Below are 115,343 nucleotides of genomic sequence, written 5' to 3'. Positions count from 1 at the left end.
CTGCTATCGCAATTCAGTATCTTATCTAGACTGAAAGAGCCTGAGAACTCGTCTCTGTTCTCAAAAATGCGGGTTTACGATGGTGAGACTCTAAAAGACACCGATCCAAAAGCGAAGAGCTACCAAGAGTACCGAGATTATGCTGGTGTTGACGAAGGAATGTCTGGGCTATCAACGCGTTTCGCCTTTAAGATTCTGTCTCGAGTATTCAACTTCGACCAAGCCGAAGTGGCCGCAAACCCAGTGCATCTTTTCTACGTGATTGAGCAGCAAATCGAACGAGAGCAATTCCCTCAAGAGACCGCTGAGAAGTACCTAGAGTTCTTGAAAGGATACCTAGTGCCACGCTACGTAGAGTTCATTGGTAAAGAGATTCAGACCGCTTACCTAGAGTCTTACTCTGAGTACGGACAGAATATCTTCGACCGTTACGTAACCTATGCTGATTTCTGGATTCAAGACCAAGAGTACCGCGATCCAGAAACAGGCCAGCTATTTGACCGTGCTTCTCTAAATGGTGAACTCGAGAAAATCGAGAAAACAGCAGGTATCAGTAACCCTAAAGACTTCCGAAATGAGATTGTGAACTTTGTGCTTCGTGCCAAAGCAAACAATAACGGTCAAAACCCAGTTTGGACAAGCTACGAGAAACTGCGCACTGTGATTGAGAAGAAAATGTTCTCTAACACAGAAGAGCTGCTTCCTGTTATTTCGTTCAATGCTAAGACCTCAACGGATGATCAGAAAAAACACGACGACTTCGTTGCTCGTATGATGGAAAAAGGCTACACCGAGAAACAAGTTAGACTGCTATCTGAGTGGTATCTAAGAGTTCGTAAATCCTCATAAACCAAACTGTATTGAGCTGCTCACGTGAGCAGCTCGTACAAACCAATAACTCTTATATCCTAATAACTCTTATACACTAATAAAAAGTAGGATCGTGACATCAGCTGAGAGGGAGTTCTTATGGCACAATTTATCGATCGGAGGCTCAATGGCAAGAATAAGAGTGCTGTAAATAGACAGCGATTCTTACGACGCCATAAAGAGCAAATCAAAGAATCTGTGGCCGATGCAGTCAACCGACGTTCAATCACCAATACTGAAACTGGTGAAGACGTTACTATTCCTCATAAAGACATCAAAGAGCCAAGCTTTCACCAAGGTCAAGGCGGCGTAAGAGAACGTGTTCACCCTGGTAATGATCAGTTCATCACTGGCGACAAAATTGAGCGTCCTAAAGGTGGCGGTCAAGGTGGTGGTTCTGGCCAAGGCGATGCAAGCCCTGATGGCGAAGGCCAAGATGAATTTACCTTCCAAATTTCAAAAGATGAGTATCTTGATATTCTCTTTGAAGATTTAGCTCTGCCTAATCTAGAGAAAAATCAGGTCAACAAAATCACCGAATGGAAAACCCACCGCTCTGGTTACCAAAGTGCGGGGATTCCATCCAACATCGCTATTGTTCGTTCACTGCAGCAATCTCTAGCTCGTAGAACCGCGATGACAGCAGGTAAAAAGCGCGAGCTTAACCTACTGATGGAGCAACTTGACCAAGTTAAAATGACGGAACCGGCACAACCCTTCGAAGAAAGTCGCTTAAAAGAAGAGATTGCCGAGCTACGCAAAAAAATTGAAAACGTGCCATTCATTGATACCTTCGACTTACGTTTTAAAAACTATGAGAAGCGCCCTATTCCATCTAGCCAAGCGGTAATGTTCTGCTTGATGGATGTGTCCGGCTCAATGGACCAAGCTACCAAAGACATCGCAAAACGCTTCTACGTGCTGCTTTATCTGTTCCTAAACCGCACCTACGAAAACGTCGATGTTGTGTTTATTCGTCACCATACTCAGGCTAAAGAAGTCGACGAGCATGAGTTTTTCTACTCCCAAGAAACCGGTGGCACCATCGTTTCTAGTGCACTGAAACTAATGAAAGAAATAGTTGCAGATCGCTACCCAGCTAATGAGTGGAACATCTATGCAGCACAAGCCTCTGATGGCGATAACTGGGCTGATGACTCTCCTCGTTGTAAAGAGCTGCTGGTGAATACGCTTCTGCCAACTTGCCAATATTACTCTTACATCGAAATAACACGCCGCTCTCATCAAACGCTTTGGCACGAATACGAAAAACTCGAGAGTAGCTTCGACAACTTCGCAATGAAAAACATTAAGACGGTGGATGATATTTTTCCTGTGTTTAGAGAACTGTTCCAGAAAGAGACAGCGTAAGGGGGCTTACCATGACAGCGAAATCAAACGTTGCAGAGAAATCAAACATTGCCGATAGAGACAAGGCTACACAGAAAAAAAACGACAAGATGCTGCCTGATGGTCCAGATTGGACGTTCAACCTATTGGAGAAATATCACGTCGAAATTAAGCGTGTGGCGCAGCATTACCGTTTAGATACTTATCCGAACCAAATTGAAGTGATTACTTCAGAGCAGATGATGGATGCATACTCAAGCATTGGTATGCCTATCAATTACAACCACTGGTCTTTTGGTAAAAAATTCATTCAAACCGAGCAAAACTACAAGCATGGCCAAATGGGCTTAGCCTACGAAATTGTGATCAATTCAGATCCTTGTATCGCTTATCTGATGGAAGAAAACACGGTAACGATGCAGGCTCTGGTAATGGCTCACGCTTGCTACGGCCACAACTCTTTCTTTAAAGGCAACTACCTGTTTCAAACCTGGACAGACGCCGGTTCCATCATCGATTACTTGCTGTTCGCTAAGAAGTATATCAGTGGTTGTGAAGAGAAATATGGCGTCGCTGAGGTTGAGCAGCTCCTTGATTCTTGCCATGCATTAATGAATTACGGCGTAGACCGATACAAACGTCCTGAGAAGATTTCCATTGCTGAAGAAACCGCAAGGCAGGAAGAGCGAGAGGCTTACCTACAATCTCAAGTCAATGAGCTGTGGAGAACTGTGCCTAAAAATCAAGACAAGGAAAAAGAAACCAAAATCCGCTTTCCTAGCGAGCCTCAAGAGAACATTCTTTACTTTATCGAGAAGAACGCACCACTGCTTGAACCTTGGCAGCGTGAGTGTGTTCGTATCGTTCGCAAGGTAAGCCAGTACTTCTACCCTCAGAAACAAACTCAAGTCATGAACGAAGGCTGGGCAACCTTCTGGCATTACACCATTCTTAACCATCTTTATGATGAAGGCTTGGTGAGTGATAAGTTCATCTTAGAGTTCCTGCACAGCCATACCAGTGTAGTCGCGCAACCTGCTTACAACAGTCCTTACTTCAGCGGGATAAACCCTTACGCACTTGGCTTCGCGATGTTTAGAGACATTCGACGCATTTGTGAAGAGCCAACCGATGAAGACAAAGAGTGGTTCCCAGAGCTGGCAGGAAGTGATTGGTTAGAGGCGGTGCACTTTGCAATGCACAACTTCAAAGATGAAAGCTTTATTAGCCAATATCTTTCTCCAAAGATCATTCGTGACTTTAAGCTGTTTTCAGTGCTTGATGATGACCGAAAAAACACCATTGAAGTGAGTGCTATACATGATGACCCGGGCTATCGCCTGATTCGTGAGAAGCTTGCGGCGCAATACAACCTAAGTAACCTTGAACCAAACATTCAGGTGTTTAACGTCGATGTTCGTGGTGACCGATCAATGACGCTGCAGTATGTGCCTCATGACCGTATCCCGCTTGATAAAGGCTACGACGAAGTGATGAAGCATCTCTATCGCTTGTGGGGCTTTGATGTGATTTTGGAAGAGCTCAAAGATACGGGTCATAGAGAGATTCTGACGACTTGTCCAAAACGTAATGACTATGGAGCCAAGATTTAATACCAATCGCAGTTCATCGGTGATGGCAATAAAACTCCGCTCCCCCTACACCATAGTGGTCAACCCGCTCGGAAGTGGAGCAATAAAAAAGCGCATAAGTCTGATGACTTATGCGCTTTCTTTTTAAGGCTCAAACGTCTTTAAATAGACGTGAGCCACTAAAACTAGAGCTAAAGCTAAATAAGCTTAAACAATCGGCTTTTGGCCGCGTTCAATCAGCTTCATCAGCACGCTGTCTGCAGATTTACCTGCCACACCCGCTAGTTTGTCTGACAGCTTTTTCTTCTGTACGTAGTGAATCGCTAGAACCGTTTTGTCCTTACATGCCGCTACGACTAAATCATCAGAAGTGCTGATCTCATCCACCAGCCCAAGCTCATGTGCTTGTGTACCAAACCAGTGTTCACCCGTTGCTACTTTTTCAAGATCGAGTGCTGGACGATGGTCACGAATGAAGTCTTTGAATAGGCCATGTGTCTCTTCTAACTCTTCTTTGAATTTCTCACGTGCTTTATCGCTGTTCTCACCAAACATGGTTAATGTACGTTTGTACTCACCTGCCGTTAGCTGTTCGAACTCGATATCGTGTTTCTTCAGCAGTTTATTGAAGTTTGGCAATTGAGCGATAACGCCAATAGAGCCAACAATAGCAAAAGGTGCAGATACGATTTTGTCTGCGATACATGCCATCATGTAACCGCCACTTGCTGCTACTTTGTCTACCGAGATAGTCAGAGGCAAACCTGCTGCTTTGATACGATCAAGTTGAGAGGACGCCAAGCCATAGCCGTGAACCATGCCACCGCCAGACTCAAGCTTAAGTAAGACTTCATCGCCTTCACGAGCCACAGCCAGAACCGCCGTTACCTCTTCACGTAATGAAGCTACTTCTTTTGCATCAATGCTGCCGTTAAAATCAAGAACGAATAGATGTGGTTCACGCTTGCTATCAAGCTCCCCCTCTTTCGCTGCTTTCTTTACTTCTTTACCGCGTGATTTTACTTTCTCTTTTTCTGCTTTCTTTTCTGCTTTATCACGGGCTTTGATGAAAGCATCGTCGTGTAGATGGTGCTCTAATTGTTCAATCGTCTGTTTATGGTGTTCAGATAGGTTCGTGATTTCCAGCTCACCTTTAATCGCGCTTGATTTCCCACCCACAGATTTAGCAATCACTAAAATTGCGATGATGGCGATTACAACGGTCGCAATCTTGGCTAAAAACAGGCCGTAGTCCAACAAAAATTCCAATGTCATATCCCCTATTGTATGAATTAGTGTATTGTAACCATCTTGTCACGATTACCAAGAATTTCTCATCATTCCTGCGGTTATCTGTGTGATTAAACATCAATGGAATGACGAACATAATAAAAGAAAGAAGGATAAGCACAGTGGATTACCCAATCTCTACAGATGCCCTCAAAGATAAAGTAATTTTGGTTACAGGTGCCGGTGCTGGCATTGGTCGCCAAGCTGCACTAAGCTTCGCTCAACATGGCGCAACTGTCATTCTGTTAGGCCGCAATGTAAAAAACCTAGAATTCATTTACGATGAAATCGAAAGCGCTGGTTACCCGCAGCCTGCAATTATCCCATTGGATTTAAAAGGCGCGACAAAACAGAACTACGTTGATATGGCTGAAACCATTGAATCGCAGTTCGGTCGTTTAGACGGTCTACTTCATAACGCTGGCGTTTTAGGTACTCTGAGCCCGTTTGAGCAGATTGATGAAGAAACCTTTGATGATGTTATGCAGATCAATCTGAAGTCTGAGTTCTTGATGACTCAAGCACTTTTACCTGCACTTAAGAAAGCGGAAGCGGGTCGTATCGTATTCACCTCTTCTACCGTTGGTCACTCTGGCCGTGCATTCTGGGGCACTTACGCGATTTCTAAGTTTGCTACCGAAGGTATGATGCAGATCTTAGCGGACGAGCTTGAAGACACAAACATCCGTGTTAACGCGATCAACCCAGGCGGCACGCAAACACGCATGCGTGCAAAAGCGTACCCAGGTGAAGATGCTAACAAGCTGAAAACGCCACTGGACATTATCCCACTGTACCTACACTTAATGAACCCAAGTGTGACAGACATTAATGGCCAATGTATCGACGCTCAACCTAAGTAGTTGATATTATAACCAATAACAAGAAGCCGCTTTAATCGCGGCTTTTTTTGTATCTAAATCAATCAACTAGCACTTACTTCCGCTAATTATCATCATTTTGCTTTGCATCTTTTTCATTGTTAAATATACTGTATAAATATACAGGTATTTAATTATGCATGAACTAATAAAAAACTTACAAGACCGCCAGTTAATCTGGAAAGGATTACAATCAACAACGCAAGGAAGTACCACTTCGACAGGCTATCCTCAATTGGATAAACAGCTTGATGGAGGCTTCCCAACGCACGGCGTTATTGAGGTTGAATCACAACAAGGGATCGGCGAACTTCGTCTACTCACACCCTATTTAGCTCAACAAAACTCACAGAAACTGGCCATTTTCATCAACCCACCAGGGAAGATCTGTGCCGAGTATTTCAACGACCAAAACATTCCACTAGAGAACATCCTAGTCATCCAACCTCAGCGTGATCTCGATGCATTGTGGGCCGCAGAGCAGTGCCTCAAAAGTGGTGCCTGCCATTCTGTTTTGCTATGGGGAGCGGATCTAGAAATTCACCAAACCAAGCGCCTGCAAGCAGCAAGCGAAACAGGCAAGTGTCTGCAATTTCATTTTAAAGCCACCAGCCATAATCAGTTATCCCTACCCGTTTCTTTAAGCATGAAGCTGTCTTCTCACGCCCAAGGGTTAAAGGTTGAAGTCACGAAAAGAAAAGGCAGTTGGTCGTATGGCAGCTTTATTCTGGACATGAGCCAGAACTGGCCGTTACTCACAGAAAAAGTCATCAATGAAAACAGTTCGACTCACGCTTTGTCTGATAACACGGTGCTGGCTTTCCCTATTGCGAAACAAGGCTAGCGGATGTTGTGGCTTTATCTGCACTTCTCATCGCTGCAGTTGGATACCTTATTTAACTCTAATGAATTGGGTTCGAACGAAGAAGCACACGAGCAACCTATTATCATCGTGGATGAAAAAGATCACCGTGTGCTGCAAGCTAACCAAGCTGCTCTGCAATCGAGAATTTCACTTGGTATGGGGCTAGGGTCTGCGGCGGCGCTTTGCCATAACTTACACGTCCACCCTTACAGTATTGAGCTAGAAAAAAGCAAGCTCAAAGAGATCGCTCAATGGGCGTATTTGGTCACTTCTGACATGGCGTTATTGCCACCCAATGGTTTGTTGATTAAAGCTTCTAATATGCTGTCACTTTACGATGGGCTAGATAACTACTGGCATGAACTCAAAAGTCATTTAGAAACGCTCAATATCCAGTTCAGCTTCGCGACGGGTTACTCGCCACTTTCTGCGATCCTTTTGGGCAAGCAATCCATCAACCAAGTCACTAATAATGTTGAGCAAATGAAAGCATGGGTTAATCAACAAGCATTAAGTTCCAGCGAGCTGCCAACTAAGCAAGTGGAGCGTCTGAACCGCGTCGGCATTAACTTAGTGGATGACCTATTGAAACTGCCTTTGCAAGATGTCGCACGTCGCTTTGATATCGATTTGGTGAATTATGTTGGTCGCCTTAACGGACAGTTCAAGCACCCGATTGATTTCTATCATCCACCGGAGAATTTTCAGCAATATCTCGAGCTATTGTTTGATATTGAAAACATCCTATTTATCGAAAAGCCGCTGCTGAAATTGTTGAATCAACTGGAATGCTTTTTGAAGCTACGTGACCGAGTAGCGTTTGAATTAACGCTGATTCTGCATCTTAGGGATAAAGACGATCATCCTGTCTCTTTCTATTCGGCACAAGGTGATTACCTTGCTGAAAAATGGGCAAGCCTTACCCATCTAACTTTAGAGTCACTAAAGCTCACAGCACCGGTTCAAGGACTGACTCTCTCTTTGATTCGTCATGGAGAACCGCAAGTCGCCTACCATGATCTTTTCGATGGCAATACAGGAACACTTGCCGCGTTAGATTTGATCTCATTACTGCAAGCTAAATTAGGGCAAGCCTGCATTCAAACACCGAAAATACAGCACGACCCAAGACCAGAGAAGGCCAACCAATATTTACTACCGACACTGGGGAATACGGTAAAAAAGGGACAAATTTCCCAAGATATCGCGCAACAAACTATGACAGCTTCCAACATCAACCAACAGCGAATCAGACCCAGTATTTTACTACCAGAGCCCGAAGCCTTAACCGAAAGCGTCACCTTATCTCAGGGCCCTGAGCGTATTGTTTCTGGGTGGTGGGATGGCGAAAAAATCATTCGTGACTACTTTATTGCTCACAGTGAAAACGGTCGATGGCTATGGGTCTTTAGAACGCCAAATAAACAGTGGTTTTTGCACGGCTTATTTAGCTAGCCTGTAAGAAAGTAAGTCAGTAAGACAATTTAGTCGCTCACTCCGTACGACTTACTGACAATTTCAACGTCCCTTTTCAATCATGTTCATCCGCAATGGTTAAGTGAGATTACGTTATGTCTCAGCAATACTCAGAGCTCTTCTGCCAAAGTAATTACTCCTTTCTAGAGGGAGCTTCGCATGCGGAAGAGCTTGTTTTACAGGCCGACTTTTTACGCTACAAAGCACTCGCTGTTACTGATGAGTGCTCGGTCGCGGGCATCGTGAAAGTCCACTCTGCAATCAAGCAACATAAACTGTCGCTCAAGCAAATTGTCGGGAGCATGTTTTGGTTAAATGAAGAATGCCAAGTGGTTTTACTATGCCCAAATAGACAAGCCTATGCCGAGCTGTGCCGCATTATTACCAATGCGAGACGTCGTAGCAGCAAAGGGCATTATCAGCTCTCTGAGTGGGATATTATGTCGGCTAAGCACTGCTTCATCCTGTGGCTACCTCAGCAAAAAAATGAAGACGCGCATTGGGGACAATGGCTTTCTCAACATCATTCCGGTCGGTTGTGGATTGGCTTACAACGACACCTCAAACAGACCGACCAACAATACACGGATTACTGCATTGAGCTGTCACAGCATCACCACCTGCCGATTACAGCTTGTGGTGGCGTGTTAATGCACAATGCTAATCGCTTGCCCTTACAGCACTCACTCACCGCGATTAAATATCAAAAACCAGTGACCGAAGTTGGCGGTCACTTACTGGCGAATGCCGAGCGCTGTTTGCGAAGCATCAATAAGCTCTCTCATATCTTCAAAGCGGAGTGGCTAGAAGAGAGCAACCGAATTTCTGAACTGTGCGAATTTGACTTAGGTAGTCTACGTTACGAATACCCAAGTGAGTTGATTCCTCAGGGTGAGACGCCCATGAGCTATCTACGTATGTTGGTTGAAAAAGGAAAACAGGCTCGCTTTCCACAAGGTGTCCCTGACGACATCCAACAGATCATAGATAAAGAATTGGGGTTAATTGGCGAGCTCGACTACCCTTTCTTTTTTCTCACCATCCACGACATCGTGATGTTTGCCAAAAACCAAGGTATTCTTTACCAAGGTCGAGGTTCAGCGGCCAACTCCGTGGTCTGTTATTGCTTAGAAATCACCTCTGTCGACCCAAGACAAATCTCGGTACTGTTTGAGCGTTTCATCAGTAAAGAGCGCGATGAGCCGCCTGATATTGATGTCGATTTTGAGCATGAACGCCGAGAAGAGGTTATTCAATATATCTACCAAAAATACGGTAGAGAACGTGCTGCACTGGCTGCAACGGTCATTTCTTATCGCTTTAAAAGTGCAGTAAGAGATGTCGGTAAAGCATTAGGGCTACAAGAAACTCAGCTCGATTACTTCATCAAAAACACCAATCGCAGAGACAAAAGCTTAGGTTGGCAGGCTCAGTTAACTCAATTAGGACTACAACCTGATTCTTTGAAGGGGCAACAATTTATCCATTTGGTCAATGAGATCATCGGCTTTCCACGCCACCTATCTCAACACGTCGGTGGCTTTGTCATATCCTCAGGACCTCTGTATGAACTGGTTCCCGTCGAGAATGCCGCAATGCACGACCGAACCATTATTCAATGGGATAAGAATGATCTAGAAACCTTAGGCTTGCTGAAAGTTGATGTGCTCGCGCTTGGTATGCTCTCTGCAATTCGTAAATGTTTCGACCTGATCAAACGTATTCATGGGCGATCACTGACAATTGCGGAGATCACTCGCCTTAAGGACGATCCTCAGGTTTATGGCATGATTCAGCGAGCAGACACGGTCGGGATATTCCAAATTGAGTCACGTGCACAAATGAGCATGCTACCAAGGCTTAGGCCAAAGGCTTATTACGACTTGGTGATTCAAATCGCTATCGTACGCCCTGGTCCTATTCAGGGCGATATGGTTCATCCGTTTCTCAAGCGTCGAGATGGCATTGAGCCAATCAGTTATCCATCTAAAGATGTGGAGTCGGTACTGTCGCGCACCTTAGGTGTTCCTATCTTCCAAGAGCAAGTGATCAAACTCGCGATGGTAGCTGCAGGATTTACTGGTGGTGAAGCAGATCAACTCAGACGAGCGATGGCCGCTTGGAAGAAAAATGGCAACGTATTTAAGTTCAAAACCAAACTCATCGAAGGCATGCAAAAGCGAGGCTACGAAACCGAGTTTGCCGAACAAATATTTAAACAGATATGTGGCTTTGGTGAATACGGTTTCCCTGAAAGCCACTCGGCTTCCTTTGCGGTATTAGCCTATTGTTCAGCTTGGTTGAAATGCTACTACCCAGAGTGCTTCTATGCTTCTTTGTTGAATAGCCAACCCATGGGCTTTTATAGTCCATCGCAGTTGGTTCAAGATGCACAGCGACACAATGTGACGATACTTCCGGTATGTGTGAACGCTTCTCAAAACGACCACACGGTTGTCTCTCAACAGAATAGTTTAGCGATTCGATTAGGGCTGCGACAAATCAAAGGTTTGAGTGAACACGGTATCCAGAGCGTACTTGCCAATCGTCCGCATTCTGGTTATCACCATCCTAGCCAAGTAAAACAGCTATCGATGAATAAGAAGGACATAGAGCTACTCGCATCAGCCAACGCGCTACACAACGTTTCAGGAGACCGTTTCCAGACGCGCTGGGCGATAATGGATTCCGCTTCTGACCTACCTCTGTTTAGCCAAGTCTATGACGAGACTAAGGATGGTCATGGCGAACACACACTGCACAAACCCAATGAGATGCAGGATTTACTTGAGGACTTTACCAGTGTCGGTATCTCATTAAATAAGCACCCTATAACCTTACTAGAAGAAGCGGGGCGATTAGGTCGATTCACACATATGAAAGATTTAATACAACAAAGACACAAATCTATGGTCACCGTTGTCGGATTAGTCACAGGCAAACAATCACCGGGAACCGCGGCAGGTGTCACCTTTGTCACGCTGGAGGATAGTACTGGCAATATTAATGTCGTGGTATGGGGAGCAACCGCGCGCGCTCAACAGCAAGCTTATCTGACAGCCAAAGCGTTAAAGGTACAAGGGATATTAGAAAAAGAAGGAGAAGTCGTGCATGTTATTGCGGGGAAACTTATCGATATTACCGGTGAAATTGTTGGCTTGAAAACCAAATCTCGGGATTTTCATTAGCGAAGTACCAACTGTTCTCAATAGGTCACTGGTTAAGGAGGAACGAGAGAAAGAGCAACGAAAAAGGGAAGCATCCGCTTCCCTTCGATTCCAATTGTTGAGTTATGACTCAACTTCAGCTTCCGTACGTCTTTTCTTAAATTCCCTATACAGTAATAAGCTCAAAGTCATGACAACTTTAGACGTTAACCATATCATTAAGAGGAACTACCTTAGATTGTGTGTGAAAAGTTACGCTAGTAGTTGAGCATATTTCGTTAAGAAAAATATGCTGCGTGAATATTAGCAAACGTTTTCTATAAGGTCACTCAAAACAAACCGTACTACAGCATTAATTATAAAATCTGACGCATTCGCTCTTGAGTCACTTCAACCAAGAGATCCGGCTGGAACTTGGAAATAAAGCGGTTACACCCTACTTTCTCAACCATAGCTTCATTAAAACTTCCACTTAATGAAGTATTTAGCGTAATAAACAGGTCATGCATTCTAGGGTCAGTACGTACTTCGTGTGTCAGCTTATAGCCGTCCATTTCAGGCATTTCAGCATCGGTGATCATCAACAATATTTCTTGATTGATGTCTTTGCCTTCATCACACCAGCCCTTAAGTAAGGTCAGTGCTTCTAAGCCATCACAACACTCAATAATGTTCAAACCCAACTGCGACAAGGTACCTTTGATTTGGTTACGCGCTGTTGAAGAGTCATCAACGATAAGCACATTACGTCCTATCATCTCCTGAGCTAATTGTTCGTCTAAAACGCCTTCAGAGATCGAGACATCGTAATCAATGATCTCAGCCAACACTTTCTCAACATCGATGATCTCAACAATCTTGTGCTGCTCTTCTTCTTGAATATGCGTGATAGCGGTTAGGTAGTTTGCACGGCCTGTTGTCTTTGGCGGCGGTTGAATTTCTGTCCATGTCGTGTTCACGATATTACGAACTTGTCCAACCAAGAAACCTTGTACGGTTCGGTTGTATTCCGTAATAATTAGGTTGCTCTCTTGAGATTCCGCACGAGATGGCGGAAAGCCAATGGCACTTCGCAAATCAATAACAGGCACCGATTCACCACGTAAAGAAGCCACACCCGTAATATGATGGTGAGAGCCAGGTAAGCGAGTGAGCACTGGCACTTTTAGGACTTCTTTCACTTTAAATACGTTAATCGCAAATAGTTGACGACTGTTTAAGCTGAATAACAAGAGCTCCAGACGATTTTCACCGACCAGTTTGGTTCTCTGATCAACCGAATTTAAAACGCCAGACATACAACACCTTAGTGACAAATAATAACTGTGGCTACAATAGCCTACTTCAATAGGTTAAAGCAAAGCGCCAATGCACAGAATGCTTAAACTAAGTACAACAAATGATGTTATACAAAGCTTAAGTACATGGAAAGGTTCAGGGTAAGGCTACAAGACGAGAAAAGGGGTTAACCTTCAATAACTTTCATTAACAGTTGGCCATCGTATAAGGCCTGCTTGATGAGCGCAGCACCTGGCATGGTTGCCTGCTTATAAAAACGAGATTCCACCAGCTCTAAGTCTTTATAGTAAACCGATAGACTCTGCTCTTCGATGCACTTTTGAATCGCCGGGTATAACACGCTCTTCGCCTGATTGATAACACCACCCACCAAGATTTTCTCTGGGTTGAATAGGTTAATCACAATCGCAATCGCAGAGCCTAGATAACGACCTAACTGTTCAATCACTTCGACAGCTAGCGGATCCCCATCAGCAGCGGCAGCGCAGATCTGTTCAATAGTGACGTCTTCAAACACCGTTAGCGTTGATTCTTCACCATTGGCTAATCGCTCTTTGACTTGCTCTCGGATTGCCTGAGAACTCGCCACCGTTTCTAAACAGCCTCGATTACCACAGTGACAAAGCTTGCCTTCCTTATCGATCTGGATATGCCCCAACTCACCGATGTTACCGTGACGCCCTTGCAGAACGCGACCATCAAGAATGATCCCGGCACCTAAACCGTGGTGAATCGAGATAAGAACAGAGTTATCGTTATCTTGTGAGTTACCAAACAACTTCTCTGCTAATGCCCAGGCTCGGGTATCATTGGCAATAAAAACTGGTAGGCCGGTTTCTTTGTAGATCTCCGGCCCCAACGCCAAGTTTTCAACGTTGTAGTGCGGCATCTGCAGCACAATACCTTGCTCTGAATTCACCAGACCTGGCAGTGTGATAGCGATACTCGTCACCCTGTCGAGTTGCTCAGCATAGGTTTGGAAGAACTCATCGATTTCATGGAGAAGACGCGCAAGCACATCATCTTGATCGCGTTCATGGATATCAATTTTGGTATCGATAAGCACGTCACCGCCCAATTCATGGAGCGCGATCGTCAAGTATCCGCGACCAAGACGCATCGACAGAAACTGCCAACCTTCGTTATTGGTTTGCAGACCGACAGCAGGACGCCCACGAGTCGTGGCTTCTTGAACCGTCGTTTCGTGAATCAGGTGAGCTTCAATGAGTTCACGGGTAATTTTAGTAATACTCGCCGGAGCCAACTCACTTTGCTTGGACAAATCGATACGAGAAATAGGACCTTTAAGGTCAATTAGTTTATATACACGACCAGCATTGACCTGTTTGATATGATCAATATGGCCCGGTTGAGCCATGTACATTTTACGCTCCAGAAATCATCAACGAGGTAATTTTTTTACTTTGCGAAGTAATTGTGAAGTCACTTGGTATATCGCCGTGACCAGTATCACGTATATACATGAATCTTTGTGTATCGAGTCAAATAGTTCGAGGAAAATTAACACCCACATCGATAATTTACGACTTAATTTTCGGAATAAAACATCGCGTTTGAGCCCTGAATTCAATAATTAGAGGCAAATCAAGAAATATCCCCCTAGCTCCCAATAAATTATCAATTAATGCATATACTTAATTCAGTCTTTTAAAAGATTACTTGGCCTCACTCTAGGAGTATTCATGACAGCCGAATTAAGAAAAACGAAAATCGTCACAACGCTAGGCCCTTCTACTGATAAAGGTAACGTGCTTGAAGAGATCATCAAAGCCGGTGCCAATATCGTCCGTATGAACTTCTCTCATGGCACCAGCGAAGACCATATCCAACGTGCAGAAAATGTCCGAGCGATAGCCAAAAGACTCGGCACTCAAATCGCCATTCTCGGGGACTTACAGGGTCCCAAGATTCGAGTATCGACATTCAAAGAAGGTAAGATCCAACTTGCTGTCGGTGATCTATTTACTCTCGACAGTAGCTTAGGTTTAGGTGAAGGCAACCAACAAGCGGTTGGCCTTGATTATAAAGAGCTGCCTAACGACGTATCCTCCGGCGATATCCTGTTGCTTGACGATGGTCGTGTTCAACTGAAAGTAACCAAAGTGGAAGGCTGCCGTGTTCACACCGAAGTTATCATTGGTGGCCCACTCTCAAATAACAAAGGCATCAATAAAAAAGGCGGTGGCCTTTCAGCAGAAGCGCTAACAGAAAAAGACAAGCGCGACATCGTCACCGCAGCACAAATCAAAGTGGATTACCTCGCCGTATCTTTCCCTCGCAATGGCGAAGACATGCACTACGCTCGTCAGCTTGCACGAGAAGCTGGCTTAGAAGCTCACCTCGTCGCAAAAGTGGAACGAGCAGAGACAGTCGCCACTGTTGAGAATATGGATGACATCATAATGGCCTCAGATGTGGTCATGGTGGCTCGTGGTGACCTCGGAGTAGAAATTGGAGACCCAGAGTTGGTCGGTGTACAAAAACAGCTTATACGCCGTGCTAGAGCGCTTAACCGAACGGTGATCACCGCGACTCAAATGATGGAATCAATGATTTCTGCGCCAATGCCAACCCGTGCCGAAGTCATGGACGTTGCCAATGCGGTACTCGATGGCACCGACGCGGTGATGCTTTCAGGTGAAACCGCTGCGGGTGATTACCCAGTCGAAACCGTAAAATCAATGGCAGAAGTCTGTATTGGTGCTGAAAAGATGGCGGGGGTTAACCAATCTAATTACCGTATTGACCGCACCTTCGTTACCGCAGAAGAAACTGTTTCTATGGCGACCATCTACTCAGCAAACCATATGGAAGGTATTAAAGGAGTAGTCACTCTCACCGAGTCTGGCCGTACTGCATTGATGATGTCTCGCTTAAGTGCTGACATGCCTATCTATGCGCTGTCTCGTAACGAAGGAACACTTAATCGCTGCACCTTGTACCGAGGTGTGACACCTATCTACTTTGAGACAGAAGCCGAAGACAGCTTTGATATTGCGCTATCAACCCTCACTTGCCTAAAAGAGAAAGGATACCTGAAGTTTGGTGACCTGGTGATCATCACTCAAGGCGACATTATGGATGTGGCGGGATCAACCAACTGTATGAGAATCTTGCCTGTCACTTAATGTTTGACCGTAAGACGAAGCGATTAGCATAATTTCAAAGGCAAAAAAGGGTTATTGAACCAAGTTCAATAACCCTTTTTCATTTCAGAACACTGAATCACTAACGATATGAGAGCTAACAGCATGCTAACTCATCAACTTCAAGAATTACTTGCCAGCAGTAATGGTTGCTAACTGTGGAATGTGTGAATTGCGAGCGTTTTCCGTTGATGTGTAGGTTTCTACAAATCGGTAACCGGCTTCTAAGCCCAATTCGTAATCGTGTAACAGATCCTCTTTATCACTCATTAGTGAACTCGATTTCAGCGGCTGACTTGGTGCTATCTGCACTACAAACGCATCATCCGGTGGAGAATTCAAAAAGTCTTGTGTCAGTGAGTAGGTTTGGTAATGCACCATCAGCATGTCAGCCAAGCCTGAATCAAACTTATCACCGATTAAATGACTTAAGCGATAGATATCATCCGCACCAAATAACCATCGGCCACCATTAAGCAGATCCAAATGCCCGCGGTCACGCTTTTGCTCTTTTGAGCGCATAATTTGTTGTTGGAAGAAAGAGGTCCAGTCGGTTTTCCACTGCTCCACTTTCTGTTGCCAGTGGCCTTGAACACTGTCGAAAGATTCACGAAACCATTCCAGCTCTTCGGCGGATATCGGTTTAGGTGCTTTTATTGAAGGTTTATTCACCTGAGAGCCCGCTAAATGTCCATCCCCTTCCTCTACCACGGGCTCAGTACGAATCACGACAATAGAACGAGCTTGTCTGCGCCATGCTTCTTGAACCGGTATACATGCTGATACACCACCGTCCACATAAGCACTGTCACCAATGAAAATTTCGTCATTGTACAAACGAGGAATGGCGCAGGTCGCAATCATCACTTTGTACCAGTCGTCGCCCAATAATGGGAAGTAGTGATCTCGTAAACCTTTAGAGTCCGTCACTGCCGCATAAAAATGGCGATCGCCTAACGTTTGTCGTCCCAAATCCAGATCGAGCTTATAGGGATAAGCCATAATTTGCTCTAAAGCCCATTCGAGGCCTAGATTCTTTCGGTGTCGTATATAAGAAAAAAGGTTGAAGAATTCTGGTGAGGTAGTGAGGTCGAGAACAAAAGAACGCCCAAGGCCTTTGTCACGGCACAGATAAGCGCATAAATTGAGGGCACCTGCTGAAGTACCGAAAAATTCGTCGAAGGGGTCAAAATTAGAAAGAAGAAAGGCATCCAGCACTCCCGAAGTAAAAATACTTCTCTGTCCGCCACCTTGAGCGACCAGTGCTGTTTTTCCAGCAATAAACTTAGCGTAATAGTCCAAGTCTATTGCTGTATCAATATTGGTTATAATCCCACTATTCATTATTCCCTGAGCACAAAAACTCAGCCTCGCAATAAATGGTATTAGCTACCAATCGCAATAAAGCCAAATGAAAGAATGATTGTGTAGATAAACGCTGTTATTTGTAGAGCATTTTTCAGATTATGGTCCATAGACACCTCTGGCTTATTATTAATTTGTCGAGTCTCTATTTAAGTACTATCAGGTGTGTGAAGTATCTTCAAGAATCGTTGAAATTAGTCGCACAATATTGATGTAACCATCACAATTAGTAAGTGTATGGACAAGGATATACTCATGAATAACAAAGCAAATATAATGGCACTGGTTACGCTTCTTTCCATTTCAAGCGCGAATGCTTCGCCGGAGATCATCATTACTCCGATGGTGGGTTATACCGGCGGTGGTAGTGTCGAAGACCAGGATGGAAAAACTTATGACATGAAAGGCTCTGAAAACTACACTTTTGCAATTGAAACGCCACTTGAAAAAGGACGCATCGGCTTTTTCTATTCCAATCAGAGCTCTGAGTTAGAAACACTCAACTTAAGTTCCTCCATCCAATACCTGCACTTTCAAAGCAGTATCTACTACCCTGCTTCTCCTGTATTGTCCGGCTATCTAGGGCTAGGTCTTGGGGCGTCTTACGTTGATGTTGACTGGGCGAAAGACAAGTATGGATTCTCCACCTCTATCTTTGGTGGTTTAGAATACAAATTTAGTGACCGCTTAGCTTTAAATACTCAAATACGCTGGCTAGGTACGGTTGTCGATAACGACACATCCGGTGTTTGTAGCGTACCGAGCACTGGGCAAGACTGCATTATCCGCTTTGATACCGATTGGATGAACCAATTCCAGGCCAATATCGGACTCAGTTTTACTTTCTAAGTCAACACCTGTTCTCAAGCGAAATGAGTTAGAAGAAAATCTGGATGTCTGATTTAACGACAAAGCCAGCTAAATGCTGGCTTTGTCATTATAAAAACGTTTTTTGGTTCGAGTTAGAACTTGTATGTAATACCCAGAGCACCGCCTACTTGCAACTCAACCCCTTTGTACATGTCGAGCTCAGGGTGAACTTGCGCGTAAGCATTCCAACCTTCATAGAAGTTCACCTTCACACCTAACGGCAAGCGTAAACCAAAGTCATCATTCCATTCAGCCCAAGCACCAGCGCCGACGTACCAGCTCAACGGAGCTTCAGTCTCGAACTGACCGCGCTTCCAGATGTAGTCAAATGCAGCACCATCATTGCCAATCGTAGCACGGTATTTCTGATCAAATTCCACAACGACACTCAGGTCTTGGTCAATGGCGAGTCCAACTTCCAAAGCTGGAGCTTCAGAAGCGTGGGCAAAAGAGGCTCCACTGCAGCACATAAGGCCGATCAAGTAACGATGTTTCATAATATTCTCAGACTGTGTTTAAAAAACGGTAGTTTACTGGAATAACAGCTAAAGGTGTCATCGCTAGGTAAAAGATAAAAGATATGAAAAATTTGAGAACGAACATCAGCGCATCGAGCCGAACGGTAACTCTCTGAGTTAAAAAAGATTAAAGACAGGAAAGTCTTTCATAAAGCAGAAAACAAAAAAGGAGGCCTTTCGGCCTCCTTTCAATTTATTGAATCAGAGAATTAACCGTTGTTACGGATCCACTCATCCATGTCTGTTTTAAGGTTGTCAGACTTAGTACCGAAGATAGCTTGTACGCCACCAGCAACAACAACAACACCTGCAGCGCCTAGTTTCTTCAGTTTGTCTTGGTCAACAAGAGCTGTATCAGCTACAGCAACACGTAGACGAGTAATACAAGCGTCAAGACCAGTGATGTTCGCTTTGCCGCCGAATGCAGCAACTAGCTCACCAGCAAGTTCAGAACCAGTCGCAACTGACTCTTCTTCAGTCTCGTCTTCACGGCCTGGAGTTTTAAGGTCTAGAGCTTTAATCACAGTGCGGAATACGATGTAGTAAATTGCAGCGTAAGCAATACCACATACAACCATTAGGCCCATCTTAGACGCATTGCCAGATAGAACTAGGAAGTCGATTAGACCGTGTGAGAAAGATGTACCGTGTACAAAACCTAGAGTGTTCGCAAGAACGTATGCAGAACCAGCTAGTAGAGCGTGGATTGCGTACAGTACTGGAGCAACGAATAGGAAAGAGAATTCGATTGGTTCAGTGATACCCGTTAGGAATGAAGTCAACGCAGCAGAAGCCATGATGCCCATTACTTTAGCGCGGTTTTCAGGCTTAGCTGAGTGTGCAATCGCGATTGCAGCAGCAGGTAGACCGAACATCTTGAACATGTAACCACCAGCTAGCTGACCGAAGCCATTGCCCGCTGCACGAGATGCGTCATCAGCAACTAGGTAACAAGTAAGAACACCATTTTGAGTTTCACCAGCAGCGTTTACACAAGTACCAGCTTCAAAGAAGAAAGGTACGTTCCAAACGTGATGAAGACCAAATGGAATTAGAGAACGCTCAACGATACCGTAGATACCAAACGCCACTTGTGGGTTTTGGTGAGCAGCCCAATCAGAGAACGCAGAGATAGCGCCGCCAACTGGTGGCCATACTACAGATAGTAGGATTGCTAGACCAATCGCAGAGAAACCTGTGATAATTGGCACTGCACGCTTACCAGCGAAGAAGCCAAGGTACTCTGGTAGTTGAATACGGAAGAAACGGTTGAATGCCCAAGCAGCAACACCACCGACTAGGATACCACCTAGTACACCAGTATCGATTTTATCAACGCCCATTACACCAGCCATTACGCCAAGTGTAGCAGTCATGATGCCGTAACCAACGATAGCAGCTAGACCAGCCACACCATCGTTGTTAGTAAAGCCAAGTGCAACACCTACTGCGAACAGTAGTGCCATTTGACCGAATACTGAACCACCAGCTTGTTCCATTAGGTTTGAAACGATTTCTGGAATGAAAGGAAGATCTGCTGCACCGACACCTAGCAAAATACCCGCAACTGGTAAAACTGATACTGGAAGCATCAGAGACTTACCAACTTTCTGCAGGCTAGCAAAAAGGTTCTTAAACATGTTTATGCTCCTGATAAAGATAAAATAATTATATGGGTTCTAACGGCACACCCCCGTAGCCTATATGTTAGCACCCAGTGAAAATGTAACCATGTATTGCATTATATTTTCTGCCGCTAAATATATATTGATGGGGAACTAACTTTCTAGTCACTTACGAAATTTAGTTTCAAAACACGTCTTGGATCACATGTCAAATCTAGAAATGCAATGCTTTACAATTATTTAATTCATTGAAAATAAAGGGCATTTTCAATGAGACCTATTATTTTACTGGGTAAATAAAATAGGAGCTAATGTTATTTTTAGTAACAAAATTACAAATGTTATAAATAGCCATCTCAAGTTCAACATAATTAGTAAACATTAAAAAAAAAGCATTTTTGGTGATCAAAAACACAAAAAGGGAGCTTTCGCTCCCTTTTATTTGTTTACTTCGTTTTTTATCGCAAAAAAAGTTTTTGATAATTTTTGGTTGTTTGTTCAGCAACCTCTTTCATTGACAAGCCTTTCAATTGTGCAATATAGGCTGCAACTTCTACAACATATGCAGGCTGATTCTGCTTACCACGATATGGAATTGGCGCCAAATATGGAGAATCTGTCTCGATCAATAGCCTATCGAGAGGAAGCTTCCTAACAACTTCTTTGAGTTCTGTTGCTTGTTTGAAGGTCACGATACCTGAAATTGAGATATAAAAACCTAGCTCCATTGCCGCTTCAGCGAACGCTTGATCTTCAGTAAAGCAGTGAATCACGCCACCACACTTCTCAGCTCCGCCATCACGTAAAATAGCCAATGTGTCTTCACGTGCGTTACGAGTATGGATGATCAAAGGTTTATTAAGCTCAACGGCCAATTCAACATGCTGCTTAAATCGTAGCTGTTGTAGCTCTGCAGTCTCTGGTTGGTAGTGATAATCTAAACCTGTCTCACCAATCGCTACAACCTTGGGATTGCTCGCGTACTCACGCATTGTCTCTAGGCAGAAATCACTTTCAACATCGAGAGGATGAACGCCACAGGAGGCTTTGACGTTATCAAACGGCGAGATCATCTCGAGCATGTTTTCAAACGAATCTAGTGTCACACCGACAGAAAGCAATTGGTCTACATTGGCAGCCTTCGCCTTGTTAACCACATCTTCTACGCTGGTGTGTAAATCTTGGTAATCCAGTTTGTCTAAGTGACAGTGGGAATCTACGAACATGTTTCCTCGCAAGTGGCTATTAGCCAATTCATTATGAGTAGCTCCGTATTGAGCCCAGGGTGTTGCTTTAACTGCTCAATCAATATCAGCAGTTTATTCGATGCTGCATAAGCACTTTGGTAAGACATCACCTCACACAGTGCTTTTGCACTCGGAGTGATAGCCTGATTCGCCAAACCAAAATGCAGCTTCTGTACATCCGACAATAAATGCCAAAGCCAGCCAAGTTGAATTAAAGGGTCTTTGCTAAGCTCTGTAGAGAACTTTAGCATGTCAGGTTGAGTGCCTTTTATCACATTCACAAAGCCATCGAGCGCTTTTGTTGATGCTTCAACGCCACCTTGCTCAAACATCGCTTTTGCTTTTAAAGGCGCGTTGTCATTGAGTGCTAAAATATACTGCGGTACCGCTTTGCCCACTTCCCCATCTAACCACGCCGAACCTGCCTCTAACTGCGGGCTAACCACGTTGAATTGCTGACAACGGCTGATAATAGTCGGCATTAAGCGATTACTGTTGCGAGTAGACAGAATGAAAATACACTTGCTTGATGGCTCTTCCAGAGTTTTCAGTAGTGCATTGGAAGCCGATTCGTTCATTGCTTCAGCAGGGTTAAGCAAGATAACGCGCAAACCACCTAACTGAGAAGACTCTTGAGCCCAGCGGTTGCTGGCACGCACTTGATCAACTGTGATCGACTTACCTTCTTTCTCTGGTGAGATCACATGAAAATCAGGATGACTGCCCGACTTCATTAATTCACAGCTGTGGCAAAACCCGCACGACTCGCTTTCATAATTCGTACACATCAATGCGTCGGTAAGTTGGTTAATCAACGCATCAACGCCGAGCCCTTGCGGCGCATTAACAATCACAGAGTTAGGAAAACGCTCCGCATCGAGACTTTTTTCCACTCACTCCATACCGGTGTGAGCCAAGAATACACTTCAGCCATGACTACCTACTGTTTGTCGAGCCAAGCAGTTAGCGCAACTTTAATATCAGTGGCTACTTGCTCAATTTCTTGCTGCGCATTAATCACAAGTACAGAATCATCTTGTTCTGCAATTTCTAAATAGCGCTCACGCGTGCGGTCGAAAAATGAGATGTCCATTTTTTCAATTCTATCAAGCTCACCACGGCCTCTAGCACGCTCTAGCCCTACTCTAGGGTCTAGGTCCAAATATAGCGTTAGATCGGGCTTAAAGCCGCCTAGCGTGGTTGCTTTCAGTGATTCCATTGTCGTGCGTGCAATCTGACGACCACCACCTTGGTAAGCCTGTGAAGACATATCATGACGATCACCCAAGACCCATTTACCACTGTCGAGTGCGGGCTTGATGACGTTCTCTACTAATTGAACACGTGCTGCGTACATCAGCAGCAATTCAGTCATGTCTTGAAGCTTCTCGCCTTCGTGCTCTTCTTTAACCAATGAGCGCATCTTTTCAGCTAAGACTGTACCACCCGGCTCGCGAGTATTAACAATATCCTCGACACCCGACGCTTTTAATGTCTCAACGATGGCATTGATTGCTGTGCTTTTGCCAGCGCCTTCAAGGCCTTCAACCACGATAAATTTCGACTGATTCATAATTATTTCTTTATCTGTTTTTTCTTAATTGCTTTAAGTAAGCTCGCACTGCACGGTTATGCTCAGTCAAACTCTTTGAAAATACGTGACCACCTGTTCCACTCGCAACGAAATACAAGTAGTTGCTCTTCTCTGGATTCAACGCCGCGTTGATAGAAGCTTTGCCTGCCATAGCGATAGGTGTCGGTGGCAAGCCACTCATTGTATAGGTGTTGTATGGCGTTGGCGTACGTAAGTCTTTCTTACGGATATTGCCATCGTAGCTCTCACCCATTCCATAGATAACCGTAGGATCAGTTTGCAAACGCATACGCTTGTTCAGACGGTTAACGAACACAGAAGAGACACGCTCACGTTCTGACGCAACAGCGGTCTCTTTCTCAATGATAGATGCAAGAATTAACGCTTCGTATGGCGATTTAAGAGGCAGTTTATCCGCTCGATTTTCCCACTCTTCATTCACCACGTTCATTAGGTCTCGATGCGCCCGCTTCAACAAATCTAAATCAGTGGTGCCGTAGGTATAGTGATACGTTTCTGCTAAGAAAAGGCCTTCTAACTTTTCGTTTTCAATACCCAACTTTTCAGCAATCTCTTTTTCAGAGACGCCATCCAACGTCTGTTGAATGAATTCGTTGTCTTTTAGCTGGACAAGCCATTCGTCAAAACGACTGCCTTCAACAAAGGTAATGGTAAACTGGTGCTCTTTCCCTTCTACAAGCACCTGTAGCGCTTGCTCTAAGGTTAAACCCGGTTCAAGCAGGAAAGTTCCCGCTTTTACGTCTACAAGCTCAGGATGTAACTTACGGATTAATTTCTCGTAAGGAGAAGCCTCAAAAAGCCCCTCGTTAATCAACTGGGCTAGAACGCGGTTAAAGCTGCTACCTGAAGCAACAGTCACGACTTGTGGTTTTTCTAATTGAATAACTTGTTTCAAGTTATCTTGTGCTTGGTTGTAAACATAAAAACCAGCAGCACCGGCTGCGATTAAGCACAAGATAATAAAAATAAATAACTTTTTGATCACGAGTTTAGTTGTCCTTGAAGGCTACGAGTAACGGTTCCAATGTTAAATTGGGTATCACTAATACGGGTAACTGGGGCAACCCCTAAAATGGAGTTGGTCATGAAAACCTCATCAGCTTGCATGAGTTGAGATAAGCAGTAGTCACTAATTGTAACGGAAAGTTCAGCTTGATTCAGCGCGGTTAACACTTGCTTACGCATAACCCCTGCTACACCACTTTGAGTGAGTTGAGGTGTGTATATCGCCTGACCTTTGCGCCAAAACAGATTGGCCATGGTGGTTTCAATCACATTACCCGAAATATCAAGAACCACACCATCCACTTCATTAGCTTGATCCATTTCATCTTTCATCAAAATCTGCTCAAGACGATTATTGTGCTTATGGCCAGCAAGTAGTGGGCTCAAACCTAACGCTTGATGGCAGATACCGAGTTCAACACCGGAGCCTTGCCACGCTGAATAATGACTTGGGTAATCAAAGGTACTGATGGTGATTGTCGGCTTGGCGATATTCTTGGTACTGTAGCCACGCCCACCCGCTCCACGGCTAACGTGCAGCTTGATCCCTGCTTTTTCATTATGAGGCTTGTTTGTCTTGTGGAGGTTCTTTGTTTCATGAAGACCGTTGTGTTGGATATGTTGAAGTGCAGTATCGAGCCAAAGACCAACTACATCCCAATCAAGAGCGGAAATACGTAGCGCTTTAAGGCATTCGTCGACACGGTGCTGATGATCATGAAAATGTTGTATCTCACCATCACTCACAAGCATTGTTGTAAAGCAGCCGTCTCCGTACTGAAACGAGCGGTCCAAGATATCGATAGTTTGCTGGCTTTCTCCATCAACCCAAAACATGTTTTTCCCCATAAAAAGAAACGGCTCAATGCTAAAGCATCAAGCCGTTTAAAAACAAGTCTAATTGTGACTATCTACGAGTGTTTACGTCTTTAATAAGATGATTAAATCTTTTTGAAGATCAAACAGCCGTTTGTACCACCGAAACCGAATGAGTTACATGCAGCATATTCCATGTTGCTAACTTCACGCGCAGTGTGAGGTACTAAGTCAATATCTAAGCCTTCTTCAGGGTCATCTAGGTTGATTGTTGGTGGAACAATTTGGTCAACCAGAGACATTGCCGTGATGATAGCTTCAGCAGAACCAGCAGCACCTAGAAGGTGACCTGTCATTGATTTCGTAGAAGAAACCAATACTTGCTTGCTGCCTGCTTCGCCAAGAGCACGCTTGATGCCCTTAACTTCCGCTACGTCACCAGCAGGAGTCGAAGTACCGTGTGCGTTTACATAACCGATTTGTTCACCAGTAATGCCAGCATCACGCATAGCAGCTTCCATTGCTAGTGCACCACCTGAGCCATCTTCACTTGGAGATGTCATGTGGTAAGCGTCACCCGACATACCGAAGCCAACTAGCTCACAGTAAATCTTAGCGCCACGAGCTTTCGCATGTTCGTACTCTTCAAGAACCATCATGCCTGCACCGTCACCAAGAACGAAGCCGTCACGGCCTTTGTCCCATGGACGAGAAGCTTTTTGAGGCTCATCGTTACGAGTAGACAGTGCTTTAGCCGCACCAAAACCACCCATACCTAGTGGCGTTGATGCTTTTTCAGCACCACCCGCTAGCATTGCGTCAGCATCGCCGTATGCAATCATACGAGCCGCGTGACCAATGTTATGTAGGCCAGTCGTACATGCAGTAGAAATCGCGATGTTTGGACCGCGTAGACCACGCATGATAGACATGTGACCAGCAATCATATTCACGATCGTCGACGGTACGAAGAACGGGCTGATCTTACGAGGACCTTTTTCAGTTAGAGCTTGGTGACCGGCTTCGATCAAACCAAGACCACCAATACCAGAACCGATAGCAACACCCACACGTGGAGCGTTTTCTTCAGTAATAGTTAGGGCTGAATCATCTAAAGCTTGAATACCTGCTGCGACGCCGTACTGGATGAACAAGTCCATCTTACGAGCATCTTTTTTAGTCATATACTCTTCGCAGTTAAAGTCTTTAACTAGACCTGCAAAACGAGTTGAGAAATTGGTTGCATCAAAGTGCTCGATATTAACGATACCACTTTGACCAGCTAGCAGGGCTTTCCAAGAAGATTCTACAGTGTTGCCTACCGGTGACAACATACCCATGCCAGTGACAACTACACGACGCTTGGACACGATTTTACACTCCGGGGATTGAGGTGATTTAAGATGAGGATAGATGAGTTAGATAAAACACAGGCGGTCGAGGTGACCGCCTGGGAGAGATTATTACTGAGCGCTAGTTACGTAATCGATAGCTGCTTGAACAGTAGTAATTTTCTCAGCTTCTTCATCTGGGATTTCAGTGTCGAATTCTTCTTCTAGAGCCATTACTAGCTCAACTGTGTCTAGAGAATCTGCACCTAGGTCATCAACGAAAGAAGCTTCGTTTTTAACTTCAGCTTCGTCTACACCTAGCTGTTCAACAATGATTTTCTTTACGCGTTCTTCGAGGTTGCTCATTTTTTCTTTTCCTTTACAGAGTTCGCTTTATGCGATGTTTTCCGTAGTTTATTCAATCTATTGAAAGTTGCAAGGTCAACTTTTCTGGTCAAACCACAATTTTCACGATTTTAACCGAAATTACGTATGATCTTGACTTAAATCATGCACAAATGTTGCACATAATTTACACCATGTACATACCGCCATTGACGTGAAGTGTTTCACCTGTGATATAAGCTGCCGCAGGTGACGCCAAAAATACCACAGCTTCAGCGATTTCGCGAGGGTCACCTAGTCGACCTGCTGGTACATTCGCCAAAGTTGCAGCACGTTGGTCATCATTTAGCGCTTTAGTCATGTCAGTTTCGATGAAACCAGGAGCTACAGTGTTCACTGTAACGCCACGAGACGCAACTTCACGAGCCATTGATTTAGTAAAACCAATTACGCCTGCTTTTGCAGCTGCGTAGTTAGCTTGACCAGCGTTACCCATAGTACCTACTACAGAACCAACGTTTACGATACGACCTTGACGCTTCTTCATCATGCCACGCAATACAGCTTTAGACATGCGGAAGATAGGCGTTAGGTTAGTATCGATGATGTCATTCCACTCGTCGTCTTTCATACGCATAAGTAGGTTATCACGAGTGATACCTGCGTTGTTAACTAGAATGTCAATCGCACCGAATTCATCGTTGATGGTTTTCAGTGTAGCAGCAATTGAGTCAGTATCAGTTACATTAAGAGCAAGACCTTTACCGTTCTCACCAAGGTACTCGCTAATTGCAGCTGCGCCGCCTTCAGATGTAGCAGTACCGATAACTTTAGCACCACGCTCAACTAAAAGTTCAGCGATTGCACGACCGATGCCACGGCTTGCGCCTGTAACTAGTGCAACTTTGCCTTCTAAATTCATCATAACTTCTCTATTAAGTGGTTATTACTTAGCAGCTTCTAGTGATGCAGTGTCATTAACTGCAGCAGCTGTCATAGTTTTTACGATTCGTTTTGTTAGACCAGTAAGAACTTTACCAGGGCCTAATTCAAGTAGCTTCTCAACACCTTGCTCGTTCATCGCTTGTACACCTTCAGTCCAACGAACTGGGCTGTATAGCTGACGAACAAGTGCGTCTTTAATTTTTGCAGGGTCTGTTTCAGCAATAACATCAACGTTATTGATAACAGGCAGTGCTGGCGTGTTGAACTCTAGAGCTTCTAGAGCCACTGCTAGCTTGTCTGCTGCTGGCTTCATCAGTGCACAGTGAGACGGCACAGAAACAGGTAACGGAAGTGCACGCTTAGCGCCCGCTTCTTTACAAAGTGCACCAGCACGCTCTACTGCCGCTTTGTTACCCGCGATAACAACTTGGCCAGGAGAGTTAAAGTTAACTGGAGACACAACTTCGTCTTGCGCAGCTTCTTCACACGCCTTAGCAATCGCTTCATCGTCTAGACCGATGATTGCGTACATTGCACCAACACCTGCAGGAACCGCTTCTTGCATCAGTTGACCACGTAGTTCAACCAACTTGATCGCTTCTTTAAAGTCGATAACGCCTGCACATACTAGTGCAGAGTATTCGCCTAGGCTGTGACCTGCTAGATTTACAGGTTGCTCTAGGCCAAGTTCTTGCCATACACGCCAAATAGCAACAGACGCTGTTAATAGAGCCGGTTGAGTGCGGAAAGTTTCATTTAGATTTTCTACTGGACCATCTTGAACCAATGCCCATAGATCGTAACCAAGTGCTTCTGAAGCTTCAGCAAATGTCTGTTTAACAACATCATACTGTTCGCCTAGGTCAGCAAGCATACCGATAGCTTGAGAGCCTTGGCCTGGGAATACGATAGCAAACTTGCTCATTGTAATTATCCTTTAAGCAAAGCAAAAAATTGAATAAGGCACATAAGTTATGTGCCTTGTTTGTTGATTATCGCTTGAGGTTAGAATTTAACTAACGCAGAACCCCAAGTGAAGCCGCCACCAAAGGCTTCAAGAAGAAGCGTTTGACCACGTTTAATTCGCCCGTCGCGAACAGCCTCATCGAGTGCTGTTGGCACGGTAGCTGCTGACGTATTACCGTGCTTATCAAGAGTAATAACTACTTGATCAAGCGACATTGTCAGCTTTTTAGCCGTTGCCGAGATAATACGGTAGTTCGCTTGGTGTGGAACTAACCAATCAAGCTCTGACTTATCCATATTATTCGCAGCTAATGTGTCTTTAACTAGCTTAGAAAGCTGAGTTACCGCCACTTTGAATACTTCGTTGCCTGCCATGTGCAGCCATTTGTCAGCATCACCGCCGCGCTCTGGTACTTCTAGGCTTAGAAGCTCACCGTATTTACCATCAGAGTAAATATGAGTAGACAAAATACCTGGCTCTTCGCTTGCGCCTACAACCACCGCGCCTGCTGCATCACCAAATAAGATGATAGTAGAGCGGTCAGTCGGATCACAGGTTTTTGACAGTGCATCAGCACCAATTACCAAAACGTTCTTACACATGCCAGTCTTGATGTGTTGATCAGCAACAGACAGTGCGTAAACAAAACCAGAACACGCTGCAGCCAAATCAAACGCAGGGCAGCCTTTAATTCCAAGCTTACCTTGTACCTGACATGCCGAAGACGGGAATGTGTGGCTACTGCTGGTTGTCGCAACGATGATTAAATCAATATCTTCTTTGTCGATACCTGCCATTTCAATGGCATTCTCAGCAGCGTAAAACGCCATATCAGCAACGGTTTCGTTTTCCGCTGAAATACGACGCTCTTTAATACCTGTTCTAGCAACAATCCACTCATCGCTAGTCTCTACCATTTTCTCTAAGTCTGCGTTTGTACGCACCTGAGATGGCAAGTAGCTGCCAGTACCTAAAATTTTGCTATACATGAAGACTAATAATGCCTCTCGAGTAAAACCGCTTCCAAACGATCGCTAATGCGGCTGGGGACTTGTCGTTTGACCTCGTGTACTGCCTCACCAATCGCGTTGACGACTGCAGACACATCAGCACTTCCATGACTTTTAATGACAATGCCGCGCAATCCTAACAAACTTGCGCCGTTATACTGGTCGGGGTTCAAGGTTTTTAATTCAGTAAATAGCTCAGAAAACAACATTCTGGCTATCCAACCCTTTATTGTTGAAGCCATCATGCGCGTTTTTAGCTTATCAATAAAGAGCTGAGCCGTACCTTCGCACGTTTTTAAGCAGACATTGCCCACAAAACCATCACATACGACGACATCAGCAGCATCTTGAAGTAATTGATTACCTTCAATATAGCCTATGAAATTCACAGACTGAGTATTCGACAACATTTCAGCGCATCGTTTTACAAGGTCATTGCCTTTAATTTCTTCTGCGCCGATATTCAAGATAGCGACACGTGGCGCGCGACCTAAATGTTGTTCGGCTAATGCACTGCCCATTACGGCAAACTGAAACAGTGAATCTGCGTCACTAGAAACGTTCGCCCCTAAATCAAGCATCCATGTACGGTTGCCAGAAGCAGTAGGCAAAGCTGAAACCAATGCAGGCCTATCAATGCCGGGAAGAAGTTTGAGTCTGAAACGAGATAGCGCCATCAGTGCGCCGGTGTTGCCACCACTCACACAAGCATCAGCCTGTGATTCAGCAACCAAATCAATAGCAGCACGCATAGAGCTACCCTGACTGTTACGTAAGGCTAGTGACGGTTTTTCAGAATTGGATATAACTCGATCACAATGCTGGATACTCAAACGAGAATCAGGCATTCGACCTAATGAAGATAATTGAGATGTGATCGCGTTTCGATCACCTATGAGAATGACTTTTAGCTCTGGGAAATACGACAGTGCCTGCACGGCGGCAGGCACTGTTACACGAGGACCGAAGTCCCCGCCCATTGCATCAAGCGCAACGGTTAGATTTTGCAAAGGTCAACCTTACTTGTTGATAACCTTTTTGCCGCGGTAGAAACCTTCGGCAGTCACGTTGTGACGTAGGTGAGTTTCACCTGAAGTTGCGTCTACAGAAAGTGCAGCTGTAGTTAGTGCATCGTGTGAACGACGCATGCCACGCATTGAACGTGATTTCTTGCTCTTTTGTACGGCCATTGACCCTACTCCTATGTAAATTCTTAAAGAAGCAGTTACTTCTTTAAGCTTTTTAAAACATCAAATGGATTCGGCTTTTTATCTTCCTCAATTTCTTCAGGAAGTTCACCAAATACCAAATTATTTGAGTTAACGCTACAGTCCGCATCGTCGTGCATTGCTATTTGTGGCAATCCAAGGATGAACTCGTCTTCAACTAATTGAATCAGGTCTAACTCACCGTACTCGTTCAGATCTACCAAATCGTACTCTTCCGGTGCTTCCTCTTCACTTTTCTCACTGTAAACAGGAGTATAAGTAAATTGGACATCGCACTCATGTGCGAAAACCTCATTACAACGTTGACACTCTAAATCGACTTCGACGTTAGCTTTACCAGAGATAACGACTAATCGTTGTTCATCAAGCCCAAATGACATTGAGACTTGCGCGTCACGTTTTACGCCTTCAGTTGCTTCGGTTAAACGCTTTAAAAGACTGACCTGAATGATACCATTCACATCAAGTCGTTTTTGAGCCGTTCTTGCCGGATCAACTGTACGCGGTATTTTTTCCTTTTGCATAGGGCGCGAATCTTATCTTCCAAATCATGTTTAGTCAAAGGAAATGGCAAAAAAAATGTACTTTCCTACCTTTCCTGTTCAGAGCATTATGAATAGCAGGATAAGTTACGTTATCCTGAACTAAATGCTTACTCGAATTGTAAATTAAAATGAGAAATTACCAACTAGTTTTAGCTTCTACGTCTCCATTTAGGCAAGAGATCCTCAAAAAACTACAGTTAAACTTTGTCACAGCTAAGCCTGACTGCGATGAAACGCCGCTTCCCGAAGAAACACCTCAACAGTTGGTGATGCGCCTTGCTGAGACCAAAGCTAAGTCTTGTGCTGTGGAGCTGCCTAGCTTAGTCATTGGCTCTGATCAGGTTTGTGTGATTGACGGAGAGATCATAGGTAAGCCTCATACTCGAGAAAAAGCGATCGAGCAATTATCTCGCCAAAGCGGCAAGAGTATTACTTTTTATACCGGGCTTTCGGTTTGGAACAGTGAGGCTAACAAAGCTGACACGCGTCTCGACACCTTCGTAGTGCATTTCCGCGATTTAACAGAGCAACAGATCATTAGTTATGTTGAGAAAGAACAGCCTTATTACTGCGCCGGTAGTTTTATGTGTGAAGGGTTAGGCATCGCGTTGTTTAAACAGATGGAAGGCAAAGACCCAAATACTTTGATCGGTTTACCGCTGATCGATCTAGTCGATATGTTAGAAGCGCAAGGAATGAATGTGCTATAACGGATACTCTCTCTTTTGTTAGAGATTCCCTACTCTCTCCTTCGTCAGTCTAGGGAATCACTCAAATCGCTACATTATCCAATCAGCTAATTGATTAACTCGATAGCAACACGGACTGACTTTACTCAGGAAAAATCGTCATCCTCAAGAGCGAGGAGCGAGCGAGTTGAAGGAACTTCTCCAGCAGAAAACAAAAAAGGTTGACGATATTCGCCAACCTTTATGATTCTATGTACACACTCGATTTAAAAAGAATATCTTCTTTTCGTATCTCGTATCTCGTATCTCGTATCTCGTATCTTCTTAGATCTTACGTAATCCAGTAAGAGCTTTCTCTAACCTTCTTTCCATTGGCGCCGAGATATCCATCTTCTCTTCACTACCTGGGTGCGTAAACTTGATGTTCGCGGCATGTAAGAACAGACGATCAAGACCAACCTTGCCCGTGTAAGCGTCAAAACGACGATCACCGTAGCGATCATCCCAAGCAATTGGGTGACCAGTATACTGAGCGTGCACACGGATTTGGTGTGTACGGCCTGTAATTGGACTAGCTTGAATCAACGTCGCCTCTTGGAATTTCTCTAAAACCTTAAAGCGGGTTTCAGAAGCTTTGCCGTTTGGGTTCACGCGAACAATGCTGTTTACTTCATTTTTTAGCAATGGAGCATTTACAACCTTACAGCTGTTCTTCCACTCACCCATCACTAAAGCAAAGTAATACTTCTGTACGGTTTTTTCACGGAACTGTGCTTGAAGGTGTCTTAGCGCCGAGCGCTTCTTAGCAACAAGCAAAATGCCAGACGTATCTCTATCGATACGGTGCACTAATTCAAGAAAGCGAGCATCGGGACGAAGTGCTCTTAACGCTTCAATTGCGCCGAACTTAAGTCCACTACCACCATGAACCGCAGTACCTGATGGTTTATTCAAAATCAGCATGTGATCATCTTCATAGATGATGCACTGTTCCAATTCTGAAACCTTGTTGAGTTTCGTGCTTGGCACGTTCTCTTCAACTTTCTCTTCAATGGTAACTGGCGGGATACGAACTAAATCACCAGCTTTTAGTTTGTACTCAGCCTTGATGCGTTTTTTGTTTACGCGGACTTCGCCTTTACGCACAATTCGGTAAATCATGCTTTTCGGGATGTTTTTTAATTGGTTGCGTAAGAAGTTATCAATACGCTGACCAGCCATATCTTCGTCAATGTCGACAAATTGGACTTGGGTTCTAATTTCGCTCATTGGGCTATTGTATCACTGTCACTTTTGATAATTGAGATTTTCTTAGCTCTATTCCGAACTTATTTATCCTTAATCCCTGCCGATCTATCCTCAAATGCTCGTTGAAGTTCTATATTTCTTTGATTCTTCGAACAAAAAAGCACCAAGATTCCTGCAAATTAAAATATCAATTGATAAATTATTTATAGACAGTGAGTTAGAGCTATCAAAACCCAAACAAAAACTGTTTTTTTTACAGCATTCCGACAAAGCAGATTGCTGTGTTTACCGACCGCTGCTATAGTTCACAGCTGCTATCAGTGGTTTGACTATTATTTAAACAGCTAACCATTCATAAGCAAGTAAATGAGTAGATAACTCAGATTAGACAGTGCTGCAATCGGCGTAAGACACGGTCAACTGGGTTCCTTATCGCTCTACTCACGTACGCTCATGTTGAGTATTCACCGCCACATCGCGGATCATAGGCTAACTCCCTATGATGACTGACGTGCCCCAGAGCATCCCTCTCCAGCCGGGAGGCTGCACCGATAAAGCCATGGGATCTGGCACCATGAGAAACGAAATAAAGCGATAAGAACAATGATGAAAATAAGAAAAGACAATGAGAATTTCTAAATGAAAAGAATGTTAATTAACGCAACTCAAAAAGAAGAGTTGCGTGTCGCTTTGGTTGATGGCCAGCGACTGTTCGATCTAGATATCGAAAGTCCAGGTCACGAGTCAAAGAAAGCGAATATCTACAAAGGACGTATTACCCGTATTGAACCAAGCCTAGAAGCGGCATTCGTTGATTACGGCGCAGAACGTCACGGTTTCCTCCCTCTTAAAGAAATTGCCCGCGAATACTTCCCTGAAGGTTATACATACCAAGGCCGTCCTAGCATTAAAGAAGTGCTAAAAGAAGGCCAAGAAGTAATCGTACAAGTAGAGAAAGAAGAACGTGGTAGCAAAGGTGCTGCACTGACAACTTTCATCTCTTTGGCTGGTAGTTACTTAGTTCTTATGCCTAATAACCCTCGTGCAGGCGGTATTTCTCGTCGTATCGAAGGTGATGAACGCACTCAACTGAAAGCAGCATTAAGCACTCTTGAGCTTCCTCAAGGTATGGGCCTAATCGTGCGTACAGCGGGTGTTGGTAAAAGTGCAGAAGAGCTAGAGTGGGACCTAAACGTACTACTGAATCACTGGGGCGCTATCAAGCAAGCTTCTGATTCAAATGCAGCTCCTTTCTTAATTCACCAAGAGAGTAACGTTATCGTTCGTGCGATTCGTGACTACCTACGTCGTGATATTGGCGAGATTCTAATCGACAGCAATACTATTTTTGAACGTGCACAAGCGCACATTCAATTAATACGCCCAGATTTCATGAATCGCGTTAAGAAATACGATGGTGAAGTGCCACTATTCAGCCATTACCAGATTGAAAGCCAGATTGAATCTGCTTTCCAACGTGAAGTTCGTCTTCCATCTGGTGGTTCTATCGTAATCGACCCAACAGAAGCACTGACTTCTATCGATATCAACTCTGCTCGTGCAACAAAGGGCGGCGATATTGAAGAAACAGCACTTAACACTAACCTAGAAGCAGCTGATGAAATTGCCCGTCAATTACGTCTGCGTGACCTAGGTGGCCTTGTTGTAATCGACTTTATCGATATGACTCCGGTTCGTCACCAACGCGAAGTAGAAAGCCGTCTACGTGATGCCGTTCGTTTAGATCGCGCACGTGTTCAGATTGGTCGTATTTCTCGCTTTGGTCTTCTAGAGATGTCTCGTCAACGTTTGAGCCCATCACTAGCAGAAGCAAGCCACCACATTTGTCCTCGTTGTACAGGTACTGGTGTTGTTCGTGATAACGAATCTCTAGCACTTTCTGTTCTACGTTTGATTGAAGAAGAAGCTCTAAAAGACAACACAGCACAAGTACTTGCTGTTGTACCTGTTCCAATCGCTTCTTACCTTCTGAACGAAAAACGTCGCTCAGTAAACCACATCGAGAAGAACCAAGAAGTTAAGATCACTGTTGTTCCTAACTCAGACATGGAAACGCCGCACTTTGAGGTTATCCGTGTTCGTGAAGGTGAAGAGTTCGATCTACTCTCTTACTTGCTGCCTAACAAGCTAGAAGCTCTAAAAGAAGCGGAAAGCAAAGAGCCAGCTGAACAGACTATTCGTCCTAAGAAGATCGAAGAACCTGCACTGAAAGGCTTCGCAGCTCCGGCTCAATCGGCACCAACTCCCGCTCCAGCACCTAAAGCTGTAGAAGAGAAAAAAGCTGAGCCATCAGCAACTCAAGAATCAGGTCTAATTGGTCGTTTCTTCAAAGCTATCGGTAGCTTCTTATTTGGCTCTTCAACTCAAGAAGAGAAGAAAGAAGAAGAGAAGCAAGAAGAAAAACCTAAAAACAATCGCAACAACGGCAACCGTCAACGCCGTGATCGTAACGATAACCGTCGTCGTAACCAACGTGGTGAGCGTGGTGAGCGTGGTGACAATCGTAACGAAAACCGTGACAACAAACGTCGTCGTAAGCCTGCACGTGATGAGAAACCTGAAGAGCAGAAAGAGGCAGCTCCACAGCAAAATCGTCAGCCTCGTAAGCCTAAGCAAGACCGTCGCAATAAGCCACGTGATGAGCAGAAGCAACGCGAAGAGCAAGCACCATCTAAATTAGCAGAAGAAGGTCTACAGCTAGCGGCAGAAGCACAAGCTGGAAAACCGGAAGCGCCTAAGGCTAAGCCTGAAGCGAAAGCAGCTAAGATTAAAGAGCGTCGTCAGCGTCGTAAACTGAACAAGCAAGTTCGTGTTAAAGACCAGCAAGCTCAAGCTGAAGATAATGCTTCAAAAGAGCAAGTTGCTGCTAAAGAACTATCTGTTTCAAAAGAACAATCAGTAGCTCAAGAGCAAAAAGTTGCGGAACAAGTAGAAGCAACTCAAGCGAATGCAGAGCAAACTGAACAGGAAGAGCCGAAACAACGTCGTAACCGTCGTTCTCCACGTCACCTACGTGCAAGTGGTCAACGTCGTCGTCGCGGTCGTGATCGTCGCCCTAACCCATTCCGCCTACGTAAAGGTGGTGTAGCTTCTCCAGAGATGGCTATGGGTAAAGTGATGCCTCGCTTCATTCCAAAACCTCACCACAAGCAAGCAAAACCTGAAGTGGCTGAAGTTCAAGTAGTAGCTGAAGCTCAAACATCTGTTCAAGAGCAGAATGTTACTCTAGAGACGGCACCACAAAGCAACGTAGCAATGGCTGGCGGCTTCGCATGTCCTGAACTAGCTATGGGCAAAGTGATTATCCGTCGCGAAGAAGCTGCTGTTGAAGCTCAAGTAGCTGAGACTCCTGCTGTAGTTGAAGCTCCTGCAGTCGTTGAAGAAGCACCAGTGGTCGTTGAAACTGCGAAAGTTGAAGCTCCAGTGATTGCAGAAGCGACGAAAGTTGAAGCGCCTGTTGTAGCAGAAGCAGCACCAGTTGTTGAAGCTGAAGCGCCTAAAGCTGAAAGTGCAAAAGTTGAAGAAGCACCTGTTGTAAAAACAGAAGCTCCTAAAGCGGCACCAAAGGCAGCAGTTGCTAAGAAACAAGCCGGTTCACCAATGACTAAAGCTCCTGGTCCTCAAGAGATCAAAGAGATTGAAGTGATTGCAGCTCCGTTCCGCACTGAACGTTTTGTATCGAAAGGTGCAGGCAGTCAGGCAGCGTCGAACAAAGCTGGCGCGGCGATGACAAAGCCAAACTACTAGTGATTACTGATAGATAATCGCAAGTAAATAGAATCAAAGGCTGCTTATTAAAGCAGCCTTTTTCATATCTACTAATCGAATAAAAATTAACAGATATATTACTCAAAGTTAGGTTCAACCTTGAACTTAATCACATTTTTGGGTAGCATTCGCGCACTTATCTTTTCGACACTTCGCTATTGCCGCTCTTTTCCATCACTGTTTGGCTACGCAATACACCCGTGTCGGTAAATCCATCTTAAGCATAGCTGAGCAAACATGTTCGAATTCCCACAATTTTCAAAGCACTCTGTAAAGAATGATGTGCTTTCAGGTCTTACAGTAGCCCTAGCTCTGGTACCTGAAGCCGTAGCATTCGCCTTTGTTGCAGGCGTTGACCCAATGGTTGGTCTATACGCAGCATTCATCGTAGGTTTAATTACTTCTGTCTTCGGCGGTCGTCCAGGTATGATTTCTGGTGCAACTGGCGCAATGGCTGTTGTAATGGTGAGCCTAGTGGCAACCCATGGCGTTCAATACCTATTTGCGGCAGTTATGCTAGCCGGCCTTCTGCAAATTGCAGCGGGTGTATTTAAGCTAGGTAAATTTATCCGTATCGTTCCACACCCAGTAATGATTGGTTTCGTGAACGGTTTGGCAATTGTTATCTTCCTAGCTCAGCTTGGTCAATTTAAAGCACCAGACGTAACAGGTGCACTAACTTGGTTACCAAGCGGTCAAATGACACTAATGCTGGGTCTAGTAGCCCTTACAATGGCTATCATCCACTTCCTACCTAAGCTAACAACAGCGGTACCATCTTCATTGGTTGCTATTGTTACAGTAACAGCTTTGGTTGTAGGTCTTGACCTTGAAACTCGAACTGTTGTCGACTTCCTACGTACGATGTCTGGTGACGAAGCTGCAACGCTAGCGGGTTCTCTACCAACGTTCTCTATTCCTGCTGTTCCGTTTTCTTTTGAGACACTACAGATCATCCTGCCTTACGCAATTATTCTTGCGGCTATCGGCCTGATCGAGTCTCTACTGACACTGACAGTACTAGATGAAATGACAAACACTCGTGGTCAATCTAACCGTGAATGTGTTGGTCAAGGTATGGCTAACGTAACGTGTTCAGTATTTGGCGCGATGGGTGGTTGTGCGATGATCGGTCAATCGATGATCAACGTAAACTCAGGCGGTCGTGGTCGCCTTTCAGGTATTGTAGCGGCAGTTGCACTACTCATGTTCATCCTGTTCGGTTCTGCACTGATTGAAATGATTCCTCTAGCAGCACTTGTGGGCGTAATGTTCATGGTTGTTATCGGTACATTTGAGTGGGCAACCTTCAAGCTTGCACGTCGCGTTCCTAAGCAAGACTTCTTCGTTATCGTTCTTGTTACCGTAGTAACAGTACTGACCGACCTTGCTGTCGCAGTAGGTGTGGGTGTTGTAGCTTCAGCGCTGATGTTTGCTTGGCAACATGCTAAACACATCTACGCAGACACGTCTGTAAACGCTGAAGGCTCTAAAGAGTACAAAGTTAACGGTCCAATCTTCTTTGGTTCAACGGCTAACTTCCTAGAGTTGTTTGACGCATATAACGATCCACAAGATGTAGTCGTTGATTTCGCAAACTCACGCGTTACTGACCACTCTGCAATTGAAGCGATCGATACGATTGCTGAACGTTACGCGGCATTAGGTAAAACACTTCACCTTCGCCACCTAAGCCAAGACTGTGTTGCTATGCTGCACAAAGCAGGTAGCTTAGTTGAGGCGAACGTTGCAGAAGACCCAATCTACAAAGTAATGTCTAAGTAATCTTAGCAGTAGCTTTAAGTTAGATTTAGAAAGGCCGGCATTCAATGTCGGCTTTTTTTTATATCTATGTCCCGTCCTAAAATGTGTTTACACATTGAGGACGAATTATGACTACTTCAAATACTACCTACGTTAAGCGTACTCAGCGTGATTACACACTACAATGAACGCAATATCGCTTCGCTAGACTCTTCGATTAAATCCAACACCAATTCAAAGCCATTTCCCTCACCATAATAGGGATCGGGGACCTCTTGATATTGTGACTCTCCAAAGCTTAAAAATAACGCAAGCTTGTATTGGAAGTGAGCTGGACACTGGCTCATTAAGTCGTCTAAATTGGCTCTATCTGCCGCGAGTATCAGGTCAAATTCTTCGAAGTCATTATCAACCACTTTACGAGAAATAATCCCCTTAAAGCTGTAGCCTCGCTTCTCTCCTGCAGATTTCGAACGCGAGTCTGGCGGGTTGCCTTGATGAAAACCAATCGTCCCTGCAGAGTCAACCACAACGTCAATATCCAGTTGTTGCGCTTTCTTCCTTAGTACCGCTTCACCTGTTGGCGAACGGCAAATATTCCCCATACAAACCACAAGTATCTTTTTCATCCCTAATCACCTGTTCTTCCGATGGTTTTTGCTATCGTTAAGTTAGGCTATGATAGGCGCAATCACAACTTAAAAGGATTTGTTATGTCGACTGAAGACAACAAAGAACAACGCCACAAAGCAAGACAACAGAAAGTAAAAGAACAAGTCGATGCTCGTGTCGCTGCAGCACAAGAAGTAAAAGGCCTATTGTTGGTTATTACTGGTAACGGTAAAGGTAAATCAACATCCGGTTTTGGTACGATTACACGTGCAGTCGGCCATGGTAAGAAGTGTGCCGTCGCTCAGTTTGTAAAAGGAACTTGGGATAACGGCGAAAAGAATGTCCTGCAAAAGCTCGATGTAGAGTTTCAAGTGATGGGTACTGGCTTTACTTGGGAAACTCAAAACAAGGCTCAAGATATCGAAGCCGCACAGCGCGTGTGGAAAGAGTGTAAACGCATGCTAGCCGATGAGTCGATTGATGTGATTCTGTTTGATGAACTGACTTACATGGTGAGTTACGGCTACATTGAACTGGATGAAGTGGTAGAAGCACTGAATAACCGTCCGAAAATGCAATCCGTGATCATTACTGGCCGTGGAGCACATCGCACTTTAACGGACATGGCCGATACCGTGTCTGAAGTTCGTAACGTAAAGCACGCTTTCGAGTCTGGAGTTAAAGCTCTGCAAGGCGTTGACTGGTAATCACATTAAACCAGAGATCCCCTTCTCGCTCATTCTTCCCTCTCGAGGATGACGCCCACTAGACTGTCACGCTCTTAACCACCTATCGTCATTCCCTAGAGCGAGTGACGCGTGTCATAGAGAATCTTTCGAAAGTATTATAAGCACCCAAACAAAAGCGCCATTCCTACCGTAGGAATGGCGCTTCTTTTATATACGAGTTAAAAACGTTTAGTTAAAGAAACCTTTCAATAAACCATCAACTGCTTCTTTAGTTTTCTCGTCTTTGAACTTGTCCGTCAGCTTGTTCACACCACGGTCAATTTCTTTCTGTGCTTTCTGCTTCAACACATCATCAAAAACAAGTGCGAATTTCGGGTCAGCCCACTGGCCAGTTACCTTAATTGGGATTGTCACATCTTTCAGATCGTCAATACTCTTACCGCCCTGACCTTCAAGTGAACCCACAATTGATGTACGCACCAGGAAATCGACCGTTTCATTGATGAAGTTTGCTTTACCTTGACCTGTCACGCGTAACAATGGCGACTGTGCTGATAAGTCGGTAGTTGAAACCCAACCTTTATCCACTTTCAGCGTCGCTTTCATTGCACTGAAGTCCGTTTTTTGAGCTTCATTTGTGCTTTCAACTTTCTCGCCCTTGATCTTAGCGTAGTTTTCTCGAATCAGTTGAGCTACGTTGATGCCGTTAACTGCACCATCTTCAAAGTTAATCGCGATAGTACCAACTAGGTTCTTCTTAATACCCGTCGGAGTCAGGCTCTTACCTTTCACATTAACATCGATATTGCCCGTACCTTCCAGCATATCGTTATCCGCAACATCAATCAGTAACGGTTGTACTTTCACGCCTTTGATTTTCTTCTTAGCCGTGTAAGTCGCCGGTGTTTTACGAGCGTCTAGCTTAGCCGTAGCTGAAATAGAACCTTGGTAAAGATTCGATGTGAATGAAGTCAATTCAGCCACACCGCGGTTAACTGAAAATGCCGTTTTAACATTCTGCATTTTCGCGTTGTTCGCCTTGAACTTATCAATCGTGATGTCACCTTTCACGTCTAACGTTTTCAGAGCCGACAGATCAGGTTCCACTTCTTTAGCTGGAGCTGAACTACCAGAGTTTGACGTTGAGCCACCAGCAGAACCAGAAGGAGCAGTGCTCGCTGTTTCTGTTGTATTGCCTAAGCCTAGGAACTCGTCCAAATCAATATTCGGGCTATGAAGAGAGAAACGAACCTTTGGTATTTCAGATAGGGTTACGTCTGCTTTACCATCTAATGCAATAGCGTTAGCTTGTAGCTTCTCTAACACAAAGCTCAGGTGGCTCTTGTTAAGATCGAAGCTTAAGTCAGACAGCATGTCGACTTTCATTGGAGACTGAGGAAGCGTGTCGCCTTTGAATGTTGAGTCTAACGTTAATTTGTTCAGCGTTACTTTTGAAATCGCGCTATCAACAGTAAGTTCACCGCCACCTTTAAGATCAAGGTCAAGGCCAGCCGCGTTACCGATTACAGCGTAAGTCAGTTGGTTTACCTTATCGAACTCAAACGTATTCAAGCCAATTTTTGCTGACTCAATCGACGTCGATGGATCATTGAACTTAGCGTTTAAGTCAATATTACGAAGTGCGTAACTTGCGAAGCCTTCAGCTAACTTGAATTCTGCACTGCCTTGTGCAGAGAATTTCTGTTGATTGTTTTCACCAGAAGCGGCGAAGGTTGCCGTTGTCCATGTATCCACAGCGAACTCAGATAAGTTCAAAGACACATCGTATAACTTAGTGAATGAACCCGCTTGCTTGTCGTCCATTTCAAACAGTGCGTTTGATACAGTGACACCTGCTAGGTTAATCGTCCAACCAGATGCTTCCGTTGCGCTTTGTTCTTGAGGTGCTGGAGCTGATTCAGTATTGGTATCTGCAGCTGGTTCAGACTCTTGAGGCGCTGACGCTTGTGTTAACGCATCAATGTTCTTGCGACCATCTTTAAGCGTTTCTAAATAAAATTCTGCACCGTCTAGAGTGATGTTGCCGATCTCTAGTTGGTTGCTAAATAGCGGAGTAACCGAAACATCAACGCCAACGGTATCAACCTTGAATAGATTTGGTTGAGTGAACCCTTCTGGGTTACGTAATTCAGTTTGACCAAGTTCAAAGCCAATAGATGGGAAGAATTGCCAGCTGATATCGCCCTCGATCACGAGCTCTAGGCCAGTGTGTTTTTGGGCTTGTTCGACAATTAATGGCTTAAATTGGTTGGGATTCACTAACAGCACTAGTGCCAGAATTGCTGCAATGACAACAGACACTGGTACAGCTATGAAAATGAGTAGTTTCTTCATCCGCATATTCCTTGCTTAGATTCCAAAAGAAAGTGGCACTATAAAAGTGCCACTGATTCGGTAAAAAATAAAGCTAAGTGAGTCACTTAGGCAAAATTTTATTCGATTAAGACTTCAACAACTTCGCAATGTGCGCTTTTAGCACATCAATCGCAATACGGTTTTTACCACCACGAGGAACGATGATGTCTGCATGTTGTTTTGAAGGCTCGATAAACTGCATGAACATTGGACGTACTGTTTGTTGGTATTGCTTAAGTACAGTGTCCATTGTACGACCACGCTCTTCTACATCACGCTTAACACGGCGTAGTAGACAGATGTCTAATGGTGTATCCATAAACACACTTGCGTGCATTAGTTTACGAAGACGCGGGTCTGTTAGAAGCAGAATACCCTCTAAAATGATCACTTTCTTAGGAGTAAGTGTAGTCGTTTCAGAAGTACGTGTGTGCTCTGTGTAGCTGTATTCAGGAACTTCTACGGAGTTGCCACTCATTAGCTGCTGTAGATGTTCACATAAAAGATCATGATCTAGTGCATTTGGGTGATCGTAGTTAGTTTTAACACGCTCTTCCATACTCAAGTGGCTTTGGTCGCTGTAATAGCAATCTTCCGTGATAACACCAATTTGATGGTCGCCTACTTTTTCGCGCAATTCATTATAAATTGTACTAGCAATCAGACTTTTTCCTGAAGCTGAAGCGCCAGCGATACCTACGATGACACATTGATTATTATCAGACATTAATTTTGCACCCGATATGGTTTGGTGGTGGGAAGAGATAAACCGCCTGATTATAGGGGCTAAAGCACATAGATTCTAGTCGCGATTTTAGCTAATTGCAGTCAAATTGATGATCTTAATACATTTACTTAAGACAATCGTTTGCTTTCAAATAACTTGCCTACAACTATTTGCACAACCCCAAAGGCTATCAGCCTAAATCCAACCGCTGTTTATCTAATCCAACACGATTTACACGACATTAAGAGTGGCCAACTTTATTCAACTATCGAGAAGTTAATCGCTTCTGGTCTCGCCTTGCCGGTCCAGAACATCTTCGCAGCCACATTCTCAGCAAGCTCTAAGTAATGACGCGTATGTTCACTATCTGGACGACGAATCACCGTCGGACAACCTGCATCGATGTCTTCTCGCACATCAATATGAAGAGGGATCTGAGCCAAAATATCGAGGTAAAACTCTTCTGACATGGCTTCAGCACCACCAGCACCAAAGATATGCTCTTTCTCACCACAGTGACTACAAATATGATAGCTCATGTTTTCAACTAAGCCTGCGACTGGCACACTCACCTTATCAAACATCGCTACGCCTTTACGCGCATCCGCTAATGCCAAATCTTGAGGTGTAGTCACCACTACCGCGCCTGTCACTGGGATCTGTTGTGACAATGTCAGTTGAATATCACCCGTACCAGGTGGCATGTCGATAACAAGGTAATCCAACTCTGGCCATACGGTTTCATTAACAAGCTGCCCCAAAGCCTTAGCTGCCATTGGGCCTCGCCAGATTGCCGCATCGTCTTTCGACACAAGATAGCCAATAGAGTGAGTGAAAATGCCATGAGCTTCGATTGGCATCATCCATTTGTTGTTCTGTACTTCTGGTTTTGCGTCTAGCTGGCCGAGCATCATAGGCACTGATGGGCCGTAGATATCCGCATCCAACAAACCCACTTTTGAACCAGACTTAGATAACGCAAGCGCAAGGTTAACTGACGTCGTCGATTTACCCACCCCACCCTTTGCCGACGTCACGGCGATTATATTCTTAACCCCCTTCAATGGCGTCGCGACAGTGGTTTCCAGCGCAGACGGCTTCACTTTTACTTCAAACTGAAAAGCGCTAACAAGTTGTTGTTCAATCTGAGAGTGGATCCACTGTTCCAATTCAACCGCGAGCTGATTAGCAGCAAAAGGTAAGGTGATAACAAATGATCCACGCGGATCAACCGAGACAATATTTTGGTGTAGCGCCCACTCTGGGATGAGGATTGGTGACTCGAACTCATTCAACCATGAACAGAAATCTTGCTTAGAAGTAAAGTTACGCATTGGGGCTCCTTTTTTTATTTATGCTATCACCCACGAGATGAAGACTGAACCCCTAAAAAACTAAGGGAATCCTTTGTCTGATACCTTGGCGTATCACACGTTATAAAGTAGTATTACCTCTCAAATTTATACCTATCAAAAAAGCGAATTATTAAGTATGGCAACTGATCCAAGACAACTTTTGGTAACTTGTGCGCTTCCGTACGCTAACGGCTCTATTCACCTTGGCCATATGCTTGAGCATATCCAAGCTGATATCTGGGTTCGATACCAGCGTCTGCGTGGCAACACTGTAAACTTCATCTGTGCTGACGATGCTCACGGCACGCCAATTATGCTTAAAGCTCAACAGATGGGTATCACGCCAGAAGAGATGATCGCTGCTGTTAGTGAAGAGCACCAAAAAGACTTCGCTGGCTTTGATATCAGCTTTGATAACTACCACAGCACACACAGCGAAGAGAACCGTGAACTGGCTTCACACATCTACCTAGAACTTAAAAAGAACGGCTTCATTTCTAGCCGTACTATTTCTCAGCTTTTCGATCCTGAGAAAGAGATGTTCCTACCAGATCGCTTCGTAAAAGGTACTTGCCCTAAGTGTAAGTCAGAAGACCAGTATGGTGATAACTGTGATAACTGTGGTGAGACATACAGCCCAACTGAACTGATTAACCCTAAATCAGCGGTTTCTGGCGCAACTCCAGTAATGAAAGACTCTGAGCACTTCTTCTTCGACCTACCTCAATTCGAAAGCATGCTTAAAGAGTGGACTCGTTCTGGCTCTCTACAGAATGAAACTGCAAACAAAATGCAGGAATGGTTTGAGTCTGGTCTGCAACAATGGGATATCTCACGTGATGCACCTTACTTTGGCTTTGAAATCCCAGGCGAAAAAGACAAGTTCTTCTACGTATGGCTAGACGCACCTGTTGGCTACATGGCTTCTTTCAAGAACCTATGTGACAAGCGTGACGATCTAAACTTCGATGAATACTGGAAGAAAGACAGCACAACTGAGCTTTACCACTTCATCGGTAAAGACATCGTTTACTTCCACAGCCTATTCTGGCCAGCAATGCTAGACGGCGCAGGTTTCCGTAAACCAAACAACGTATTCGTACACGGCTACGTAACAGTAAACGGCGCGAAGATGTCTAAGTCGAAAGGCACATTCATCAAAGCGAGCACGTACCTAAACCACCTAGACCCTGAGTGTCTGCGTTACTACTACGCTGCGAAACTAAACAGCCGTATCGATGATTTAGACCTTAACCTTGAAGACTTCACTCAACGTGTAAACGCTGACGTAGTAAACAAGATTGTTAACCTAGCTTCTCGTAACGCAGGTTTCATCACTAAGCGCTTCGAAGGCAAGCTAGCTGCTGAATTTGCAGAACCAGAGCTTTACAACGAATTCGTTGCTGCCGCTGAGCGTATCGGTGAGCTATACGAATCTCGTGAATTCAGCCGTGCTATTCGTGAAATCACCGCACTAGCGGATAAAGCTAACCAGTACATCGATGAAAAAGCACCTTGGGTTCTTGCAAAAGAAGAAGGCAAAGAAGCTGAGCTTCAACAAGTGTCTTCTGTAGGTATTAACCTATTCCGCGTACTGATGGCTTACCTAAAACCAGTGATGCCAGAGCTTGCAGCTCGCACTGAAGCTTTCCTAAACGAAGAGCTCACGTGGGAAGCGATTGCGACTCCACTAACTGATCACGAGATCACTAAGTTCAAAGCACTATTCAACCGTATTGATCCTAAGAAAGTGGAAGCAATGGTTGAGTCTTCTAAAGAAGATGCAGCCGCTGAAGCAGCAGCGAAAGAAAAAGCAGAAGCTGAAAAAGAACAAGCAAGTCAAACTGAGCTAGACAAAGAACCAATCGCAGACGAGATTGAGTTCGATGCTTTTGCAGCAGTAGACATGCGTATTGCTCGTATCATCTCTTGTGAAGAAGTACCAAAAGCGAACAAACTACTGAAGTTCCAGCTGGACATCGGTGGTGAGACTCGCCAAGTATTCTCTGGCATCAAGTCAGCATACAAACCTGAAGAGCTAGAAGGCAAGCTAACCGTAATGGTAGCAAACCTAAAACCTCGTAAGATGAAGTTTGGCATGTCGGAAGGCATGATCCTAGCAGCGGGCCCTGGCGGCAGCGACCTATGGATCCTTGAGCCACACGAAGGTGCTCAACCTGGTATGCGTGTAATGTAATTCTGATTTCAGTCAGATAACAAGCACTCATAACTAAATCCCTAATGCACTTTTAACTTGAAAGAGTTAATAAGCATTGGGGATTTTTTATATCTACCGAAAATAAGCGTTCTCTGTTAGAGTCGCCGTCAACTATGCTATGTAGAGTAGAAATTGGTTTGTCGACGATAATGGACTAACCAACACCTCTTTACTCTAAAACCCTTTTTAGGAATCCCCAGTGACTAACAACGAAATCTTGCGTCGTATTCAACACGCACTAAACCTTAAAAATGCACAAATCATCAAAGCAATTGAACAAGCTGATGTAACCGTTGCTCATGACCAAGTGATTAACTGGCTAAAAGACGACAACGACAAGTCATGCTCTAAGATGAAAGATAAAGAGTTAGCAGTATTCCTAAATGGTTTCATCAACCTTAAGCGTGGTAAAAAAGAAGGCGAACAACCTAAACCTGAAGTTGCACTGACTAACAACATGATTTTCATGAAGCTTCGAATTGCATTAAACATGAAAGCAGAAGATGTTTTGGACGTACTAGAAGTGGTTGGCATTAGCTTGAGCAAGTACGAAATCGGTGCTTACTTCCGCAAACCAGAAAACAAAAACTACAAAGTGTGTGAAGACCAACTACTTTGCGATTTTCTAAACGGTGTGCAATTTACCAATCGCCCAGACTCAGAAGAGTTTGCGGGGTAAGTTGCTACTCATAGATAAGTTACTATTTATAGGTAAGTATCTGCCCCACTGGTAAGTTCTAGCAACTATCAATAAATAAAAAGCGGCGAGATAATCAAATTATCTCGCCGCTTTTTTGCTTTCTTTACGTCGTTTACTTAATAAGTAAACCAACCTAACCGTACTTTAATGAAAAAACTTAGCTGTCGTCTTCTGTAAAATTCGTTGGCAATGTCGTTTTCATTTCATTCCAAATTTGCGCACTTGCGATACCGTAGTTACGAATCACTAATGGCAAAGTTTCGCGCTCGCCACTTTCGCAGATAATGAACAACTCTTTATAAAAGTCCATCGCTAAACGTCGTGCTTCTGGGTTAGAGAAGTAGTAGCTACCGATACGGTCATACAGTTTACGCACACCGTTAAAGATCAGGCCGTAAATCTGGTTGCCTGAGTGAAATGCCAAACGCTGGAAAAGCATGTAGTCATAGAAGTTGAAAGTCTTCGCGATTAAAATCGTCTGACGTTTCGCTTCATCTTTTTCCGAATCTTCTTTTACCGCTTGTTTGATCTTGTCAGCGTATGGCGATGATTCTAAGAACTCATCCCAAGTCGGTGCCGCAAGTAGCGCTTCACAAGATTCAATCACGTTACTGATCGTACGTTCTGAAGCTTCTTTATTTGCTTTAAATGCATAACGCATAAAGATCGGGCTGATATTCGTGCGCGCAGCAAGCAAGTCTTCTACCATTTTGCTTGCGTTATCAACGTCTAACGTCATTAACGTATCTAGGATATGAAGACCTGAGGTTTCCATAAACTGATTAACTTTAGTTGGCTTGCCGTGTTGGATTGTCAACCAACCGTCGCGAGCAAGACGTTGTAGTACTTCACGAAGCGTAGTACGTGTAACACCAATCAGCTCAGAAAGCTCACGCTCTGCGGGCAAGATAGAACCTGGAGGGAAACGGCCATTCCAAATACTTTCAATGATATACTTTTCTGCAAATCCTGCCGGGCTCTTCGCCTTAATGACCATCTACACTTCAATCCAATTTAATTATTCTGTTCTAATTTACTCATCATACCACTAGTTCACACCTAGCGGAAACACCCGCAAAAATTTTACTCACTCAAAATAGCAGTAGAGTTAAAACTCTAAAGTTCAGCACGCCTTTGCACCCTAGATTTAGAAAGCAAGCGACTACAAACTACCATTTCAACAAATCATTAACACAACAAATTTTCTTTTAAATCAACGAGATTGGTCATATTTTCAAAGTTATTAATTTGCAATATTAAGTTGTAATAATCATATATAAACCGTCGTTATTCTGTAAATTTCAATCATTTCGCTGAAATATTGATTCTAGTCGGTTTTTATCACATTTTAAGTGGTATGCTTGCGCTACTTTGATCGCGTTTCTCAACAAAAAAGAGGTATTTTTAGGGCTACAGGGCTTTTCCTGTTGACTAAATGTTATCTAAGAGTAGAGTTGCGCTCAAAAATAAGCAGTGCTTGAGTTTCTAAGGGAGTGACTTGGCAAGACCACAGAACATTACATGGAATGTAGTTTTTCTAAGTCACTGTTAGTTATAGTTTTTAACAATTTCTATAGCTCGATTCTCAAAATGTTGTATTGCTTGTCTATTCATAATCAACATAAAAGAGTATTAACATGCCGATGTCTCTCGGAAACGCTTTTATCAAGAACTTCCTTGGTAAAGCTCCTGATTGGTATAAACTTGCCATCATTTCCTTTTTAATCATCAACCCGTTTGTTTTCTTCCTAGTTGACCCATTTGTTGCGGGCTGGCTGTTGGTGGTTGAGTTTATTTTCACTCTAGCTATGGCTCTAAAGTGCTACCCTCTTCAACCGGGTGGCTTATTGGCAATTCAAGCCGTCGCCATTGGCATGACCAAACCAGAAATGGTTTATCACGAGCTACAAGCAAACCTTCCAGTATTACTCTTACTTGTATTCATGGTTGCTGGTATCTACTTCATGAAAGAACTACTTCTGTTCATTTTCACGAAGATCCTGCTCGGCATCCAATCAAAAATCTTACTCTCTGTCGCTTTCTGTGTCGCTGCAGCGTTTTTGTCTGCCTTCCTAGATGCGCTGACAGTAATCGCTGTAGTTATTAGCGTTGCGGTAGGCTTCTACTCTATCTACCACAAAGTTGCATCGGGCAAAGGCACAACATCTGCGCACGATCATACTCATGATGAAGAGATCTCTGAGCTAACTCGTGATGACCTAGAAAACTACCGTGCTTTCCTACGCTCACTACTTATGCACGCCGGTGTTGGTACTGCACTGGGTGGCGTAATGACCATGGTAGGTGAACCACAAAACTTAGTAATTGCTAAGCAAGCGGGTTGGGAGTTCGGTGAATTTATCATCCGTATGCTGCCAGTAACACTGCCTGTTTTCTTCTGCGGTATTCTAACTTGCGCACTTGTCGAAAAATTCAAAGTGTTTGGTTACGGTGCAGAACTGCCAACGAATGTTCGCCAAATCTTAGTTGAGTTTGACAACAAAGAACGTGCAAACCGTACAAAGCAAGACGTAGCAAAACTATGGGTTCAGAGTGCAATCGCAGTTTGGCTGATTGTTGGCCTTGCGCTTCACGTCGCTGAAGTAGGTTTGATTGGCCTTTCAGTGATCATCTTGGCAACGGCATTTACTGGCGTTATCGAAGAGCACTCAATGGGTAAAGCCTTTGAAGAAGCACTGCCATTTACCGCACTTCTTGCCGTCTTTTTCGCGGTTGTTGCTGTAATCATCGACCAAGCTCTATTTAAGCCAGTAATCGATGCTGTACTTCACGTTGAAGATAAAGGCGCACAGCTCGCACTCTTCTATGTTGCCAACGGTATCTTGTCGATGGTTTCAGATAACGTATTCGTAGGTACGGTTTACATCAACGAAGTGAAAACTGCACTGGTTGAAGGCATTATCACTCGTGACCAGTTTGACCTACTTGCTGTTGCTATCAACACTGGTACTAACCTACCTTCTGTTGCTACACCAAATGGCCAAGCTGCATTCCTATTCCTATTAACATCAGCACTTGCTCCGTTAATTCGATTGTCTTACGGTCGCATGGTTATCATGGCGCTGCCATACACCATCGTATTGGCACTGGTTGGCCTAGCAGGCATTGTGTTCTTCGTAGAGCCAATGACAGCATGGTTCTACGATGCTGGTTGGATCATTCAACGCACTGGTGAAGTCGTCGCTCCAGTTATCTCTGGTGGTCACTAAGCTAAACACTGTGTCGCAAACCACAATAACTATAACTAACTAATCAAAAATATTAGTTGATTAGGAAACTTATCCAAGATAAAAAGCTCTGAGTAATCAGGGCTTTTTTATTTTATAGACGGGATTAAATTCGTGAACTTTTTTGCAATGCTTAAAGACTTCTCTAAGGGACGTTTATCTTGGCTTTTACTGCTGGCTTTTATTGTCTTTTTTGAGGCATGCGCTCTCTTCTTCCAACACGTGATGATGCTTGGCCCTTGCGTAATGTGCATCTATGAACGCGTTGCGATGCTTGCTATCGGTGTTGCTGCAATCATTGGTGCTATCTCCCCTCATAACCCAATATCACGTTGGTTAGGCCTTGCTGGCTGGGGATTTGGCGCATACAAAGGTTTAACGCTGGCTTTAGAACATGTTGACTACCAGTTTAATCCGTCTCCTTTTGCGACTTGTGATCTGTTCGTGACTTTCCCAAGCTGGGCACCTTTAAACCAATGGGCTCCGTGGATGTTTGAGGCTTACGGCGACTGCAGCAAGGTTGTGTGGCAGTTCTTAGAACTTTCGATGCCACAATGGCTTGTGATTATCTTCGCGGGTAACTTAGTTGCTTTCGGTTTTGTAGTGATTTCTCAATTCGTTAAATCAAAGAATGACTAACAATTAGCTCATCATCTTCAAAAACAAAAAAGTCGACCCAAAGGTCGACTTTTTTATTACTTAAATTTTGGGCACTTAAAGAAAGTCTGTTATTCACTCAAGCTAAGTTACTCAACAATCCGAGGTTAGCTGTTTTTACCGCAGCATTGTTTAAACTTCTTACCACTCTCACAAGGGCACAGGTCGTTTCGACCAATATCTTTAAACGGGTTCACGCTCTGGGATTTATTGCCCAGCATCGCTTCATCCGCTGCCATAGCCACTTCTGAAATCATCAGATCGACTTGACCCACTAAATCGGCAAGCGATGGTGGGTTAGTAAGCCCTGCAGCGATCATTTGTTGTTGAGTTTGTTCTTCATCAATCGCCAACATCAACGTTGTTAGGAGCGCTTGCAACATTCGCAAAGTGCCATCCGCAACGGTCACGCTCTGCCACTGCTCTTCCACTGTTGGCCAAACCATCATGAAGCCTTCAGAAAAATCGGCGAACTGCTCGTTAAAGTCACCTTCAGCCAAGACGTCTGTCAGTAAATATTCATTACGCTGAATCAGGTTGTGCTGACGGTTAATCTGTTCTGTAACCGTTGTTACCAGCTCTTTACCCGCTTCGGGCGCTACGATAGCAATCCATTCTTCAGGATCGAGTGGCTTTGTCGCTAAGTTAGACGCAAGGATTGCACCTTCCATAAACTGCGGAGTAATATCTGTGATTGATTCTGGTAGGCTTAATAATTGATATGTCATGAAAGCTCTGGATATTGGGCATTTTCGATATTATAACGCCATACTCACCAAGATGTCGCCAACCACTTTCCTCTGTTTTCTCGCAAACAAACTTACGCAAACCATTGCTATTCAAATATCATCGACATTTTACTTATTTCGCTTTGATAATCAGAATATTGGGTGTAAAACGCCCACTGAAACATTCAGTTACATACAGGCGTATTCATCATGAAATCAAAGTCCCAAGGTTTTACATTACTCGAACTTATTGTGGTAGTCGTTATTTTGGGTGTATTAGCGGTAACCGCTGCGCCTCGTTTTCTTGGTGTTCAGCGGGATGCTCATGAAGCATTGGCGCAAGGTGCGTTTTCAGCATTTAGAAATAGTATCGATATGTATCACTCGCAATGGCTTGTCGATGGTGAGCCTACTTTTGATCAAGTGGTGAATTATGGTGAAGGTGATGTATATCCGTCAGAAACTGGGTTTCCAATCTCAGTTCTTGATACTCCGCCAGCTGAGACTCCACAAGTTAGCGGTGACCAATGTGTGGCACTTTGGAACTCTTTGATTGATTCTGATTTGGTCGCTCGTTCTCAATACGATACTGGCTTTATTTTGCCTTCTGATGAAGCCATTGTTAGTTGGTATACTGGAACACCCGAATGCTATTACTACTACACTCCAAGCTTTACAAGCTCTGAACGTTTACCCATTCTCTATTATTCACCAATTACCGGAGAAATAAGAGTAACTCGAGAAATGGCGAACACCGCTCCTTAGTGACAATCTAACTAACACGCCGTACAATCACGCCTCGAATTTTTCGGTTCACTCAGTTTCGGGCCACTCATTTTAGGTAAAGCAACATGCGCGTAATACTTGGCCCTATGGAGGGCGTTCTAGACCATCTAATGCGTGAAATTCTCACAGAGATTAATGATTACGATCTCTGTGTAACAGAATTTGTGCGCGTCGTTGATCAACTTCTTCCTCCACATGTGTTCCACCGTATTTGCCCTGAGCTGCATCAAGGCTCTCAGACCATGGCTGGTGTGCCCATCCATCTCCAGCTTTTAGGGCAACATCCAAATTGGATGGCCGAAAATGCCTTTCAAGCTGCTAGCTTAGGCGCTAAAGGCATTGATCTTAATTTTGGTTGCCCAGCAAAGGCGGTCAACAAAAGTAATGGTGGTGCGTCACTGCTTAAAGAGCCAGAACTCATCTATCAAGTGGTGAAGTCTTGTCGAGAAGCGGTACCTGCACATATTCCCGTGTCCGCAAAAATCCGATTAGGTTGGGAGCACCCGGAAGAGTGCTTTGAAATTGTCGACGCTATCGAGCAAGCAAAAGCTGACGAACTCACCGTGCATGCAAGAACCAAAGTTGGCGGCTATAAAGCCAGCGAAATCAAATGGGATTACATCAATCAAATAAGAGAAAAAACTTCTCTACCGTTGATTGCTAATGGGGAAATCTGGAACTATCAAGATGGTCAAGATTGCATTGAAGCAACAGGCGTCGATTCATTGATGGTCTGCCGCGGTGCTTTCAATATTCCAAACCTTGGTAACGTCGTTAAGCACAACCACCAGAAAATGCCGTGGGATAAAGTCATTGAACTTTTGCTGCGCTATTCAGAGTTTCAAATTAAAGGGGACAAAGGTATGTACTACCCCAATAGAGTGAAGCAGTGGTTTGTTTATTTAAGTAAAGGCTACCCTGAAGCGAACGAACTGTTTAAAGAAATTCGTACTTTCAAGAAAGCGCCACCGATTGTAGAGCGTCTTCAACGTTATCAAGAAGAACGCCGCCAACCTGTTTAAGATGAGGCGCTTAACGATTCAACAGTGTGGCTAAAATTCGAGACGGTCTTTACCCGCCGTCTTAGCCACGTACAGCTTTTCATCAGCGTACTTAAATATCTCATCGAAATTAAGTTTACTCTGCTTTGTCTCCACAATGCAGACGCCTCCAGAAATCGTAAAACCATTTGGGACGATATCTGATGATTTATTGCAAACTGCAGCTTTCACGCGCTGTAACGTTCTAATCATCGTATCACGGTCATCACCTTTCAGGTAAACAACGAACTCTTCTCCGCCAAACCGTGCTGCAACATCACTGCTTCGTACACTGTTACTTATCTGACGTGACATATAACGAATCACATCATCACCCTTGTCGTGGCCGTAGGTGTCGTTAATTAACTTAAAATCATCGATATCAAATACAGTTAAGGCAAACAGTTGATCGTGCTCTACATTACGCCAGAATGCTTCTAACCCGCGGCGATTCAATAAACCTGTCATAGGGTCTTTGGCTGCAAGATCTTTGAAGTAACCTCGTTCTATATTGGAATTGACGTAAAAGAAAATAGTTACAGAGAATAGATACACGATGATGGCAACAATAAGGCTGTCTTTCTCGTAGAGAAAAAAGTGCTCCACTTCTTTGGCAAAATCCAATTCGTAATACATGGCATGATGGGATGCGACACCTTCTAGGTTAATCTCATGGTAGAAAGCCGCACTATCAATCGGCGCAGAGCGAGTAGTATCGATAATATCTATCCGACCAGCCAGATGCCCATTAGAATTCTCAAGCAACCTGCCAGCATTAATATCTACCGACAGCATCCCTTGGTGAACCCCTTTATGGAATACAGGGATGGTCATACTGATCATGCGGTCAAGGGAATCAAAGCGATAACCAGGGCCAGAGAGCGTGAGCTGGTCAGGGTTGTTGGCAGTTTTCTGCCAGTAAGGACGACTCTTTATAGTCGAGAGCAGCTCTTTACTGAGTCCTTTGGCAAAATCTTCCGGCGAAGAGATCACATAGCCACTCGTATCAATAAAGTGCACGCCGTCGTGGTATTCATCAAGCTGAGATAAAAATGAAAGAATAGGAGCTAGAGCTATCTTTTCTGAGGCGCTCTTGTAGCTATCACTGGTTTCGGAACAAAGGGATTCTTGGCCGACCAGCATATAGTCGATATCGACAGAAGGAATGTCTGAAGTTTTACCGTCCGCGAGGAGTAGTACATCAATAGGCCAGATTTGGCAAAGCCCATCCACAACTTGTTTGTTGTGATCGAGAAAGAGAGGGTTTCCGGATTTGTAGTAGTTGGAGAAACTGTAATCTAGAGCAGTCACCACTTTTGTGGTTCTTTTGAACACCTCTTCGATACGATGGAACTCGCTGTCGATGTCTTTTTTAACCGAATCAAAATGGTTCTTTCCGATTAAGCCAAGCAGCATCGTCGCGATCACCGCGGGAAACCCGAAGATAAAGGTAAGGCTAAAGTGCCTATTTACTTTCATATAATTTGCTCTTAGCGCTCAGCTATTTTCATTTACCCCATTAATATTATTACATTAATTGTCATTTCCCACGAGGTAAAAGAGTGTAAATTGATATGAATCGATCTTTCCCATTCACTCAAAACTTTAAAAAACTAGCCCAGACTAAGCAGGACTAGTCTTGAGTGATTTAATCCAGTTTATTGACGACGTCAAAAATCATCGACTGCATCGCTGGAATAACAATATCTGCGGTACCGTTACAGATCAAAACACGTTCTATTCGACCAAGCAAAGCGACCAGCTCACCTTGCTCTTGTCCAAGCATCCACACAGGCAAAGACAACAGCTTTTCATCTTGGGATAAGTTCAGCACAACCAGTGTCTTTTCGCCCTTAAGACAGCGCGTAAACACTAAAGTCTCAGTATCACAATATAACTCTAAGTAGGAGCCACTTTGTAAGCTGTGACGTTCTGTTCTTAGTTTTATCAACGCTTGATGGAATGGAAACCAAGCCGAAGAGTGTTCCTTTCCCCAAGGGAAGCATCTTCGGTTATCCGGGTCTTGCCCGCCTTCCACTCCCACTTCTGTCCCGTAGTATAGACACGGGGTTCCGACATAGGTAAACAGTAAAGTCAGCGCCAACTTTTGTTTAGCCTGGTCGCCACCCAGTAGCGTCAGTAGTCGAGCCGTATCATGACTGTCCAGTTGATTTAACTGTGATAGCTGATTCAGCCATGGAACCTTCGCCCTCGCTTCAGCTAACCAATCAGAGAAATCTAACATATCAATTTCAATCGGCTCGTACGCGATGTCTTGCTTAGCCAATAGCGCACGTACTGGGTGAGCAAAACCATAATAGTTCATCGATCCGTCTTCTTGTGCCCCCTGTAACCACGATGTAGCCTCGAAGAAGTGCTCTCCTAATATGTAGGCTTCCGAATTCTCTGCTTTTGCTGAATTTCGAAATGCTTCCACATAATGCGCATTGTTATAAGCGCCCTCACCCTCGCCTAACATGTGAATCACATCGAAGCGCCACCCATCGACATTATAAGGTGCTTTCAACCAGTGCTTTATCACAGAGTCTTGTGACTGGTATATGTAATCTCGCACGGAAGCGTTGGAAAAGTTTAAGACAGGAAGAGAACTAATCCCTTTCCAACCGACATATTGTTGAGGGTTGTCAGGGGCGAAAAAATAGTAGTCGTGAAATGCCGAGCCTGGGTGGTCATAGGCACCCGCTCCTGTCACTTTCAGCTTATCGAACCAAGGGTGCTCGACAGAGGTGTGATTAAACACAGCATCCAGAACGATTCTCATATCACGTTTGTGGATGTCATTTGAAAGTGCAGCGAACTCGTCATTGGTTCCGAAATGCGAGTCGATGTTGTAGTAATCCGTCGTATCATATTTATGATTACTAGGGGACTGAAAAATTGGATTGAGATACAGAGCGGTGATACCTAGGTCTTGTAGATAATCTAACTTGCTATGAATGCCTGCGAGATCGCCACCGAAAAACTCCGCAGCACCCGTTCCATTATGTCCTTCAACAGAGTCACCCCACTCTTTCACCACGACATCTAAGGTGTTTTCTTTTAAGCGATATTCCCCAGCTTTAACACTGATACTCGGGTTACCGTTACAAAAACGTTCTGGGAAGATTTGGTAGAAGACCTGCTCCGACACCCATGATGGTGGTCGGTGATGGGCATTAAACTTGAAATGAAACTCACGGCTAGGAACGCGACTATGTATACCCCTAGCATCAAGCCAGTGCTGTCCGTTTGAGTCGACTAACTTGAATACATAATGAGTAATGTCTCTGTCTGAATTAACTGGAAAAGAGACTTGCCACACCGTCAAGCGACCTTCAGTACCGACTTTGATCATATCAAGCAGATACTCTTCGTTATCCGGCTCATGCCTCAAGAGAACTCTATTCCAGTCATCACGTTCAGACATTATTGTTACGGTTAATACGCCATCTTTTTCATGGAAGTAATCAGAAGTTTGGGCATGAAAGATAAATGGTTTCATAGCGTTTCTCGAGCAATGTTCAATTTGCTTAAGATATGAAAAATTTCATTGACCACAATGAGAAAAATAACATCCGTTAAAGTAGATCACGTTTTGTAGATCCACTTTGTTTTCAGTAAGTCGATATCTCTCAAAATGAACAAATGAATTGCTCGTTTTTTATAGGGAGATCTAATTTAGAATTGTTATATCAACGACTAACTATCGCACGATCGATCACAGACTGAGGTACAGTCACGCCAAGCTTACGAGCAGCATCTAGGTTCACCACCAGCTGAGAACTCTGCGCAGTTTTGACACTCAACTTCCCTGGCTTCTGTCCGTTAAGAATTGCAGCCACATAATCCGCAGTTTGAATCCCAACATCATAATAATCTAGGCCTAAACCAGCAATCGCCCCCTTGCCCACATAAGACGTCGCTCCTGCAACCACAGGTGTGCCAGCTTGGTTTGCAGCGTCTATCAGCCCCTCCATACCGCTAGCAACCGTATTGTCGGTCAACGCATAGATAACATCAGATTTCTTCGCGACGGATTCGGTTTTTGCTTCTACATCATCGATAGTCAGCACTTTTTCAGTATGAAGTGTATACCCGAAGTCTCGGGTCGCCTTTCTCAATAACCCAACTAACGCAACGGCATTCGCTTCGGCAGGGTTATAAACGACACCGATTGAACTAGCCTCAGGAAGAAGCTCTTTGATCAAAGATACATGTTGGACGATTGGCGAGAGATCAGAAAGACCCGTGACATTTCGGCCCGGCTTATCTAACTGTTTGACAAGCCTTGCACCGACGGGGTCAGTTACTGCGGTAAACACAATTGGTATCGAGCGAGTTGCTGAAACCAAAGCTTGAGAAGTCGGTGTTGCGATACCAACGAGTACATGTGGGTTTTCACTGACCAAATCTCTGGCAATCTTTGCTGCCTGAGCCGGGTTGCCATCAGCCATTTCATAGGAAAATTCTAAGTTCTTACCGGGTTCAAAGCCTTTAGCTCTTAATCCTTCAAGAAGCCCTAAGCGCGTTGCATTCAAATCTGGATGATCGACAACTTGTGAAACCGATACCTTGGCAATATTTGCTGCCACGCTACTAGCCCACATCAACAGACAACCACTCAACGCAGCCGTTAATACTCTTCTTACAGAACCCATAATACTCCCTTCATCAAGCGCTCGTTGTTATTGCTCGATCTAGAGAGAACACAACATTAAATTCACTATTGATATTATTACCAGTAAGTTTTGATGACTTGAAGTGATATTTAACAAAAACACAACAAAGCTCGAATTATGCGTCAAAAGGCTGGTTGGGTTGAATCCGTAGGTAAGAAATGAAGTGAATAACAAGAGGCAAATGAAACGAACAGCAAAGAGTAAGATAAACAAAAAGTGTGATGGGAACGAATCTGAGAACATGCCATCAACTAAATATAGCTGTTCTCAGACGATAGAGAGCCGTGAGGTTTTCTTAGAACCAACGTTCCATTGAAGATTTGTCTAACTGACGGAATGCGCGATTCAAGATAATCGCCAATTCCTTATAACGAGGGCGCGACTTCATCGGTTCTAACGCAAAACCCGTTTCAGTGATCTTTTCATGCAATTCACGGTACCAAGATACTAGCGCCGGCGGAAGTTGTGTATTTGAGCGATTGCCCAACCACCACATGCCTTGAAGCGGCAAGCTGATTGCAAACAAAGCCATAACCACAGCCTGTGGCATCGCTTGGTAATTATTAAAGACCATTTGTGTAAGAACACTAATAGCGGCAATAGCAGGCATCACTTTCACGCCAAAACGCGTCGCTTTAATAATGCGCTGTTCTGGGAAGATCGCGTTTAACTCTTTTCGGACGGGCCAGAGATCCATGTACTTTTGGCCATCTTTTAAACTACTAGCTAAACCAACTCTATTGCTCATATGAGTCTCCCATTAAAAAAAGTTGAAACCATCAACTAAAAACACAAAAATTTGACGAAAAATAATATTCTTTCAAATTTTTTTGTTATATTTGCACAATATCGCTATTATTTGCAGACCTCAATCTCATTGTTGCCCTTATTTACAATTTAAGCAACTTTGGGAAGACTTCTGCAAGGAATGCACAAGCCTCTTTTTGATAAAGAGCGCTTTCACTTTATACGGAAATTAACGTTTTTTTGACCAAGGTTAGTACGCAAGCCTATGTGCTTCGACTATTCTTGAGATTAATTTTCATCCTTAACTGATTTCGATCAGAAAAATAAACAGGTAGTCATTAATGTCTAAGCTAGTTTTAGTTTTAAACTGTGGTAGTTCTTCTCTTAAATTCGCTGTTGTTGATGCAGAAACAGGTGCAGAGCACCTAACTGGTCTTGCTGAGTGTCTAGGTCTTCCAGAAGCTCGTATGAAGTGGAAACTTGATGGCAAGCATGAAGCACAACTAGGCGCGGGCGCAGCTCACGTAGAAGCACTATCTTTCATGGTAGAAACTATTCTTGCTTCTAAGCCTGAGCTTAAAGCTAACCTTGGCGCTATCGGTCACCGTATCGTACACGGTGGCGAGCAGTTCACTTCTTCTGCACTTATCACTGATGAAGTTCTTAAGGGTATTCAAGATGCTGCGACTTTCGCACCTCTTCACAACCCAGCTCACCTTATCGGTATCGAAGCAGCTCAACAGAACTTCCCTGGTCTACAAAACGTTGCTGTATTTGACACTGCGTTCCACCAAACAATGCCTTCTGAGTCTTACCTATACGCTCTACCGTACAACCTGTACAAAGAGCACGGCATCCGTCGTTACGGCATGCACGGTACTTCTCACCTATTCATCACTCGTGAAGTTGCAGGCCTACTAAACAAGCCAGTTGAAGAAGTTAACATCATCAACTGTCACCTAGGTAACGGCGCTTCTGTATGTGCTATCAAGAACGGTCAATCTGTAGATACTTCTATGGGTCTTACTCCTCTTGAAGGTCTTGTAATGGGTACTCGTTGTGGTGACCTAGATCCTGCGATCATCTTCCACCTACACGACGCTCTTGGTTACTCTGTTGAAGAAATCAACAACATGCTAACTAAAGAGTCTGGTCTTGCTGGTCTAACTGAAGTGACTTCTGACTGTCGTTTCGTTGAAGACAACTACGGTGAGAAAGAAGAAGCAACTCGTGCAATGGACGTGTTCTGTCACCGTCTAGCTAAGTACGTAGCTGGTTACACTGCAACTCTAGAAGGTCGTCTAGACGCAATCACTTTCACTGGCGGCATCGGCGAGAACTCTGGCCCAATCCGTGAAATGGTTCTTAACCGCCTAGGCATCTTCGGCATCGAAGTTGACGGTGAAGCTAACCTTAAAGCTCGTTTCGGCGGCGAAGGTACTATCACTACAGCTAACAGCCGTATCCCAGCAATGGTTATCTCTACTAACGAAGAGCTAGTAATTGCTGAAGACACTGCGAAACTAGCAGGTCTTTAATTGATTTTCCTGACTAGCTTCACTCGAAGCTAGTCAGTTTTTCATATCAAGAAAATGGGGCTCAACTTCTATTCCTACCCCAATTTAAATATCGGTAGGAATAGCAGTTGAGCTTTTTTTATTTCCAATAGTCAAAGGTGTTCGTCAATGTCACGTACTATTATGCTTATCCCTACAAGCGCTGGTGTTGGTCTTACTAGTGTTAGCATGGGTGTTCTTCGCGCTATGGAGCGTAAGGGCGTAAGTGTTTCTTTCTACAAGCCAATCGCTCAACCTCGCAGCGGTGGTGATCAACCGGATCTAACGTCTACTATTATCAGCGTAAACAGCGACATTAAGATTGGTGAACCAATCGCAATGACTAAAGCTGAAGCTTTGATCGGTAGCGAAAAAATGGACGTACTTCTTGAGTCTGTTGTTGAGCAATACAACAAGATCAACAAAGACGCAGAAGTAACGCTAATCGAAGGTCTAGTACCTACTCGTAAGCACCCATTTGCTAACCAAGTAAACGCGGAAATCGCGAAGACACTTGGCGCGGAGATCGTATTCGTTGCGACTCCTGGTACTGACAACCCTACGCAACTTAAAGAGCGTATCGAAGTAGCATGTTCTAACTTCGGCGGTACTAAGAACAAGAACATCAAAGGCGTAATCATCAACAAGCTTAACGCTCCTGTTGATGAAGCTGGCCGTACTCGCCCTGACCTATCTGAAATCTTCGACGATGCAGATACAGCTCAGCAAGCGAACCTTGAAGTAATGCAAATCTTCAACTCTAGCCCTATCCGTGTTCTTGGCTGTGTGCCATGGAGCATCGACCTAATCGCAACTCGTGCGGTTGATATGGCTAAACACCTTAACGCTGAAATCATCAACGAAGGTGAAATCGCAACTCGTCGTATTAAGAGCATCACTTTCTGTGCACGTTCTCTACCGCACATGATTGAGCACTTCAAACCAGGTTCACTGCTAGTAACTTCTGCAGACCGTCCTGACGTTATCGTTGCTGCGGCTCTTGCTGCGAAAAACGGTGTTGAGATTGGCGCAATCCTACTTACTGGCGGTTACGACATTCCAGAAAGCATTGCTAACCTTTGTGCACCAGCATTCGCTTCAGGTCTACCGATCTTCAAGGCTCAAGGTAACACTTGGCAGACGTCTCTTAACCTACAGAGCTTCAACCTAGAAGTTCCTGCAGACGATAAAGAGCGTATCGAGTTCGTTAACGATCACGTTGCAAGCCACATTGACGGCCCTTGGATTGATTCTCTATCTGAAGGTACTCAAGGTATCCGTCGTCTAAGCCCACCAGCATTCCGTTACCAGCTAACTGAATTTGCTCGTAAAGCAGCTAAGCGCATCGTACTTCCTGAAGGTGATGAGCCACGTACAGTTAAAGCTGCGGCTATCTGTGCTGAGCGCGGTATCGCAACGTGTGTACTTCTAGGTAACCCAGAAGAAATCCGTCGTGTTGCTGCACAGCAAGGTGTTGAGCTTGGCGCTGGCGTTGAGATCATCGATTCTGCATTAGTTCGCGAAAACTACGTAGCTCGTCTAGTAGAACTTCGTGGCGCTAAAGGTATGACTGAAGTTGTAGCTCGTGAGAAGCTAGAAGATTCTGTATTCCTCGGTACTATGATGCTTGAAGCTGGCGAAGTTGACGGCCTAGTTTCTGGTGCTGTTCACACTACGGCGAACACTATCGTTCCTCCGTTCCAGATCATCAAGACTGCTCCTGATGCTTCTATCGTATCTTCAATCTTCTTCATGCTTCTGCCTGATCAAGTTCTTGTATACGGTGACTGTGCGATCAACCCAGATCCAACAGCTGAACAGCTTGCTGAAATCGCTATCCAATCTGCAGATTCTGCTGCGGCATTCGGTATCGACCCACGCGTTGCTATGATCTCTTACTCTACAGGTGAATCTGGTAAGGGTGCAGACGTAGATAAAGTACGTGAAGCAACGAAGCTTGCTCAAGAGAAACGTCCTGATCTAGTGATCGACGGTCCTCTACAGTACGATGCTGCTATCATGGAAAACGTTGCTGCTTCTAAAGCACCAAACTCTCCAGTAGCTGGTAAAGCGACTGTATTCGTATTCCCAGACCTAAACACGGGTAACACGACTTACAAAGCTGTACAGCGTTCAGCAGATCTAGTATCTATCGGTCCAATGCTTCAAGGTATGCGCAAGCCAGTAAATGACTTGTCTCGTGGCGCTCTAGTAGACGACATCGTTTACACAGTAGCTCTAACGGCTATCCAAGCAGACCAAGCCGCTCAAGCTGAAGAAAAAGTAATTAACTAATTGCTGTTTCTACTATGCAAAACCCTCGCCACTCGCGAGGGTTTTTTATTTGTACTTATCTATTTTTTCAAATTAGACCTATACCACTTAACTAATATCATCTACTAAAAATACGTATATTAGAGATTTCTTTAAATTTAGTTGCTAGTATTTAGCGACTAATGACTCATCATGTAAATTATGCTGCCATCTATCAGTGCCCAAAAAAATCAAGTTCTTACCGTTGCGTGCGTGACACTCGGTGTTATCTCTCTTGGCTTAGCAGGCCTTAATTACCTTTATATAGGTGCGCATACTTTCGCAGCTATTGAATTGATTTTCTCACTGTTCTGCTTTTATGTACTTGTTGAAAGTAAGAAAAATATAATTAGAAGTTGGCACTACCCAAGCATCGCTGCATTTTTTACATTTATCATCATGTATGGATTGACCGTTACAAAGGTGTCCTCTGCTCTTATTTTGTGGACATTCTGTTTACCACTTTTGTATCACCTTTTTTTCAATCGCTATGTTGGCTCCCTTTTAACCTTGGCAGTTCTGGTTACATGCTTAACTGTCGTGAATCAAAACCACGTCCAAACAAATCCTTTTGCGTTTCTTAATTTTTCTCTGCCTTATATAACGGTATGGATCATTTCATTTGCTTATGAAGAAGTAAGAGAACGGGTTCAACATAACCTCCAAACTCTAGCACTCACGGACTCCCTAACCGAGGCCAAAAATCGACTGTGCCTATTACACGACGCGAGCCATGAGTTAGCCCACCTACATAACCTCTATTTGTTCCATTTCGACTTAGATCACTTTAAAAAAATAAACGATAGTTACGGACATAGTTGTGGAGATACGGTTCTCAAGTCTACATGTGAGGTGATTCAAGAAACAGCAGGCTCGGATAAACTGTATCGTGTTGGTGGTGAGGAGTTTTGTATTGTATTTGAAGCATCAGATGCAGACAGTGCTTTTCACTTCAGTGAGATGATTCGTAAATCTATTGAAAAGAACATAATTTACGACAACGAACACTCACTAAACGTGACGATTAGTGGAGGGTTAGTTCCTTTATCTCTTTCTGAACATAGCGTTGATACAGCGCTTCAACAAACTGATAAAGCACTATATCAAGCGAAATCAAATGGAAGAAATCAAGTGATATTAGCTTAACTCATCACGTCTATGCGGGGAATCTAAATCCAAGTTAGGCCCAACAGGGACAACTTGAGTTGGATTAATACCTGCGTGGCTGTAATAGTAGTGACGCTTAATATGATAAAAGTCGGTCGTTTCTTTGATGCCTTCGATCTGATACAGCTCTTTTAGGTAACCCTGGATATTTTCATAGTCCGCAATTCGCTGCTTGTTACACTTGAAGTGACCCACATACACTGCATCGAATCGGACCAAAGTGGTAAACAACCGCCAATCCGCCTCTGTAATCTCATTACCTGCCAGATAACGGTGCTCGCTAAGATGGGCATTCACTTTGTCTAACGCTTCAAATAACGCGTCATACGCTTCTTCATAAGCCTCTTGTGTTGTCGCAAAGCCGGTACGATAAACGCCGTTATTGATGTTCGGATAGATGTAGTCGTTCCATTCGTCAATCTTGCTCGCCAATTCCCATGGGTAGTAATCATCGGTGTTACCTGTTAACTCATTAAATTCTGAATTGAACATGCGGATGATTTCAGACGACTCATTGCTCACGATGGTGTTGGTTTTCTTATCCCATAAAACAGGAACCGTGACTCGACCTGAATAGTCCGGTTTGGCTTGGGTGTAGATTTGGTGCATGCGAGTGTGACCGAACAGAGGCTCAGGCAAACCCATTTGCCACCCTTCACTCATCATATCAGGGCAAACTACTGTCACATCGATGTGATCGGTTAGGTCTTTCAGTTCACGGAAGATCAGCGTGCGATGCGCCCACGGACAAGCTAACGATACGTATAGGTGGTAACGACCACTTTCTGGCTCAAATTGCGCTCCGGCTTTATTTTCAACCCAGTTGCGAAAGCCCGCATCCTCACGAACGAACTTACCACCGCTTTCTTTGGTGTCGTACCACACATCGTGCCAAACACCTTCAACTAACTTGCCCATATCCAAACCTCTGTGATGCTAACTTTTCTCTAGTATAAAAAAAGCCAACTTTTTCAAAACTACAAGAAGTTGGCTTAGTTGTTCGAATATTTTGATGAAGCTTGTTGAGCGAACCAATAAGCCTAAGACAAAAAAAGCGCGACTCTAATAACTAGTCGCGCTTAAGCCTGTCACAGGCTGAACCGTTTTAAATAGGCTCTAGACTTGTACGTGCAAGCAAGATACTGCGTGAACGTCATCGCCTTGAATCGTTGGCTTAGTTTGCGCACACGCCTCTGTTGCTTGCGGGCAACGAGTACGGAACACACAACCTGATGGCGGGTTGATTGGTGACGGTAGATCACCTTCCAGCATCTGAATGGTTTTGCTGCGCTCTAAGCGTGGGTCTGGAATTGGAACTGCAGACATCAACGCTTTGGTGTATGGGTGCTTAGGATCAGAGAACAATGCATCTGATTCGCCAAGTTCTACCGCGTTGCCCAAGTACATCACCAACACGCGGTCAGAAATGTGTTTAACAACCGACAAATCGTGTGCGATGAATACCAAAGACAAACCTAACTCTTTTTGTAATTCCTTCAAAAGGTTAACTACTTGAGCTTGGATAGATACATCCAATGCCGAAACAGGTTCATCACAGATGATCATCTTAGGTTTTAAGATAAGAGCACGTGCGATACCGATACGCTGACACTGACCACCAGAGAACTCGTGTGGGTAACGGTTGATTACGTTTGGTAGTAGACCAACCTTTGCCATCATCTCTTTAACTCGGTCCTTCACTTCCTGTTTAGAAAGTTCTGGGTAAAAAGTCTCTAGAGGCTCGGCAATGATGTCACCAACAGACATACGCGGGTTAAGCGATGCCAGTGGATCTTGGAAGATCATCTGAATCTCTTTACGAGTTTCACGACGCTGCACTTCCTGCATTTTAGTTAGGTCTTGGCCTAACCACATGACTTCGCCGTCTGTCGCTTCAACCAAACCAATGATTGCACGAGCAAATGTCGATTTACCACAACCAGACTCACCTACTACACCCAGCGTTTCCCCTTCGTAAAGGTGAATATCAACGCCATCAACGGCTTTCAGGTTTGACGGTTTTGCCCAAGGCCACGCTGATTTAGCTGCGATGCTAAAGTGAACTTTCAGGTCTTTAATATCTAATAATAACTGCTTATCTACACTCATTTTGTCCAAGTCTCCCAGTCAGAAAAACAAGCACGCTGACGGTCATTACCAAATGGCGTCAAAATAGGTGCTTCTTGCTTACAACGGTCCATTACACGATGACAACGGTCTTGGTAAGGACAGCCTGTTGGCAGGCGAAGTAAGTTTGGTGGATTACCTGGAATAGTCGGTAGAATTTCACCTTCTGTATCCAAACGAGGGATCGCTTTCAGTAGGCCTTCTGCGTATGGGTGGCTTGGCTCGTAGAAGATTTCATCAACCGTGCCGTACTCCATTGTACGACCAGCGTACATCACAAGTACCTTGTCACATGAACCTGCAACCACACCCAAATCGTGGGTGATCATGATGATTGCCGTGTTGAACTCATCTTTCAATTCGTTCAGCAATTCCATGATTTGCGCTTGAATAGTTACATCCAAAGCGGTTGTTGGTTCATCAGCGATAAGCAATTTAGGACGACACAATAGTGCCATTGCGATCATCACACGCTGACGCATACCGCCAGAAAATTCGTGTGGGTACATGGTGATACGCTTACGTGCTTCAGGGATTTTAACCGCTTCAAGCATGCGTACTGATTCTTCAAACGCCTCTGCTTTACCCATGCCTTTGTGCAGCATAAGTACTTCCATCAACTGATCACTTACTTTCATGTAAGGGTTCAATGATGTCATCGGATCTTGGAAGATCATCGCGATCTGTTCAGCACGAACTTTGTTCAGCTCTTTCTCTGGAAGGTTAAGAATCTCTTTACCTTCAAACTTCGCGCTACCCGAGATGATGCCGTTCTTAGCCAGCAGACCCATGATAGAGAATACAGTTTGTGATTTACCTGAACCTGACTCACCCACGATACCCAGCGTTTCGCCTTGGTTGAGTGAGAAGTTCAGATCGTTTACTGCGGTTACGATACCATCTTGCGTGGTAAATTCGACGCGCAGATCTTTGACATCTAATAAGCTCATTATTGCTTCCTTAATCTTTTATAGCTTTTAATTGCTATTTCTTTATCTGTCTTTTGGATCAAGCGCGTCGCGCAGACCATCACCTACGTAGTTAAAGCAGAACAGCGTAACTACCATGAATGCCGCAGGGAATGTTAGTTGCCAAATTGCAACTTCCATTGTTTGCGAACCTTCTTGAAGCAATGCGCCCCAGCTTGTCATAGGCTCTTGAACACCAAGACCAAGGAAAGATAAGAATGATTCTGTAAGGATCATGCTTGGAATAAGCAGCGTAGAGTAAACCGCTACGATACCCAGTACGTTTGGTACGATGTGACGTGTAATGATCTTCCATTTGCTCACACCACATACGTGTGCTGCTTCAATGAACTCTTTACTACGTAAGCTCAGCGTTTGACCACGTACAATACGCGCCATATCGAGCCAAGCAATCGCACCAATAGCAACGAAGATAAGGATGATGTTACGACCAAAGAATGTTACTAGAACAATAACTAGGAACATGAATGGAACCGCGTACAAGATCTCTAGGATACGCATCATCACTCGGTCAGTACGACCACCGATGAAGCCAGAAGCTGCACCGTAAAGCGTACCAATAAGTACCGCTACGAATGCACCCATCACACCAACCATTAGTGAGATACGGCCACCGATAAGCGTACGAACGTACAAGTCACGGCCTAAACTATCAGTACCAAACCAATGATCCGCGTTTGGACCCACGTGCATTGCGTACCAGTCAGTATCATCATAAGTGTACTGAGCTAGCATCGGTAAGAAGATAACTGCCAGTACCATAATAGTAAGGATGAACAGGCTGACCATCGCAGCTTTGTTACGCATGAAACGAATGCGTGCATCCTGCCACAAACTACGACCTTCAATCTCTAAACTCTCAGAGAACTTTTCGATCGCTTCTAAATTTTCTTTTTCTTCAACATAACCAGTCCCTGTTAGTAGCGAATTTTCGGGTCAATCAGCGCTAGCAAAATATCAACGATTGCGTTGAACAAGATGAATAGGAAACCAATCAAGATGGTTACACCCATTACTAGCGAGTAGTCACGGTTAAACGCGGCGTTAACAAACAGCTTACCGATACCTGGTAGGCCGAAGATGGTTTCAACCACAACTGATCCTGTGATGATACCTACGAACGCAGGCCCCATGTAAGAAACAACAGGCAGCATTGCTGGCTTAAGTGCATGTTTTAGAATGATATAACGGTAGCTTAGACCTTTTGCACGTGCAGTTCGGATAAAGTTACTGTTTAGCGTTTCAATCATGCTACCGCGAGTAATACGAGCAAAGGTTGCTACGTAAAGAAGAGACATCGCGATAACAGGCAGCACGATGTACATGAATGTACCGCCATGCCAGCCACCTGCTGGGAATATGTTCCAGTGCAGGGAGAAAAGGTAAATAAGCGCCGGTGCCAACACGAAGGATGGCATCACCACCCCGAGCATGGCGGTCGACATTATGGTGTAGTCGACCCAGGTATTGTGCTTCAAGGCAGCAATCGTCCCGACGGTGACCCCCATCAATAGTGTGAAGATAAAGGCAACGAAACCTACCTTCGCAGATACTGGAAGTGCAACCGCGATCAGCTCATTTACTGTGTAATCTTGGTATTTAAACGAGGGACCGAAGTCACCTTGTAAGATATTTGTCAAATACGTGGTGTATTGTTCAAATACTGGTTTATCTAAGCCATATTTAGCTTCGATGTTAGCCATAACTTCTGGCGGTAATGGACGTTCGCTTGAAAACGGGTTACCCGGTGCGAAACGCATGAGAAAGAAAGATATAGTGATCAACACCAACATGGTTGGAATCGCTTCAAATATCCTTTTCATAATGAATTTAAGCATAAACTCACTCTTTCAGTCTGTGACAATTAAAATTAGAAAGACGCTACATGCGCGCCCTGCGCATGTAGTGCCTGTATCGTTATAGTTATATTAACTTTTTAGAATCGAAGCTTATTATTGAGCTTTGATGTATAGGTCTTTCGAGAAGATCTTGTCTTCCGCGTTGTTGATTGGGAAACCACCAACATGCGGGTTAAGTAGACGAGATTTAACGTATTGGTAGATAGGAGCGATTGGCATGTCGTTTGCCATTAGCGCCTCAGCTTCTAGGTAAAGTGCTTTACGCTCTTCTTCTGAAGTTGAGTTAAGTGCTTTATCGATGATCTGGTCGTAAGCCGCGCTGTCGTAGTGAACACCACCGGTAGTGTTGTTACTCTTCATTAGCGTTAGGAACGAAGACGCTTCATTGTAGTCACCACACCAACCAGCACGTGCTACTTCGAAGTCACCAGAATCTTTAGAAGATAGGTACGTTTTCCACTCTTGGTTCTCAAGTGTTACAGAAAGACCCAGTGTTTTCTTCCACATAGAACCTAGCGCTACAGCAATCTTCTTGTGGTTCTCTGAAGTGTTGTAAAGTAGGTTGAATTTAAGTGGGTTGTCTTTACCGTAGCCCGCTTCTTCAAGAAGACGTTCCGCTTCAGCGTTACGCTCTTTCTGAGACATCTTGCCGTAAGCAGGTAGCTCAGGATCAGAAGCCAGCTGTGATTTCAGGCGTTAGGAAATACGCAGGTTTTTGACCTTGCGCTAGGATCGCACCTGTTACGATATCACGGTCGATTGCGTAAGAGATTGCTTGACGAACTCGAACATCATCAAATGGTGCTTTCTTCGTGTTGAAGATGTAGTAGTAAGTACATAGGTTACCCGCTACAGATACATCTTCCGCGTATTCTTTTTGAAGGCGCTTGAAGTGCTCAGTTGGAAGTTCGTTTGTGAAGTCGATTTCACCAGATAGGAAGCGGTTCATTTCCGCTACTTGGTTTTCGATTGGCAAGAAGGTTACTTTGTTTAGAACCGTCTTATCGTTGTTCCAGTATTGGTCGTTACGTTTTAGAACTAAACGCTCATTAACAACCCATTTATCAACAGAGAATGCTCCGTTGCCAACAAAGTTTTCAGGCTTAGTCCACTGATCGCCGTATTTTTCAACAGTCGCTTGGTGTACTGGCTTCATTGTTGTGTGGCCCATCATCATTACGAAGTATGGTACCGCTGTTTCTAATTCAACAACAAGAGTGTTTGCATCTACAGCTTTAACGCCTAGCTCGCTCTTGTCTTTCTTGCCCGCTACGATGTCCTTCGCATTCGCCATCTTGGTATATTCCATGTACCAAGCGTATGGAGAAGCCGTTGCAGGATCGACTGCACGTTGCCAGCTGTATACGAAATCTTCAGCTGTTACAGGATCGCCGTTAGACCATTTTGCATCTTTACGTAGGTGGAAAGTGAATGTTTTGTTGTCTGTCGTTTCCCAGCTTTCAGCAACACCAGGGATAGTATTACCGTCGCCGTCTTGGTTCACTAGACCTTCTAGAAGATCACGAATTACGTGAGATTCTGGTACACCTTGAGATTTGTGTGGGTCGATAGTCGCAACTTCAGTACCGTTACCGCGAACAAGTTCTTGAACTTTTGCTAATTCTGTACCTGCTGGAACTTCAGCAGCGATAGAAAGAGTAGACGTGGCAGCCACTGCCAAACCAGCACCTAGAAGAAGGGACTGAGTGATTTTATTCTTGTACATTTAATAAACTCCAAGTTTTCCGTATTGCATCCATGACTTCTTTGCTAGGTTCACTGAACGGCAGTGATTTAGATTTATTTAGCTCAAAATTTAAGCATAAAAATCTAAAACCTTACAAAGATTGAGGCACACACTATCAACCATTGAAGTAATTTGCCATAAACAAGTCGCAAAAAATCGGATAATTCTCCGAATTACTTAAGGTAATAGTGTAAATCTCTAATAAAAACCTAATGAATAGTGAGTTACACATAAGGATTAATTAAAAAACAGCCTTTAGTGTTGATGTATCTGTATTGATACTTTTTTTTAGCATCTTATGCTAGAACACCGCCAGCAAATTAACATTAATGCCACATGAAATCTAATTGCACATCACATATCCCCTAAATAGACTCCACTATTTGTGAGGGTTATCACTTTATACAAAACAGCATAATGCACTGCACCAAAACGGAAAATTCGATGCACTAATTCAGACAAAACTGATGGTTGAATTTATATGCAACAGCAGTGATTAACAATTTATTGAAGCGCTGGATGTTTATAAATTAATTGGTGGCGGGTACAAAAAAACCGACCTAAGTGGTCGGCTTTTGACTGTCTCATATATAAATGAGTAAATGTTGAAGCAACATCACTTTAAGAGAAATTACTTCTCCCAGCGCTCTGCTGCTTTTGCATCTGAATCGCGAGAATCGACCCAACGAGTCGCCTCGGTGGTACGTTCTTTTTTCCAAAACGGCGCTTTGGTTTTCAGGAAGTCCATAACAAACTCACAAGCTTCAAAGGCAGCACCTCGGTGCGCACTTGATACACCAACGTAAACAATCTGGTCACCGATATCTAAGTCACCAACTCGGTGAATCACTCGCATCTTCTGGATAGGCCAGCGCGCTTCAGCTTGATCACAGATCTCGCTCAACGACTTTTCTGTCATACCCGGGTAGTGCTCAAGAGACAAACCAATCACGTTATCGCCGAGGTTCATGTCGCGAACTTTACCTACGAACGCCACAATCGCTCCGGCAGCTGTACCTTGAGCCAAGTAGCCGTATTCGTCGCCTACAGAGAAATCCTCTGCTGTCACTAATACTCTTGGATCCATGCTTAGCCTCCAGTGACAGGTGGGAAGAAAGCCACTTCGTCGCCGTCTTTCACTTCAGTCGTCAAAGGTACGATTGATTGGTTAAGCGCAGCTAGAAGCTTGCCCTCTTCCAAAGCGATATCCCATTTGCCTTCTTGTGCTACAAGGTGGCTGCGAATCGCTTCAATCGTCTTGAACTGTGCATCAACTTCAACGCTGTCCACACCAACAAGTTCACGAGTTTGAGCAAAGAAAAGAACTGTAATCATGATTCCACCTTAAAGTGACCAGATTTACCACCCGTCTTCTCTAACAGGCGTACATTCTCGATAACAATGTCTTTCTGAACAGCTTTACACATATCGTAAATCGTTAACGCAGCAACAGAAGCAGCCGTTAGCGCTTCCATTTCTACGCCAGTCTTACCAGCAAGCTTACAAACAGATTCGATGCGAACCTTGTTTTCAGACTCGATAGCTTCAAGCTGCACTTCTACTTTGGTTAATAGTAGAGGGTGACACAGTGGAATCAGATCCCACGTCTTTTTAGCCGCTTGAATACCAGCAATACGTGCCGTTGCGAAAACATCACCTTTATGGTGGCTACCAGAAACAATCAGCTCTAGTGTTTCAGCAGACATTTTTACGAAAGCTTCCGCTCTCGCTTCACGTACTGTCTCAGCTTTAGCCGATACATCGACCATGTTTGCTTCACCAGACGCGTTAATGTGTGTAAATTGGCTCATGCTCAAACCGCCTTATACAGAAAGATGTGGCATGAAGTTGCAAGGACGGTGGCTAGCATCCATCTGTTGCTTGATGATCTTAGTCCAACCCGTGCGGCAAGCACCTGTAGAGCCTGGCATCGCAAAGATTACTGTGTGGTTAGCAAAGCCCGCAATCGCACGAGATTGAATGGTCGATGTACCGATCTCTTCGTAAGATACTTGACGGAATAGCTCACCAAAGCCTTCTACTTCTTTGTCGAATAGTGGCTTAAGCGCTTCAGGCGTGCTGTCACGAGAAGTGAAGCCCGTACCGCCAGTGATCATGATCGCTTGTACACTTTCATCAGCGATCCACTTAGATACGATCGCACGGATCTTGTACATGTCGTCGATAACGATTTGCTTATCAACAACGTTGTGACCCGCTTCTTTAGCATGTTCAGCTAGGTAACCACCTGACGTGTCATTTTCTTCTGTACGCGTATCTGAAACCGTTAGTACTGCGATGTTTGCTGCTTGGAATTTGCTTTCTGCGTGACCCATTTGTTCACCTATATAAATTTTTCAATTATTAGACTGATTCGCCCAGCCTAATGAAGCTGAGCGATAAAATGCTTTAGAGTGTATAGCGGGTTAACCGCCGATTGACGCCAAGTTTGGAGTCATGCCGCTGTTGCCATCATGTAAGAAGTGGCTAACGGACTTGGTTTGAAGCTGAGCCTGAATTCGATCAATGAGCTCTTGCTCTTGTTGATCTTCTTGAATCAGATCTCTCAGTTCAACACCGTGGTCGCCAAACAGACATAGGTGAAGTTTACCTGTCGCAGACACGCGCAGGCGGTTACAACTCTCACAAAAGTCTTTCTCGTAAGGCATGATCAAACCAATTTCACCCTTGTAGTCTGGGTGGACAAACACTTGTGCAGGGCCATCATTAGCGGCTTTGACTTTTAGTAGCCAACCGTTAGCAATAAGCTGATTGCGAATCGCAACGCCCGATACATGGTGTTTATCAAACAACTCGTCCATCTCGCCGGTTTTCATCAGCTCGATAAAACGTAATTGAATAGGTTTGTCTTTGATCCAATTAAGGAAGGCTGGTAATTCCTGACTGTTGAGGTCTTTCATCAATACAACGTTGACTTTGACTTGTTCATAGCCAACCTCAAACGCTTTATCAATACCTCGCATAACCTCGGTAAACTTATTCTCACCAGTGATCTGATGGAACATACGTGAATCTAAGCTATCCACGCTCACGTTTATATGGGTTAAACCAGCATCACGCCACTGCCCTACTTGTTTCTCCATGCGATAGCCGTTCGTTGTCGTGGCTACTTTTTCGATGCCTGGAGTAGAAGCAACGGTATGTATGATTTCAGGAAAGTCTTTACGCAGACTCGGCTCTCCACCTGTAATGCGGATCTTTGAGGTACCACAATCTGCAAACGCTTTTACAACGCGTTTGATCTCTGGAACACTTAAAAAAGACGAGTTTTTTTGCCCTGATGGTTTATAACCATCCGGCAAGCAGTAAGTACATTTAAAGTTACAGACGTCTGTAACCGACAAGCGCAAGTAATAAAACTTGCGATGGAATCTATCTTCGAATTGTTGCGCCACGGAACACCTTTCCAAACACGGGAGGCATAATCATTTCCAATTAAGCCCTTGTGACAACATGTCACTGGCTCTTGATGCGTATCGGTACAGCAAATACCACTGTGCGACTTAGCATGCGAGAGCTCGGAGTTATGGCAACCGCACGTTATATTCACACGTGCAGTAGCTGAGTAATAAAATACTTAATATTTGTACGTGAATCTAGCTCTGATGGTAAAAAACGGGTCACATCGGCAAAAAAAACGTATCAAACGCTCAAAATAACTCTTGTTGAGTATATAGCGAGGAGCATTTAACCTAAATTATAGTAGGTAATAATCTAACAAGAACAAAAAATGAATATTTACTCTTCAAAGAAAGTCGTAGCAATCGGTGGAGGCCATGGCTTAGGTCGTATGCTTGCTGCATTAAAAGACTTTGGTAACAACGCAACCGGCATTGTTGCAACAACGGATAATGGCGGTTCAACCGGACGAATTCGAGACTGCCAAGGTGGTATCGCTTGGGGAGATACACGCAACTGTATCAACCAATTGATCACTGAACCTTCAATCAGTTCGATGATGTTTGAATACCGCTTTCGCGGCCAAGGCGAACTCGATGGTCATAACCTAGGTAACCTGATGCTCACTGCGTTAGACAACCTCTCGGTTCGTCCATTGGAAGCAATTAACCTAATTCGAAATATGCTTAAGGTCGACGTTAATATCGTGCCGATGACTGAGCACCCTTCAGACCTGACCGCTCTTTCAATGGACGGCCGTTGGGTCACTGGAGAGACCAACGTTGATGACATGACAGAAAAACTGCGCATGATGGACTTATCGCCGGAGGTGCCCGCAACTAGAGAAGCAGTAACAGCCGTTGAACAAGCAGACTGTATCGTTCTTGGGCCTGGAAGCTTTCTAACCAGTGTTATGCCTCCGCTCTTATTACCAGAGATCGGCAAAGCAATTGCTGAAAACAGGAACGCCAAGGTTATTTTCGTGGAAAACCTTTCGCCAGAACATGGTCCAGCAGGCAAGATGACACTTCAGGAACAATTGGAATGGTGCGAACGGACCTGTAAGGCAAGAAAGATAGACATTGTGTTAGGCAATGTGCCACACCCTGAACTTGAAGGGTTATGGAATTGCGTGACCACTGATCTTGCCTCACCAAATCGAGATTGGCGACACGACCGTGTAAAACTCCAACAAGCGATTAGGGAGCAGTTGGTTTAACTTGATTAGCTGAATCTGATTGCCAACCCCCAACAAACACAAAAAGGAGCCTCATGCTCCTTTTTTAATATATGTAATACCCTACCGCTTTAGATATCTGCCATCAACTGCTGGTATTCTTGGTAGGTGGATAACAGCAGTTTCTGCATATCTTGAAAGTCAACCTCAGTGACAGGCAGCGCTTGCTTCACTTTCGTATCCAAGCAAATCGCAAAACTACACAAAGAGTCCGCGCCAAAACTCGCGGCGCTGCTCTTAAGTGCATGACTGATATCAGCCAAGTACTTAGAAGTATCCGACTCCTTATTTATCTCTAGGTGTTCGTAGTAGCCTTTCAACTCACCTAAAAAGATCTCCAGTAAAACAGGAACATTCTCTTGCCCTATTTCACTGGCAAGCTCATCAACTTTTTGCTGATTTAATACTTTCGTCATTATGATTTTCTTATTGTTTGGTGATTACTGCTTCGCATTCCACGTTTGTAACTTGCGGTATATGGTCGAAGGACTCACATCTAGGAAACCTGCTGCTCGTGGAATGTTACCGTCACACGCTTTAATGGCCTGTTCGATAGCCGTCTTCTCAGTGATCCACAATGGGAAAATATCTTTTACCGTGATGTCTTCGTTCTGCTTCTCTTTCAAGCGCAGACTGTTTTCAATCGGCTGGTTCAATGGTGGCGGGAGCATGCTAAGAGTAATCTCTTTGCCATTATTCAATACCACCACGTTCCGTAATACGTTTTGTAGTTGACGCACATTCCCAGGCCACTCATATTGATTAAAGCGATCAAGAACTTCCTGAGCAAAACGAACAAACGCCTTCCCCTCCTCGACCGACATATAGCCTAGTAACGAGTAAGCAATCTCGATAACATCTTCACCACGCTCGCGCAATGGTGGCAAGTGCAGTGGAATCACGTATAAACGATAATATAAATCTTCTCTAAAGCGACCTTCTTGTACTTCTTTCCAAGGGTCACGGTTGGTCGCACAAACAAAACGAACGTCCACACTCTTCATCTTCGAAGAGCCTACTTTTTGGAAAGTACCAGTTTGGATAAAACGCAGCAGCTTAGTTTGCAGTTCAAGGTCCATTTCACACAGTTCATCGAGAAACAGTGTTCCGCCATCAGCAAGCTCAGCAGCCCCTTGGCGATCAGTTGCCGCGCCCGTAAAGGCACCTTTCACATGGCCAAACAGCTCACTTTCAATCAGATCTTTAGGGATAGCGGCACAGTTAATCGCGATAAACGGCTTATCTCCACGCTTACTCGCAGCGTGAATAGCTTCTGCACATACCTCTTTACCCGTACCACTTTCACCCGTAATGAAAATACTCGCCTTACTTGATGCAGCAGAATCGATAGTTCGATAAACCTGCTGCATGGTCTGGCTGCTGCCGATGAAGCCTTGGTAATTTTGGTTTCCCGGGTGTTCCGAGCTGTTTTTAAGCTTGGTAGCTTTGCGGATCGCATTGTTCACCGTAATACGGAGTCGGTCTGCTTCACACGGTTTGATAAGGAAATCTTGAGAACCATGACGCATCGCTTCTACCGCAGTATCGATAGAGCCATGAGCCGTCATGAAGATAACCGGAACTTCAGGATACTTTTGTTTTACAGCAAATAGCACGTCCATACCCGTCATATCAGGCAGACGTAGATCTAATAAAATAAGGTCTGGGATTCGATGATTCAAACTCTCGATTGCATCGCGGCCAGTGCCGACAATGTTGATATCAATTTCGAGCGGTGTAAGATACGAGCGATATAAAGCTGCTACCGAAGCGGTATCCTCTACCATCAACAAATACTTCGATTTGTTATCTAGCGTTTTTGATTGCATATCCTAGCCATTTATATTTTGCATTTCTTATTATAGTCGCATTCCGCTTTGCATTATGCAAATTAGCCACAATATTTGTAGTGTGTTTTTTTACTTACTTCAAACAATCAATGTTTTATCTATATGGCACGAACGATGCAGTAGTGTAAATGACCTTCGGGTCACCTAGCCAACTGACGTTGTTAGTGAACCGAGTGTTCACAAACGTAAGCCAGTAGAACATTTACTACTGGCTGTTTTTTTGTCTGAAACACTCTCAGCTTTTGTCTTGAGGGGATCAACTTCTTGAGTAAAACGCGAGATTAGCTATTAGTAATAAATTGCTCTCTTAGCTGCTCAATTTCATCACGTTTCTGTGCCGCTAATTCAAATTCCAGGTTCTGAGCATGCTGATACATCGCTGCTTCTAGCTTACTGATCTCTTTATCAAGCTGTTGCGGCGTAAGCACGGCATAACTTTCTGAAGACTCAGCCACTTTAGATAGTGGGACTTGCTTAGATTGACGCTGCTGTTTCGACTTGGTGATATCACCCAGCTCCATAATGTCTTTGATATTACGTTTCAGCGCTTGCGGCGTGATGCCTTGCTCTTGGTTGTAGGCCTGCTGTTTCTCACGACGACGATCTGTTTCATCAATCGCTTTTCTCATCGACTTAGTAATCGAGTCACCATATAAGATCGCCTTACCTTCAAGGTTACGCGCGGCACGACCAATGGTTTGGATCAGAGAGCGCTCAGAACGCAAGAAGCCCTCTTTGTCTGCATCAAGAATCGCCACCAGCGACACTTCCGGCATATCCAAGCCTTCGCGAAGTAAGTTAATGCCCACTAACACGTCGAACTCGCCCAAACGTAGGTCTCGAATGATCTCGACACGCTCAACCGTATCAATATCCGAGTGCAAGTAACGCACTTTAACGCCGTGCTCACTTAGATATTCGGTTAAGTCTTCCGCCATTCTCTTAGTCAATGTTGTGACCAACACGCGTTCTTCTTTCACTGAACGGATTCTGATCTCAGACAGCAAGTCATCAACCTGAGTCGCGACGGGTCTTACTTCAATGATCGGGTCTAACAGGCCAGTAGGACGAACGACTTGATCAGCAATCTCGCCATCTGATTTTTCAATCTCGTAATTACCCGGCGTTGCCGACACAAAAATCGTTTGTGGAGCTATAGACTCGAACTCTTCAAACTTCATTGGGCGGTTATCTAACGCTGAAGGCAGTCTAAAGCCAAATTCGACCAAGGTTTCTTTACGAGAGCGGTCACCTTTATACATAGCGCCTATTTGCGGCACAGTCACGTGTGACTCATCGATAATCAGCAGACCATCATCAGGTAAGTAATCAAATAATGTCGGAGGCGCTTCACCTTCCGCACGGCCACTCAAATATCGTGAATAGTTTTCGATACCAGAGCAGAAACCAAGCTCCGTCATCATCTCGATATCAAACTGAGTTCTCTGAGAAATACGTTGCTCTTCCAAAAGCTTGTTGTTGTCTTTTAAGTATTGAGCACGATCGCGCAGTTCATCCTTGATATTCTCAATCGCCTCAAGGATTTTCTCTCTTGGCGTTACATAGTGAGTTTTCGGATAAACGGTAAAGCGCGGCAAGTCTCTTTGCTTCACCGCACCAGTCAAGGGATCAAAAATACTGATGCAATCTACTTCGTCATCGAACATTTCAATTCGAACTGCATCTTGGTCAGATTCAGCAGGAAAAATATCAATCACTTCACCACGAACACGAAACTGACCACGTTCAAACGCGACGTCATTTCTCGAATATTGTAGCTCAGCCAAGCGGCGTAAGATGTCTCGCTGATCCATCACCTCGCCACGGCTTAAATGAAGCATCATCTTCAAATAAGATTTAGGATCACCAAGACCGTAGATAGCAGATACCGAAGCCACAATGATGGCATCTTTTCGTTCTAGTAAGGCCTTGGTTGCCGAAAGCCTCATCTGTTCAATATGAGCGTTCACAGACGCATCTTTCTCGATGAATGTGTCTGTGGTCGGAACGTAAGCTTCTGGTTGGTAGTAATCGTAGTAAGAAACGAAGTACTCGACGGCATTATTTGGAAAAAAAGATTTCATCTCGCCATAAAGCTGAGCAGCCAACGTCTTGTTCGGCGCTAACAGAATGGCAGGTCTTTGCGATTGGGAAATGACATTAGCGAGAGTAAAGGTTTTACCTGAGCCCGTTACCCCTAATAGAGTTTGATGTGCCAAACCAGAATCTAATCCATCTAGTAATCTGGTTATCGCTGTCGGCTGGTCACCGGACGGGCTGTAGTCCGATACCAAATCAAAGAGTTTGCTCATAGGTTGCCATTTCCATACTGTGTTTTTAATCAGGTCATTGTCACTCTATGAGCCATCTCGTTGCAACTATTATCTAGAGAAATGCGCCTTAAGATTGAATATCAGTGATAGCTTTTATTTTTAGAACTTGGTATTATCCGTGCCCCTGCAAAGTTTCCTCAGCTAAATTACTCGAATTTTAATCCACTACTTTTCCCCAAAAAATCTAAAAATACCTCTTGTTTTACTGTTCGCTTTATAATCTACAAAAGTTATACAACCGTGATATTTTGGTACTATTCTTTTAAATACATCACGTTAGCTATAATTTTTGCATTTTCAGATTTACCTCAATTATTGTTGTTAAAGTTTCGCACACACACTTATCCACAATTTTGGTGGATAACTAAAGCAAAGCTAAATCCGATAAGGCGTCCAAGAAAGTAAAGTTTTTTATCTTATTTTTTTCTGCTATTTTTTGTTGACAGAAAATAGGTCTCTTATTAGAATTCGCGTCGCTAACAAGCAATTCCCCTTTAGTTCAGTTGGTAGAACGGCGGACTGTTAATCCGTATGTCGCAAGTTCAAGTCTTGCAAGGGGAGCCAAATTCAGAAAAAAGCCCAATCGAAAGATTGGGCTTTTTTCGTATGTAACTGCGACTAACTTGTTCCAAGTTAATGTCACACCCGAATCGTCGGACCGTCCCACCCGCCCGGGTCAAGTCTCGACAAGGGGGCCAAATTTTAAGAAGCCGCATCACTTGATGCGGCTTTTTGCGTTTTGAAGCGACTGGTTTGTACCAAACCTATGTCTCAGCCGAAGCATTGGCCTGCACTAAGCTCTGTGTTCTAGGGCGATCAAAAAAGCCACGAACGAATCCGTGGCTCACTTAACTTTTGAGACTACAAACTACCCGAGAAGTAATGGGTTATCCCGTAAAATCCATTTATATTGCATTACAGGTGACGAGCGATAGTGTCCATCAGCACTGCAGCTACCTTATCATTGCCAGCTTTGTCGCCTTTGCTGTAGGTATTGATTTGACGCTTCGATGAGTCGTGGATATTGGTTATAGCCACTACTTCTCTCTCGATACCAAACCCAACTAACTCGATCATCAACTCTTTATTTTTAAATGAGTCGCCAACGATCACGATAGAGTTAAAATCTTTCAGTAGCTCTTTAGTCAGATCTTCAACTTGAACATCATTACTATTAATAAAAAAGATATCCGCAGACTTCCCAGAGCTTCGCTCTCCAGCAGACTTCAGTTGGATTTGCTGCATCTCATTGAACACACCATTATCTTGCGTTCCAATGGTAGATAGGCTCGCAGCATTAGAAGCCAAAGACAATAGCAGTGTACTAGCAAAAATAGTACTTTTAACAAAATTCATTCTCTTTACCCTCTAATAACTAAAGAATTGTTTCTTTCATGATGCGGAACGTTTGACCTTTATCGTCAATAGTGCAATCGGTATCGATCGTAATGCCGTAGTTAGAATCTCTTTGGTATAAAGTTGACTCATTCTCATTAATTGACCAACTACTGCCATACATATTGAGATAGGCGCGCGAAACCGTCACCGCATTACCGAATACCAGTTTTTGATCACGACAAGTATTCCAATCAGCAGTGTAGTTTTCTTGCCACGTCTCATAGCTCTTTAGATCGTAAACTCGGTACAGGTCTTCACCCCAAATTTCAGCAGCATTCTTTACATGCCAAAATTCTGCAGATGGAGCATCTCTGTAATACCCAGCTTCTCCCACAGCTTTTGTATTAATAGTCTGGACAACCGAGTGGCCGATATCATTGCCTTCATCAACCGAGGTGTAATTCAACATACTGTGTGTCTGACTCGATTCTTTGGTTTGGCTAAAACCAAAACCCACTCCGAGACCAGCAGACGGACCATCTGATTTGCTCGCTTCAAAAGAGCCAGTAATATCAAAGCTATAAGACGTACTTTCAGCTAACGAAATCTCTTTGTTCACATTACTCGAACTTGGAAAGCTTTGCTGGTTCACAAACAGATTTCCATATCGGCTTTGAGGGAGACAATAATCGTTGTTTTTATCGTTTTCACATTCTTCAGACAAGTATTTCCAAGTCAGCCTTGATTGCTCTTCCGCATTATTGGGCGCCTCATTAACGGCTTTCTTGTGAGCCCAATTGTAGACATTTTCACCTGACATGAAATTAAATTGAGAATTTCCATGGAAGATCTGACCTAAGTATCCTTCTTGGTAATAAAAGTGCGGAGCAACTTTCTCATCTTCCCACTCGAAAAAATAGCCTCCGTCGGCAAGGGTTTGACGCGTTACATTCATACTGCCGTCAACCGCCATAATATAGTTAGTCTTATTTGACTGAGAAAACATCAACAAATCGATGGTACGTGCGACATCAACCTGTTCATGAATTTTGTACTTCTCCTTACCATAGCTATAAGCACCATTCTGAGAAGTGATAATAAATTGCTCTTCAATTTGGCCATCTTCTATTCTTGCATGCTGACAGAGGTTCGCAATTTTTCCAGGTAAACCCTGCTGATCTAGATGATTATTAATGTATTCTACTTTGGCATTAAAGATATCACAGGCTGTTGCCGGATCATCGTACGCAACATACTCATCAGCCCCTGTGAAGTAGGCATCATCAATCCCAGGGATAGGAGATGCATTAGCATAGCCAGATAACATAGAGACTGTTATCAAGCTTAAACTGAAGCGTTTTAATTTCATCACTCGTTCCTTTTAACTACATTTGCACCAATATCGATGCCTTTTAAAATTAGCGAGTCAAAAGAATATATTCACAATTAAATTGTGATAAAAAAATCTATTTTATTGTTGAATATTCCTGAGTAATAATTAATTTGTTATTGAATACTTTATATCTCACAGGAAGAGTTAAAATCAGTAATTCCATATTCTTTGTCCTTAAACCTTCGATAGCAATGGGAAATAAGCCGACCTTGTTCTGTCCGAAATGAAAGACCGGAGTGTCCTATGTTAATTCTCTTTCGCCATACTAGTAGGTCTTCTAGCGAATCGATCTTCTCTATTTGAATTTGTATTTTTTCAAAGTATCCATCAAAGTTCATAATTAAATATCTTACTAAAGCCAAAACCTTTCCAACTAGTTTCTATAATTCAAGTCTTTATGAAAACCAATTTTCAACACACTATGATTCTCGAAAATTCAATCAATCATTAACTGACCAATCGATAATTAAGTACATTGTTTTTATATTGTAAAAAGCCACATTAATGTGGCTTTTATTTTAACGATAGTGGCAGCAGAAGAGCAGAGCCGACTAACCGCACTACCCTCCACCATCGCTGAACACACTCTAATGTTTGACTATTTACAATAAACCAAACAAGTCAAATAGTACTGAAAATCAAGTAATTTCAAGAAAAATCAATATTTAGAATATGTTCATTTATGAGTTATATTCGATTCCCAGTCAGAGAATTCAAAGTTATCCATCTCAATAATGAACAGCCCATTTTCGCTAACTGGCAGCTCCTTAGTCGCTTTGATGTACGTATTTATAGGCTCAAGATATTTGTCCGCTGATGTCCACAAATGATGCGCATGATCATAAATATATACGACATCACCATTCTGGATGCAGCTTTCGGATTCTGTTAGGCGGCTTATCTTCATGAAGTCAGAAGAGTCGTGATCTTCGGTGTAATACGTATTACTACTATAGGTCCAGTAGTAATCTTTATAATCATCTTTTCTTGAGATCTGTACATAGTCATGGTCGTGAATACAAGTACCATTATATGGATGCCAGTTGTCTAACTTAAACTTAGCGTTGGATTGCTCTCCATCGCGACCGTAGGTAAGCCAGCCATTAGGCACATTTGGATCCGCGTAAACATATTCACCAGTCGATCGATGCTTTAGCCTGATTGAGTTATATGGCTTATTGATTGGACGCACGCTATGAATTGGCGTGCTTTCATCTGCATACTCAAACGCAGCGACAGGGAAATGATCTGAATACTCATAAAAGTAATACGGCTCCTGTGTGCCAGGTAGAACAACTCTATCCGATACTATATCTAACACTTGGTTGTGCCAGTTCTTGGGTTGCTTGTGACTACGCTCGACCAGAACATAGTCAAGTAATTGCCCTTTTAGATCAGAATAGTTTGCGTGTGCTAAACCATTTACTGCAGGGTCCCATGAGTATGGCGCACCAGCGTAATTGGTTGGCTCTGATACATTTAAGGTCTCGAGCATTGAAGAAAACTCTTGTGAGTCTTTTGCTACATTTAAATCACCAGCAATAAAAAACATTTCATCAGCTGAGCGGTTTGACCCGAAAATATAGTTCTCTATTTGTGCAAACTGGTCTTGTCTAACCACAGAAGGAGGAGTGTTGCAGGTGTCATCATCAGCTTGAACGTGGGTGCCGATAATATTGTACCTCTCTCCACCTTTATTAATGACAGTGTGTATAAAACCTTTTTGAGATGCCCAGTCTGCACCGCACCCATCTCTGAAGATCACTTGTGACTTGTACTCAATTGGATATTTACTAAATACAATCACGCCGCCATCATCAAGAGATGTCGATCGCCAACCTTCAGTGTGATCCCAGCCATTTTTTGTACGGCCCAAAACAGGAGTTAGATATCCAAACTTCTGAGCTAGTGTATCGATAAGTATTTGGCTTGCTTGGTTGTCGAACACTTCGTTAAATATAACCACGTCGGTATCATCAAAAACCGAAGAGTTCGCCAACAACTGTGCTCGTTTATTTGGATTAGTCCCACCAACGAAAATTCCGAGACGATGATCCAGCATATAAACGTTATAATTCATTATCTTGGGGGGTGAGCTGATCTCCTCAGCTCGCAAAGTAAGAGTGATCAGTATGAGCAAGACTGATATTAGATATTTAGTCATGGTTAGTGCATCTCCTATTAAACTGAGGTGCATCCTCCCATAATGATACAATTGATAATAATGAAATAGACCTAAAAAAATATCAAACCATAGTTAAAATATTAATAGTCATCATAAAAGTCTTCAATTGGTAAAGGCTCAATCTTTACAGCAACCATTTTCTTTACCGGACTATTTGAAATGATAAGCATATATTGGTTCGGCAACTCTTCAACAACTTGAACCGATTTAAAAAACGATAGCTTTTTTCGCGCTTCAATATATTTATCATAAACGAGCATGTCGTCATCATGTTCAAAATCAATGTCTCCATGCTCAACGCGTTCTTCACGCAAGCTTACATTAAATAGCCCATTACTCTTGCGAATGAATTTTCCTTTTGTGTAAATATCTAAGGTGTTATTGAGTCCTGCTTCTTTTATAACCGTAACCGCCTCAAAATTTTCATCACTGATCACGACGTCCATGTGCTCCGTGGCCATATAGTCACCATCTATTGTCATATATAGGGTCGTAGAGTTGACCAAAACATTATTTTTCGAACGTAGACTATATGCAATGGAAACCAGCATTAAACAAAGACAAAACAGAAGAAAATAAACGCTTTTATTTTTAGTGAACATAGCGACTAAGCTCCGCTTTAACCATACCAACCAGATCATCCGTTGATTGAGGAGATTCAAACAAAACCACTAAATTGACAGGCGGTGCCAATGGCTTGAGTATTACAATAGATAAGCTTTCTTGAGAATGAGCAAGGATCAATCGGCTTAACCTACCTTGTTTAGCTTCTTGAGAAACCAAAAGCTTAACGCCTTTTGCAACCAAGTTGGCCTCTTCTTCATTATCACAATAGACAGTTAAAGCTTCGCTAGAAAACATTTTAGTCAGTGGAAGCCAGCTCGTTAACTTAGGGGCTTTTGCAGTGAACACTAATGGAAACAGTGCCGCAATCGCTATGAATACGCAGCCTAGAACAATATAGATTTGATTACGTCCGAATGTGAATCGTGTTTTTTTCGGAACTCTCTTCAAAGCTCTCAGTCTTACCGCTTGGTTCCCCAGCGAATAAGTTCTCTTGGTTATCTGATTTATCATCATCGTCTTCTAGCCACGATACTGCCTCACTTTCTAGTTTATAACCAACCTTGGCGACCGTTTTTAGATACTTTTGTTGCTTACCATTATCCTCAAGCAAAGTGCGTATCGCGCTGATCGATTGTGTCAGTGAGCCTTCAGAGACATGTTTTCCTGGCCAAGCTCTTTTCAACAAATCTTCTTTAGTATTAATTTTTCCAGCGTTTTCACACAACATTAGAATCACAAGATGATCGTGATAGCCGATGCGCTTTTCTTCATTTTTGAGTAAATCAGTCACTAACGGGTGGTCTAAGTGAATTAACCAATTATTTACTTTGTACATAAATTAGCCTTAAAAAATGAATAACCATAATATTTATACAAATATAATTTTCATGGATAAATATTGGGGTTATTTAAAATAATTTTTATCTGTCACTTGATTCATTCAACCATTTACCACTAACCGAACGTTAACGGGATTAATTAAATGGTTATTTAAAAAGGCAAAATAAGTAACTTTTTTGTAAACGCAACTATATATAAAAAAAGCGTCGCCATGAAACAAAAAAAACTAAAATACATATATTTCAAACTTGATAACTATTTCATAAAAAAAGAGAGTGGATTTCACTCAATTATTAAAGAATATTACAATTTAACTCAAAAATTGACTTACAATTACAGGAAATGTAAATCTTTTTTTGTTCTTACAAAAAAAACCTCTAGCTACACGTTCGCTCAAAACTTCATTTACAACAAACTAATCTCCGCGGATTAAGTTTTTGCTTATGTCAGACTCATTTTGGGTAAATGATTTTGCTCTTTCCCCCTCAATCCTCAATGATGAAACGGTTTTCTAAAACTGATACGTACAATTGCTCAACAAGAGGGCGCCTCCTAGGCCTGTTACAAGAAAAGTTTGACAGTACCCTCGTTAAAATCGTCAATTCTATGCTTAAGAAAACCACGTATAAGAGCCCAAACACGTCCATAATATGTGTATCATTCTTACGCTTTAGAACAACTGATTTGTTGCAATGAGATCTGCTATCCTCTTATTAAGCGTATAAATTTCCATCAGACATACAAAACCACACCGTTCACTGGTTGTTATTAGGTGAGCAAAGCAGGATAATATCGGGATCGGAATCTCAAGAATTAATCCATTATGACCGAATACCTTTTGTTGTTGGTTGGCACAGTGCTGGTCAATAACTTTGTGCTAGTGAAGTTTTTAGGGCTATGTCCTTTCATGGGAGTCTCCAAGAAACTGGAGACTGCGATTGGCATGGGCCTCGCGACGACTTTCGTTTTGACGTTAGCGTCAGTATCTGCATACCTAGTAGAAACCTACATCCTTACCCCTCTGGGTATTGAATACCTGCGTACCATGAGCTTTATCTTGGTTATCGCGGTGGTTGTTCAATTTACGGAAATGGTCGTCCACAAAACCAGCCCAACGCTATATCGCCTATTGGGTATCTTTCTGCCTCTTATCACCACTAACTGTGCGGTATTAGGTGTGGCACTTCTGAACATTAATGAAAACCACAACTTCATTCAGTCGATCATCTATGGTTTCGGCGCAGCGGTTGGTTTCTCTCTTGTATTGATCCTATTTGCTGCGATGCGTGAGCGTATTGCGGTTGCTGATGTTCCAATGCCCTTCAAAGGCGCATCGATTGCGATGATCACAGCAGGCCTAATGTCTCTGGCATTTATGGGCTTTACTGGGTTGGTGAAATAAGCATGAGTACCATTTTAATTGCGATCATTGCGCTAGCCGTTTTAGCCGCTGTTTTTGGCGCTATTTTGGGCTTTGCTTCTATCCGCTTTAAAGTAGAAGCCGATCCTATCGTTGATCAAATCGACACCATTTTACCGCAAACTCAATGTGGCCAGTGTGGCTACCCTGGTTGTCGCCCATACGCAGAGGCGATCGCTAACGGAGACAAGATCAACAAATGTCCTCCGGGCGGCCAAGCAACCATTGAGAAGTTAGCAGATTTAATGGGCGTAGAAGTTGAAGACTCCGCTCATGACTTAGATAACAAAGTAAAAACCGTTGCCTTCATTCACGAAGATATGTGTATCGGCTGTACCAAGTGTATTCAAGCCTGCCCTGTTGACGCCATTGTTGGTGGCACCAAGGCGCTGCACACCGTCATCAAAGATGAATGTACAGGCTGTGACCTATGTGTTGCACCATGCCCTACTGACTGTATCGAAATGATTCCAGTGGCAACAACGACTGAAAATTGGAAATGGCAGATGAACATCATTCCTGTTACTGATATCACTAACCAAGCGACTGATGCGACCGCGTCAGAGCCTAAGGCGTAGGGTTAGTATGATCTCTTTAATTGAACAAATTCGCGCGGGCTCTATTTGGAACTTCCCGGGCGGTGTGCACCCTGCTGAAAACAAGAAACAGTCGAATACTACTGATATCGTGCATGCAAGGCTTCCTGAAGAAATCGTTCTTCCGGTAAAACAGCACATCGGTAAGCCTGGTAACTTGTTGGTTGCTGTTGGTGACACTGTACTAAAAGGCCAACAACTGACGGCCTTAGAGACTGGTTTTACTTTGCCGGTACATGCACCAACATCGGGTGTGATTACCGCTATCGAACCACGAACTACCGCTCACCCTTCAGGCTTGAGCGATATGTGCGTGGTTATTAAACCTGATGGCCTAGACGCTTGGGTTGCAAAACACCCAGTTGAAGATTTTTCTACAAAGACATCCGATGAACTGCTTGATATAATTCGCCAAGCTGGTATCTCAGGCATGGGTGGTGCAGGCTTCCCTACCGCCAAAAAGCTTCAATCAGGCTTAGGCCGCACTGATATTTTGATCGTCAACGCTGCGGAGTGTGAGCCTTACATCACCTCCGATGACAAGTTGCTTCAAGAGCATGCCGAAGAAGTACTAAAAGGCATCGAAGTGGTTGAACACATCCTTCAACCAAAACTGACTGTTATCGGCATTGAAGACAACAAGCCAGCTGCAATAAAAGCACTTGAGATTGCGGCGAAAGACAAAGATATCGTCATTCGTGTTATCCCAACTAAATACCCTTCTGGTGGTGAGAAACAGCTGATCAAGATCCTTACTAATAAAGAGGTTCCGGCTGGCGGCATCCCTGCAGACATTGGTGTTTTAGTTCAGAACGTCGGCTCTCTTTACTCGATTAAGCGAGCGGTAATTGACGGCGAACCTGTGGTTAACCGCGTTGTGACATTAACCGGTAAAACCTTTAAGCAACCTCGTAACGTTTGGGCACTATTAGGTACACCTGTACTCGAGTTACTTGAAGAGTTTGGCTACAAAGCCGATAAAAAACTGCCGCGTTTGATTTTGGGCGGCCCTATGATGGGCTTTACCTTGCCACACGCCAATGTGCCAATCACTAAAACGTCGAACTGTATTTTAGCGCCAACGCGTCGTGAGATCTCACCAAGCACTTACGAGATGGAATGTATTCGTTGCAGCGCGTGTGCTGAAGCTTGCCCTGCCTCTCTGCTGCCTCAACAGCTGCAATGGCACGCGAAAGCCAATGAGCTGGACAAGTGCGAAGAGCTAAATATTAAAGACTGTATTGAATGTGGTGCTTGTGCGTTTGTTTGCCCAAGTGAAATTCCTCTTGTTCAGTACTATCGCCAAGCGAAAGCCGAAATCAAAACAAGAAAAGACGAAGCAACGGCCGCAGAGCGTGCCAAGGTTCGTTTCGAAGAGAAAAACGCTCGTATGGAGCGTGACAAAGCAGAACGTGAAAACCGCTTCAAGAAAGCCGCGGATAACCGTCGCAAAGACATGAAAGCGGCAGACGGTGACGATGCAATTGCTGCTGCGATTGCACGTGTTAAAGCACAAAAAGCCGCAGCTGAGCAGGCTCCAAGTGAAGAGCCAACAGTGAAACCTGCGGTAGCCGCTGCAATTGCTAAGGCAAAAGCGAAACAAGCTGCGGCTCAGAAAGCAGACAGTGCTGAACCAGACAACTCTGAAATGTCGAAGCTACGTGAAGAGCGTAAGCGTCAAGCTCGAGAACGCAAGGCGCAACAAGCAGCTGCTGACACTCCAGCTGAAAGCTCTGGCGACGCTAAGAAAGACGCAGTTGCTGCCGCTATCGCTCGTGCTAAAGCCAAGAAAGCACAGCAGGCGCAAGCAGCTTCTGAAGCCCCAACTGAAAGCTCTGGCGACGCCAAGAAAGACGCCGTTGCTGCCGCAATAGCTCGCGCTAAAGCCAAGAAAGCTCAACAAGCGGAATCAGCTTCTGATGCTCCAGCTGAAAGCTCTGGCGATGCTAAGAAAGATGCCGTTGCTGCCGCTATTGCCCGTGCTAAAGCCAAGAAGGCTCAGCAAGTAGAATCAGCTTCTGACGCTCCAACTGAAAGTACTGGTGATGCCAAAAAAGATGCCGTTGCTGCCGCTATTGCGCGTGCTAAAGCGAAGAAAGCACAACAAGCAGAATCAGCTTCTGGTGCTCCAGCTGAAAGTACTGGTGATGCCAAGAAAGACGCCGTTGCTGCCGCAATAGCTCGCGCTAAAGCGAAGAAAGCACAGCAAGTGAAACAGGCTGAGACAGTAGAAACCCCTGAGCCAGTAATTGAAGTTGAAGCTGAAACTCAACAAGAGTCAGTCGATCCTAAGAAAGCCGCGGTTGCTGCTGCGATTGCCCGTGCAAAGGCGAAGAAAGCTCAGCAAGCGAAACAGACTGAGACAGCAGAAACGCCTGAGCCAGTAATTGAGGTGGTAGCTGAAACTCAACCAGAAGCTGTCGATCCTAAGAAAGCTGCTGTTGCTGCCGCTATCGCGCGTGCTAAAGCGAAGAAAGCACAGCAAGCTAAGCCGGTCGAAGCTGAAGAAATCGCTCTCGAACCTGTAGCTGAACCTTTAGTTGAAAAAAAGACTGTGGTTGAATCTGATGCTCAATCAGAACCCGTCGATCCTAAGAAAGCAGCCGTTGCTGCCGCAATTGCTCGTGCTAAAGCAAGAAAAGCGCAGCAAGAGCAAGATAAAAAGAACAATGAGGAGAAAGAGTAGTGGCCTTCTTTATCGCCAGCTCACCGCACGCGCACAATCGTAGAAGCACCCCTGATCTCATGAAATGGGTCGCTATTTGTGCATTGCCAGGTCTACTAGCTCAAACCTACTTCTTTGGATGGGGTACGCTCATCCAGTTAGTATTTGCTATTGCACTTGCTGTTACCTTTGAAGCCGCTGTCATGCTGCTAAGAAAACGTCCGCCAGTGATGGCATTACGTGATTACAGCGCTGTTGTGACCGCTTGGCTACTCAGTGTCGCGATTCCCCCACACTCTCCGTGGTGGATTCTAGTCATCGGTATGTTCTTCGCTATCATCATCGCAAAACACCTTTATGGCGGCCTTGGACAAAACCCGTTTAACCCCGCGATGGTTGCTTACGTTGTTTTGCTAATCTCATTCCCAGTTCAAATGACCAGTTGGAATGCGCCGACCAGCTTAACAGCTGAAGCAACGAGCTTTGTTGACTCATTTTTGATGATCTTTACCGGTTTCAATAACGAAGGTTTATCTCTTCAACAAGCGCGTCTTGGTATTGATGGCACCACGATGGCAACACCACTCGATGCATTCAAAACCGCATTAACGGCAGGCAACACCGCTTCCGAAGCTCTGTCTCAGCCACAATTCAGCTGGTTAGCTGGCGTGGGCTGGGAATGGGTTAACCTTGCCTACCTAGTCGGCGGCTTGGTGCTCATCAAGCAACGCGTGATTCAGTGGCATATTCCGGTCGCTTTTATTGCTAGCCTTGCGCTGTTTAGCTTAGTGTTCTTAGTGCTGACGCCTGGTGAAACCGCTTCTCCAACCATTCATTTATTGTCTGGCGCGACCATGCTTGGTGCATTCTTCATTGCAACCGATCCGGTTTCAGCCTCGACGACAGTGAAAGGTCGCTTGGTATTTGGTGCCCTGATTGGCGGGTTAGTCTTTATTATCCGCAGTTGGGGTGGCTTCCCTGATGGCGTGGCGTTTGCTGTATTGTTAGCCAACATGTGTGTTCCACTGATTGACTACTACACCAAACCTCGTACATACGGCCACTAAGGAGCGGATACCATGCTAAATGCAATTAAGAAAAACGGCCTTGTACTCGCAATTTTTGCGTGTGCTTCGACAGGTTTGGTCGCGGTAACTCACTACCTGACCAAAGACCAGATTAAGCAGCAAGAACAGGCTCAGTTACTGTCTGTTCTTAACCAAGTTATCCCGCACGATCTGCATGATAATGAACTATTTTCAGCCTGTACTTTGGTTCAAGCAGAAGAGCTGGGCACTGAACAAGCGATGCCAGCTTACATTGCTAAACTCAATGGTGAGCCAAGTGCGATTGCGATCGAAGCGATTGCACCCGATGGCTACAACGGCGCGATTAAGGTCATTGTTGGGATGAAAATCGACGGTACCATTTTAGGTACTCGCGTTCTTTCCCACCAAGAAACTCCGGGATTGGGTGATAAGATTGATCTACGTGTGAGTGATTGGATTCTCTCATTTGCTGGTAAGCAAGTGACGGATTCTAATCTTGACCGTTGGAAGGTTCGTAAAGATGGTGGTGACTTTGACCAGTTCACTGGCGCAACCATTACGCCAAGAGCTGTCGTTAAGTCAGTTAAGCAAGCGGTGCAATACGTTAACCAAAACAACCAAGCATTGCTTGCTCAACCTCTAAATTGTGGTGGTGAATAATGAGTGACCATAAAACACTAATCAAAAATGGCATGTGGGCTAACAACCCTGCCCTAGTTCAACTACTTGGCTTATGTCCTCTGTTGGCTGTGTCTTCAACGGTGACTAACGCACTTGGGCTGGGTATTGCGACTCTGCTTGTATTGGTCGGTTCGAACGTTGCAGTTTCTCTGGTTCGTAACCACGTACCAAAAGAAGTGCGTATTCCAGTATTCGTAATGATCATTGCGTCACTGGTAACCTGTGTTCAACTTCTGATGAATGCTTACGCCTATGGCCTTTACCTGTCTTTGGGTATCTTCATCCCGCTGATCGTAACCAACTGTATCATCATTGGTCGAGCTGAAGCCTTCGCTTCTAAAAACGAGGCATTGCCTGCTGCTCAAGATGGTTTCTGGATGGGTCTTGGTATGACATCGGTACTGGTGGTACTGGGTGCAATGCGTGAGGTTATTGGTAACGGCACTCTATTTGATGGTGCAGACCTGCTTCTTGGTGATTGGGCTTCTGTGTTACGAATCCAGATATTCCAATTTGATAACAGCTTCTTGCTAGCCCTGCTTCCGCCAGGTGCCTTTATTGGTGTTGGTTTCTTGATTGCGTTGAAAAACATCATCGACAACCAAGCAAAATCTAGACAGCCTAAACAAGAAAAACCAGTCATTGAACGCGCTCGCGTTACCAATGCTTAATAAGTTACAGTAGCTTAAACCCTGCTGAGTAGCTCAACCGCTCAGCAGGTAATTAGATTGACCAAGTACACATAATAATGACGCTCATAAGAGCGCGTAACCGATGATAAAGCCTGAGCATTGAGAGTTTATTGAATACCAACTCCGGAACTCAAGCCCTAACTATTTGAAAGTAATGTCGCTATGAACAATGTAAAACGAGTAGAAATACTTGAGCGTTTAAGAGAAAACAATCCAAAGCCAGAGACTGAGCTTAACTGGAACAGCCCTTTCGAGTTGCTGATCGCGGTACTTTTATCAGCACAGGCAACCGATGTCAGTGTCAACAAAGCAACGGATAAGCTTTACCCAGTCGCCAATACTCCACAAGCCATTTTCGACCTAGGTGTTGATGGCTTGAAAGAGTACATCAAGACAATCGGCCTATTTAATTCAAAAGCAGAAAACACCATTAAAACGTGTCGAATGCTGCTTGACCTACACAACGGTGAAGTACCGGAAGATCGTGCGGCATTAGAAGCCCTTCCTGGCGTTGGTCGTAAGACAGCTAACGTAGTATTGAATACCGCTTTCGGTTGGCCAACCATTGCCGTTGATACTCACATCTACCGTGTATCAAACCGCACTAAGTTAGCAATGGGTAAAACGGTCGACGATGTTGAGGCTAAGCTTCTCAAAGTCATTCCAAAAGAATTCAAACTGGATGTCCACCATTGGCTCATTCTTCATGGACGTTACACCTGTGTCGCGCGTAAACCACGCTGTGGCAGTTGTATCATTGAAGACCTATGTGAGTTCAAAGAGAAGACGGACGTCTAGGCTCATAAGCTGTTAGCCCTAAGCGAAAGAAGCTAACAGGCCCAATGGCTAAAAAGCACCGCGTTTTTCTCGCGGTAGAAAACAGAATTACAAAAACGTATACATAGTTAAAGCTAGGAGCAAATCATGTCAAACGGTCGTATTTTACACACCATGCTACGCGTGGGTGATCTAGACAAGTCTATCGAGTTCTACACCAATGTAATGGGCATGCAGCTATTACGTAAGAACGAAAACAAAGAGTACGAATACACACTGGCTTTCGTTGGCTTTGGCGACGAATCTCAAGGCGCTGTGATTGAACTAACGTACAACTGGGGCACGACGGAATACGATCTTGGCTCTGCTTTTGGCCACGTTGCTATCGGTGTTGATGATATCTACACAACGTGTGATGCGATTAAAGCAGCAGGCGGTAACGTGACTCGTGAAGCAGGCCCAGTAAAAGGTGGCTCTACGCACATCGCATTCGTTAAAGATCCTGACGGCTACATGATTGAGCTGATTCAAAACAAACAAGCAAGCGCAGGTCTAGAAGGTTAATTCCTAAATACCTTCGCAAGATTAGGCTAGAACGCCTGATGAAATGAACACAGAAGCGAGCACTATGCTCGCTTCTTTTTTTATCACTCTCCCCATAATCAATATTCTTTACCAATTATTATTAACAATCTCACTGATGAAACTTTACATGATAATGATTATCATTTAAATTAACCACCTATTGATTAGTGAGGTAATACAATGATTAGCGAATGGGAAAAACACACGTTACTCGCCGATACGGCATTGCAGCTCGATGATCCTGTACGAAGTATTCTTCACTATCAGCAAGCATTGAACTTAAGCGAAGAAATTACAGAACGTACCGATATTCAGGCCGATGAACGCCTACTGATTTCAGTGATTTCTTGTCACAATCTTGCGCAATTCTGGCGCTGGGCCGGTGATACTGAATACGAACTTAAGTATCTTCAACTGGCTTCAGAAAAAGTGCTGACTCTTATCCCTCAATGCCCTAACACGCAATGTTCTAGCTTTATTGATTCAATTGGTTGCTGTAAGAAAGCGCTGATCGATTTCATGAAACGCCATCCCAACCCTAAAATTGCTTCTATGGTCGAAAAGATCGATACCGCGACCAACTGTGAAATGATTGCTCGTTTCCGTCTTAACTAGGAAAGATCCTTTCGCAGACGCAACGTTTAGTTCATTGATTCAAATACAAAAAGCCCGTCATGACGACGGGCTTTTTAATTTGAGCTTTAGATTTTATTGGCGCTAAACCTGCGTTCTACCCAATGAGATAACAACGCGTCGGTTCTTGTCTTTACCAATTGGCGAGTTGTTGTCGGCAATTGGACGACGCTTACCATAGCCTTGTACTTGAATACGGTCTTCTGGCAAACCGAGAGACTTAAAGTACTCTCTTAACGACTCAGCTCTGCGCTCTGAAAGGTTTTGGCTAATGCCTTTGCTGTCGACAGAATCGGTGTACGTTGCCACCAGCACAAGATCAATATCTTGGTTGTAGCGAACATAATCAGCAATCTGGCTCAACCTTTTACGTGACGACTTATTCAGCTGATCGCTATTACGGTCGTAATGCAAAATAGTAAAAGAGATATCTTCAAAGCTGTAAGGCAATAGGTTGGCAACACAGTCGCTGAACACATTGTATTTTTCTTGGAACAACACCGATGATAACGACACTTCGATACGTTGATCTCGACTTTGCCACTCTTGGTAACTGAATGTCGGGTAACGCCCTTTCTCCAGCTCACTCAAAATACCCCAAGCCGTTTGTCCGCCTACGTAGCCATCAAATTGTTGGAAGAACTTAATGGTTGTCATGCGATCAGCACTTTCGCCCGGACGCCAAGGTGGTGGCATTGAAATCAAGCTAACATTGCGAGTCGCACCCATTGGGCGGCGCATTTTAAGCTCAAAGTCCAAAATGATTTTTTTACTCGCACGAGATGAAAACTCAGCGTCACCAAAATTTGGGATTGGATGAACTAAGCGACATTCTAGTGGCGTGTTAGCCACCATCTCCCACGTTGACTGTTGAGGAGATGCTCCGTAACGCTTTTCTTGTGCCATTACCGATGACGACATAAGAAGCGAAAATAGCATTGAACCTGTTATGAGTTGTTTCTTCATAAAGTGGAGTATCTCTTAAGCAATTCGTTTAACAATGCAGCCAATTGCCGCATTTTTCTCTCGCGTTTAAATATGCAATTATCAAGCCGAAATGGGTTAGGTAATTTGTGATTTATTGCCCTTCCCTAGTTTTTATCACTGCTATTATCTGCAATAATGCAGCCTTAATCACACTTATTTGGGCTAACATGACTGTAGAAAACGAAGCTCTGACCCTAAAAAAACGCTTTCGTGGCTATTTTCCAGTGGTCATCGACGTGGAAACCGCAGGGTTTAACGCTGAAACCGATGCATTATTAGAAATCTGTGCCATTACATTAAAAATGGATGAGAACGGAGATCTGCACCCTGCATCAACGCTTCATTTTCACATTGAGCCTTTTGAAGGCGCAAATATAGAGCAGGCAGCATTAGACTTTAACGGAATTAAAGACCCATTTAGCCCATTACGTGGTGCTGTGTCGGAACAAGAAGCCCTTAAAGAAATCTACAAGCTAGTGAGAAAAGAACAAAAAGCTTCAGATTGCAGTCGCGCAATCATGGTTGCTCACAACGCTACATTCGATTTGAACTTCGTTAATGCGGCAAGTGAGCGCTGTAAGCTTAAACGCGTCCCTTTCCATCCATTTGCTACTTTTGACACTGCAGCTCTTAGTGGTCTTGCCTACGGTCAAACCGTTTTGGCTAAAGCTTGCCGCACTGCAGGGATGGAATTTGACAACAAAGAAGCACACTCTGCTTTGTATGATACGCAAAAAACCACAGAGTTATTTTGCGGCATTGTAAACAAATGGAAAGCCCTTGGTGGTTGGCCTCTTGTTGACGAAGAATAAAAAATAGAGTCGGTAAACGTTCACTCGTATTGCCTTCATAAAAAACACAACATCCCGAGAATAATATGAATCCTGTTGTAATTTCAGTTTGCATCATGCTTGTTTTAGCTTTGATGCGCGTAAACGTAGTCGTTGCTCTCACGTTCAGCGCAATTATCGGTGGCGTAGCCTCTGGTATGGGCTTGAACGACGCAGTCGCGGCTTTCGAAAGTGGATTAGGTGGCGGTGCAACTATCGCACTTAGCTACGCTATGCTTGGTACATTCGCTGTTGCTATCTCACGTTCTGGTATCACAGATCTCCTTGCTCAAAGTGTTATCAAACGCATTCACGGCAAAGAGAACAGTGCAGCATCGACTGGTCTTAAATACGGCATCCTGGCGTCGTTGATCTTAGTAACCATGTCTTCGCAAAACGTGATTCCTGTACATATCGCCTTCATCCCAATCTTAATCCCACCTCTACTAGGCGTATTCGCAAAAATGAACCTAGACCGTCGTCTAGTTGCGTGTGTGCTTACTTTTGGTCTGATTACGCCTTACATGGTGTTACCGATTGGTTTTGGCGGCATCTTCCTAAACAACATCCTGCTTAAAAACCTTCACGACAATGGTCTTGAAAACGTTGTAGCAAGCCAAGTACCTATGGCAATGTTGTTACCAGCAGCAGGCATGATCTTCGGCCTTCTTACCGCAGTATTCTTTACTTACCGTAAGCCTCGCCAATACAAAGAAACTTCTCACACTGTTGTTTCAACAGAAGTGAAAGAGATCAATAAGAAGCACATCCTAGTTGCAGCGGCTGGTATCGTAGCAGCGCTAACAGTTCAACTGTCGACGGGTTCTATGATCATCGGTGCTCTAGCGGGCTTCATGGTATTTACCTTCGGTGGCGTCATTGCTTGGAAAGAGACACAAGATGTTTTCACCAAGGGCGTTCATATGATGGCAATGATCGGTTTCATCATGATTGCAGCGGCAGGTTTCGCGGCAGTTATGAAGCAAACGGGTGGCGTTGAATCTCTGGTTGAAGCGCTTTCAACCAGCATCGGTGACAATAAACCTCTAGCTGCGCTACTTATGCTAGTGGTTGGTCTACTCGTAACGATGGGCATTGGTTCTTCGTTCTCTACGATTCCAATCCTTGCGACTATCTACGTTCCACTAGCGGCAGCATTTGGTTTCTCGCCAATGGCAACGATCGCTCTAGTAGGTACAGCAGCAGCACTTGGTGATGCGGGCTCTCCGGCTTCTGACTCAACATTAGGTCCAACGTCTGGTCTAAATGCTGATGGTCAACACGAGCACGTTTGGGAAACTGTAGTACCAACATTCTTGCACTACAACATCCCACTGATCGTATTCGGTTGGATTGCAGCCATGGTTCTGTAATTAGGTTCTGTAGTTAAACAGTCCTACCCTGACTTTTATAAAGACCGCCTCGTGCGGTCTTTTTTGTATTTAGCCTCTTTTCACTCTTTCTTTATAACTTTAGAAATAAGCTAACCTTCTGAACCAACGTCACTTTCTATACATTATTCCGTTCGCATTGATATGCAACTTATGGCTATTAATTAAATTCACTTCTACACTTAAGTGTTTAATAAATAAGCCGCTAATTCATAGAAGACAAAGTGGCAAGGCTCAATACGTCAGAAGGCTACTATATGGATATACTCGCCCGATCGCGCTACCTCATCATTGATGACAGCAGCGTCATTCAAAGTGCGACACGCGCACTGCTTATCAAACTCGGTGTTCCGAACAACAATGTAATCAGCGCCTCCAATGCCCAAAATGCAATTGAGGCTTGCCGCGCACATCGATTCGATATATTACTGATTGACCATGATTTAGGCTCAGGTAGTAATGGCTTACAACTGCTTGAGCTTTTGCAGCAGAAAGAGTTAATCAAACCACAAACCCTTGTGTTTATAGTGACGGGTAATGATAGCCAAGACATCTTCTTTGGCTATGCTCACTTCGAACCTGATGGCTACCTGATCAAGCCAATAAGAGCCGATGACATCATAAAACGAGTGACATCAGCCCTGTGTCGACAGCAATACTTTTCGACATTAGAGCAAGCCTATCTTAAGAACGGGCTCAACGCGGTAAAGCCACTCTTTGGTAAAGCCCCTGACCCATCGACATTGAAAGACGCCATAATCTACATGGCAAACATTCTGATTAAGAATCACCACCTCGATGAGGCACAAGCCATGTTAAATGGTTTGCTGCAGCTCCATGATTACTTGCCTGCCAAGGTTAAGCTGGTTGAAATCCATATCGCTAAACAGAATTATCACGACGCGCTCAGTCAGATAGATAGCTTGATAGAAAACAATCCACGCAACATCAAATTGCAGCAACTTAAGGTCAAGATCTGCCTCAATACCAGTGACTTCGAATCCGCTAACCAGCTAATCGACCAAGTGCTCACCATAAACGGCAGTAATATTGAGCTGACCAACACCATGGTTTGGCTACAACTGTTAGATAAAAACGTTGAACAAGCGACCCTACACCTCAAGTCGCTTGCTCAACTCATTCCCCACTCGATTTGGGATTCTGCTGGTAAGCGAGCACTGATCTTATGGACAGACAGTTTAACCCTCACTCAAAAAGAGCTAGCACTTTGGAAGCCTGAAGGGGCTTGGCAAAGGCTCTCTCATTCTGAAAAGTCGTACGCACTCAGTAAGCCGTTGTTGAAGCTTTGTCGAACCTTACAGCTCATTCAACTCGAACAGCATGAGGTGGCAAAAGAGCGTATTGAGAGTATTTCAATGAACGAGTTCTCAGACAATGATGTCGAAGCTTTCTTCTTATTAGCACTGTGTTATCAAGCCTTCGGTCTACAAGACAAAGTCGATCAAATAAAGCGCCAAATTGAGATCCACCTAAAAGCAGACCATACCAGCCTCGCCCTTTTGCAGCGTATGGCATTACAGCAAGCAGACAATTTTGCATTACCCACACTAACCAAAGCACCTTTGGCCGCCGTTAGTTGAGCACACCGTCAAACCCAAATGAGTACGTAAACGACAGGATGTCTTTATGCAGAACAATGCTACAAAAACGAAAACGTGGTGTGTCGCCTTTCTATTGAGTTGCCTTACGGTATTCATGTGGCCACTGCACAGCCTTGCTGAAAGTACACCTCTAGCAAACTCGTCGAATAACCAAGTTGTATTACGTGTCGGCCTACCTTCTTACAACATGGTTCCTTATAGCTACCAACATCAAACGCCCTCTGGGAACATTGTTTCTGAAGGACTACTCATCAGCATGTTGGATGAGGTATCGGCAAACGCAGGCTTCAAATATAAAATCGAGCTATTCCCTACATTTAGCGGCGTACTCAGTGCATTTGAACAGGGTGAATTAGATTTGTTGGTAGGCGTCTCTTCGACCAAAGAGCGCCAAGAATATATGACGTTCAGTGAACCCATGTTCTCGATTCGACGAGCGGTCATTACTCAAAATCTGAAAATAAACGACTTGAGTGAACTGGCAACCGCAAACTTAGCGCTAGAGAAAGGGTTTGCGCTCAATGATCTCCTACCTAGTTTACTTCCAGAGAGTCGAATTACCACGCTAGACAGCACACAAGCGGCCTTCACCGCGATTGAAGAGAATCGTGTTGATGCTTACATTGGTGATGCACTTGCGCTGTCTGCGTTACTGCGAGAACAACCTAAAGACTCACTTACACTATCGGTTCTTCCTGACCTTCCAGCTGACCACTTGCACTTTGCAGTCAAAAAAGGAAAACACAAACTACTCAGCCGAATCAATTTCGCTTTAGAGGACATCAAGCAAGGTTCGCTGCAGTCGATTTACAATCAATGGCTTGCTCCCTCTCAACACTCGATGTTGCTGGATTATGGAACATTGAATTTAACTCAAGACGAAAAGAACTGGCTTGATAACAATCCTTCCATCCCTGTAGGCACACATTCCAATTGGTATCCTTACGACTTTACCAATGAGCAACAGCAACACTCCGGCTTATCTGCTGACATATTAAATCTAATAAGTAATGTGCTTGGCGTGTCATTTGAAAGTACCACTTACCTAACCCCAGAAGCAGCCGAGGTCGCATTCAATAATGGTGAGACCATGGTGCTAACAAACATCACGCCAACCACAGATAAAGCTCGATACATGGACTTCACTCAAGCCTACAGCTTTGAACCTTGGTTGTTATTAAGTCGCTCTGATCGACTAGGTAACTTTGCGCCAAGTGGCACCGAAGATATTGGTGTGATTGAAGATTCCGGAGGCACAACGGTTCTACCTTCTCTCTGCCTGACTTGCCAAGCCGTCCCTTACATCAATCACGTCAGCGCTTTCCAAGCATTACAGAAAGACGAAATCAGTTTCGCGCTTGCTTCTCTTCATCATGCCGCGCCTTTATTGCATCAAGACTATGTAGGGCAATTCAAAATCACAGGCACCATTAATGAGCAAAACAGTGCTCCTTTGGCTTTAGCTGTTAACTTCCGCCACCCCATGCTGTTGAGTATTCTCAATAAAGCCATTGGCGCATTGCCTGCCAATGAACTTGAGCGCTTGGAGAACAAATGGCTAACCTATGAATACCAAGAAGGTTTGTCGCCACGCGAAGTGGCTAAATGGTCGGTGATCATCGGGCTTGGGATCTTTGTGGTTATCTTCGTGATCGTATTCTGGAACCGCAGAATGGCGGCGGAAATCGAGCAGCGAAAAGTCGCAGAACAGCGCGCCAAAGCCGCAGAAGCCCATTTACAAACACTGGCCGACAACATAGATGGGGTGGTGCTAAAACATATTCAAATGCACCCTCAACAGCCTTTGAATATCCAGTTTAGCTTCGTCAGTGCCGGTGTATCCGATATGTTCGGCTTATCCGTGGATAGCGTAAAAGAACACCCTCAACATCTTTTCGAGCTTGTCTCGAAGGAAGACTTGCCACAGTTTGAAGCCAGTATGCTTGATGCTATTGAAACCGGGCATTGGGAAAGCGAACAGCAAGTGCAATTAGAGTCTGGTGAACTGAAATGGGTGAAATTTAATAGCCAAGTATCAAACGGCCACGCTATCGAATGGAACACGGTGATTACAGACATCACCCTACTGAAAAAACAGCAACAGGCTTTAGACAACGCCCGCCAGAAAGCTGAAAGTGCCACCGCCGCTAAGTCGCAGTTCCTAGCGACTATCAGCCATGAGGTTCGCACCCCAATTAGCGGGATCTTAGGGTTACTGGAATTAATGCAGGAGCATCAGTTGAGTGAAGAGTTGCTCAACCTACACGGAGGATTGAATCAGTCAGCTCGTAACTTACTGCACATCGTTAATGACGTGCTCGATTACTCTAAGATTGAAGCGGGAAAACTAGAGCTTAACCCGACCGAGATCGAGTTTGGTAAAGTACTAGCACGAATCGTGCAACCACAATCCATTCACGCGCAGCAAAAAGGCTTGGCCTTCCATTATTGGCAAGATCCAAATCTCGCTCAATGGCTGTTCGCAGATGACATACGACTCCACCAAATTCTAAATAACTTCCTCAATAATGCGATTAAGTTCACCGAACATGGCACGATTTCGTTACATGTCGACGTCATTAAGAAAAACGAACATCAACAAACAATTAGCCTCACCGTCTCAGACACGGGTATTGGTATCCCGAAAGACAGACAACAAAGCTTATTTCAGCCTTTTGAACAAGCTGACAAAACCACTAGCCGCCGTTTTGGTGGTACAGGGCTTGGACTATCTATAGCTTTGAAATTGATAGAACAGATGGATGGCAACATAGAACTGTCGAGTGAAGAAGGAAAAGGCAGCCACTTTACGGTTACCGTTACCCTCCCGACTTGTACTCTTCAAGATGCAGTAAGCAACGCTTTGGCTCTACCACAAACGCTGATTTGCCCTTCGGAGGTTGAGAATCCTATTGGACTAGATGTGGGTAATCACTCACACGAGGTGTATGTGGTTGGTTACGTTCTTCAACAAGAAGAGCTGTGCCGATATTTGAAACACTTCGGCCTTGAACCAAAGGTTCTGCATATTAACCAAAAGCACCTTCTCAAAGAGATGGTCGTCAAACATCAGCCAAAACACATCTTTGTGGCGATGTCTGTGTGGCATCAGCTGACGATTACCGATGCTTGGATTCAACAACATACAAGCTCAACACGATTTACCGTGATCAACCAAAATCCAATGCTCTCGCCTGAGCCTTTAGGCAACTCTTGGTGTTTGTCGGTCAATCCATTACTGCCCGATAACTTGGTTCACGTTCTAACGAAGCCCGTCAGTCACGACAATCTAATATCGCCATTAGACAACGAAACTAAAACGCCGATCGCCACAGAGACTCGCGAACAAGCTGAACTCAACGGCAGGCTGATTCTGGTCGCAGAAGATCATCCCATCAACCAACAAGTCATCGCTAAACAGCTTGAAAATATCGGTGTCCACGCCGACATCGTTGATAACGGAGTGTTAGCTCTGAACGCCTTGAAAGATAAACGCTATGGCTTATTACTAACCGATTGCCACATGCCCGAAATGGACGGATACACACTTGCATCAAGCATTCGTCAAATAGAACAACGCAAAGAAGAGCTGAACCGAGAAACTCAAAGACTGCCAATCGTCGCGCTGACGGCAAATGCTGTGCAAGGTGAAGATGCTAATTGCTACGCGCACGGCATGGATGACTTCTTGGTTAAACCCGTTTCGATTAAGCAGATGAGATTGACCATTGAGAAGTGGCTGCCCGCAATCGACGATTCCAACCCAGTTCGTGAAACTGATGTTTACGATGCAAAGGAATTAAAGGCACAGAATCAGGAAGTCAATGCTTCATCAAACTCTTCACCTAAAGACGAGGAAACCAATAAAGACGAAGAAGCCAATGAATTTTCGATGCTGTTCCAAGATATTGAACAAAGCTTTGAGGATAATCAGAGCCTAGAGCCAAGCGAAGACCTCGTTCCTGCAAACGCCCGAGACTCCTCCAGCGATACCAACAATCAAGTGATCGACTACGCCACCCTCTATGATCTCTTCGACGATCACGATGTCGTACTGACCTTACTTGAAGAGTTTGCCGCAAGCTTCATGGAAGATAATAAACGGATAAACGACCTGTGGGCTAACAAGGAATACCGAGAACTAAAAACCACGGCACACCGACTTAAAGGCGCAGCAAAAATGGTGGCATGTGACACGATTGCTTCTCCGCTCGCAATCATTGAGGCGCAAGCAAACGATCTAGTAACCGAAGCCACGGGCTTAGAGCAAGCCGAATCAACAATTGAAGCATCAATCGCGGAAGTCACTACCACATTCGAACGGTTTACAGAGGAGATAAACCAACTACGTCAGACAAAAGAAAAGGCTTACTCTTATGAGTAAACCTTAGAAGTCGTTGCGTTAATACAGACAGCTCTCGCTGGATTATGCAGCGGGAGCACTGTTCACTAGAATTTCGCGAATAGACTTAAGCGTCGCTTCAGTTGAATGGTAATCCAGTTCAACTTCACTAAAAATGCCATTTACTTCAAGCATTAACGTCGGGTAAGAAAACACACCCATCGCTTCTTTAAAGCCTAACTGGTCATCTAATTCACTTTCCAATAACTTGCTAGAAAGGTCATTTTCAAACTGTTGTACGTTCATGCCTAGCTCTTCAGCCAACTGCAGGTGCGTTTCTTGACTGTGTGGCAACATCGCACGAAGGTAGTACGCATGTTGAATCGCTTCTAGCATCGCTTCGTAGTGATCTTGAAAACCTGCGGCGATTACAGCACGGCACGCAGGGTAAGTGCTGCGAACAGGCTTACACTCAGTCCAAAACTCGTGGTTAAACTCGGTACCTAGCTTAGCTTCAATCTGCTTCCAGATCGCTTGCAGTTTGCCTTTCATCTCTTCTGACATTGGCTCATCAGAATCCGGTGCCAAGCCACCCACAACGTAGTTAAACTCAATGCTCGCAGGCAATTGTTGTTTCAACAACTCAAGCGTTGGCTTGTATCCCCAACACCAGCTGCACATTGGATCATGCACATAATGAAGTTTTACGTTCATTGTTCGTTCCTTATCGAGTCGACTCTTCTATCAATTCCAACAAAAAAGGAGCCTAATTAAGGCCCCTCATTTTAACTATTCAGCGCAAAGGCTAGAGCTTACTCAGCGTCATCACCAGCAACTTTAGCTGCTGCTTCTTTGATGATTGGCTGAAGTTCGCCTTTTTGGAACATCTCAAGAATGATGTCACAACCACCGATTAGCTCACCTTCAACCCAAAGTTGTGGGAAAGTTGGCCATTGTGCGTAAGCTGGAAGCTCTGCACGGATATCTGGGTTTTGTAGAATATCTACGTAAGCAAATTTCTCGCCACATGCCATTAGAGCTTGAGACGCTTGAGAAGAGAAACCACAGCTAGGTAGCTTAGGAGAACCTTTCATGTACAGTAGAATAGTGTTTTCTTCAATTTGCTGTTTGATTTTATCGATAGTTTCCATTGCTTCCTCGTTAATGGATTACGGCTTTTATTGCCTTTATTCTACCCCAAACCAAAAGAATAAAAACCATATAAAAAAAGCGGTTAACAAGCTAAGCTAACAATTCACACAAAAGTGATGAAATAAGCTTTTAATAAAGTAAAAACTTGCTAAACTATATCGCAAGTCAGCAAATTGACCATGGTTGGCAGTATAGCGAGCCATGAATAATAATATCACTGGAAGCAATCGAAAGAGTTAACTCTTTCATATCAATGGAGAATTGAGCAATGGCATTTGAACTACCGGCTCTTCCTTACGCGAAAGACGCACTAGAACCACACATCTCAGCAGAAACGCTAGATTTCCACCACGGTAAGCACCACAACACTTACGTTGTTAAGCTAAACGGTCTTATCCCAGGTACTGAGTTTGAAGGCAAAACACTAGAAGAGATCGTTAAGACTTCGACTGGTGGTGTTTTCAATAACGCTGCTCAAATCTGGAACCACACGTTCTACTGGCACTGTCTTGCTCCTAAAGCAGGCGGCGAACCAACTGGCGCTGTTGCAGAAGCTATCAACGCTGCATTCGGTTCTTTCGAAGAATTCAAAGCGAAATTCACTGATTCAGCAATCAACAACTTCGGTTCTTCTTGGACTTGGTTAGTTAAGAAAGCTGACGGTTCTCTAGACATCGTTAACACTTCTAACGCTGCTACTCCTCTAACAGAAGAAGGTGTTACTCCACTTCTAACTGTTGACCTATGGGAACACGCTTACTACATCGATTTCCGTAATGTTCGCCCTGACTACATGGCTGCATTCTGGAACCTAGTAAACTGGTCTTTCGTAGAAGAGAACCTAGCTAAGTAATCTATTACTTAAGCTGCGCTATTTATAGCGAGTTACCTATTGAAAGCTCATGCCTCGGCGTGAGCTTTTTTGTATCTGTCGTATTCCTATCAATACGAACATTACGAAACAAATCAGCCAATCAAGACTGCTTTTTAACCTATTGTTACCTTTCTTAATCGCCCTGCATAAATTCTCTATTCGCCTGTAATTAAACACTAAAGTTTGCCGACTCCATGCCGTTAAAGGTGTATCCAATGAGAGGCTACATGCAAATACATACTTTAGACAAAGCAGGAATCATAAACGAACTGAAGTTCGGCATCGGGATCAGCCAAGCGGTTGAGCAAGGTCGCCGTGCAGATTTCGCGTTGCTGTTATCTATGTTCTCTAATGATGTTCGCGATTGCACGCCGATAGACACCATTGAAATCACAGAGACAACTGAAGATCGCCTGCGCAAGCAATTTGGCGTAGCAGAACCACAACAACTGCGTTCAAACCAATCGTCGTATGAAATTTCAGCTCAGCAATCTAATCATTTTCATCAAGCAAGCCTTGCCAGTGCCAAGCTCAGCCACTATTTGAAACCTGAAGCGCTTGCCTTTATGCCTGAAGATACGGCTGACTTACCCGAAGAAGTTTACCAAAACCTTTCTGGTCATGATCGACGTAAACTTGCAAACAAGCATTTCCCTGATTTGCCACACGCCACGCTCTACAATGAGCTAACAACAGCGCAACGTCAGTATCAAATTCAAGCTCAAGTATAGCGGTCACCTACCTTTCCCTTTTTCGCTGTCTATCCACCGCTATTCTTCGATTAACTCACGTCCTTAAAGCATTCACACGAGTGATATGAACCACCAGCCTTAGGCAACCTACAAACACCAGATGTTGGTTACCGCTTGAAGTTACTGCAAAATGTGACTTGCCACTAAGTTCATAAAAACTTATTAATGGGTACAGCTTAGTTTGAACCAATTCACACCCATCGTATGAAATTTAACCCATCCTTATCCGACATGGACAACTTGTTTAGGTACTGGGATGGAAATAAAAAGCTCAATCATATTGGTGACATCTGCCGGCTCGCGACTGGGAGGAACGATTGCGAACCACTTTGTTAACCTTGGAGCCACAGTCATCCTTTGCGATAAAGACACGGAAGCACTTCAAGCAACTTATTCGCAATGTACTCGGTTCTCCGACTCTGTTTACCATTACACGCTCAAAGGAAATGACAGCCAAGCGATTCTCAGCGTGTTTGATTTTATTCAATCGACCTTCAATACCACACCGGATGTACTGGTCAATAACTGGATCAGCTCCCCTATGCCTAGCTTAATTGGTGATCAGCCTGTCAGTACCTTTATTAATGACCTCTCATCTAAGGCATCGACCCTTTTCGCATTTGGACAAATCAGTGCAGAGAGGCTACGAGAAGAAGATAAAGAAGGCGTGATTGTAAATGTGATATCTCACGATGACTTCCATGATGTGTCAGGCTTAGAGAGCGCAAACTCCATGATTACCGGCTTTACCCATAGCTGGGCGAAAGAACTGACTCCATTTGGTATTCGAGTCGGTGGTGTTGTGCCCGCGGTTCATAACTCTGACGGTAAACTCAACCGATGCCATTGGGCGCAACTGCAGGATGAACTAACCAGAACAACAGAATATATTGTCTCTAATGATTACTTTAGTGGGCGAGTTGTGGCTGCTGAGGTTTAGTCCCCCCTACTTCAAGTAAATGCGCGCAATTCATTTATCATTAAGTCGATCACTTTAGCCTTTCAAAGTCCTCAGACTAGCCAGCAAACATAAAAAAAGCCCCAGTCTCTCGACTGGGGCCTTCATCTTTTCCCGATAGATAAGTATCGTGCTAGCGAAAACTTATCTCAAACTAATGCTTACTTATTATGCGTTAGCTTTTTCTTTTTTAGCTTTTGGCGCTTTCGCTTCAGCTGGCTTTTGGTCTGCTTTCTTAAGGATAACTGTAGTACCTTCGAAAGTTTCGCCTTCAACGTATGGTTGGCCGAAGTAAGAAGTTGTTAGAACTTCTTTTAGCTCAGTGATTAGAGGGTAACGTGGGTTAGCACCTGTACACTGGTCATCGAACGCTTCAACAGCTAGCTCGTCTAGTTTAGCGATGAAGTCAGACTCGTTAACACCCGCAGCTTGGATAGATAGTGGGATGTCTAGGTCTTTCTTAAGCTCTTCTAACCAAGTCAGTAGACGTTCAATCTTCTGAGCAGTACGGTCACCAGCTTGGCTTAGGCCTAGGTGGTCAGCAACTTCAGCGTAACGACGGCGTGCTTGTGGGCGGTCGTACTGAGAGAATGCAGTCTGCTTAGTTGGGTTATCGTTCGCGTTGTAACGTACAACGTTTGAGATAAGTAGTGCGTTAGCAAGACCGTGTGGTAGGTGGAACTCAGCACCAATTTTGTGAGCCATTGAGTGACACACACCTAGGAATGCGTTCGCAAATGCTACACCAGCGATAGTTGCTGCGTTGTGTACTTTCTCACGAGCGATTGGGTCAGCCGCACCATTTTTGTAGCTTGATGGTAGGTATTCTTTAAGCATCTTAAGTGCTTGAAGAGCTTGACCGTCTGAGTATTCGTTCGCTAGAACAGATACGTAAGCTTCAAGAGCGTGAGTTACTGCATCGTAACCACCGAACGCTGTTAGAGACTTAGGCATGTTCATTACAAGGTTCGCATCAACGATAGCCATGTTTGGCGTGATTTCGTAGTCAGCTAGTGGGTATTTAGCACCAGTCTTGTCGTCTGTAACAACAGCGAATGGAGTAACCTCTGAACCCGTACCTGAAGTAGTAGTAATACATACTAGCTCAGCTTTTTGACCCATTTTAGGGAACTTGTAGATACGTTTACGGATATCCATAAAGCGCATTGCTAGTTCTTCAAAGTGAGTTTCTGGGTGCTCGTACATAACCCACATGATCTTAGCAGCATCCATTGGAGAACCGCCACCTAGAGCAAGGATTACGTCAGGTTGGAAGCTCTTCATTGCTTCAGCGCCTTTCTCAACAACAGATAGCGTTGGATCCGCTTCTACGTCGAAGAAAGTTTGAACTTCGATGCCTTGTGCTTTAAGCAGGCTAACTACGTCATCAGCGTAACCGTTGTTGAATAGGAAACGGTCAGTTACTAGGAATGCGCGTTTCTTACCTTCTAGGTCGCTCATTGCGATTGGAAGGCTACCACGACGGAAGTAGATAGACTTAGGTAGTTTGTGCCACAACATGTTTTCAGCTCGCTTCGCTACAGTTTTCTTGTTGATAAGGTGCTTAGGACCTACGTTCTCAGAGATAGAGTTACCACCCCATGAACCACAACCTAGAGTTAGAGAAGGTGCAACGTTGAAGTTGTACAGGTCACCGATACCACCGTGAGTAGTAGGGATGTTGATTAGAATACGAGCAGTCTTCATCTTGTCACCGAAGTAACGGATGCGGTCTGCGTTAGTATCTTGGTTAGTGTAAAGACCAGATGTATGACCGATACCACCGATTTCAACCATAGTTACCGCTTGAGCAACAGCATCTTCGAAGTCGTCCGCACGGAATAGACCTAGAGTTGGAGATAGTTTCTCGTGAGCGAATTCGTCATCGTAAGAAACTTTACCAAGACCTTCACCTACAAGTACTTTTGTATCAGCAGGAACTTTAACACCAGCCATTTCAGCGATTGCTGGAGCAGGCTGACCTACGATTTTAGCGTTTAGGTTGCCGTCGATAAGCAGTACTTTGCGTACTTTATCAGCGTCAGCTTTAGATAGAACGTGAGCTTTGTGAGAAGCGAAACGCTCTTTTACTTCGTCATAGACTTCGCTAACTACAATAGCTGCTTGCTCAGAAGCACATACAACGCCGTTATCGAATGTTTTAGACATAAGGATAGAAGCTACAGCACGTTTGATGTCAGCAGTTTCGTCGATAACTACTGGAACGTTACCAGCACCAACACCGATAGCAGGCTTACCAGAAGAGTACGCTGCTTTAACCATGCCTGGACCACCAGTAGCAAGGATAAGTGCGATACCGTCGTGCTTCATAAGCGCGTTAGAAAGCTCTACAGATGGTTGGTCGATCCAACCGATGATGTCTTTTGGAGCACCCGCTGCAACAGCTGCGTCTAGAACTAGTTTCGCTGCGTCGTTAGTTGAGTTCTTTGCACGTGGGTGTGGCGAGAAGATGATGCCGTTACGTGTCTTAAGAGAAATTAGAGATTTGAAGATTGCTGTAGAAGTTGGGTTCGTTGTTGGAACGATACCACAAATGATACCTACAGGCTCAGCGATAGTCATTGTGCCTAGGTTGTCATCTTCTTCTAAGATGCCACATGTTTTTTCGTCTTTGTATTTGTTGTAGATAAATTCAGATGCAAAGTGGTTTTTGATAACCTTATCTTCAACAATACCCATTCCAGATTCAGCAACTGCTTGTTGTGCTAGTGGAATACGAGCGTGGTTAGCAGCAAGAGAAGCTGCACGGAAGATTGCGTCTACTTTCTCTTGAGAGAATGTTGCAAACTCTTCTTGTGCTGCTTTAACGCGAGCTACTAGAGCATCAAGTTCCGCTAAGTTAGTTACAGGCATGGTGGATCTCCTAAAATAATAAATATTAAAAACTTTTTATTAATTTCGCTGCTTGCTTTTAACCTCAAACAACAACGTTCTTAGTAAATTGCTTTCAGGACTGAGTATATTATTTCACTGTATGAAAAAAATTGACCCAGATCAGTTACCCAAAAAGAATTAACCAAAAAGTAGTAAGGCAATCGCAAAAATTAACTTAAGGTACTGATTTAAATAGATTAAAATCACACTTTCCGTCAGAACAAAAAACAAGCAAACAGTCAACTTTTTTCTACATAGCGTCATAAACTGTAAAAAAATTTCATTTTTAGTCCGTTAAATTACATGTATACAGCTATATTCGTGCTACTGAGAGTATATCCATACCGTTACACGGGCTAGATTCTGACATAATTTTTATTAATTCCGTGCGGCAGTTAACAGTTACTCAATAAAAAGTTACGAAATGAAACAGCACCGACAAGCTTGCAACAAGGAAGATACAAAAGTGAGATTCAATTAGTTTTTCTACAAAAAAACACCCGTTTCAAGTTAGTTTTTTTCATTCGTGTAAATTGAGTTTGTCCCTTACATTACGCGCCTAGACTATTCACAGATCAAACCTTCAACCTTAAGTACGCTAACTGGAGATCGCTCTCATGCAAGGCTTAGAACTCGCAATTTTTATGCAATTCTTCCTTGGGCTTGTTGCTGCCGTAAACCCAATCGGCATCATGCCTGTTTTTGTTTCTCTTACTGCTCATATGCCGCCAGAAGAGAGGAACAGGACAGCCTTACAAGCAAACATTGCTGTTGCCGTGATCCTCATTGTCTCTCTTGTTGCGGGGCAAATGCTACTTGATATGTTTAGTATCTCACTGGACTCATTTCGTGTTGCAGGTGGTTTACTATTACTGAGCATCGCATTTTCGATGATGAGCGGTAAGCTCGGTGAAGATAAGCAGAACAAACAAGAAAAATCTGAATACATCAGCAAAGAGCAGATCGGTGTTGTTCCACTTGCTATGCCGCTAATGGCAGGTCCGGGTGCAATCAGCTCGACCATTGTTTACGGGTCTCGCTACCCTGCTGCTATTGATACGGTAGGAATCGGCATTAGCATCATCGCATTCGCAACATGCTCTTGGCTTTTGTTCCGTTCAGCGCCAGTTATCGTTCGTTTCCTAGGTCAAACGGGTATCAACGTGATCACTCGTATCATGGGTTTGATTCTTGGCGCATTGGGCATCGAGTTCATCGCCAATGGCTTACGTAATTTGTTCCCAGGTTTGGCATAACGTTTAACAGCATTTCGGTTGCTCTATAAAGGGCAACAATATTGAAATATAGATGAGGCGAGTAAAGCAATTGGGCTTTCACTCGCCTCGTTATTATGAAGCTAGTATAATGACTGTTAATGCATTTAACAGAAGATGAATCTCTCCTTATGTCACGCAAGCCACTCAAGCATCATTTGTACGTCATTATCTTTGGTACTCACACGCCTGCCGGACGTGCATTTGATATCTCTCTGATCGTTGCAATCTTGGCTTCGCTGTTAGTTCTAATCTTAGAGTCCATTCCTAATGTAATGAGTGAATGGTCACAACAGCTGCGTTATATCGAATACACCTTTACTGCACTCTTCACTCTTGAGTATTTGTTGAGGCTTTATTGCTCTCCAAAGCCAAAATCTTACGCTACTAGCTTTTATGGTGTCGTTGACCTATTAGCGATTCTTCCAACCTACTTAGCGATCATCTTCCCTGGCGCTTCGTTTATGGGTGTGGTGAGGCTGCTTCGTGTGATGCGTATCTTCCGAATCCTAAAACTGGTTCGCTACCTGCAAGATTCCAATATTCTGTTGCGCTCACTGTTAATGGCAAGACGAAAGATACTGATCTTCTTCAGCACCGTTGGGATCTTAGTCGTTATCTTTGGTGCTCTGATCTTTGTTATTGAAGGACCAGAAAATGGCTTCACTAGTATTCCTCACAGCATCTATTGGGCAATCGTGACCATCACGACAGTGGGATATGGTGACATGGTGCCGCAGACCGCGCTTGGCAAAGCCATAGCATCACTGACCATGCTATTGGGTTACTCAATTTTGGCGGTGCCGACAGGGATTATTACTGCAGAACTCAGTAATGAAATGAACTCACACAAAGAGTTGGTTAAGTGTCCTAACTGCAACCGAGCGGGTCATGATTCTGACGCCATGTATTGCAAACACTGTGCAAGCGAATTGGCAGATCCAGACAAGCGTGTCGTCACCGACAAGACCGAATAAAACCAAAAAAGAGCTCTTTTTTGGTTTTCTTAACTATCTAACAGCCATCTGTGAAAACTTCCACTTGGTAGTCATCATTTGCTTCCATCGCAGCCGTGTATTTCACATAGCATTGGGTCTTCTCGATAGCGGTATTGAAGTCATTGGGAAGAACGTCCGACAAATATTCCGATCGGGTAATCAGCCACAAATCAGGGTCGCCAACAGACCCATTATTATGTGCAGCCCAAGTCCACTCTTTCGTTAAATCATGGTACCCAGAATCAATCGCCAAAAAGTTTTCCGTTCCCCCTTTTTCAACAGCAGGGTAGCCAAACTGTACGCTTCCGTAGTTTGGTACGAGGTAACGTTCTTGGTCTTCCATTCCTGCCACAGCTGCTTTTTCGAATGCTAAATCCGCTGCGGTATGGACTGATGCCCCTAACCCTTCCATAACCGAAGCCCTAGCATCATGTTGTATGTTTAAAAACCTAGGTGCTGCAACAACCGCTAAAACACCAATAATGACGATAACAACAATCAACTCGATAAGAGTAAAACCTTTAAGGTTTGCTTTCATTTTCTAGCTCCAACTTTAAGACGCACGAAAGGTAAGGTTTTAAAGTCAGGCTTCTGTCATCAGAAACAAAAAAAGCGCCCTAAGGCGCTTCTTCGTTAATTATTCTCAAAAATGAGGCAGTTACGCTTTCTCAGCAAGGATAATGCGCAGAGTACGACGTAGTGGTTCTGCAGCACCCCAAAGCAATTGGTCACCAACCGTGAATGCGTTTAGGAAGTCGTTGCCCATCGACATCTTGCGCAGACGACCGACTGGTACAGACATAGTGCCTGTTACTTTCGCTGGTGTTAGCTCCTGTGCTGTGATGTCGCGGTCATTAGGAATCACTTTAACCCAATCATTGTGCGTCGCGATGATCTCTTCGATCTCGTCCATTGGCACGTCTTGCTTGAGCTTAATCGTTAGCGCTTGAGCGTGACAACGCATTGCACCGATACGTACACAGGTACCATCGATAGGAATCGGTTGACCGTCTAGACCAAGAATCTTGTTCGCTTCAACACCCGCTTTCCACTCTTCTTTGCTCTGACCGTTTTCACGCTTCACATCGATCCAAGGAATCAGTGAGCCCGCAAGTGGAGCACCAAATTGGTCTGTTGGGAATGAAGATGAACGAATCGTATCAGCCACTTTCTTATCGATATCAAGAATTGAACTTGAAGGGTTCGCTAACTCAGAACTTACGCTGTCGTTGATCACACCCATTTGTGAGATCAGCTCACGCATGTTCTTAGCACCCGCACCAGAAGCTGCTTGGTAAGTCATGGCACTCATCCACTCAACCATGCCTTTCTCGTACAGGCCACCTAGAGCCATAAGCATTAAGCTCACAGTACAGTTACCGCCAACGAAAGTGTTGGTGCCACTGTGAATGCCTTGCTGAATTTGAGCCAAGTTAACAGGATCAAGAGTGATGATTGAATCAGCGTCCATACGCAGAGTAGAAGCTGCATCAATCCAGTAACCTTTCCAACCTGCTTGACGCAGTGCTGGGTATACTTTTGATGTGTAATCGCCGCCTTGACAAGTAATCACAGCATCAAGCTGTTTTAGGCTATCAATATCAAAAGCGTCTTGAAGTAGACCCGCATCTTTACCACCTAGAACAGGGGCAGGAATACCAATCTGAGATGTGCTGTAATAAACAGGCTCAATCAAGTCGAAGTCTTTCTCTTCAACCATACGTTGCATCAGTACAGAACCCACCATACCGCGCCAACCAACTAGACCTACTCTCATCGCTCACTCTCCATGTATAAATTAAAAATT

General features: G+C 44.1%; 96 protein-coding genes, 1 tRNA gene, 2 pseudogenes and 1 riboswitch (1 of these 100 only partly in view). Of the genes and pseudogenes, 42 read left to right on the top strand and 57 right to left on the bottom strand.

Annotated features, from left to right (window positions below):
- The 3 genes from AB8613_RS14080 to AB8613_RS14070 all read left to right on the top strand — a co-directional run.
- Positions 1-849 carry the 3' portion of a PrkA family serine protein kinase gene (locus tag AB8613_RS14080; protein ID WP_065676845.1) on the top strand. Its footprint begins 1,086 nt before the window's first position, so only the last 849 of its 1,935 coding nucleotides appear in the window; its start codon lies off the left edge, out of view; the stop codon is at positions 847-849.
- A gap of 120 nt (positions 850-969) precedes the next feature.
- The gene (locus tag AB8613_RS14075) at positions 970-2,241 is read left to right on the top strand and encodes a YeaH/YhbH family protein (RefSeq protein ID WP_065676844.1); all 1,272 of its coding nucleotides are present in this window, start codon (positions 970-972) and stop codon (positions 2,239-2,241) included.
- A gap of 11 nt (positions 2,242-2,252) precedes the next feature.
- Complete coding sequence (locus AB8613_RS14070) at positions 2,253-3,833, top strand: SpoVR family protein (protein WP_285953224.1); 1,581 nt, start codon at positions 2,253-2,255, stop codon at positions 3,831-3,833.
- A gap of 186 nt (positions 3,834-4,019) precedes the next feature.
- Here AB8613_RS14070 and sohB read toward each other — a convergent pair whose 3' ends face one another.
- A complete protein-coding gene (gene sohB, locus AB8613_RS14065) occupies positions 4,020-5,081 on the bottom strand; it encodes a protease SohB (RefSeq protein ID WP_009849001.1) in 1,062 nt (353 codons plus the stop codon).
- Positions 5,082-5,224: 143 nt separating this feature from the next.
- Between sohB and AB8613_RS14060 the strand changes: the two genes are divergently transcribed.
- From AB8613_RS14060 to AB8613_RS14045, 4 genes are all read left to right on the top strand, one after another.
- Positions 5,225-5,965 (top strand): YciK family oxidoreductase, encoded by a 741-nt coding sequence (locus AB8613_RS14060; protein ID WP_146492209.1) that lies wholly within the window; start codon positions 5,225-5,227, stop codon positions 5,963-5,965.
- 154 nt (positions 5,966-6,119) lie between these two features.
- Positions 6,120-6,827, top strand: coding sequence for a translesion DNA synthesis-associated protein ImuA (gene imuA / locus AB8613_RS14055; protein WP_372383978.1), 708 nt, complete (start codon positions 6,120-6,122; stop codon positions 6,825-6,827).
- Between the two features lie 3 nt (positions 6,828-6,830).
- Positions 6,831-8,303 carry a DNA polymerase Y family protein gene (locus AB8613_RS14050; protein ID WP_372383977.1) on the top strand — a complete coding sequence of 491 codons (1,473 nt, stop codon included), beginning with the start codon at positions 6,831-6,833 and terminating at the stop codon, positions 8,301-8,303.
- 116 nt (positions 8,304-8,419) lie between these two features.
- Positions 8,420-11,512: an error-prone DNA polymerase gene (locus AB8613_RS14045; protein ID WP_372383976.1), complete on the top strand. Its 3,093-nt coding sequence runs from the start codon at positions 8,420-8,422 to the stop codon at positions 11,510-11,512.
- Positions 11,513-11,847: 335 nt separating this feature from the next.
- Here AB8613_RS14045 and AB8613_RS14040 read toward each other — a convergent pair whose 3' ends face one another.
- Together AB8613_RS14040 and AB8613_RS14035 are read right to left on the bottom strand one after the other, a co-directional pair.
- Positions 11,848-12,789, bottom strand: a complete 942-nt coding sequence (locus AB8613_RS14040) for a chemotaxis protein CheV (protein ID WP_017062139.1) — start codon at positions 12,787-12,789, stop codon at positions 11,848-11,850.
- Positions 12,790-12,956: 167 nt separating this feature from the next.
- The gene (locus tag AB8613_RS14035; protein ID WP_285953219.1) at positions 12,957-14,174 is read right to left on the bottom strand and encodes an ROK family protein; all 1,218 of its coding nucleotides are present in this window, start codon (positions 14,172-14,174) and stop codon (positions 12,957-12,959) included.
- A 319-nt stretch (positions 14,175-14,493) separates the two neighbouring features.
- Between AB8613_RS14035 and pyk the strand changes: the two genes are divergently transcribed.
- A complete protein-coding gene (pyk, locus tag AB8613_RS14030; RefSeq protein ID WP_285953218.1) occupies positions 14,494-15,939 on the top strand; it encodes a pyruvate kinase in 1,446 nt (481 codons plus the stop codon).
- Positions 15,940-16,086: 147 nt separating this feature from the next.
- On the opposite strand, the gene AB8613_RS14025 is transcribed toward pyk, so the two are convergent.
- Entirely contained in the window at positions 16,087-17,301 is a 1,215-nt protein-coding gene (locus AB8613_RS14025) for a patatin family protein (RefSeq protein WP_285953217.1), read from the bottom strand.
- Positions 17,302-17,342: 41 nt separating this feature from the next.
- Positions 17,343-17,432 carry a YnhF family membrane protein gene (locus AB8613_RS14020; RefSeq protein WP_122053551.1) on the bottom strand — a complete coding sequence of 30 codons (90 nt, stop codon included), beginning with the start codon at positions 17,430-17,432 and terminating at the stop codon, positions 17,343-17,345.
- Between the two features lie 145 nt (positions 17,433-17,577).
- Between AB8613_RS14020 and AB8613_RS14015 the strand changes: the two genes are divergently transcribed.
- Positions 17,578-18,171 carry a porin family protein gene (locus AB8613_RS14015; RefSeq protein WP_146492215.1) on the top strand — a complete coding sequence of 198 codons (594 nt, stop codon included), beginning with the start codon at positions 17,578-17,580 and terminating at the stop codon, positions 18,169-18,171.
- A 113-nt stretch (positions 18,172-18,284) separates the two neighbouring features.
- Here AB8613_RS14015 and AB8613_RS14010 read toward each other — a convergent pair whose 3' ends face one another.
- From AB8613_RS14010 to yceD, 15 genes and pseudogenes are all read right to left on the bottom strand, one after another.
- Complete coding sequence (locus tag AB8613_RS14010) at positions 18,285-18,689, bottom strand: hypothetical protein (protein ID WP_146492216.1); 405 nt, start codon at positions 18,687-18,689, stop codon at positions 18,285-18,287.
- A 230-nt stretch (positions 18,690-18,919) separates the two neighbouring features.
- Positions 18,920-20,350: a PTS glucose transporter subunit IIBC gene (gene ptsG / locus AB8613_RS14005; RefSeq protein WP_017062145.1), complete on the bottom strand. Its 1,431-nt coding sequence runs from the start codon at positions 20,348-20,350 to the stop codon at positions 18,920-18,922.
- Positions 20,351-20,793: 443 nt separating this feature from the next.
- On the bottom strand, positions 20,794-21,561 hold the full coding sequence (locus tag AB8613_RS14000) for a TatD family hydrolase (protein ID WP_076656971.1): 768 nt from the start codon (positions 21,559-21,561) through the stop codon (positions 20,794-20,796).
- A pseudogene (locus tag AB8613_RS13995) lies at positions 21,552-22,516 on the bottom strand (DNA polymerase III subunit delta'). The gene AB8613_RS14000 and the pseudogene AB8613_RS13995 overlap by 10 nt, the downstream one beginning before the upstream one ends.
- Positions 22,517-22,522: 6 nt before the next feature.
- Positions 22,523-23,155 (bottom strand): dTMP kinase, encoded by a 633-nt coding sequence (gene tmk, locus AB8613_RS13990; protein WP_146492218.1) that lies wholly within the window; start codon positions 23,153-23,155, stop codon positions 22,523-22,525.
- Between the two features lie 10 nt (positions 23,156-23,165).
- Positions 23,166-24,182, bottom strand: coding sequence for an endolytic transglycosylase MltG (mltG, locus tag AB8613_RS13985; RefSeq protein ID WP_285953213.1), 1,017 nt, complete (start codon positions 24,180-24,182; stop codon positions 23,166-23,168).
- A complete protein-coding gene (gene pabC, locus AB8613_RS13980; protein WP_285953212.1) occupies positions 24,179-25,039 on the bottom strand; it encodes an aminodeoxychorismate lyase in 861 nt (286 codons plus the stop codon). Before pabC ends, mltG begins: the two co-directional genes overlap by 4 nt.
- A 104-nt stretch (positions 25,040-25,143) precedes the next feature.
- A complete protein-coding gene (gene fabF / locus AB8613_RS13975) occupies positions 25,144-26,388 on the bottom strand; it encodes a beta-ketoacyl-ACP synthase II (protein ID WP_019821243.1) in 1,245 nt (414 codons plus the stop codon).
- 93 nt (positions 26,389-26,481) lie between these two features.
- Positions 26,482-26,715, bottom strand: a complete 234-nt coding sequence (gene acpP, locus AB8613_RS13970; protein WP_004737381.1) for an acyl carrier protein — start codon at positions 26,713-26,715, stop codon at positions 26,482-26,484.
- Positions 26,716-26,881: 166 nt separating this feature from the next.
- Entirely contained in the window at positions 26,882-27,616 is a 735-nt protein-coding gene (gene fabG / locus AB8613_RS13965) for a 3-oxoacyl-ACP reductase FabG (RefSeq protein ID WP_029235138.1), read from the bottom strand.
- Positions 27,617-27,640: 24 nt separating this feature from the next.
- The gene (gene fabD / locus AB8613_RS13960) at positions 27,641-28,564 is read right to left on the bottom strand and encodes an ACP S-malonyltransferase (RefSeq protein ID WP_017630537.1); all 924 of its coding nucleotides are present in this window, start codon (positions 28,562-28,564) and stop codon (positions 27,641-27,643) included.
- An 80-nt stretch (positions 28,565-28,644) separates the two neighbouring features.
- Complete coding sequence (locus tag AB8613_RS13955) at positions 28,645-29,595, bottom strand: beta-ketoacyl-ACP synthase III (RefSeq protein WP_010437276.1); 951 nt, start codon at positions 29,593-29,595, stop codon at positions 28,645-28,647.
- Between the two features lie 5 nt (positions 29,596-29,600).
- Positions 29,601-30,626: a phosphate acyltransferase PlsX gene (gene plsX, locus AB8613_RS13950; RefSeq protein WP_017062152.1), complete on the bottom strand. Its 1,026-nt coding sequence runs from the start codon at positions 30,624-30,626 to the stop codon at positions 29,601-29,603.
- 9 nt (positions 30,627-30,635) lie between these two features.
- Positions 30,636-30,806, bottom strand: a complete 171-nt coding sequence (rpmF, locus tag AB8613_RS13945; protein ID WP_004737376.1) for a 50S ribosomal protein L32 — start codon at positions 30,804-30,806, stop codon at positions 30,636-30,638.
- A 35-nt stretch (positions 30,807-30,841) separates the two neighbouring features.
- Positions 30,842-31,369, bottom strand: coding sequence for a 23S rRNA accumulation protein YceD (yceD, locus tag AB8613_RS13940; protein WP_046222705.1), 528 nt, complete (start codon positions 31,367-31,369; stop codon positions 30,842-30,844).
- Positions 31,370-31,518: 149 nt separating this feature from the next.
- Here yceD and AB8613_RS13935 point away from each other — a divergent pair, with 149 nt between their 5' ends.
- The gene (locus AB8613_RS13935; protein WP_146492222.1) at positions 31,519-32,100 is read left to right on the top strand and encodes a nucleoside triphosphate pyrophosphatase; all 582 of its coding nucleotides are present in this window, start codon (positions 31,519-31,521) and stop codon (positions 32,098-32,100) included.
- Positions 32,101-32,403: 303 nt separating this feature from the next.
- On the opposite strand, the gene rluC is transcribed toward AB8613_RS13935, so the two are convergent.
- Positions 32,404-33,348: a 23S rRNA pseudouridine(955/2504/2580) synthase RluC gene (gene rluC, locus AB8613_RS13930; protein ID WP_146492223.1), complete on the bottom strand. Its 945-nt coding sequence runs from the start codon at positions 33,346-33,348 to the stop codon at positions 32,404-32,406.
- 618 nt (positions 33,349-33,966) lie between these two features.
- On the opposite strand from rluC, the gene rne reads away from it, so the two are divergent.
- Both rne and AB8613_RS13920 read left to right on the top strand, forming a co-directional pair.
- On the top strand, positions 33,967-37,095 hold the full coding sequence (gene rne, locus AB8613_RS13925) for a ribonuclease E (RefSeq protein ID WP_372383975.1): 3,129 nt from the start codon (positions 33,967-33,969) through the stop codon (positions 37,093-37,095).
- A gap of 258 nt (positions 37,096-37,353) precedes the next feature.
- Positions 37,354-38,901: a SulP family inorganic anion transporter gene (locus AB8613_RS13920; RefSeq protein ID WP_060982310.1), complete on the top strand. Its 1,548-nt coding sequence runs from the start codon at positions 37,354-37,356 to the stop codon at positions 38,899-38,901.
- A 158-nt stretch (positions 38,902-39,059) separates the two neighbouring features.
- Here AB8613_RS13920 and AB8613_RS13915 read toward each other — a convergent pair whose 3' ends face one another.
- Positions 39,060-39,509 carry a low molecular weight protein-tyrosine-phosphatase gene (locus AB8613_RS13915; protein ID WP_146492225.1) on the bottom strand — a complete coding sequence of 150 codons (450 nt, stop codon included), beginning with the start codon at positions 39,507-39,509 and terminating at the stop codon, positions 39,060-39,062.
- Between the two features lie 84 nt (positions 39,510-39,593).
- On the opposite strand from AB8613_RS13915, the gene cobO reads away from it, so the two are divergent.
- Positions 39,594-40,199, top strand: a complete 606-nt coding sequence (gene cobO, locus AB8613_RS13910; RefSeq protein ID WP_146492226.1) for a cob(I)yrinic acid a,c-diamide adenosyltransferase — start codon at positions 39,594-39,596, stop codon at positions 40,197-40,199.
- A gap of 210 nt (positions 40,200-40,409) precedes the next feature.
- Here cobO and AB8613_RS13905 read toward each other — a convergent pair whose 3' ends face one another.
- The 3 genes from AB8613_RS13905 to apbC all read right to left on the bottom strand — a co-directional run bounded on the left by AB8613_RS13905 (position 40,410) and on the right by apbC (position 44,618).
- Positions 40,410-42,536: an AsmA family protein gene (locus tag AB8613_RS13905; protein ID WP_372383974.1), complete on the bottom strand. Its 2,127-nt coding sequence runs from the start codon at positions 42,534-42,536 to the stop codon at positions 40,410-40,412.
- Positions 42,537-42,642: 106 nt separating this feature from the next.
- Complete coding sequence (gene udk / locus AB8613_RS13900) at positions 42,643-43,284, bottom strand: uridine kinase (protein WP_086712923.1); 642 nt, start codon at positions 43,282-43,284, stop codon at positions 42,643-42,645.
- A gap of 257 nt (positions 43,285-43,541) precedes the next feature.
- Positions 43,542-44,618: an iron-sulfur cluster carrier protein ApbC gene (apbC, locus tag AB8613_RS13895; RefSeq protein WP_136981695.1), complete on the bottom strand. Its 1,077-nt coding sequence runs from the start codon at positions 44,616-44,618 to the stop codon at positions 43,542-43,544.
- 157 nt (positions 44,619-44,775) lie between these two features.
- On the opposite strand from apbC, the gene metG reads away from it, so the two are divergent.
- Together metG and AB8613_RS13885 are read left to right on the top strand one after the other, a co-directional pair.
- Positions 44,776-46,836, top strand: coding sequence for a methionine--tRNA ligase (gene metG / locus AB8613_RS13890; protein ID WP_146492228.1), 2,061 nt, complete (start codon positions 44,776-44,778; stop codon positions 46,834-46,836).
- A 220-nt stretch (positions 46,837-47,056) separates the two neighbouring features.
- Complete coding sequence (locus tag AB8613_RS13885; RefSeq protein WP_010437231.1) at positions 47,057-47,536, top strand: DUF1456 family protein; 480 nt, start codon at positions 47,057-47,059, stop codon at positions 47,534-47,536.
- Positions 47,537-47,714: 178 nt separating this feature from the next.
- Here AB8613_RS13885 and fadR read toward each other — a convergent pair whose 3' ends face one another.
- Positions 47,715-48,554 carry a fatty acid metabolism transcriptional regulator FadR gene (gene fadR, locus AB8613_RS13880; protein ID WP_060982306.1) on the bottom strand — a complete coding sequence of 280 codons (840 nt, stop codon included), beginning with the start codon at positions 48,552-48,554 and terminating at the stop codon, positions 47,715-47,717.
- A 640-nt stretch (positions 48,555-49,194) separates the two neighbouring features.
- On the opposite strand from fadR, the gene nhaB reads away from it, so the two are divergent.
- Positions 49,195-50,787, top strand: coding sequence for a Na(+)/H(+) antiporter NhaB (gene nhaB, locus AB8613_RS13875; protein ID WP_048659726.1), 1,593 nt, complete (start codon positions 49,195-49,197; stop codon positions 50,785-50,787).
- A gap of 147 nt (positions 50,788-50,934) precedes the next feature.
- Positions 50,935-51,444, top strand: coding sequence for a disulfide bond formation protein DsbB (gene dsbB / locus AB8613_RS13870; protein WP_285953276.1), 510 nt, complete (start codon positions 50,935-50,937; stop codon positions 51,442-51,444).
- Positions 51,445-51,569: 125 nt separating this feature from the next.
- Here dsbB and AB8613_RS13865 read toward each other — a convergent pair whose 3' ends face one another.
- Positions 51,570-52,190, bottom strand: a complete 621-nt coding sequence (locus tag AB8613_RS13865) for an SEC-C metal-binding domain-containing protein (protein ID WP_061018518.1) — start codon at positions 52,188-52,190, stop codon at positions 51,570-51,572.
- 210 nt (positions 52,191-52,400) lie between these two features.
- Here AB8613_RS13865 and AB8613_RS13860 point away from each other — a divergent pair, with 210 nt between their 5' ends.
- Both AB8613_RS13860 and dusC read left to right on the top strand, forming a co-directional pair.
- Positions 52,401-52,955 (top strand): prepilin-type N-terminal cleavage/methylation domain-containing protein, encoded by a 555-nt coding sequence (locus AB8613_RS13860; protein WP_285953205.1) that lies wholly within the window; start codon positions 52,401-52,403, stop codon positions 52,953-52,955.
- An 86-nt stretch (positions 52,956-53,041) separates the two neighbouring features.
- The gene (dusC, locus tag AB8613_RS13855) at positions 53,042-53,998 is read left to right on the top strand and encodes a tRNA dihydrouridine(16) synthase DusC (protein ID WP_048659728.1); all 957 of its coding nucleotides are present in this window, start codon (positions 53,042-53,044) and stop codon (positions 53,996-53,998) included.
- A 30-nt stretch (positions 53,999-54,028) separates the two neighbouring features.
- Here the strand turns inward: dusC and AB8613_RS13850 are convergent, their stop codons facing one another.
- The 4 genes from AB8613_RS13850 to yfbV all read right to left on the bottom strand — a co-directional run bounded on the left by AB8613_RS13850 (position 54,029) and on the right by yfbV (position 59,443).
- Positions 54,029-55,495 (bottom strand): GGDEF domain-containing protein, encoded by a 1,467-nt coding sequence (locus tag AB8613_RS13850; protein WP_285953204.1) that lies wholly within the window; start codon positions 55,493-55,495, stop codon positions 54,029-54,031.
- A 169-nt stretch (positions 55,496-55,664) separates the two neighbouring features.
- A complete protein-coding gene (gene malZ, locus AB8613_RS13845) occupies positions 55,665-57,518 on the bottom strand; it encodes a maltodextrin glucosidase (RefSeq protein WP_372383973.1) in 1,854 nt (617 codons plus the stop codon).
- Positions 57,519-57,708: 190 nt separating this feature from the next.
- Positions 57,709-58,674 (bottom strand): ABC transporter substrate-binding protein, encoded by a 966-nt coding sequence (locus AB8613_RS13840; RefSeq protein WP_372383972.1) that lies wholly within the window; start codon positions 58,672-58,674, stop codon positions 57,709-57,711.
- 316 nt (positions 58,675-58,990) lie between these two features.
- Positions 58,991-59,443 (bottom strand): terminus macrodomain insulation protein YfbV, encoded by a 453-nt coding sequence (gene yfbV / locus AB8613_RS13835; protein WP_017099049.1) that lies wholly within the window; start codon positions 59,441-59,443, stop codon positions 58,991-58,993.
- 340 nt (positions 59,444-59,783) lie between these two features.
- On the opposite strand from yfbV, the gene AB8613_RS13830 reads away from it, so the two are divergent.
- The 3 genes from AB8613_RS13830 to AB8613_RS13820 all read left to right on the top strand — a co-directional run bounded on the left by AB8613_RS13830 (position 59,784) and on the right by AB8613_RS13820 (position 64,457).
- A complete protein-coding gene (locus tag AB8613_RS13830) occupies positions 59,784-60,980 on the top strand; it encodes an acetate kinase (RefSeq protein ID WP_017107306.1) in 1,197 nt (398 codons plus the stop codon).
- A gap of 147 nt (positions 60,981-61,127) precedes the next feature.
- The gene (gene pta, locus AB8613_RS13825; RefSeq protein ID WP_372383971.1) at positions 61,128-63,293 is read left to right on the top strand and encodes a phosphate acetyltransferase; all 2,166 of its coding nucleotides are present in this window, start codon (positions 61,128-61,130) and stop codon (positions 63,291-63,293) included.
- A 180-nt stretch (positions 63,294-63,473) separates the two neighbouring features.
- The gene (locus AB8613_RS13820; protein WP_146492236.1) at positions 63,474-64,457 is read left to right on the top strand and encodes a sensor domain-containing diguanylate cyclase; all 984 of its coding nucleotides are present in this window, start codon (positions 63,474-63,476) and stop codon (positions 64,455-64,457) included.
- Here the strand turns inward: AB8613_RS13820 and AB8613_RS13815 are convergent.
- From AB8613_RS13815 to moaA, 11 genes and pseudogenes are all read right to left on the bottom strand, one after another.
- The gene (locus AB8613_RS13815) at positions 64,449-65,396 is read right to left on the bottom strand and encodes a glutathione S-transferase family protein (RefSeq protein ID WP_146492237.1); all 948 of its coding nucleotides are present in this window, start codon (positions 65,394-65,396) and stop codon (positions 64,449-64,451) included. The genes AB8613_RS13820 and AB8613_RS13815 overlap by 9 nt on opposite strands.
- Before the next feature lie 198 nt (positions 65,397-65,594).
- Positions 65,595-66,587, bottom strand: coding sequence for a murein tripeptide/oligopeptide ABC transporter ATP binding protein OppF (gene oppF, locus AB8613_RS13810; RefSeq protein ID WP_017632507.1), 993 nt, complete (start codon positions 66,585-66,587; stop codon positions 65,595-65,597).
- Entirely contained in the window at positions 66,584-67,555 is a 972-nt protein-coding gene (locus AB8613_RS13805) for an ABC transporter ATP-binding protein (protein WP_048659733.1), read from the bottom strand. The genes oppF and AB8613_RS13805 overlap by 4 nt, the downstream gene beginning before the upstream one ends.
- 42 nt (positions 67,556-67,597) lie before the next feature.
- The gene (gene oppC / locus AB8613_RS13800; protein ID WP_372384824.1) at positions 67,598-68,470 is read right to left on the bottom strand and encodes an oligopeptide ABC transporter permease OppC; all 873 of its coding nucleotides are present in this window, start codon (positions 68,468-68,470) and stop codon (positions 67,598-67,600) included.
- 41 nt (positions 68,471-68,511) lie between these two features.
- Positions 68,512-69,432, bottom strand: a complete 921-nt coding sequence (gene oppB, locus AB8613_RS13795; RefSeq protein WP_017062174.1) for an oligopeptide ABC transporter permease OppB — start codon at positions 69,430-69,432, stop codon at positions 68,512-68,514.
- A 114-nt stretch (positions 69,433-69,546) separates the two neighbouring features.
- Positions 69,547-71,179, bottom strand: a pseudogene (locus AB8613_RS13790) (ABC transporter substrate-binding protein).
- A 652-nt stretch (positions 71,180-71,831) separates the two neighbouring features.
- Positions 71,832-72,287: a molybdopterin synthase catalytic subunit MoaE gene (gene moaE, locus AB8613_RS13785; protein ID WP_372383970.1), complete on the bottom strand. Its 456-nt coding sequence runs from the start codon at positions 72,285-72,287 to the stop codon at positions 71,832-71,834.
- A 2-nt stretch (positions 72,288-72,289) separates the two neighbouring features.
- Complete coding sequence (gene moaD / locus AB8613_RS13780; protein ID WP_017632501.1) at positions 72,290-72,535, bottom strand: molybdopterin synthase sulfur carrier subunit; 246 nt, start codon at positions 72,533-72,535, stop codon at positions 72,290-72,292.
- A complete protein-coding gene (gene moaC, locus AB8613_RS13775; RefSeq protein WP_017093480.1) occupies positions 72,532-73,011 on the bottom strand; it encodes a cyclic pyranopterin monophosphate synthase MoaC in 480 nt (159 codons plus the stop codon). The genes moaD and moaC overlap by 4 nt, the downstream gene beginning before the upstream one ends.
- A 12-nt stretch (positions 73,012-73,023) precedes the next feature.
- Positions 73,024-73,536 (bottom strand): molybdenum cofactor biosynthesis protein B, encoded by a 513-nt coding sequence (moaB, locus tag AB8613_RS13770; RefSeq protein ID WP_004734027.1) that lies wholly within the window; start codon positions 73,534-73,536, stop codon positions 73,024-73,026.
- Between the two features lie 90 nt (positions 73,537-73,626).
- Complete coding sequence (gene moaA, locus AB8613_RS13765; RefSeq protein WP_102339796.1) at positions 73,627-74,616, bottom strand: GTP 3',8-cyclase MoaA; 990 nt, start codon at positions 74,614-74,616, stop codon at positions 73,627-73,629.
- Positions 74,605-74,757, bottom strand: a riboswitch (molybdenum cofactor riboswitch). It overlaps the preceding gene by 12 nt.
- A 194-nt stretch (positions 74,758-74,951) precedes the next feature.
- Between moaA and AB8613_RS13760 the strand changes: the two genes are divergently transcribed.
- Positions 74,952-75,839 (top strand): YvcK family protein, encoded by an 888-nt coding sequence (locus AB8613_RS13760; protein ID WP_146492241.1) that lies wholly within the window; start codon positions 74,952-74,954, stop codon positions 75,837-75,839.
- An 89-nt stretch (positions 75,840-75,928) separates the two neighbouring features.
- On the opposite strand, the gene luxU is transcribed toward AB8613_RS13760, so the two are convergent.
- The 3 genes from luxU to uvrB all read right to left on the bottom strand — a co-directional run bounded on the left by luxU (position 75,929) and on the right by uvrB (position 80,019).
- Entirely contained in the window at positions 75,929-76,273 is a 345-nt protein-coding gene (gene luxU / locus AB8613_RS13755) for a quorum-sensing phosphorelay protein LuxU (protein WP_372383969.1), read from the bottom strand.
- Between the two features lie 24 nt (positions 76,274-76,297).
- Positions 76,298-77,686, bottom strand: coding sequence for a quorum-sensing sigma-54 dependent transcriptional regulator LuxO (gene luxO, locus AB8613_RS13750; protein WP_146492243.1), 1,389 nt, complete (start codon positions 77,684-77,686; stop codon positions 76,298-76,300).
- A gap of 302 nt (positions 77,687-77,988) precedes the next feature.
- A complete protein-coding gene (uvrB, locus tag AB8613_RS13745; RefSeq protein ID WP_372383968.1) occupies positions 77,989-80,019 on the bottom strand; it encodes an excinuclease ABC subunit UvrB in 2,031 nt (676 codons plus the stop codon).
- 509 nt (positions 80,020-80,528) lie between these two features.
- Here uvrB and AB8613_RS13740 point away from each other — a divergent pair.
- Positions 80,529-80,604: transfer RNA gene (locus tag AB8613_RS13740), tRNA-Asn, on the top strand.
- Between the two features lie 351 nt (positions 80,605-80,955).
- Here AB8613_RS13740 and AB8613_RS13735 read toward each other — a convergent pair.
- The 6 genes from AB8613_RS13735 to AB8613_RS13710 all read right to left on the bottom strand — a co-directional run bounded on the left by AB8613_RS13735 (position 80,956) and on the right by AB8613_RS13710 (position 86,358).
- Positions 80,956-81,396, bottom strand: a complete 441-nt coding sequence (locus AB8613_RS13735; protein WP_146492245.1) for a hypothetical protein — start codon at positions 81,394-81,396, stop codon at positions 80,956-80,958.
- Positions 81,397-81,415: 19 nt separating this feature from the next.
- Positions 81,416-82,747 (bottom strand): excinuclease ABC subunit B, encoded by a 1,332-nt coding sequence (locus tag AB8613_RS13730; protein ID WP_146492246.1) that lies wholly within the window; start codon positions 82,745-82,747, stop codon positions 81,416-81,418.
- A 700-nt stretch (positions 82,748-83,447) separates the two neighbouring features.
- Positions 83,448-84,935 carry a sphingomyelin phosphodiesterase gene (gene sph, locus AB8613_RS13725; RefSeq protein ID WP_372383967.1) on the bottom strand — a complete coding sequence of 496 codons (1,488 nt, stop codon included), beginning with the start codon at positions 84,933-84,935 and terminating at the stop codon, positions 83,448-83,450.
- Positions 84,936-85,036: 101 nt separating this feature from the next.
- The gene (locus AB8613_RS13720; RefSeq protein ID WP_285953198.1) at positions 85,037-85,402 is read right to left on the bottom strand and encodes a hypothetical protein; all 366 of its coding nucleotides are present in this window, start codon (positions 85,400-85,402) and stop codon (positions 85,037-85,039) included.
- A gap of 145 nt (positions 85,403-85,547) precedes the next feature.
- Entirely contained in the window at positions 85,548-85,817 is a 270-nt protein-coding gene (locus AB8613_RS13715) for a hypothetical protein (RefSeq protein ID WP_372383966.1), read from the bottom strand.
- Positions 85,818-85,926: 109 nt separating this feature from the next.
- Positions 85,927-86,358: a transcriptional regulator gene (locus tag AB8613_RS13710; RefSeq protein ID WP_372383965.1), complete on the bottom strand. Its 432-nt coding sequence runs from the start codon at positions 86,356-86,358 to the stop codon at positions 85,927-85,929.
- An 828-nt stretch (positions 86,359-87,186) separates the two neighbouring features.
- On the opposite strand from AB8613_RS13710, the gene rsxA reads away from it, so the two are divergent.
- The 9 genes from rsxA to AB8613_RS13665 all read left to right on the top strand — a co-directional run bounded on the left by rsxA (position 87,187) and on the right by AB8613_RS13665 (position 95,443).
- On the top strand, positions 87,187-87,765 hold the full coding sequence (gene rsxA / locus AB8613_RS13705) for an electron transport complex subunit RsxA (protein WP_004734039.1): 579 nt from the start codon (positions 87,187-87,189) through the stop codon (positions 87,763-87,765).
- 2 nt (positions 87,766-87,767) lie between these two features.
- Positions 87,768-88,361, top strand: coding sequence for an electron transport complex subunit RsxB (rsxB, locus tag AB8613_RS13700; RefSeq protein WP_004734040.1), 594 nt, complete (start codon positions 87,768-87,770; stop codon positions 88,359-88,361).
- Between the two features lie 7 nt (positions 88,362-88,368).
- Complete coding sequence (gene rsxC, locus AB8613_RS13695) at positions 88,369-91,065, top strand: electron transport complex subunit RsxC (protein ID WP_372383964.1); 2,697 nt, start codon at positions 88,369-88,371, stop codon at positions 91,063-91,065.
- Positions 91,065-92,111, top strand: a complete 1,047-nt coding sequence (gene rsxD, locus AB8613_RS13690; protein ID WP_017105543.1) for an electron transport complex subunit RsxD — start codon at positions 91,065-91,067, stop codon at positions 92,109-92,111. Before rsxC ends, rsxD begins: the two co-directional genes overlap by 1 nt.
- Positions 92,112-92,123: 12 nt before the next feature.
- Complete coding sequence (gene rsxG, locus AB8613_RS13685; RefSeq protein WP_017098008.1) at positions 92,124-92,753, top strand: electron transport complex subunit RsxG; 630 nt, start codon at positions 92,124-92,126, stop codon at positions 92,751-92,753.
- On the top strand, positions 92,753-93,445 hold the full coding sequence (locus AB8613_RS13680; protein ID WP_372383963.1) for an electron transport complex subunit E: 693 nt from the start codon (positions 92,753-92,755) through the stop codon (positions 93,443-93,445). Before rsxG ends, AB8613_RS13680 begins: the two co-directional genes overlap by 1 nt.
- 183 nt (positions 93,446-93,628) lie before the next feature.
- Positions 93,629-94,264, top strand: coding sequence for an endonuclease III (gene nth, locus AB8613_RS13675; RefSeq protein ID WP_010437137.1), 636 nt, complete (start codon positions 93,629-93,631; stop codon positions 94,262-94,264).
- Between the two features lie 126 nt (positions 94,265-94,390).
- Complete coding sequence (gene gloA / locus AB8613_RS13670) at positions 94,391-94,807, top strand: lactoylglutathione lyase (RefSeq protein WP_004734046.1); 417 nt, start codon at positions 94,391-94,393, stop codon at positions 94,805-94,807.
- A gap of 201 nt (positions 94,808-95,008) precedes the next feature.
- Entirely contained in the window at positions 95,009-95,443 is a 435-nt protein-coding gene (locus tag AB8613_RS13665; protein WP_004734047.1) for a DUF2753 domain-containing protein, read from the top strand.
- A 102-nt stretch (positions 95,444-95,545) separates the two neighbouring features.
- Here AB8613_RS13665 and AB8613_RS13660 read toward each other — a convergent pair whose 3' ends face one another.
- Complete coding sequence (locus AB8613_RS13660; protein WP_017632535.1) at positions 95,546-96,427, bottom strand: OmpA family protein; 882 nt, start codon at positions 96,425-96,427, stop codon at positions 95,546-95,548.
- 188 nt (positions 96,428-96,615) lie between these two features.
- Here AB8613_RS13660 and rnt point away from each other — a divergent pair, with 188 nt between their 5' ends.
- From rnt to AB8613_RS13640, 4 genes are all read left to right on the top strand, one after another.
- Positions 96,616-97,260 carry a ribonuclease T gene (rnt, locus tag AB8613_RS13655; RefSeq protein ID WP_017061178.1) on the top strand — a complete coding sequence of 215 codons (645 nt, stop codon included), beginning with the start codon at positions 96,616-96,618 and terminating at the stop codon, positions 97,258-97,260.
- 65 nt (positions 97,261-97,325) lie between these two features.
- Entirely contained in the window at positions 97,326-98,651 is a 1,326-nt protein-coding gene (locus tag AB8613_RS13650) for a Na+/H+ antiporter family protein (protein ID WP_048659751.1), read from the top strand.
- Positions 98,652-98,926: 275 nt separating this feature from the next.
- Positions 98,927-100,270 carry a response regulator gene (locus AB8613_RS13645; RefSeq protein WP_372383962.1) on the top strand — a complete coding sequence of 448 codons (1,344 nt, stop codon included), beginning with the start codon at positions 98,927-98,929 and terminating at the stop codon, positions 100,268-100,270.
- A 46-nt stretch (positions 100,271-100,316) separates the two neighbouring features.
- Positions 100,317-104,675, top strand: a complete 4,359-nt coding sequence (locus tag AB8613_RS13640) for a transporter substrate-binding domain-containing protein (protein ID WP_372383961.1) — start codon at positions 100,317-100,319, stop codon at positions 104,673-104,675.
- Between the two features lie 42 nt (positions 104,676-104,717).
- On the opposite strand, the gene AB8613_RS13635 is transcribed toward AB8613_RS13640, so the two are convergent.
- Together AB8613_RS13635 and AB8613_RS13630 are read right to left on the bottom strand one after the other, a co-directional pair.
- A complete protein-coding gene (locus tag AB8613_RS13635; RefSeq protein WP_274125192.1) occupies positions 104,718-105,347 on the bottom strand; it encodes a DsbA family protein in 630 nt (209 codons plus the stop codon).
- Positions 105,348-105,445: 98 nt separating this feature from the next.
- Complete coding sequence (locus tag AB8613_RS13630) at positions 105,446-105,784, bottom strand: Grx4 family monothiol glutaredoxin (protein ID WP_004741702.1); 339 nt, start codon at positions 105,782-105,784, stop codon at positions 105,446-105,448.
- A gap of 269 nt (positions 105,785-106,053) precedes the next feature.
- On the opposite strand from AB8613_RS13630, the gene sodB reads away from it, so the two are divergent.
- From sodB to AB8613_RS13615, 3 genes are all read left to right on the top strand, one after another.
- Entirely contained in the window at positions 106,054-106,638 is a 585-nt protein-coding gene (gene sodB / locus AB8613_RS13625; protein WP_004734050.1) for a superoxide dismutase [Fe], read from the top strand.
- A 248-nt stretch (positions 106,639-106,886) separates the two neighbouring features.
- Positions 106,887-107,390 carry a VC2046/SO_2500 family protein gene (locus tag AB8613_RS13620; protein WP_372383960.1) on the top strand — a complete coding sequence of 168 codons (504 nt, stop codon included), beginning with the start codon at positions 106,887-106,889 and terminating at the stop codon, positions 107,388-107,390.
- A gap of 277 nt (positions 107,391-107,667) precedes the next feature.
- Complete coding sequence (locus AB8613_RS13615; protein ID WP_146492258.1) at positions 107,668-108,351, top strand: SDR family oxidoreductase; 684 nt, start codon at positions 107,668-107,670, stop codon at positions 108,349-108,351.
- 186 nt (positions 108,352-108,537) lie between these two features.
- On the opposite strand, the gene adhE is transcribed toward AB8613_RS13615, so the two are convergent.
- Positions 108,538-111,243 (bottom strand): bifunctional acetaldehyde-CoA/alcohol dehydrogenase, encoded by a 2,706-nt coding sequence (adhE, locus tag AB8613_RS13610; RefSeq protein ID WP_123304746.1) that lies wholly within the window; start codon positions 111,241-111,243, stop codon positions 108,538-108,540.
- A 638-nt stretch (positions 111,244-111,881) separates the two neighbouring features.
- Here adhE and AB8613_RS13605 point away from each other — a divergent pair.
- Both AB8613_RS13605 and AB8613_RS13600 read left to right on the top strand, forming a co-directional pair.
- Positions 111,882-112,520, top strand: a complete 639-nt coding sequence (locus tag AB8613_RS13605; RefSeq protein ID WP_004734056.1) for a YchE family NAAT transporter — start codon at positions 111,882-111,884, stop codon at positions 112,518-112,520.
- Positions 112,521-112,669: 149 nt separating this feature from the next.
- The gene (locus AB8613_RS13600) at positions 112,670-113,515 is read left to right on the top strand and encodes an ion transporter (RefSeq protein ID WP_327784273.1); all 846 of its coding nucleotides are present in this window, start codon (positions 112,670-112,672) and stop codon (positions 113,513-113,515) included.
- Positions 113,516-113,552: 37 nt separating this feature from the next.
- On the opposite strand, the gene AB8613_RS13595 is transcribed toward AB8613_RS13600, so the two are convergent.
- Together AB8613_RS13595 and asd are read right to left on the bottom strand one after the other, a co-directional pair.
- Positions 113,553-114,074 carry a prepilin-type N-terminal cleavage/methylation domain-containing protein gene (locus AB8613_RS13595; protein ID WP_372383959.1) on the bottom strand — a complete coding sequence of 174 codons (522 nt, stop codon included), beginning with the start codon at positions 114,072-114,074 and terminating at the stop codon, positions 113,553-113,555.
- A gap of 120 nt (positions 114,075-114,194) precedes the next feature.
- A complete protein-coding gene (gene asd, locus AB8613_RS13590) occupies positions 114,195-115,313 on the bottom strand; it encodes an aspartate-semialdehyde dehydrogenase (protein WP_017629874.1) in 1,119 nt (372 codons plus the stop codon).
- Positions 115,314-115,343: the final 30 nt, after the last annotated feature.

The sequence above is a fragment of the Vibrio sp. BS-M-Sm-2 genome, from assembly GCF_041504345.1.
Lineage (GTDB): Bacteria > Pseudomonadota > Gammaproteobacteria > Enterobacterales > Vibrionaceae > Vibrio > Vibrio satsumensis.
The sequence above is the reverse complement of the archived record's forward strand: the minus strand, read 5'-3'. Positions and strand labels throughout refer to the sequence as shown.

Bases quoted from the DNA above. Each gene is read 5' to 3' on its own strand.
- nhaB (WP_048659726.1), top strand. From the start codon at position 49,195: ATGCCGATGTCTCTCGGAAACGCTTTTATCAAGAACTTCCTTGGTAAA.
- AB8613_RS14020 (WP_122053551.1), bottom strand. From the start codon at position 17,432: ATGGACCATAATCTGAAAAATGCTCTACAAATAACAGCGTTTATCTAC.
- udk (WP_086712923.1), bottom strand. From the start codon at position 43,284: ATGTCTGATAATAATCAATGTGTCATCGTAGGTATCGCTGGCGCTTCA.
- AB8613_RS13850 (WP_285953204.1), bottom strand. From the start codon at position 55,495: ATGAAAGTAAATAGGCACTTTAGCCTTACCTTTATCTTCGGGTTTCCC.
- cobO (WP_146492226.1), top strand. From the start codon at position 39,594: ATGTCGACTGAAGACAACAAAGAACAACGCCACAAAGCAAGACAACAG.
- AB8613_RS13630 (WP_004741702.1), bottom strand. From the start codon at position 105,784: ATGGAAACTATCGATAAAATCAAACAGCAAATTGAAGAAAACACTATT.
- AB8613_RS14025 (WP_285953217.1), bottom strand. From the start codon at position 17,301: ATGAATAGTGGGATTATAACCAATATTGATACAGCAATAGACTTGGAC.
- fabG (WP_029235138.1), bottom strand. From the start codon at position 27,616: ATGAATTTAGAAGGCAAAGTTGCACTAGTTACAGGCGCAAGCCGTGGC.
- metG (WP_146492228.1), top strand. From the start codon at position 44,776: ATGGCAACTGATCCAAGACAACTTTTGGTAACTTGTGCGCTTCCGTAC.
- AB8613_RS13595 (WP_372383959.1), bottom strand. From the start codon at position 114,074: ATGAAAGCAAACCTTAAAGGTTTTACTCTTATCGAGTTGATTGTTGTT.
- asd (WP_017629874.1), bottom strand. From the start codon at position 115,313: ATGAGAGTAGGTCTAGTTGGTTGGCGCGGTATGGTGGGTTCTGTACTG.
- rsxG (WP_017098008.1), top strand. From the start codon at position 92,124: ATGCTAAATGCAATTAAGAAAAACGGCCTTGTACTCGCAATTTTTGCG.
- AB8613_RS13760 (WP_146492241.1), top strand. From the start codon at position 74,952: ATGAATATTTACTCTTCAAAGAAAGTCGTAGCAATCGGTGGAGGCCAT.
- AB8613_RS14015 (WP_146492215.1), top strand. From the start codon at position 17,578: ATGAATAACAAAGCAAATATAATGGCACTGGTTACGCTTCTTTCCATT.
- AB8613_RS13935 (WP_146492222.1), top strand. From the start codon at position 31,519: ATGAGAAATTACCAACTAGTTTTAGCTTCTACGTCTCCATTTAGGCAA.
- AB8613_RS13640 (WP_372383961.1), top strand. From the start codon at position 100,317: ATGCAGAACAATGCTACAAAAACGAAAACGTGGTGTGTCGCCTTTCTA.
- AB8613_RS14010 (WP_146492216.1), bottom strand. From the start codon at position 18,689: ATGAAACATCGTTACTTGATCGGCCTTATGTGCTGCAGTGGAGCCTCT.
- AB8613_RS14040 (WP_017062139.1), bottom strand. From the start codon at position 12,789: ATGTCTGGCGTTTTAAATTCGGTTGATCAGAGAACCAAACTGGTCGGT.
- AB8613_RS14075 (WP_065676844.1), top strand. From the start codon at position 970: ATGGCACAATTTATCGATCGGAGGCTCAATGGCAAGAATAAGAGTGCT.
- acpP (WP_004737381.1), bottom strand. From the start codon at position 26,715: ATGAGCAACCTCGAAGAACGCGTAAAGAAAATCATTGTTGAACAGCTA.
- luxO (WP_146492243.1), bottom strand. From the start codon at position 77,686: ATGCAATCAAAAACGCTAGATAACAAATCGAAGTATTTGTTGATGGTA.
- AB8613_RS13840 (WP_372383972.1), bottom strand. From the start codon at position 58,674: ATGGGTTCTGTAAGAAGAGTATTAACGGCTGCGTTGAGTGGTTGTCTG.
- AB8613_RS14050 (WP_372383977.1), top strand. From the start codon at position 6,831: ATGTTGTGGCTTTATCTGCACTTCTCATCGCTGCAGTTGGATACCTTA.
- AB8613_RS14045 (WP_372383976.1), top strand. From the start codon at position 8,420: ATGTCTCAGCAATACTCAGAGCTCTTCTGCCAAAGTAATTACTCCTTT.
- AB8613_RS13715 (WP_372383966.1), bottom strand. From the start codon at position 85,817: ATGTTTTCTAGCGAAGCTTTAACTGTCTATTGTGATAATGAAGAAGAG.
- AB8613_RS13635 (WP_274125192.1), bottom strand. From the start codon at position 105,347: ATGAACGTAAAACTTCATTATGTGCATGATCCAATGTGCAGCTGGTGT.
- rpmF (WP_004737376.1), bottom strand. From the start codon at position 30,806: ATGGCCGTACAAAAGAGCAAGAAATCACGTTCAATGCGTGGCATGCGT.
- AB8613_RS14000 (WP_076656971.1), bottom strand. From the start codon at position 21,561: ATGTTCGTAGATTCCCACTGTCACTTAGACAAACTGGATTACCAAGAT.
- gloA (WP_004734046.1), top strand. From the start codon at position 94,391: ATGTCAAACGGTCGTATTTTACACACCATGCTACGCGTGGGTGATCTA.
- dsbB (WP_285953276.1), top strand. From the start codon at position 50,935: ATGCTTAAAGACTTCTCTAAGGGACGTTTATCTTGGCTTTTACTGCTG.
- ptsG (WP_017062145.1), bottom strand. From the start codon at position 20,350: ATGTTTAAGAACCTTTTTGCTAGCCTGCAGAAAGTTGGTAAGTCTCTG.
- fabD (WP_017630537.1), bottom strand. From the start codon at position 28,564: ATGAGCAAGTTTGCTATCGTATTCCCAGGCCAAGGCTCTCAAGCTATC.
- AB8613_RS13650 (WP_048659751.1), top strand. From the start codon at position 97,326: ATGAATCCTGTTGTAATTTCAGTTTGCATCATGCTTGTTTTAGCTTTG.
- moaE (WP_372383970.1), bottom strand. From the start codon at position 72,287: ATGGATCCAAGAGTATTAGTGACAGCAGAGGATTTCTCTGTAGGCGAC.
- luxU (WP_372383969.1), bottom strand. From the start codon at position 76,273: ATGACGAAAGTATTAAATCAGCAAAAAGTTGATGAGCTTGCCAGTGAA.
- AB8613_RS13830 (WP_017107306.1), top strand. From the start codon at position 59,784: ATGTCTAAGCTAGTTTTAGTTTTAAACTGTGGTAGTTCTTCTCTTAAA.
- moaC (WP_017093480.1), bottom strand. From the start codon at position 73,011: ATGAGCCAATTTACACACATTAACGCGTCTGGTGAAGCAAACATGGTC.
- AB8613_RS13710 (WP_372383965.1), bottom strand. From the start codon at position 86,358: ATGTACAAAGTAAATAATTGGTTAATTCACTTAGACCACCCGTTAGTG.
- oppF (WP_017632507.1), bottom strand. From the start codon at position 66,587: ATGAGTGTAGATAAGCAGTTATTATTAGATATTAAAGACCTGAAAGTT.
- oppB (WP_017062174.1), bottom strand. From the start codon at position 69,432: ATGCTTAAATTCATTATGAAAAGGATATTTGAAGCGATTCCAACCATG.
- apbC (WP_136981695.1), bottom strand. From the start codon at position 44,618: ATGCGTAACTTTACTTCTAAGCAAGATTTCTGTTCATGGTTGAATGAG.
- malZ (WP_372383973.1), bottom strand. From the start codon at position 57,518: ATGAAACCATTTATCTTTCATGCCCAAACTTCTGATTACTTCCATGAA.
- yceD (WP_046222705.1), bottom strand. From the start codon at position 31,369: ATGCAAAAGGAAAAAATACCGCGTACAGTTGATCCGGCAAGAACGGCT.
- AB8613_RS13860 (WP_285953205.1), top strand. From the start codon at position 52,401: ATGAAATCAAAGTCCCAAGGTTTTACATTACTCGAACTTATTGTGGTA.
- AB8613_RS13915 (WP_146492225.1), bottom strand. From the start codon at position 39,509: ATGAAAAAGATACTTGTGGTTTGTATGGGGAATATTTGCCGTTCGCCA.
- yfbV (WP_017099049.1), bottom strand. From the start codon at position 59,443: ATGAGCAATAGAGTTGGTTTAGCTAGTAGTTTAAAAGATGGCCAAAAG.
- AB8613_RS13665 (WP_004734047.1), top strand. From the start codon at position 95,009: ATGATTAGCGAATGGGAAAAACACACGTTACTCGCCGATACGGCATTG.
- AB8613_RS13735 (WP_146492245.1), bottom strand. From the start codon at position 81,396: ATGAATTTTGTTAAAAGTACTATTTTTGCTAGTACACTGCTATTGTCT.
- tmk (WP_146492218.1), bottom strand. From the start codon at position 23,155: ATGAATCAGTCGAAATTTATCGTGGTTGAAGGCCTTGAAGGCGCTGGC.
- AB8613_RS13660 (WP_017632535.1), bottom strand. From the start codon at position 96,427: ATGAAGAAACAACTCATAACAGGTTCAATGCTATTTTCGCTTCTTATG.
- rluC (WP_146492223.1), bottom strand. From the start codon at position 33,348: ATGAGCGAAATTAGAACCCAAGTCCAATTTGTCGACATTGACGAAGAT.
- AB8613_RS13920 (WP_060982310.1), top strand. From the start codon at position 37,354: ATGTTCGAATTCCCACAATTTTCAAAGCACTCTGTAAAGAATGATGTG.
- AB8613_RS13730 (WP_146492246.1), bottom strand. From the start codon at position 82,747: ATGAAATTAAAACGCTTCAGTTTAAGCTTGATAACAGTCTCTATGTTA.
- dusC (WP_048659728.1), top strand. From the start codon at position 53,042: ATGCGCGTAATACTTGGCCCTATGGAGGGCGTTCTAGACCATCTAATG.
- AB8613_RS13680 (WP_372383963.1), top strand. From the start codon at position 92,753: ATGAGTGACCATAAAACACTAATCAAAAATGGCATGTGGGCTAACAAC.
- AB8613_RS13620 (WP_372383960.1), top strand. From the start codon at position 106,887: ATGCAAATACATACTTTAGACAAAGCAGGAATCATAAACGAACTGAAG.
- AB8613_RS14070 (WP_285953224.1), top strand. From the start codon at position 2,253: ATGACAGCGAAATCAAACGTTGCAGAGAAATCAAACATTGCCGATAGA.
- AB8613_RS13645 (WP_372383962.1), top strand. From the start codon at position 98,927: ATGGATATACTCGCCCGATCGCGCTACCTCATCATTGATGACAGCAGC.
- fadR (WP_060982306.1), bottom strand. From the start codon at position 48,554: ATGGTCATTAAGGCGAAGAGCCCGGCAGGATTTGCAGAAAAGTATATC.
- rne (WP_372383975.1), top strand. From the start codon at position 33,967: ATGAAAAGAATGTTAATTAACGCAACTCAAAAAGAAGAGTTGCGTGTC.
- AB8613_RS13605 (WP_004734056.1), top strand. From the start codon at position 111,882: ATGCAAGGCTTAGAACTCGCAATTTTTATGCAATTCTTCCTTGGGCTT.
- AB8613_RS14035 (WP_285953219.1), bottom strand. From the start codon at position 14,174: ATGTACATGGCTCAACCGGGCCATATTGATCATATCAAACAGGTCAAT.
- sph (WP_372383967.1), bottom strand. From the start codon at position 84,935: ATGACTAAATATCTAATATCAGTCTTGCTCATACTGATCACTCTTACT.
- pyk (WP_285953218.1), top strand. From the start codon at position 14,494: ATGACAGCCGAATTAAGAAAAACGAAAATCGTCACAACGCTAGGCCCT.
- rsxB (WP_004734040.1), top strand. From the start codon at position 87,768: ATGAGTACCATTTTAATTGCGATCATTGCGCTAGCCGTTTTAGCCGCT.
- nth (WP_010437137.1), top strand. From the start codon at position 93,629: ATGAACAATGTAAAACGAGTAGAAATACTTGAGCGTTTAAGAGAAAAC.
- moaD (WP_017632501.1), bottom strand. From the start codon at position 72,535: ATGATTACAGTTCTTTTCTTTGCTCAAACTCGTGAACTTGTTGGTGTG.
- imuA (WP_372383978.1), top strand. From the start codon at position 6,120: ATGCATGAACTAATAAAAAACTTACAAGACCGCCAGTTAATCTGGAAA.
- rsxA (WP_004734039.1), top strand. From the start codon at position 87,187: ATGACCGAATACCTTTTGTTGTTGGTTGGCACAGTGCTGGTCAATAAC.
- moaB (WP_004734027.1), bottom strand. From the start codon at position 73,536: ATGGGTCACGCAGAAAGCAAATTCCAAGCAGCAAACATCGCAGTACTA.
- sodB (WP_004734050.1), top strand. From the start codon at position 106,054: ATGGCATTTGAACTACCGGCTCTTCCTTACGCGAAAGACGCACTAGAA.
- AB8613_RS13600 (WP_327784273.1), top strand. From the start codon at position 112,670: ATGTCACGCAAGCCACTCAAGCATCATTTGTACGTCATTATCTTTGGT.
- adhE (WP_123304746.1), bottom strand. From the start codon at position 111,243: ATGCCTGTAACTAACTTAGCGGAACTTGATGCTCTAGTAGCTCGCGTT.
- AB8613_RS13615 (WP_146492258.1), top strand. From the start codon at position 107,668: ATGGAAATAAAAAGCTCAATCATATTGGTGACATCTGCCGGCTCGCGA.
- pta (WP_372383971.1), top strand. From the start codon at position 61,128: ATGTCACGTACTATTATGCTTATCCCTACAAGCGCTGGTGTTGGTCTT.
- uvrB (WP_372383968.1), bottom strand. From the start codon at position 80,019: ATGAGCAAACTCTTTGATTTGGTATCGGACTACAGCCCGTCCGGTGAC.
- AB8613_RS13955 (WP_010437276.1), bottom strand. From the start codon at position 29,595: ATGTATAGCAAAATTTTAGGTACTGGCAGCTACTTGCCATCTCAGGTG.
- AB8613_RS13820 (WP_146492236.1), top strand. From the start codon at position 63,474: ATGCTGCCATCTATCAGTGCCCAAAAAAATCAAGTTCTTACCGTTGCG.
- pabC (WP_285953212.1), bottom strand. From the start codon at position 25,039: ATGTTTTGGGTTGATGGAGAAAGCCAGCAAACTATCGATATCTTGGAC.
- AB8613_RS13815 (WP_146492237.1), bottom strand. From the start codon at position 65,396: ATGGGCAAGTTAGTTGAAGGTGTTTGGCACGATGTGTGGTACGACACC.
- AB8613_RS13720 (WP_285953198.1), bottom strand. From the start codon at position 85,402: ATGGACGTCGTGATCAGTGATGAAAATTTTGAGGCGGTTACGGTTATA.
- rsxC (WP_372383964.1), top strand. From the start codon at position 88,369: ATGATCTCTTTAATTGAACAAATTCGCGCGGGCTCTATTTGGAACTTC.
- AB8613_RS13905 (WP_372383974.1), bottom strand. From the start codon at position 42,536: ATGAAGAAACTACTCATTTTCATAGCTGTACCAGTGTCTGTTGTCATT.
- AB8613_RS13865 (WP_061018518.1), bottom strand. From the start codon at position 52,190: ATGACATATCAATTATTAAGCCTACCAGAATCAATCACAGATATTACT.
- rnt (WP_017061178.1), top strand. From the start codon at position 96,616: ATGACTGTAGAAAACGAAGCTCTGACCCTAAAAAAACGCTTTCGTGGC.
- AB8613_RS13805 (WP_048659733.1), bottom strand. From the start codon at position 67,555: ATGAGCTTATTAGATGTCAAAGATCTGCGCGTCGAATTTACCACGCAA.